This is a genomic window from Brevibacillus ruminantium, from assembly GCF_023746555.1.
In the GTDB taxonomy this organism is placed as follows: domain Bacteria; phylum Bacillota; class Bacilli; order Brevibacillales; family Brevibacillaceae; genus Brevibacillus; species Brevibacillus ruminantium.
This window is the reverse complement of record NZ_CP098755.1, coordinates 1,741,380-1,856,722: the sequence shown is the minus strand read 5'-3', so window position 1 is coordinate 1,856,722 and position 115,343 is coordinate 1,741,380. Positions and strand designations below refer to the sequence as shown.

Below are 115,343 nucleotides of genomic sequence, written 5' to 3'. Positions count from 1 at the left end.
ACACCTTTGATATGCGGTTTCACCAGATACGAATCCTCATAGAAATAGAGCGGGAAGATCGGCATTTCATCCATCAGGATTTGTTCAGCTTTGGCGTAGTTGGCTGAACGTTTTGCTTGATCCTGAATTTCCCGGTTTTCTTTGAGCAACGCATCGTATTCTTTGTTGCTCCAGCGGCTTCCATCCGCTGCATTGACCGTTTCGAACAAATGGAGGTTGGTCATCGGGTCTAGATAGTCACCTGTCCAGCCATCCCGACCGATCTCAAAATTGCCTTGTTCCATTTCGTCCCAGTAGATTTTTGACTCCAGTGTCCGAATGGAGATCTCAACCCCCAGGTTTTCTTTCCACATGCTGTGAAGCGCTTGGGCGATATCCTTGTCCGTCTGGCCTGACAAGGTCATGAAATCAACCTGCGGAAAGCCTTTTCCATCCGGATAGCCCGCTTCAGCCAGCAAGCGCTTCGCCTCCGCCACGTCTTCCTTGAACAGGTCGCCAACCACATCGCGATATTCCTTGTTGGTTTCCACAAGGTGCGGCATTCCATAAGGAACAAAGCCGAACGCCACCTTCTCTGTGGACTGCATGACATTTCTCACGATCTGCTCCCGATTGATGGAAATCGCAAGCGCTTTTCTCACGCGTGGATCGTCAAACGGTTTTTTGGAGGTATTGAAGTCAAAATAATAGGTGCCAATCCGTGCGGCGGCGAAATATTCCGGGGTATCCTTGTACTTTTGCATGGATTCATTATTGATGTTATCGGAGACGTCGATTTCATTATTGGTATAGGCGGCCAGCTCCCCTTCCGCTGTTTCGATGAACACGATCTCCAGCGTATCAATCTGCACCTTGTCAGCCAGTAGATAGTTGGGGTTTTTCTTCAGTACATACTTTTGTTTCGGATGAATCTCGGCCAGCATGAAAGGCCCAGTGGACAGGTAGGTGTCGGGAGATTTGGTCCATCCCTCGTTCCCTTCCACCACATCTTTTCTCACGGGATGATAGGAAGTCGCGCAGAGCAGATTCAGGAAATAGGTGGTCGGATTCTCCAGCACAACCTCCAGCGTCTGATCGTCTACGGCTTTCACCCCGACATCATCAGCGCTCGCTTTTCCTTCATTGTACGCGAGGCCGTTTTTCACATAGTACAGGTCAGCAGCGGCTCTTGAGGCGACATCTTTGTTCAGCACGCGTTTCCAGGCGTATTCAAAATCATGCGCCGTGACAGGTTTGCCATCGCTCCATTTCGCGTTTGGATCAATCTTGAAGGTGTATTTGGTTCCGGTCTCATCTATGATCGTTTCTTTGGCCAAAGCAGGGACAGGGAGCCCGCTTTGGTCAATTTTGTAAAGTCCGCGGAACAGATTTTGCAGCACAATCGAAGAGCGCGAATAGTTGTTTAACGTGGGATCGAGTGTTTCCGGTTCGGAAGGCAGCGCATAGACGATCTTTTTCTCTCTCTGCGGCTTTTCAGTTTTGTTCTCAGATGTGTTTGGCGTGGTGGTATTGCTGTCATTGCTGTTTGGTGTTGACGTACTGCTGGAGCTGCAACCTGAGATGAGTGCGACAACCACGGATAATTTGAAAACGAGGCTAGCCAGCTTTTTCATTTCTTCCCCCTCTTTCCTGCAATTTATGAAAATCTGCCGTTTTGACAGCTTTCATCATGGATGATCATCCCAGGCCCGTTTGGTCTCAGGTAACGATATGGCAAGCTACCTGGTGTCCCGCTCCAATCTCCTTTAGTTCCGGCTTTATTTCTCTGCAAATAGCGACGGCATGGGCACATCGCGTTTGAAAGGCGCATCCCGGCGGCGGGTCGAGTGGGCTTGGCACATCTCCTTTGAGCTGAATCCTTTCACTTTTCTCGGCCAAATCCGGGTCGGGAATCGGCAGTGCGGAGAGCAGCGCTTTTGTGTACGGATGCTGCATATTGGTGTACAATTCGTTGGCCTCGGCGATTTCTACCAAGCTGCCGAGATACATCACGCCCACCTGATGGGAAATGTGCCGGACCATCGACAGGTCATGGGAGATAAACAGGTAAGTGAGTCCGAATCTCTCTTGCAAATCTTCCAGCATATTGACCACCTGTGCCTGAATCGAAACATCCAGTGCCGAGATGGGCTCGTCACAGACGATAAATTCAGGCTCTACGGCCAGAGCCCGGGCAATCCCGATCCGCTGCCTCTGTCCGCCAGAGAATTCATGGGGGTAGCGATTGATGTGATCCCGTTTCAACCCGACCAGTTCAATCAATTCCTTGATCCGATCCTCCCGTTCCTTCCCTTTGCAAATGTTATGTACATCCAGAGGATCGCCGATGATTTCTCCCACGGTCATGCGTGGATCAAGGGAAGCGTATGGGTCCTGGAAAATCATCTGCATTTTCTTGCGAATCGGCAGCATTTCTTTATGCTTCAATGTTTCAATCGGCCTGCCCTGAAACAATATCTGACCGGAGGTAGGCTCATACAGCTTCAACAGCGTACGGCCAGCCGTCGTCTTTCCGCACCCCGATTCTCCGACGAGGCCGAGCGTTTCTCCCTTTTTGATGGAAAAGCTGATATCGTCGACAGCCTTGAGCAGGCGATCGCTACGTCGAAACAGCCCCTTCTTTACATCAAAGTATTTCTTCAGACTTCTCACTTCGACCAGATTCTCGTGCTGATTCCCCATGCGCCCTCACCTCCTTTCTACTTTTGCGGCTTTCGGGTGCATCAACCAGCAAGCTACCCGATGGCTGTCGCTCAAAGACACCGGCGGAGGTGAAAACTGGACACAAATCTTCATGGCATGCTCACAGCGCGCGGCAAATGCACAACCCTTCGGCGGCGACAACAGATCAGGCGGGCTGCCCGGTATGGGAATCAGCTTTTTCTTCTCCCCCTCCGACACTTTAGGCATCGAGCGAATCAAGCCCCATGTGTAGGGATGCTGGGGACTGTAAAAGACCTCCCGGGTCGTGCCCTCCTCGACAATCTCGCCTCCGTACATAACCATCAGGCGGGAACACATACTGGCTACCACACCCAAATCATGCGTGATCAGCACAATCGAGGTATTGCTCTTCTTTTTCAAATCTCTCATCAGATCGAGGATCTGTGCTTGAATCGTCACGTCCAGAGCCGTCGTTGGCTCATCGGCAATCAACAGCTTGGGATTGCAGGAAATCGCGATCGCAATCATCACTCGCTGTCTCATCCCGCCGGAAAATTCATGCGGATATTGATGGAGACGGCTCTCTGGGCTGGGGATTTCCACCATTCTCAGCACTTCGATGGCCTTTTTCCTCGCTTCCTGCTTGGACAGCTTCAGGTGGATGCGAATCGGCTCCATGATCTGGTCCCCAATGGTAAACAGGGGATTGAGCGAAGTCATGGGGTCTTGAAAAATCATCCCGATATCATTTCCATGCAGCCTTCGCATCTGTTTGTGATCCATCTCCATCACTTCCATACCATCAAACGTCAGGCGCTCCGCTTCAATTTTGGCGTTTTCCGGCAACAAGCGCATGATTGACAGCATGGACACGCTTTTTCCCGATCCGGACTCTCCGACAATCCCGACGGACTCTCCTTTATTCACATGAAAGGATATCCCGCGAACAGCTTGTACTTGCCCCGCTTCAATCTGAAAGGTCGTTCTTAAATTTTCAATTTGCAGCAGTTTCACAGGCTTCCTCCTTTATTTCTTGAGACGTGGATCAAGCGCATCCCGAAGCCCGTCGCCAATAAAGTTCAGCGCAAACATCGTGAAGCTGATCGCCAGGGCGGGAAACAGCATTTGATAAGGTTGAGTAAACAGGGTAGGAATGGCGTCGTTTACGAGCGTACCCCAACTGGCAATCGGCACCTGAATGCCGATGCCGAGAAAGCTGAGAAACGCTTCGGAAAAGATCGCGGAAGGAACGAGGAAGGTCACCGTCACGATAATGGGACCGATACTGTTTGGTATCAGGTGTTTAAACAGAATACGCAGATTGGAGGAACCGATGGAGCGAGCAGCCAGCGCGTATTCCTGATGCTTCAGCGTGACCACCTGTGAGCGGACGATGCGTGCCGTACCGATCCAGGATGTGATACACAGGGCGATCAGAATGCTTTGTATGCTGTTGCCTAAAAACATCATGACGAGAATGATGTAAAGCAGGTCGGGAACACCGATCATGATATCCACGATCCGCATCAGTACCATGTCGACTCTGCCGCCAAAGTAGCCGGATACACCCCCATAAATAATGCCAATCACCATGTTGATGGAGGCGGCCACAAAACCGATCAGCAAACTGATTCTCGCGCCATACAACGTCCGTATGAAAATATCCCGGCCAAATTTGTCGGTCCCAAACCAGTGTTCAGCGGACGGCGGTTGATTCCCGTTTGCCAGGTTTTGCCTCTCGTATGTATATTCTGAAAATATTGGCCCAAAAATGGCTGCTGTTGTCATGATGATCAAAAAGCATAGCCCGATCATCGCCAAACGGTCTTTTTTAAAGCGGGACCACGCATCCTGCCAGTATGATTTGCTCGGGCGCTTTCCTTCTTCATTTTTTTGCCTGTCGTCCCCATCCAGTTTTGTGAACAGCTCATCCGGAAGCTCATGTATGTTTTTCAGAGAAAATTTGCCCTCATTGCTTTCTTTTTCAGAAATGGAATGGATCATCTCGTCACCTACTCATCCATTTTTACTCGGCGATCGATCACGGCATAGAGGATATCGACGATGAGATTGGCTACGACGATGAATGCTCCAAAAAAGACCGTCATTCCCAAAATCACCGAGTAGTCTCTGTCGCTAATCCCCGTCACGAAATCTCTGCCGATCCCGGGAATGGAAAAAATCCGTTCGATTACAAAGCTGCCAGTCAACAGGACGGCAACCAGTGGACCCAGGTAGGTAACAATCGGAATAATGGCGTTTTTCAAGGCATGCTTGCAGATGACCTGCCATTCGTGGACACCTTTGGCCCGCGCTGTACGGATATAGTCGTTTCTCATCACTTCCAGCATACTGGACCTCATCAGCCTGGCGATGTAAGCGATCGGGCTAAAAGAGAGTCCTGCCACCGGAAGAATGTAGTGCTTCCAGGTCGACAAGCCAAAAGTAGGCAAAACCTTCAGCACGACCGCAAACAGGAATAACATGAGGACGGACAAGACAAAGTTGGGGATCGATATCCCTACCGTCGCTATAATCATCGCCAGCCAGTCTGCCCATTTCCCTCTTTTGATGGCAGAGGTAATTCCCAGGGGTATGCCGACCAGCAAGGCTATGATAATGGCAATCATTCCGACCTTGGCAGAAACCGGGAACCCTTGCTTGATCAATTCATTGACCGTTACATTCGTTTGTTTAAAGGAAATGCCAAAATCGCCTTGAGCCAGATTTTTTAAATAGTTCACATATTGAACGGGAAGCGGATCGTTCAACCCGTATTTCGCTTCGATCTTCTCCAGAACAGCCTTGGGCGTTTTTCGTTCTTCGGCAGGGCTGAAAGGGCCTCCAGGTATCGCATGCATCAAGAAAAAGGTGACAGTCGTCAAAACAAACATCGTGATTAGTCCGGCGATGATCCGCTTAACAATGTAACGCCCCATACTTTCACTCCTTTCCTTTTGAACAATAGCGAGATAAAGTGGTAAACCTTTTCTAAATTTTCAGTTAAATAGAGGGATTATTGTGGGCCCTTACACCCACATTCCATCATTTCGTATTTTGGTCAGATATCTCAGCAAGGGCGAGCAGGATCTTATCCTCCTGCTCCTTCAGGTAATCGTTATCACCCGGATAGTGATTGCCCATGATGGAGAAAATGACGTTTTCCCCTGATAGCAACGTCATATATCCGGAGATACTGCTGACCGCGTTCAGCGAACCTGTTTTGGCCCGCACCCTGCGAAAGAGCGGTTCTTCTTTCATACGGGACTCCAAGGTGCCATCTACTCCGCCGATCGGAAACGACAGAAGCAGGTTTTCGTACTCCGCTTGCGTCATCATCGACTCCAGCACCTGCACAAGCTGCCTTGGGGATACCAGGTTGTCTGGACTTAACCCCGAGCCATCCTGTAATACATACAGACCGGTCACGCCCAACTCCTCCAGCGTTTCACGAACGACCTGGATGCCAGCCGTTGCACTGCCTTCTCCCTTCAAGAGTGCGCCCATCGTCTTGAGCAGCATCTCCGCATATTGATTATCGCTTACCTTATTCAAATGCTTCACGATTTCCTTCAGAGGAGCTGATTCACAGGATGCCAGCTTTTTCGCCTCTTTCGGGGCGCTGCCAGCCACGACTTTGCTTCCCTCCACAAACGCGATTCCCGCATTGATCATGGTTTCTTTCAAAACGGTACCTGCATACATAGCTGGATCATTTACGGTGATAAACTGACTGTCCGTTACCGTCATGGGTAAATTTCCGGTAACATAGATGACATTCGCTTCACGTTTTCTGCGAATGTGAATGGTATTCGCTTCTTCGGCCGACACCGTTTTTGCTTGGGAAACAATCTGGACGTAGCTTGTCTCAGGCGAGATTTGAATCTGCACATCATCTCCGACATTGTCTCCGGGACGAGACTCCACATGCACCGTCCCTCGATTCAGGGAAAGTGCGCTGATCTGTGCACTATAGTACTCTGATTCATAATCCCACGCCCAGCTGACTCCAAAGCGCTGGTCATCAAAGTAAGAAGCATCTGCCACGATGTTGCCGCAGATTTCCCTCAAGCCCTCTTGTTTTATTGCCTGCACCATTTGCTCTATCGAAACGCCTTCATGTGCTTGAAGCGGAGGGCCTGTATGGAGCGACGGATCTCCGAGTCCCTTTATGTACAAATCTCCGATCAATACGCCATCACGAAAATCTCCGGTGTAGGAAATCTCTGTTTGATAACGAAACTCTCCTCCCATTTGAAGCAGTGCGGTCAAAACCGTCAAAATCTTCGTATTGGAAGCAGGCGTAAATAATCTGTCCGCATCATGGGAAAACAGGATCGATTGATCAACAGCACGATCGAGCGATTTGACCAAGACGCCGATCGAGGCACCTGTCTGTTCGACCTCCGAGATGATCCTATGCAAATGATCCCAGGCATTGTTGAGACTGTTGGACATGCGAACCATCCCCTCACACAGTATATGTAAGTGTTTATTTTATCTGATTTTTCTGATCATTTGTAGAGTAATTGTACTTTTTTATAAATCTCATCGCCAATAAAAATCTGTCATAGTGGTTATAAGACATTTTCATACCCCGCCCCGGTTGACATCGAGGCGGGGAACTCCATTATTTTTGTGACTTCCGGTACCCCGCAGCCTGCGCCTCCTCTTCTGTGCAGAACATTTCTACATTTGCCGTGGTCTTGTCATAAGCCTGACCGCCAGGAACGTGATAGATTTTACTATTCACATTTCCTTTAATCAGGGGCTTTTCACAGGCAGCTGTATCGGTCGGCGCGGGAGTGTTTTTTTCTCCAGTTGGTTGCTCGGCGGAGGCTGTTGCATTGGCGACCTTCGCTGGTTGGGCGATTCGGTATTCGATTGCTTCAAATCCTTTCGTGTCCTTCCACATCCGTTCGAATTGCTCAGAGAACGCCTTTGCTACGTTTTCATCATAAAGTACAACCAGTACTTCGTCGTTTACGGTACTCGCTGCCTTTGAGTAATTGAAGGAGCCGGTCGTCGCTACTTTCTTGTCTGCAATCGTCACTTTTAGATGCTGCAGTCCGCTGTGCGTATTTATTTTTGTAGGGATCCCCGCGCTCCCTAAAATCTTCAATGCCTCTGTTTGCGATTGTCCACCGGACTGTTGTTTGTCTGTAATCACACGGACAGCGACGCCACGTGCCTTTGCATCCTTGATGGCTTGTACAATGTCTGGATGTGTCAAGCTGTAAATCGCGATATCCAGTGATGTTTGGGCTGAGTTGATCGTATTGATCAGCAGAGCCTCCGGGTGCTGATCGGCTTTCGTAAACGCCCACTCAATTTTGCTGTCTGTCGTCTTACTCGTGCATGCTGTCATGATGGCCATGCCCATAATCATGTAGAGGAGCAATGTCACGAGCTGCCACATGTTTTTCTGGTTTCTCATACAAACACCTTTCCTGCTGTTCACTCTTTTTTTGTAGTACCCTTTCATTCCGCTCACACTGAACACCTATCTCGAACGTTCGTTCTCATTATATAAAAGGAATAGTGGAACTTGCAAACATATTAAGACAAGTGACGACATGAAACCAATTTGTTTCTCCTCGCGTCATATCGAGAAACACCTATTTCGCTGGAGGAACATGGAATGATACGAGTGCAAATCTGCACAATGATTTTGACTGCCTTGCTGCATGCTGCAACGAATGATTGGAATATCGCAGCCACTCCTACGCTGATCGGTAAACAGTTTGAAGCCGGTCAGCAACCTGCAATCCTAGCTGACACGTTGCTCGATTCTCCGTCCGATCATTCCAAAGCCAAGCGCATGCTCCTGGCCATGATCGATGGGAAATATACAGTGGAACAGGAACCCGGCCCGTTTACCGGTCCCCAGTGGACAGGAACATTTGAGCTCCAATTGCTGGATCAGCATCAGCAGATCATTGCAACCGCCCGATTGAATGAAGCATTTGATGAGCTATTGTTTCAACGTCCCTTTTCCATTCAGTTTGCGGATTATAACCATGATGGGCATCCCGATTTTGCTATTGGGCAGTATGCTTCCAGCAACCTTTACCATTATCGGTTGTTTACCATCCAGGACGACAAAATCAAAGAGCTTCCGATCAAATCTGACCGAGACATCATCAGTTCCGAGCGAGACTATTCGGTCTTATTTGCGAAGACTGGTCCCGCTTCCTTTCAAACCGTTTTCTATGATAATTCAGTCGGAAAATACATGAAACGCGTTTATGAATGGAAAGGTAATGCGTTTGAACGGGTACTTGAAACGGAGTGGTCCGGGGAACCTATGAGTTTTCGGGAGAAATGACTCACTTTAGCGACGCGTGGTCGAATCGAATCCCTCATACACACTTCTGGGCAATCGCACATATTTTGAAAGTGATATAAGGGAGGGAATGAGATGAAGATGACTCACGATTCACGAGAGGCTATTTTGTTTGAACATAGATTTTGGCTGCAAATTCTCGGTGATCACGCCCGGTTTATTCAACAATCACTTGCTCCCAAAGAGGTTATGGAGATCGAGCAAGCAAACCACTTTATCCACTCTTTTGACCGTTTGCTTGATCATGCGCGTATGAATCTTTCTGTCGAGGACACTCACACGCTTACGCAGCAGGCAAGCAGCTTGACGGAAAGCCTGCGGACATTCAAACTTCATCTCCTGGAGCGCCATCTGATCGGTAAAATATCCATCAGCCTGCCCCCCACTTTTTTAAACCACATGGTAAACGAATTGGAAGAATATCAACGAATCTTAGATGGGATTCTGTCTATGAACGAAATTCCCTGTTTTCATCCTCTTCATCATCATCTGCTGTGGTTATCGGATGCTGTCGGTCATGCGGCCACGATCACTTCGAACCTTGACATGGTAGAACATGACTACCAGAAAAAAAGCAATCAGTTTACCAAGCAATTTCAACATTTTTATCTAAAAGCGGTTGAACTGTCCGGATACCTCCGGACGAATTTGGAAAGCTTCCCGGCGCTGCACCGCTTCAATCATCAGGCAGAAATGGAGATTGAACTGTTCCAGGTCTTTCTTCATGAAATCGAGGAGCTGCGATTGGAGAATGAGTTGTTAGGGGTGTTGTCCCCGCTCATGGCCGACCATATGTCCCGGGAAGAATGTTACTATTTGATGAAGCTTTCCGAGGTTTCGGATGTGAAATCGCCTGACTGTTATCCGACGAGGCCGAGGATTGAGTAAAGAAAGAGAGTGCATCTGCTATGAAAAGGATGCACTCTTTTTTCCCTACTCTATCTTTGTTTAGTCTAATTCATTTACCTTCTCCCCTTGCTTCTCCGGTTCAACCGTCCCGGCACTTGCTGTCTCGGCCAAGGTATGTGTTTTTTTGGAAATGGAATAGCCATGCATATTACTCCCGTCGTGCCCCATTTCCAGTTGCTTGCTTTTCTCTTCATTTCCGAACGGCATCAAGCTCACCTCCTGTGGGTATTATTCCCACCATCTTCGGAAATCCACGTGCAATCTCCCTGACTCTTGAACAAAAACATCCCTTCAGCCAGTTGATTTCCGGCTTGAAGGGATGCCTTTTTCGCTTTTATTTAAACAAATTGATCGTCGTAATAATGATCGGCATGCCGAACACATCAATCAGGAAGGCGCCTACAATGGGTACAACCAGATACGCCTTGCGCGACGGCCCAAAACGGGCAGTAACTGCCGCCATGTTTGCCATGGCGTTAGGTGTAGCGCCAAGGCCGTGGCCCGTAAAACCAGCTACCATCACGGCGGCGTCATAGTTTTTGCCGAGCAGTCGGAACAATACAAGCGCACCAAACAGAACGATAAAGACGACTTGTACAAATACGATAACCAGCATTGGAAGCGCAAGATCCGCTACTTCCCATAATTTAATACTCATAAGTGCCATAGACAGGAAGATGCCCAGTGTGACATCACCGATGAGGTTGATGCTTTTCATGTCAATCGCTTCCGGTTTAAATCTGTCAACGATGTTACGCACAATCACAGCCACAAACATGGCTCCTACGTAGCCAGGCAGAACAAAGCCTGTTGCTGTCGAGAACAGCTCTCCCAAATAGGTTCCTAACGCCATACAGAAGGTGATAAGAAGGACTTGGATAAAGAAGGTGTTGGTCGTAATCGGTTGCACGTTTTCTTCTACAGTCGCTGTGGTTTCTTCGGTTTCCGTCGGTTTGAGGTTGTATTTCGTCACCAGATATTTTACCGTCGGTCCGCCAACCAGTCCCCCTGCTACAAGACCAAAGGTAGCTGCGGCGATCCCGATGGCCAGCGCTGACTGAATTCCCATACTTTCGAGGGTTTGTCCAAATGCGCCAGCCGCTCCGTGACCGCCTTCCATGGAAACGGCACCAGCCATCATCCCGATCAGCGGGTGAATGCCGAACAACGAAGCCAAAGAAACACCGATCACGTTTTGTGCCAACGCCAGAAAACCGCAGGCGATCCAGTAAATGACAAGCAGCTTCCCGCCTAATTTAATCAGTTTAAAGCTGGCTCCCAGCCCTACTGTCGTAAAGAACGTCAGCATGAACAGGCTTTGCAGGGAAGTGTCCAAAGTAATTTCCAGAATTCCCGTCGCTTTCAGCGCTGTTGCCACGATGGCAAACAATAACCCGCCAACGACGGGCGCCGGGATGCAAAACTTTTGCAGAAACCCCGCTTTTTTTACCAAAAAAGTTCCCAGTACGAGAAGTGCTACTGCAAGAAAAATCGTGTTTACTTGATTAAGTGCTAACGTCAATGCTGTCTCCCCCTAAGAATGCCATGATAGCCTCGTTTGTCAAATAAGCACCTAGTTTTGCTGTTCTTCCGTTTTCGTCCAAGACTGGATTGACTTCACAAATATCAAAGGAAAGCGTTTTCTTTTGAGCGGCAACGGTGCGGATCAGGGTTCTGACAACCATGGGTGTCAAGCCAAACGGTGATGGCGCACTGACGCCCGGGGCAAATGCCGCATTTAACACATCGGTACAAAGTGTGAGCATGACATGATCGTGGTTTTCGATAAATTCATTTAGGGCGGAAAGAATACCATGCATCCGTTCACCCGTCATATCCTCTTCATACACGTACCGGACACCCAGTTCGTCTGCTTTGTCAAACAATTCTTGCGTATTTCCAAAGCGCTGTATTCCCAGAACAAAGTAATGGCTATTCGGATCGTTCTCCAGGATTTGCCGAAACATCGTGCCGGATGAAGGCTGCTGTTCATAGGAACGCAAATCGAAATGAGCGTCAATATTGATGATTCCCAGGGAAGCATCTTTTCCGATATGTTTTCGAACACCCAGATAATGTCCATACAGCGTTTCATGTCCGCCGCCCAAAATAATCGGCTTCGCGGATTTGGACAGAAGAGCAGATACAGCCTCCCCCAGCTCCACCTGGGCCTCTTCAAGCATTTCGTTTTGACAGCGAACATTCCCTACATCGACAAGATGATCCCCCTCCGCCCGTTTCCACGGAAGACTTGAAAGCGCTTGCCGAATTGCGTTCGGCGCTTTCGCTGCACCTACGCGGCCCTGATTGCGCCTGACTCCTTCGTCACATTCAAACCCGATAATGGCACAGGTATTTTTTTGAGCAGTCAGCAATTTTTCCAGGTCCATCAGTTCCACAATTTGATGGTAACGAAAGCTGCTCCTTCGTTCCGTATGATCGATCCGGCCGGTCCAAATATCCGCTGAAACATTTATTGGCAAACGAATCACCCTTTCTGAACCTTCTGAAGTGCTTTTTGTTTTTTGATTATATAATGACAGACTTATTATTTCTAATATATAATTTAAATAAATTTATAGTTTGAAGTTATAAATAAGGGTGGTAATTACTTTGGACATAAAGCAATTATTTTATTTTGTGACGGTTTCCGATCAGCTAAGCTACTCCAAAGCCGCTCAAAAACTGCATATCTCGCAGCCATCGCTAAGCAACGCGATTAAAAATTTGGAACAGGAAGTCGGCTCTCCTCTGCTTGAGAGAAATACGAGAAAAATGGAACTGACCGACGCTGGTAAAATTTTATACAAAAAATCAGTCCATCTCCTCTCCCAAATGAACATGCTCAAAAAAGAAATGGAAGAAGTGAAACTGACCGGCAGCGGCGAGCTCATTATCGGCATCATTGAGTCCGTAAAGCATTGGATACCCAAAGTTATCCGTGAGTATCAGAAGCGATTTCCGTCTCTCAATATCAAGCTGATCGAAGTATTGAGTGGAAATGATGTGAAGGAGTCACTACGGAAGTATCATACGCATCTGCTGATTACAAATCAGTCAATCGATGAAGAGGATATCGAATCGGTTCCTTTATACGATGAGAGGTTGGTTCTGGTGCTGCACAGGGATCACCCTCTGGCCAAGCAGGAAACCGTTCATTTGCGAGAGCTGGTCAGAGAACCATTTATCATTAGTACGGAGGGCTTTCAGACAAGAGAAGACATTTTAACAGCCTTTTCCCTCGAACAAGTGGTCCCTCATATCAAATTTGAAATCGAGCGCTTTGAAACTGCTCTAACTTTGGTAAGAGAAAATCTGGGAATTACCATTATCCCCGAAAATTATGTATCTGAACCAACGGATGCCTCGATTGTGCGGAAGCCGATTGATTCTCCTGCATTGGAAAGGACTATTTATTTAACCTATATGAAACATCGTTATTTGGCCCCGGCCGTTCAAACCTTTTTGGAGGATATCAGGCGGAACTTTGCTTGAACAAGTGATGGACGGACGGTCTTGTCTGAGGCATCACGAAAAAGGTTTATGTTTCTTGACCTTCCCGTTACGTGAGACCCTACATTGGGTCTATAACGAAATGTGGAGGGACAACGATCTATGAGAGTTGGGATTATCGGCGCAATGGGTGAAGAGCTGGAATTTTTGAGAACGAAATGCTGTGTTACAGAAAAAAAGTCATGGTTTGGTCTGACATTTGAAATCGGAGAGTGGAATAACATTGGCATTGTGCTTGTGGAAAGCGGGATTGGAAAAGTAAATGCTGCTGTGGGAACTTCACTATTAATCAATCATTTTACGCCTGACTGTGTCATAAATGTAGGCGTGGCTGGCGCGTTTGCTGATGAGATTCAGGTAGGGGACATCGTTTTGGCCAGTGAAGTTCGTCATCATGATGTAAATGTAACGCTGTTCGGATATGAACATGGACAGGTTCCCCAAATGCCTGCTGGCTTTCAGACTGACTCACGGCTTGTACAAAAGGCACATCAACTCGCAGCTCACCCTATTCATGTCGGTTTGATCGTATCCGGCGATCACTATTTTGATGACGAAGAAACGGTTCGCTCGATTACAAACAGATTTCCGCATGCAGTTGCAGCGGAAATGGAAGCGGCGTCCATTGGACATGTATGCTCGATGGCGAAGGTACCTTTTCTCATCATTCGCTCTATCTCTGATCATCCAGGCAGAGCAGGACAGAAGAGCTTTCAACAGAACATTGGCCTGGCTTCTCAAAGAGCTGCGACCCTCCTGTTGGATCTGCTTGAAACGGAACCGTCCCATACAAGAACGTAACCAGGCATACTTGTGCCTGGCTTTTTCTTTAACAAAACTTCTTCCCTCTTTCGAACGGCAATTACGAAAAGGCTCGTTCCTGAGGAGAATGTAATTTTCTTCGTTCTCATCCGTACTACTAGCAACAGGTTTTTCCAGGAAATTCGGTGAGATCGGTGAGGTGGTATTTTTGAAAAAATGGTATTTAAACTCCAAGTTCGTATTTATTCTATGCTTACTTACACCTCCGCTCGGATATCTTCATGTTTTTTTGAATCGTCATAAGTGGGAAAGAAATGAAATGATCAACCATCTGACCTTGGCTACCGTTGCTGCATCTTTCTGGGTGTTAAAATTTATCATTATTTGACCAGAAGACTCCTACCTTCTATAAGTGGGAGATGAATGGTCGACTTCTTTGGAATTACATGGTAAACTAGACTAAGAACAAGTGTTCTTAAAGGGGGTGAAACTCCATGGAACAATACAAAGCGTTTCAATTCCGTCTATATCCAACACCAGAACAGGCCACGCTCATCAACAAAACGATTGGATGCTGCCGGTTTGTGTTCAATCATTTCCTCGACAAGTGGAATCAATCGTATCAGGAAACAGGGAAAGGACTAACGTATCGTCGTTGCTCCTCACAACTTCCGGCTCTCAAAACCATGTATGGATGGCTAAAAGAAGCAGATTCCATTGCCATTCAAACGACTGTAAAGAATTTGGGAGACAGCTTCGCGCGGTTTTTCAAGGGACAAAATGATCGGCCCAGATTCAAAAGTAAGAAGAATCTTGTGCAATCCTACACAACGAAGTACACCAATGGAAATATAGGAATGGTCGGTCATCATGTGAAACTTCCGAAACTGGGACTTGTGAAATGTGTCAAGTCAAGAGAAATAGAGGGACGGATCTTGTCTGCTACTATCAGACGCAAACCATCCGGGAAGTACTTTGTTTCCATTCTCTGTGAAGTGGCCATCAAACCATTCGAACAAGGAGAACAAACGGTAGGCGTTGATCTTGGGATCAAGGATTTTGCTACGCTTTCCACTGGAGAAAAAATAGCGAATCCAAAGAACGATCGAAAGTATGAGAAGCAACTAGCCAGATGGCAACGAATCCTTTCTCGTAGAAAGAAAGGAGGGAAAAACCGGGAAAAAGCACGGATCAAAGTTGCTCACTTACATGAAAAAATATCCAACACACGCAACGACTTTCTCCACAAGCTCTCTGCCAGACTGATTCGCGAAAACCAAGTGATCTGTATGGAGGACTTGCAGGTGGAAAACATGGCCAAAAATCACAAGCTGGCAAAAACAATCGCAGATGCATCATGGGCTGCTTTTCGTACCATGGTTGAATACAAGGCGAAATGGTACGGTAGAATCATCAGCATCGTAGACAAACGGTTCCCATCCAGTCAGCTATGTTCCCATTCCTCTTGTGGATATCGACATAAAGAGGTAAAGAATCTCAATCTACGTGAATGGGAATGTCCATCGTGTGGAACCGTCCATGATCGCGATATTAATGCAAGTAAGAATATTGAGCAAGAAGGACTTCGATTGTTAGGGATCATCCTAACTTAACTGTGGGTCGCACAGGGATCGCTTGGTACATTTGGCTTCGGTAGAAGTCATTACCCAAGAATCCCCCACTTCAAGCGAACGCGAGTAAAAGCTAAGTGGTGGGAGCGTTCAATTCGAGGGAAGTTCAATTATTTGCCCTTATTTTAGGGCTCCTGTTTATCCTGCTTACCTGGAACAAGAAGTAGTGTTTTTTCCTACAAATATATGTATTTACCAGATACGGAGTATCCTGCTACAATGACGAAAAATCAAATGGGGGGAGCAGGATGTTCACACTTTCTACTTTAAGTGCTTTCGTCTTAATAGTACTCGGTTTGTTTTTGATACCGGGTCCGGCTGTTCTTCTTACAGTAGCCCGTACCGTCCAGGGCGGTCGAAGGGCGGGTATTATGGCGGGTCTTGGCATCGCAACCGGAGATTTTGTCCATACGTTATTTGCAGCAGCAGGACTTTCCGCCATCTTGATGACATCTGCACTCGCCTTCAATATCGTCAAGTATGCAGGAGCTGCTTACCTGCTTTACCTCGGAATCCGGGCGATTTTGGAAAAACCCACGGACCCCGAACTGCCAAACGTTGCCCAGTTGACACCTTTGCGCACCTATAGTCAAGCCGTCCTGGTTGAGATTCTCAACCCGAAAACCGCTCTTTTCTTCTTAGCGTTTCTGCCACAATTCGTCCATCAGGAACACGGGGCGACATTTTTCCAGTTTTTGATTCTTGGCCTGATTTTTGTGGTTCTCAGCGTGCTTTATACTTCTTTTATTGCCATTAGCGTCCGCTATCTGGGACGTCTGGTAAAGCGAATTTCGTGGCTTAACCGTTGGTCCGGCAAGATCGTGGGTGCAATCTATATCGGGCTCGGATTAAAGGTAGCCTTCCAGAGTCGATGATGATCGCTCAGTTTACTTCACTCGGCCCCTACAAAGGAGAATAACATGAATAGTCCGATCCATAGCACCCGGCTGACTCTCACGAAACTGGCATTAGATGATTGGGAACTAATCCGTTCCATCTATTCCGATCCGGAACTTATGAAACACATTGGAGCGCCGATGCAAGAGGAAGAAATCCGGACTAACTTTGAAAAGGAGCTCGCTCCCTGGAGCCTTGCATCCACCCATTGGCTAACCTGGATCATCCGCGAGACTGCCTCCGGCAACGCTGCTGGCTTAATAAGCATCTGTACCCGCAACCGAGAAAAACTGACAGCGGAAATAGGCTTTATCTTGCTCGAAGCATACAAAGGCAAAGGCTACGCTACCGAAGCAATCAAACTCGTCATCGATTTTGCCACGGAAGCTTTTGGGTTCGAAACATTTACTGCGATTTGTTCCGAAGAGCATGCGGCGTCACGCCGGGTACTAGAGAAGGCCGGAATGCATCTGGATAAGATCGTTCCTGATAACACGCAGATCAATGGCAAGATGGTGAGCGACTGTTTTTATTCGCTGGAAAGATAATGGGTGGATTTCCCGGACTATTGCTGCAGTTCTTTCTTCCAACTGATTTTGTTCTACATTTTTCTGCGCTGCATTAGACTTGCCTTTTGAAACATCAACTTGTCAGCATATTCAGGCGTATAGCCGGGCTATCCGCTATTACCGTAACCATTTAGATCAGACTTGGTAATCCTGTAAATCGTCTATATTGGCATTTTTCACTTGAAAGATAGGGATTGTATCCAGATATTTGGTGTAGGCAAGGCATTTCTATATAAAGAGGAAGGCGGTTTTTCTATGAGGAATACTGCACTACTGGTTGTTGATGCCCAGGTATGCCTTATCGAGCAGACTTATCAAGGCCATGCGGTACTGGAGCGTATTCAGAAATTAATAACCCGCGCCCGTGATTTACAGATCCCCGTCATTTACATTCAGCATTGTGAAAATGAAGGTGAGTTTGAGATCGGGACGCCAACCTGGCAGATCCATTCCGCTATCACCCCCTTTGCGCATGAGCCTGTCATTCGCAAATTCGCTTGTGATTCCTTTCTCGATACAACATTACAGAACGAGCTTGAGTTCAGACAAATCAATCATCTGGTCATCGTAGGCTGGCAAACAGAGTATTGTATCGATACAACGAGCCGGAGAGCCATTTCATTAGGATATGATGTTACTCTGGTGAGTGATTGTCATTCAACATTTAATAATTCGGTGCTCAAAGCTGAACAAATTATTGCCCATCATAATGCTCTACTTAGCGTTTTTGGTACCGCGAGCAATCATATTGCGGTAAAGAGTTCTGATCGCATATTTGAATAGGTGGTACGGTACCCTTGCTTTCGTTTGGAGGGTACCTTTTACTTTTAGCGGTTTGCTCATATGCCATGAACCCACCCCATACATTTTAACAAAGTGCTTTTCATATGGGGTACCTAATCATTACATCCATATCATCCACCAGCAAAATATTTTATTAACTCACTGAGGCTCAATATGGTAAAATAACCCATACACTTCCTTTTTGGAGCATCTCCATTACAAAAAGGGGCGATGAAATGAACCTCGTTCAACGAGTTGTTTTCGGAATTGGAAGAACTCCAGACGAAATTTTCCCTCAAGGATGAAGAGATCATCAAACCCAAACATAATATCAGCTATTTCGACAGAGACGGGTATCGATATTTCCTTATGTATATAACCAAAGAAGGAGGCACCCGCGGGGAATATCTTCTCGTCATTCAAGCTTTCTTTGAACCGTTAACAAAGGAACAAATCTTTGCTATTTTTGGAGATGCCCCCTATGCGGATAGTAAAACGTATCATCAAATCATCTACAAGTTAGAGAAGTATTCCTTCATGTTTAGCAACACGGACCAAAAGAACCGGATTCTCTATGACTATATCATGATTTCCCCACTAAACCCCATGGAAGAATAGACAGCTCTTTTTGGCGTTTTTTGGCCATCAGCGTTCATGCGCCGTCAGCGGTAAAATCAGCCGTTTGCAGCACAATCCCCTCCCTGCTTTATTAGCAGCCAATCCCCTTCTGCTAAAACATTAGCTGGCTATTGTTCTCGTTTTCTTCATTCACCAATCGGCTGTTTGGATCGATGGTCCGGTGGACTGCGGACTGTGGAACCACTCCCCAACGAAGCCGTACTATACAGATCATGGAGGGGACTTTTTTGTCAATCGCTGATTTTATTTTTTATCTATTCTTGCTAGCACTCTTGGCTTTTATGTTCTTCAAGCCCCTGGCTCTTTGGTATAGTGGAGATCCTGAGCCTTCAGAATTTCACATTGATATGATTCGCATTGTTTCTGCTGTGTTGTTTTTTGTGTTGATGATTGGATTTATACGAGAGCTTTTGACTTGACGATAGTTTTTAAAGATAAAGCCCGATTATTAAAACGGGATGCATTTGTACTTTATTTCGCATACAAAGATCATCGGGTGGCTTGGTATGCGAAGCTTTTTGCAATTTGCGTGGTTGCATATGCCTTTAGTCCAATCGATTTGATCCCTGACTTTATCCCGATACTGGGATATTTAGACGATATTATTCTCGTTCCTCTTGGGATTTGGTTGGCATTGAAGTACATTCCGAAAGAAGTGTTACGAGATTGCCGGGCCAAAGCACAAGAATTGATTTTATCAACACGAGCAGTTCTGACCTTGGAACCCAAAACGTCACATTCCTGGAACTTTTTTCTCTCCCTTTCGTAGTACTTATTAATAAACAGTGGAGGTACGGTACCTTGGAATATATTTTTTATGCTCTATTCTATGTTTTTGAATTTATCACTAATATCGTGGGAATGATTCTCGTAGATAAAAATAAAATCTGATTGGAATTTTTCTGGACAGGATTTAACATCACTTTATTCGGGAAGCTATTTTCGTTGAAATAAAAAAAACACCTCCAAAGTTGTCCCCACATCTTAATGACATGGTTACATTTTCTTGAAGGTGTTTTGGTTCATCTCACCTTAATGAGTTCGGTTTATCGGTTATGTCATCACTCAATAACGCACGAACGTATTGGTTAATCGTCCCAGCTTTTCGATTTCGACGGTCACCTCGTCTCCCTCTTTCAGCCACACCCGCTTTTCAACCGGGTATCCGGTAATGACTCCCTCCGGCGTTCCTGTCAAAATCACGTCTCCCGGATACAGCGTCATGTGGTGGGAGATGTAGCTGATGATTTCCTGGCAAGGGAAGATCATGTCCGACGTGCTGGAGTTCTGGCGCATTTCTCCGTTGACGAATGCGCGGATGCGCAGATTGTCCGGGTCTCCCACTTCATCGGCGCTGACGAGATACGGTCCGATTGGGCAAAACTTGTCGCACGTTTTGCCGAGCAGCCACTGCGAAGTAGCAAACTGCAGGTCCCGGGCGGATACATCGTTGGCGTTGCAATATCCGTACACAACCGATAACGCTTCTTCCCGCGTGACCCGGCTCGCCTGCTTGCCGATCACAATCGCCAGCTCCGCCTCGTAGTCGACTTGTTCGGAAGCTGGTGGCAGCGGCACGGCTTCGCCGTGTCCGGCAAGCGCGTTGCTGAACTTGCTGAACAGAATCGGCGAGGTGGGATGCGCCATGTTGCACTCGTCGGCATGCTTTTTATAGTTGAGGCCGACGCAAATAATCTTGGAAGGTTCAGGCACACAAGGACCAAATGACAACCCGTTTTCCTGGTGGAAAAAGCCGTCTTCGTGGTAAACGGCGTCAGCCAGTCTGGACAATGCCTGTTTGCTTTCTTCTCCTCCTGAAATCAAATCCGAGACGCTGACAGGCACGCCGCTCCATTCCGGGTGCTGCTCCACTGCCGCTTGCACATCGAGGATGCCTTTTTCCGTTTTCACTCCCAGCGCGAGCCCGTTTTCTTTTCGAAACGCGACGGTTATCATGTACGATTCCTCCTGTTGATTATGGTTTTACAAAGACTGTTTTTATCGAGGTGAAAAATTCGATGGCCGCTTGACCCTGCTCGCGTGAATGGGAGCTGGACTGCTTCATGCCGCCAAACGGAGCCTGAAGCTCCACTCCGGCGGACTCCGCGTTGATCCGGACGAGGCCTGCTTCGATTTCGTTGATGAAAGAGAGAATGTTGCCGATGTTCTGCGTGAAAATGGAGGCGCTGAGTCCGAATTTGACGTCGTTGGCCAGCTCGATCGCCTGTTCCAGCGTGTCGACCCTGATCAGGGCAAGTACGGGACCGAAGATTTCCTCCTGGGCAATGCTCATGCCGGTCGTGACGTTTTCAAAGATCGCCGGCTCCACGAAAAAGCCCTGGTCCATGCCGTTCTCCACCAGTCTGCGGCCGCCGTATACGAGCGTTGCCCCTTCCACAATCCCTTTTTCGACGTAGGACAGCACCGTGTTCAGTTGGCTTTCGCTTGCGCACGGCCCCATCCAGGTCGTCTCCCGCATGCCATCTCCAATCTGCAGCGCCGATACTCTTGCCAACAATTTTTCTTTGAACGCGTCGTAGATTCCGTTCTGCACAATCACCCGGCTGGTCGCCGTGCACTTTTGTCCCGTCGAGCGAAGACCGCCGCTGATTGTCGCTTCCACCGCGAGATCCAGATCGGCATCGTCTGCAACGATAACTGGATTCTTGCCCCCCATCTCCAGCTGGTATTTCGCTCCGCGCACCAAAGCGCCCAGCCCTACCCGTTTGCCCACTTCGTCCGAACCCGTAAAGGTGATTCCGCTGATGTCGGGGTGCTCGATAATACCCTGGCCGATGACCGAGCCGGGCCCGGTCACCAAGTTGACCACGCCGGGCGGCAGACCCGCTTCAGCAAAGCACTCGATCACTTTGGCCGCTGTGACAGCCGTCTCTTGTGCCGGCTTGAACACCACGGCATTCCCGTAGACGAGGGCGGGAGCCATTTTCCAGATGGGGATTGCAACCGGAAAATTCCATGGCGTGATCACCCCGACAACACCAAGAGGCGCGCGGGTGGTGAACATGAACCCCTCGCTGTCGGTCGAGGGAATCACGTCGCCCACCTTCCGCATCCCTTCTCCCGCGTAATAGCGGAGAATGGCGACTCCTCGAGCCGTTTCGCCTTTGGCTTCCGCGAAGGTTTTGCCCATCTCCCTGGTCATGGTCTCGGCAATCTCGTCCAGCCGCTTCTCCAGGATGTTAGCCACTTTGTACAGGTACTCGCCCCGCGCCGGCGCGGACATTCTGCGCCATTCCTGCTGCGCCCGCTTTGCAGCAGCTGCTGCCTGATCGAGGTCTTCCCTGCCGGATTTTTGCACGTACCCTACGATTTCCTGCTTGTTCGCAGGATTGATGCTGGGATCGACCTGTCTGTTCAAAGCCGGGACCCATGCGCCATTGACGAAATTCAAATACGTTTTTACTTCCGTTTTCACAGTCATTTGTCCATCTCCTCTCTTCTCTCCGCTTAGAACGTAGGACCGATACGCCAAATGCCAAAGTCATGCTGCCCCAGGATCTCCGCCTTGGTCAGCTTGCCGGTCGCGACCAGAGCGACTTCATCGAAGATCCGCTGGCCGACCGAAACAATCGTTTCGGTGCCATCGATGATCGTACCCGCATTGATATCAATGTTATCGGCCATTTTTTCAAAAATCGCGGAATTGGTCGCAATCTTGATGACCGGCGCGATCGGCGATCCGGTGGGGGTGCCCCTTCCGGTCGTAAACAGGACCACCTGGGCACCGCCAGCTACCATGCCTGTAAGCTGCTCGATGTCATGTCCGGGCGTATCCATCCAGACCAACCCTTTTTTGCTCGGCGCCTGCGCGTAATCGATCAGCTCCTGCAGCGGCCTGCTGCCCGCTTTGTTGGCTGCTCCGAGCGACTTTTCCTCGAGAGAGCTTAGACCTCCCTTGATGTTTCCCGGACTGGGATTGCCTGTGCGGATGTCCACTCCCATCATGAAAGCGCGATTCTCCATCGCTTTGATCACGTCATACACTCGTTTTGCCACCTGATCGTCGACGGCACGTTCGGCCAGCAAATGCTCCGCGCCAATCAGCTCCGTTGTTTCCGCCAAAATGGAAGTGCCTCCGCGATCGACAATCATATCGCTCACGACACCGACCGCCGGATTGGCCGACAGGCCCGAGCAGGCGTCGGAGCCGCCGCACTCCGTCCCGATGATCAACTCGCTGAAATCGCATAATTCCCGCATTTGCGCCGAGGCGTCCTGGACCATTTTTGCCGCGATTTTTGCCCCTTGGGCGATGGTGAACAGCGTTCCTCCGTGATCCTGAATCGAGACAACCTCCACCGGTTTGCCCGTCTTGGCGATCTCTCCCGCCACGCTTCTTGCCTGGTGGGTCTCGCAGCCCAGGCCGAGCACGACGACTCCATACACGTTGGGGTTTGTTCCCATCCCCACGTATGTGCGAAAGGTCTGCTCGTAATCGACTCCTACCTGCGCGCAGCCGTGCTGATGAATGAACGACACCGTCCCTTTCACCAGCTCAGTGATTTGTTTGGCAGCCTGTGTTGCGCAGGTGATCGTCGGCAAAATCAGTACATGGTTGCGTACGCCGACTCGTCCGTCCGCCCTCCGATACCCCCAGAACTTTCCGCTATCCTGCATAGCCATTGCGATCCCCCCTCCCTCGTTTTCCTTCCAGGTTGTGGACGTGGACATGCTCTCCTGCCTGGATCTCCCTGGTGGCTACACCGATCACTTCTCCATACTTGAGAATGTCCTCTCCCTTCCCGATTCCGACGACGGCAAATTTATGGCCAAACTCGATCGGATCTCTCACTGTGATTTGGAAGGCAAGGCCCTCACAAGAGACAGCAACCTCCGCTCCCGCGGCCAAAGGCTCCAAGGCGACCGCCACTTTGTCCTGCGGCTTCATCATCACTGTTTTGTACCTTTTCTCCATGCTCCTCTCCTCCTTTTCCGTCATCTGGCTGTGAGTCCGCCATCCGCCACGAAATTGCTGCCGGTGATGAAGGCAGCCTCCTCGCTCGCCAGAAAAGAAACCAGATTGGCGATCTCCTGCGGGGTTCCCATCCTTCCGATTGGTTGCCTTTGCTGCATTTGAAGCCTGGCCTTTTCCGGTTCGGGCTGTCCATCCAGGATTTTTTGAATCCAGGGAGAATCAACCGTGCCCGGCGAGACGGCATTTACGCGGATACCGTGTTCGGCAAAGTCGGAGGCGACGGATTTGGTCAATCCAATGATCGCCGCTTTTGACGCGCAATACCCGGCCCGGTTCAAGACGCCGACCATACCGGCCACCGACGCGATGTTGACGATGCAGCCTCGGCCTTCTTGTGCCAACATGTGCTTCACGGCGTATTTGCAGCCGAAAAAAGCTCCTTTGGCATTGACACTCATCATCGCGTCCCATTCGGCTTCTGTCTGCTCCAGCACCGTTCCCGCCTTGCCGATTCCCGCATTATTCACCATAATGTCAATTTTCTGATATCGATTGGCAATTTCCTGCAAAACGACCTCGACCTGATCCTCCTGGCTGACATCCAATCGAAAAAAAGCTCCCTGACCGCCATCCTGCTCCAAATCTGCGACCACTCTGCTTCCGCCACGCTCATCCAGGTCGCACACCACGACGAGCGCCCCGTCCCGGCCGAGCCTTTTTGCGATGGCTTCGCCGATCCCTGAAGCAGCCCCGGTGACGACGGCGACTTTCCCTTGCAGGTTTCTCATACGGGAAGACTCCCGGCCGCCTGGCTTTTAACCGGGTTGGCCAATACACCGATGCCCTCGATCTCGATCTCGATTCGGTCACCTTCCGCCAAGGTAAACTCATCAGGTGGGACGATGCACGTTCCCGTCAAAAGCACGGTGCCGTCAAAAATGGTGTTATCCTGCAAAAGATAGGATACCATTTCGTCGAATTTCCGCTTCAGTTGCGCCGTGCTCGCCGTGCCTTCCACCACTTTTTCCCCGGACCGGTAAATGCGGCAAACGATTCGGAAAGCGTAGGGATCGTCAACCGTTTCGGCCAAGCGGATGGCAGGACCAATTGAGCAGGAGCCTCTCCACATTTTAGCCTGCGGCAGATAAAGCGGATTTTCTCCTTCGATATCCCGGCAGCTCATGTCATTGCCCGCGGTATAGCCGACAATCCTTCCATCTCTTGACAGGACCAGGCCGAGCTCAGGCTCCGGAATCTGCCAGTTCGAATCGCTGCGCAAGTATACATCCTGATTGGGGCCTACGGTACGGGCAGCGGTCGACTTGAAGAAGATTTCCGGCCTTTTTGCCTCGTATACCTTGTCGTAAAAGGTCGTGCTGTCCAGCTTCCCGCCCGTCGCCTCGTAGTTTCGGGCTTCCTTGCTTCTTTCATAGGTAACGCCGCAGGCCCACACCTCGGCCGCTTCCAATGGCACCAATAGCTCCAGCTCCTCGAGCTTACCCTTGATGGGCTGTGAGTCAGCTATCGTTTTCAGGACCAAAGCCAGCGGGGTACTGTTCCGCTCATCCGCCTCCCTGACTAACTCCATAAAATCGCTTTGTGGCAACACGTAAACGAAAGATTCATCAGTTACTGCCGCTAATGTCGGGAAAGAGCCATCCCGCAAAAAACGTATGATCCTCATTGGTCAACCTCCAAATTGTTTTATATTATAGAATTGCGTTCTGATATAGACATGCCCGAAAGGCCGGGTCACGGATTTTGCAAGCCAATCCCGTAGCCCATTTGCCCGGACATCTCGTCAGCAGCGGTTTTCAGCAATTGCACGAAACGCTCGAGCTCCTGGTCATCCACACGGGACACGAGGGTGGATATGCTCACTGCGGCAACAACCTGCCCGCTGTGATTCCGGATTGGCGCGGCAATGCATCGAACTCCCGCCTCGTTCTCTTGGTTGTCTATGGCATAGCCCTGCCGTCGCACCCTCTCCAGTTCGCTGAGGAAGTCCTGTTCATTTGTAATCGTCTTGGGGGTCTGTGGGACGTATTGATAGCCATTCAAAATCTGCCGCAGTTCTTTTTCACTTTTCCAGGCGACAAGCGATTTGCCCACGCCGCTGGAGTGGACGGGAATCCTCCTGCCGATGCGGGAGTACAGGATTGTAGCCATGGGACCTTCCACTTTGTCGATATAGACCCCCTCTTTGTCGTCTAAAATGACGAGATGGGTGGTTTGCCCTGTTTTCGTGGACAGGTCTACAAGATACCGTTTGGCGACTTTGCGAATATCCAATCCATGGATGACGAAGTTCCCTCGTTCAAATAGCTTCATTCCCAGCCTGTATTTACCGTTCTCTGGGTTTTGGTCGATGTACCCCTGCACCTGCAGCGTTTTCAACAGGGAATGAACCGTGCTTTTGTGCAACTGCATGCGCTCGCTGATTTCCGTGATCTTCAATTCCATCTCCTGCTCGTCAAACAGATCAAGAATTTTCAGCGCGCGTTCCACAGCTTGAATAATCGGCATGCTATCCATCCTTTTACATAGTGATTACAGAGTTATTTGGAGTAATCTTACCATATAATCGGGACTGTTGAATCATCTTTTGCCGCCAATGCCAACAGCGGCGTCGCCCGACGAAGGGACGAGGTGACGTTTCTCACCGCAGGATTCGTTCCTGCTCCCCCGCGAGCTCCGACCAGTACGGGTACCCCTCGACATCTCCGGCTACCGTCAGGGCGCAGGCCCCCACTCGATTACCCAAGCGGACCGCATCCCGGTACGGCCAGCCCCGGAGCAGCCCTGACAGGAAGCCGGCGGCAAAACCGTCCCCTGCCCCGATCGGGTCAATCACGTGGGCGACCGGGAATCCGGCTACATACTCCAGTTCATTCGGCGTCGCAAGGTAAGCTCCGCGTTCCCCCAGTTTGATGACGACGGCCCGGGCGCCATTTTGCAGGAAGCGTTCAGCCATTCGCTCCGTTTCACTTTCACCGGTAAGGATCTCTCCCTCCTCCCATCCGGGGAGCACGATATCGCTTCTGCCCGCGAGATCCATCAGCACCTCCCTTGCCTCTTCCCGCTTCCACAGCTTCAAGCGGATATTGGGGTCGAACACGATGGTCACCCGATGTTTTCTCGCTTTTTCGATGGCATGGTACACAGCTTCCCTGCAAGACAGGCTAAGCGCCGGGGTAATTCCCGTCAGATGCAGGAACTTGGCCTTGGCGATCAGCTCCTCGTCAACGTCCCCCGGTTCCAGGTAGCTGGCAGCCGAACCTTTGCGGTAATAGTAGACTTTCGGCTCCCCAGCGGCCCGCCGTTCTTTGAAAAAAACAGCCGTCGGGTGGCGATCGTCAAACACCACCTGTGACGTGTCCACTCCTTCCCCGCGGATAAAGTTGCGGATGTACAGCCCAAACTCGTCGCTCCCCAGCCGGCTGACCCAGCTTACTTGATGGCCAAGCCGTGCGAGGCCGATCGCCACATTCGATTCCGCTCCTCCGATCGTCTTCTCGAAACGGTCGGCAAAGCGGAGGGGTCCGGCCGAAAGCGGGTTGAACAACACCATTGTCTCTCCGAAGGTGACTACGTCCATACGCGATCTCCTGTGACAGGCACCGCCGGGACCGCCAAGCCGGGGGCTCCTTTTTGCGAGGTTTTCAAGTCCGGTGCGTACCGCCGAATCATGTCGAGACCGATTCGGGCGCGGCGGACCCTTTCTCTGCACAAATCGATCGACGTTTTTTCCAGATGGGTGCCGGACGGATAGATGTTGGGTGAATTGCGCAGTCCGAATTTGATGTAGACGGGAGCGGCCACCCGGATGATCTCTGGTATTTCATAGTGACGGATGAACCCGCCGATGTCGTCCGGCGCTTCCACATAAATGTCGATCGGGATGTCGCCGGCTTGCCGGATCGCGGCCAGACGAGCCAGTGTCAGGTCGGTGGGAACATTGTACGTACCGGCCCCGATTTGTTCGACCAGGCGAATCGACACGGGGTTTGCCTGCGCCATCTGGACGGAAACCTTCACGACGAGATCTCCGGGCAGCTCTCCCGTTTTCCTGAACTCGTTGACCAGCCACAGCAGCCCCTCATCCGCGACCAGTATACTGCGGATTCCCATCCTGCATGCCCGTTTGATGTCTTCTATGGCGTAGACAAGCTGATCCATCCCCTGGGAGCGAAGTCCGGCGATCTTCCCGGCGCTGGCCCAGGTCATCGGCGTGATATCCCACGTCCCTCTTGGCCCGACAAATAAGCTTACCTCGAGATTCTCCCGTCGCCCGATATGCGCCATCTGTTCCAGCTCTTCGTCAGTCAAAAGCATGATCCCGCTCCCCTGCGATACCCGGTGGATCGTCACACCGTACGTTTCGCACGCGCCTACCACCGCTTCAAACGAGGCAGGCCCTTCGACACTCGGTATTTCCACTCGGTACTGCGCCCCGTCCGGAAACGTTTTGGCGGAACTGGGCAAATCGTGGCAATCACCCGGTGGAAATCCCAATCTCTCCATCATCTCGCGAGTATGTTTCATAGTCCGCTCCCCCTCTCCTCAGCCTGCTGCATGAATGAGACCTCCGCCCGATAGTCCAGCACCGCTTCCTCCCAAATGCTCAGCGGCACGACGCCATTGGCCGCATCCGTATGTCCTGTCATCCGATTGGCGGCAGCCACCTGCCTTTGACGCGTGCGGATGGCGGAAAGCCGCTGCTCTGCTACCAGGGCTCTCTGCGCCTTGATGTGCCCGAAGGAAAAGTCCAGTCTGCCGCCGCAAAACGCCTCTTCCTCGAGGAAATGGATTTGCCGCTCTCGCAGATTCAGGTACAAGAGATCTCCCGTCTGCAAATACAAAATCCCTCCACCCTCGGATGCTTCCGGGGTCATATGCCCGATCGCGGCCCCATACGTCACCCCGGAGTACCGTCCGTCACTAATCAGCGTCGCCAGCCGCTTCAGGTTGCGGTTGGCATTGATATGCTGCATCGGGGTAAACATCTCGGGCATTCCGAAGGCTACCGGCCCTTGGCCGGAAATGACGACGCAGATCTTCAGCACACCGTGGTCCACCATTCGGTCAAACAGCAGCTCGTAGGAGAGAGTAAGCCAGTCTTCCACATGCTGGGGAGCATTGTGCCTGAGCACGGCTACCAAACTTTCCCGTGTGAAGTTCCTTGCTCGTTTCACCTTTTCCAGCAACTGCGAATCCAACAGGCTGCGGTTGGCTTCCTCTTCGTTCTCGTAATAGAGGACGAATGCCGCCTTCCGGTCAAACTCGTCCAGCTGACTTGTCGTCATTCCGCTGATTTTCACAACCGCACTTTCAAAAAAATTGCCAGTCAACACATCTACTCCGCTGAACGGACGGCGCGGTGCGGAAAGGATGATCGGGTTTTCTTTCACATGCGCTGCAGACAAGCGGGCCTGGCCCGCCAAACGCTCCCGCCAGGACGTACCTGTAACCGTAGGCGCATCAACATCCATCGGCACGCCGTTTTGCATCAGCTCGTAAAACAAGGTCTCCATCCCTCTGCTGCTGCCTCCGCAGCACTGCATCGCCAGTGCGAAGATATCGCGCCCCTGGGTCAAGCTGTAGTCGAACAGGTCTGGCACGGGATGCTCATGGTGGATCCGATCCAATTCCCCGAGGTCGAATCGGTAGCCGCCGTACAGCATGGCCGCCACGAGATGCATCATCAGGTTCGTCGATCCGCCTGACGAGCTGTGGATGCGGACCGCATTTCTGATGTTGGCCGCCATCACATGGGCCGTGCCGAATGCCGGCTGGTTGATCATCGCCGCCAGGCTGTCAACGGCCTGGTTCACCTGATCCTGGGTCGGCGGTGCGGTCAACAGCTCGACAGCTGGATGAACCAGTCCCAGACCGGCGACGAGATGGCGGGAGCTGTTCCCCGTTCCGTTGAAAGCGCAAATTCCCCCTTTTCCGTCACACGTGGCGACGGCCAGACGCTGCTCGTACTCTTTATGCTGTGTTTTGCTGATGATCCCTCTGTCTACCGCCCGCTCCAGCACGCCTTGGAAAGCGGTGTTGGACGAACATTGCAAAATGTACGCCAGCGCATCCCGCAAATCGTCGGCAATGTCCCTCGCGCCTGTCTCTTCCGCCTTCTTCGCGACCCGCTCCAATTCGGAAAACAGATCAGCAGGAATGGTCCCTCCTTGCAGTACGTGCGCGGGGGCAAATGTGGCAAAAAATGGTACTTCTCCCCGATACCGGCGAATCCGATCCAGATGGGCCAGCGCGCTGACCACGCCGAGCGGTTGCTTGTCACAGCCCTGGATGACAAATGCGCCGTGGTAGCTGTGCGCCTCGATCTGGTTCACCACCATTTGCGCGACCGCGTTGCGGCTTTGCAGCGAATAGCTCATGCCCTGGTTGCTCTGCGCCGTCCCGTCGCACATGACCGGAGTAGAAAAATAGAACGGGACTCCGCCATTTTGCCAGATGCGGATCGCCGCCCGGCTGGATGTCTGAAAATCCATGATATGGGCAGGATGGTCCGGGGAACCGCCGATGATGGCGATGCGGGGCGCATTTTCCTCCAGCCGGTTGTAAATTTCCTCCAATGTCCAATCAGGCGCCGGTCCCTCATAGGAGGAGCCGAGGATTTGCTTTGAACGATCCAGCAAACCAGCTACGCATATCGGTTCGTTCGCTTTACCCTGGACGTTGTCCCGATATGGATTGATCCAGCTGTGGATCGGCGGAAATGGTTTGGACATGGTTCGCACCTCCTTCTGACTTAACAGTTTTGCTTCGAATCGGCCATCACTTGTGTCACACTGCCGTCTTCATAGCCCCACACGGGCTTCACCTGATACAGCTTGAAGGCCGTTTTCTTCATCCTCTCACCTGCTTTACTTGCCTGTATGGGAAAAGTCCATGACTACCGGTTCCGACAGCACCTCGATGTCCATCCTCTCCCTTGCCTCGGGCAACAGGCTTTCGGAAATCCAGATGTCCCGTACCTGCAGCGTATTTTCGATGCGGACAAGCCGTACACAGTTCAGATCGAAGGCGTTGCATGTCTTGATCGCCGCCTTCACGGCCAGCTCTCCTGTGTTGAGAAACATCGGCAGCTTGACCGTGCCGACCACCGTGCTGGTCAAAGCGTTCGCGTACCCTTTCACCCAGTCGATCTCTTCGAACACCCGCCTCGTCGTGATGTCGGCCAATCCGATTCCGTTGGCGTTTCCATGTGTTTTTTCGGTCAAGCCGAGCACCACTGTCCGCACAGCTTCCACCCCTCCGCTCGCGTAGGGCGTGGCAAAACGTCCGGTAATATTGGGGTCCATGCCGTCACCTGAGATGTCTTTGCCGATTTCGTCAATCACCAGCACATCGAGCGGGTCGAACAGAATCTTGGGCATCAGCGTTTTTGCCTCGACCAACAGCTTTGGCTCTTCCTCGTCAAGTCTTTCGGCAGGAATCACGACTACCTTGGCGGGCCGGTCAAACGCATTTTCGATCGTCCCTACGCCAAAAATGATGGGCGTTTTGGCGATCATCACCTGGGCCATTTCCCTAACGTGCTCTGCCATGTACTTGAAGCTGTATGCGTGGGCAGCCTCTGCTCCCCTTTGTTTGCCAAGGCCGATCGTGATCATTTTTATCAATCCGCTCTCCACCGGCCCGCGGAATGCGGTATGGGGCTTGATCCGGTTGATTACGATGATCTTGTCCGCCTGATAAGCGTTTTTGTCGATGTAGATGGGCAAACCATTTGGCAGACTGGCCACCTGGGCGACCTCCATACTGGAGTGGATCGGCGCCTGGACAAACGATTCGGTGACCCCCAGTGATTCCAGCACTTCCTTCTGTCCTGCAGCCGTCGCTCCGCCGTGGCTGCCCATCGCCGGGACGATGAACGGATCTCCTCCCGCCTCTTTGACCGCCGTCACCACTTCCCGCGCAATCGTGGCAATCTCGGTGACGCCACGGCTCCCGACCGCAATCGCCACCCGGTCCGCCGGCGCTATGCGCGACAACACGCCGGAGCTTCTGAGCGCCTCACGAACCTTTAGCGCCACATCCGGCAGCTCGGGAGCATGGAAATGTTGCCTCACCTTGGCCATCCGGGGGAGAGGGATATCCCGAAGCAGCTCTTCGATAACCTGCATGTGCCGATCCTCCTTTACTTCCGAACCTTGGCGACCTCGTCGTACATCTCCTTGACGAGCTCCTCACCGATCTCTTTGGCGAATTTATCGATCACGGGCTTGATGACCTCCTGCATGCGCGCCATTTCTTCCGCCAATACCTCATTGGCCTTCATGCCTGCCGCCTTTAAATCTTCGAGCGCCTTTTGATTCTCGCTGAAGTTCAACTCCCGCTGGTATTTTCCCGCCTCGACAGCCGAATCGCGCAAAATTTGCCGCTCCTCTTCGGAGAGCTTATCCCGGAACTTTTTGCTGACAAGGAACACGAACGGAGTATAGACGTGCTTCGTCAAGCTCAAATAGCCCTGCACTTCGTTGTATTTGTTCGATTTGATCGTAGCGAGCGGATTCTCCTGCCCATCAACGGTGCGGCTTTCCAGCGCGCTGAACACTTCGGAGAACGCCATCGGCGACGGATTGGCCCCCAATGCCTGGAACGCTGCGAGATGGACCTGATTCTGCATGGTGCGGATTCTCAGTCCTTTGAAGTCTTCCGCTTTTGCCACCGGATGCTTGCTGTTCGTCAGGTTGCGGAACCCGTTTTCCCAATATCCGAGCCCGATCAGGTTATGGGCTGGCAGTTTCTCAAGCAGCTTCTGGCCCACTGGACCGTCCAGCACGGCATGCGCTTCCTTCTCTTCATTGAAAATGAAGGGGAAGTCAAAAACCGCGTATTCCTTGATGTCACCAACCAACGGCGAAGTGGAGGGAATTGTGATCTCCTGCAGACCGGCTTGCAGGGCTTCCGTCATTTTTTTGTCATCCCCAAGCTGGGCGGCGTAGTACGGCTGCACCTTCAGCTTTCCTCCGCTCTTTTGGTCGACTAGCTCCGCGAATTTTTTCAGTCCCTGCCCCTCCGGGTGATCCTCATTCAACCCGATCCCCGCTTTGATCGACCGCTCTTGTATCCCTGTGGCAGGAGTCTGCGGAGAAGACGTCGCTGCGCTTCCTCCCGATCCGCCGCAGCCTGCCAGCAAAAGCAGTGCGGGAACAGTACAGCCGATAACCATGTTTCTCAACCACTTTTTCACAAAAATCCCCCCAACGTTTGACTTTCACACCCGTTTACACCAGGGCCGCATAGCGAGCTTCTGGACAGCACTCCTGCAGAGGAACGCTTGCTTTCACTTCATGGTTGACCAAATATTTCGGATACTCGCCGTGAAGCAGGACATCAACCACGCCCATCGCCGCTTTGGCCCTCATTTCTGCGGCTGCTTCTTCCGAGTACCAGGCGACATGCGGCGTGAGGATGACGTTATCCATCGAAAGCAGCGGATTGTCCGTGTCGATCGGCTCACGCTCGACCACATCCAGAGCCGCACCAGCGATTTTCCCCGTCCTCAGCGCATGGATCAGCGCCTGCTCGTCAATCACAGGTCCGCGCGACGTGTTGATGACAATCGCGGATTCCTTCATGGCAGCGAACTGCCCAGCTCCCATCAGCCCTTCTGTCGCTTCCGTCAGCGGAGCATGGACGGACACGATATCCGCGTCCGCACAAAGCTGATCGAGTGTCACGATCTGCACTCCGTATGAAGCTGCCACCGCTTCCGGCACATACGGGTCAAACGCGATGACGCGAAGTCCGAGCGGTTTCACTTTCTCGGCCAATGCCTGCGGAATCTTCCCGAATCCGACCAGCCCGAGTGTCTTGCCGCGCAGTCTCGCGATCGGCTGCGTCACCTTGAAGTCCCAGACGCCGTTTTTCACGGCTTGATTGGCGACGACAACCTTGCGCGTCCAGGCGAGGATCAAGGCAAGCGCGTGATCCGCGACTTCATCCATGCAGTAATCCGGCACGTTGGCCACACAGATCCCTTTTTCCGTGGCTGCCCCCAGATCGATCGTGTTTACTCCTACTCCGTAGCGGGTGATCACTTTGCAATTCGACAGATTCTCAATGACTTTGCGGCTGATCGGGGCGTATTGGTTGATCAAGGCGTCTGCGTCACGACAGGCGGCGATCACCTCTTCCTCCGTCCGGCATTGCACTGCTACGAGCTCGATCTGTTCGCTGCTAAGCACCTGCTCTTCATACCGCAGATCGGCGTACTCCCAATCCGTCACGACGACTTTCCATTTGCGCATGCATGTCTCCCCCTTAGATAAACCATTGTAGTGGCACCGTCACAAGCGACGGGAACAGGATCAGCAAAAAGAGAATCAGGATCTCCACCAGCAAAAACGGCCAAATTCCCTTCATGATGTCTTCCATGCCGATCTTCCCTACCCCACAGGCGACGTTGAGTACAGTCCCGACCGGCGGTGTCAACAAACCGATGCAGTTGTTCAGGATAAACAGAACGCCAAAGTAGATCGGATCGATGCCCGCCTTGATGATGATCGGCATCAGGACTGGCGTCAGGATCAATATGGTCGGTGTCAAATCCATCGCGGTGCCCACCATCAAGACGATCACGTTGATCACGATCAACAACAGCAGCGGACTTTCGATCAAAGGCCCCAACATATCAGTCAGCAGCACCGGAATGTTCGCCACCGTGATCAACCAGGCTGAGACCATCGCCGCCGCGGCAAGAAACATCACAACGCTCGTTGTCTTGGCGGAAGCGACCAAAATGGAGTAAAGCTTCTCTATTTTCAACTCCCGATATACAACCACGCCGACAAACAGCGCGTAAAAAGCGGCAACGACCGCAGCTTCAGTGGGAGTGAACACGCCGCCGCGAAGACCGCCGACGATAATGACGGGGAGAATCAGCGCCCAGACTGCTCCCTTCGTCGCGTCCAGGATCTCTCTCCGCGATTTGCGAGGATACACGTCGAATTGTCCCTTTCTGACCACCAGTTTCCAGGTGACCATCAAACCGATGCCGATCATGAGACCCGGGACAATTCCGGCCATGAACAGCTTAGTGATCGAGACCCCGCTGGTCACGCCAAAGATAATCATCGGAATGCTCGGAGGGATGATGGGAGCGATGATGCCGCCCGCGGCGATCAGTCCGGTTGAACGGTTTCGGTCATACCCCGCCTTTACCATCATCGGGATCAAAATGGCCCCCAGTGCTGCGGTGTCGGCCACAGCAGAGCCGGACAGCCCCGCAAACAAGATGCTCCCCATGATCGCCACGTAGCCCAATCCGCCGCGGATGTGGCCGACCAGCGCCAAGGCAAACGCGATGATCCGTTTGGAAATGCCGCCCGCGTTCATCAGCTCTCCCGCGAGGATAAAAAACGGAATCGCCATCAGCGGAAAGTTGTCCGCGCCATTTATGAGGTTCTGCGCGATAATTTGGCTGTCGAAAATATCCATGTACACCATCAGGGCGACACCGCTGAAGAGCAAGGCGAAGGCAATCGGCATACCCAGTGCCATCACTGCCAGCAGGGACCCAAGAAATATACCCAGCGTCATCTATCTCCCGCCCTCCTGCACGACTTGTTGGCTGGACGCCAGCAGTTCTTCTTCGGATTCCCGCCCCCGGACAAATTCCTCGACAGACCGGTGTCCAAACAACACCCGGTACAGATTGGAGATGATGACGATGGCCATACACACGCTCATCACGATCCCGATCCCGTACACGTACCCGAGCGGCAACCCGGTTGCCGGGGCGGAGCTGTTCAGGTTGATCAGCGTCATTTTCCAGCTGCCGTCAAGTACGAGCCAAAGCACGTAGAGAAGCAGTCCGTTGGTGATCACAAACACCAGTTTTTTCATCCTAGGCGAGAGTCTCTTGACGAGCATGTCGACGGACAGGTGCTCATTGTCTTTCAATGCGCCGATGGCTCCCAGAAAGATCAGCCAGACGAACAGAAAGCGCGACATCTCTTCCGACCACGTAATTCCGGAATTGAATAAATACCGCAATACGACGTTTCCGAAAACAAGAATAGCCATGAATGCCAACGATAACGCAATCGTGCCATTCAGCAGTACCTTCAGGATTTTCGAAGCTTTCTGCACCGGATTTCCCTCCTTTTTCATCACTTTGCCTCCGCTTTGATTTTCTCCACGATTTCCTTCGCCCATGGATGCTTTTAATAGATGTCGTCATAGAGCGGCCCTGCCGCTGACTCCATCGCCCGTCTGAACGAATCGTCCGGCTCCGTGAATTTGATCCCCTTTTCCTGCAGGAACTTCTTGTCGTCCTCGTAGCTCTTTTCCAGCAGCTCCCATTCGTAGTCGGCGGATGCCTTCGCCGCTTCCTCGATGATCGTTTGCTGGTCGGGAGTGAGCTGGTTCCACAGTTTGGCGTTGATGATATACAGATTGGGACTGAACATGTGGCGGGATTCCAGCACATCCGACTGGACTTCATACCAGCCGGAAGCCCTCAACGTGGCAATCGGGTTGTCCTGGCCGTCCACCACTTTTTGCTCGAGTGCCGTGAACACCTCGGAGATCGGCATCGGAGTGACATTGGTACCCAGCAGTTTGCCCAATGTGATGTAGTTCGGTATGTTGGGCATTCTCACACGCAGCCCTTTGAAATCGTCCAGGCTGGCAATCGTTCTGTTGCTGGAAAACATCCGGAAGCCATTGGCGCTCCAGGCAAGCGGGTGAACACCGTGTTTGCTTTCCAGTTCCTCGGTCATCTCTTTGCCGATCGGTCCCTGAAACACTTTCTTGGCATGGGCGAAATCTTTGAACAGAAACGGCCATTCGCCCACTGCCATCTTGGGGATGTCGGCCTGCATGATCAGACCTGGAATGCCCATTTCGATCGTCCCGTTGCGCACACCGTCGTATAATTCCTTTTCCGCACCCAGCTTGCTGTTGTCGTAAATTTGCACCTGCAGTGTACCATCGGACTTCGCTTCCACAATCTTTTGAAACTTTTCCCGCAGGGCGACGTTTTGCGGGTGGTCCGTGGCGAAGTAGTTGGCGACCTTCAAGATGTGCGCCTTGGCCGCTTGGGTTCCTCCTTCGCTTGGTGTCACGCTGGCTGGCGACGACTGTCCCCCGCACCCCGAAAGGATAACGGCTGTGGACAGAAAGAGCCCCGGGAAGATTCCCCACCTTTTTTTCATGATTCATCCCTCCAATTTGTATGGATCATTGCGGTTCCTCCACTCCGGCCCTTAGCTCGGGGATCAGATCGGGAGGCACCTGTCCTTGCACGGCTGCGACCAGGTTTTTCGCCGCGGCCATCGCCATGGCAAACCTCGTCTGACGCGTCGCCGATCCGATGTGGGGAAGCGTCACCACATTGGGCATGGCGAGCAAGGGGTTGGCCGGGGAGACGGGTTCCTCGTCAAAAACGTCCAGACCCGCCCCCCAGATCTGTTTTTCCCGCAGCGCTTCGATCAAAGCCGCCTCGTCCACCGTTTTTCCCCGCGATGTGTTGATGAAGATCGCCGTTTCCTTCATCAGGGCGAATTGCTCGCTGCCCATGAGGTGCGTCGTTTCTTTCTGGAGCGGGACCATCAAGACGACAAAATCGGATTCCCTTAAAAGGTCCGCGAGCTGCCGGTAGGCGACACCCAGCTTTTCCTCCGCTTCCGGTTTGCGTCTCCGGTTGTAATAAAGCACCTCCATGCCAAAACCGAGTTTCCCCCGCCTGGCGATTGCTTCGCCGATTCTTCCCATACCGATGATGCCCAGCGTCTTATGGTGCACATCCACTCCAAACAATCTCTCATCGCTGGTCCTCTCCCATTTCCCTTCCTTTACGTGCCGATCCAGCTCGGGAACCCTTCTGGCTGTGGACAAAATCAACGCGAAAGCCAGATCCGCTACCGTCTCGTCCAGAACGTGCGGCGTGTTCGTCCCCATGACGCCCCGCTTCTTCATCGCTGCGAGGTCCATGTTGTTGTATCCGACCGACACATTGCTGACCACCTTCAGTCTGGGAGCAAGTTCGAGCAGCTCGCCATCGATGCGTCCGCCCACCGTCAACAACCCTTCGGCATCGGAGATTTCCTCCAGCAGCCGTTCGCGGGGAATCGGCTCCCTTTGGTCCCATTTTCCATAGGCGCAATGCGCCGCGATGTACGCCTCCACCTCCGCAGGTACCGTGGTGGCGAGATAGACTTTCGGTTTCATGGCAGGCCTCCCGGAATGTCGTATTAACGATTTGCTTCCTCGATTGGATTTTTGACGATAATTAAATAACATAGTTTGTCATGATTTCATGCATAAACGGAATGAAAAACACGACAACGGCCGCATATAGACGCAAATGAGAATTCATGTGTGAGAAGAGAAAAGATCATGCATTGTTTGTTTTACAATATAAAACACAGTTTTGAAGTTTTGCTTTAAAAAAAGTTTACTTTAAAAAAAGCCTTCTCCTGTTGAACTGAAAGCGTTGTCAATTCATGAAAAAAGGCAGGATTTGATACAACTCAACACTCTTGTTTTACATTATAAAACCAGGTTCTGATATTTCACTAAAAAATAAAGCGCTTGTTGCGTCGTTATGCGGATTTAAATATTCAATCAATTCATTCTTTTCTGTTAACAATTATACTAGCTGGTACTCAAAATCATGTCAACGTATTTTTTCCAAGTTCTTCTCCTTTACAGGTACAAGCTACATTATCGGTACCAGCTACAATCACAGCTACATTCAGGAAAATCGTCAAAAACAGAAAGGACCCATATGAGGTTACTTTTTCAAAAGTCCCTCTTGTGGGTCACAGTTCACCATACAGCGCAGGGTGATTATTTGGCTAGATTATTTGGCTAGATTATTTGGCTAGCTTTTTTGTCTGGCTTTTCTCCGACACTCTGCCGAAAAACGGTCAGAGCCATGTGAGGCCGCCCTCGCTTCTAATGGATATCGTGCTTTTTGAAGTTTCCGCCTCTCACTTCTGCTACATCGTACACCATAACAAAGGCACTCGGGTCAATGCCCTGGATGATTTCTTTCATTTTGCTTTCTTCCAATCGGTTGATCACGCAAGTAATTTCTTTGAACTGCTCGTTGGAATATCCGCCTTGTACGAGATTATATGTAGCACTGCGCCCCAAGCGGACACGAATGGTCTCTACCATGTCTTCGGGATGTCTGGTAATAATTTTAAACGTTTTTGCTCCGCTTAAACCTTCTTCAACGATATGTATCACTTTTGAGGCGATAAAATAAGCAATCCCGGACAAAATAGCCCCCTGAAGGCCGAATACGCTCGAGACGACGATAAACACGAACGTGTTCAGGAATAAGATAAGATCGCTTGTACCGAAAGGCAATTTTCGGGAAAGCAAAACAGCCAACATATCAATACCGTCCAATGCTCCACCATTCCGTAAGGCCAGACCCATTCCAAAGCCGATAATAATTCCGCCGACAACGGTTACCAGCAGCGTATCGCCTTCGATGATGGGCGTGATGTGATGCATGACTGCAGTGCCGACGGCCAGTGAGGCAATGCCGATGACGGAATAAATCGCAAAGCTTTTTCCGATTTGCTTGTATCCTAAAAATATAAACGGAATATTAAGAACCGCGATTAAGAGTCCCAGCGGCAATCCGATCAGCTCTGATCCAACGATGCTTAAACCAGTCACGCCGCCGTCGGATACGCTGTTCGGAATTAATACGGCTTCGAGTCCATAGGCGGTAATAAATGCGCCGATGATCACAGCTAGTCCTCGTAAAATTTTTTTCAATATGGCTGGTTTTTTTTGTTCTGTCTTCATCTAACAACCTCATTTCGTTTTATCGTAGCAGCTTTTTGTTGTAATTTGCAGGATTGCTTCAGCTTGTAGTATCTCCCATTCTCTACGTTGCCAGTGCAATAAGCTCAGTGGCTTTTTGTATACTTGTATACTTGTATACCACTGGAGCCACCTGCTCATTGCTTATGGTATTTTCTAAGGCGTAATCACCCCCGTCACGGACTACTTTTTAGAGCTTTCGGTAATCGCAACTCTTTCAATGTGGCCATAGAACCTTACGAGCCAATCTTTTAAACAACAAGTTCGATTTACTTGCCGATAGCTTTAACGATTCTTTTCATGCTCTCTTTGGTGTTTCAGATAGCGTCCATCTTCCGTTTATGTATGGTGACAAAAAGATCAACTCGTATTTCGCACACGAAATATATTGCTATAATTTATTAGCGATGTCAAATATCAATTGGTTCATTATGTATTTGCATATCTCCTTCGGTACTTACGGTTTGGTTCTCCGATTGGTCTGTAATGGTAAATTTCAGTAGATATGCTGCGCTCAAGGAGTTCTTATTTTTTCTTTTTTAATGATGAGTATGAACGACCAGCGGAAGCGGACTGGAAATCCGCGCATTCACCACTTTCCCACCATCTCAGATGGATAGTACTTATTATAGTAATAAACTTGCTGTCTGTAACAAGAAAAAAGCCTTGATTACCAAGGCTTTCGAGTTATCTGTCATGGTGATCTGGACTGGTTTTGAGCCAGCGATCCCCTCAATATTCTTCTTTCTCCTCAGCTACTTTTAAAAGTGGGGTAAAAAACTCATTCGGTGTGTACGAGTGGTTAGTTTTCTCCCATCTCCTCATGAAATAATTTTCTAATTCTTTGTCTACACAAAAAATAAAACAACCTTTTTGTCCGCGCGTCATCAATGTTCTGTAGGTATTTCGAATGATTTCATCTGCAAGTCGCATGGCTTCATCCGGGCTACTCTGCAGCATTTTTTTTAAACCCTTGAGTGAACTGTCTGTCTTAGCTCTTTTTGTATAATCAGTTTGTACTTGTCCGTCTCGAAAAATCAGATCTTCCCCAATAATCACTCCAACATAATCAAATTCTAGGCCTTGACTTGTATGAATACATCCAACCTCACGTATAGAATTCTCATTAATGGCCCACGTATCAGAATTAGCCAGGTTCCAACTCATCCCAAAATCATATTCAGCTAGTTCGATATCATGGATATTCGGATTGTTTTTACCCTCTTTTTTCCAGTCCCAACAGTAGCCAGCAACTAATCGAGATCGATTATTCACTTGATTTCGCTTTTCAATTTCTCTACGCAACAAATTAGGATCTGAAAAAACACGAAACTCATAGTTACTTCCAAAATAATCGGAATTTGCTGTTTCGCGAATTTGTAATACGTCATCAATCCATGCTAAGTATCCATCTGAACCATTGCAACGAAACTGAGATTCTAACCGTACCTTTGTTACAACAGCCTCATTTGCGATGGAAAACTTCTCTATCGCGTCAATACTGCCAATATCTTTTAAGGTTACACGTTGTCGTTCATCTATGAAAAATATTGCAAGTTTTGAGGCATAAATGATTTCTTTAATTTGATTGTCGCCAAGGTTCTGAAACATTCCAGACTTTTCATTAAGACGATGCGCTTCGTCCACAATCAAGACATCAAACTCATCACACTCCGATTGAATGTAACTCCCGGATCCCTTGAAGAGATTATCAATATGACTTTTACGATAATCTTGTTTTAATTTGCTTGCGTAGATATTTCTAGGAGCAGCATTTTTCGTAGCGTACTGGCAAACTAAATTGCGTTTGGTTAATTCAACAAGTAAATTGATGGCCAGCACTGATTTTCCAGTCCCAGGTCCGCCTTCCACGATCAACACGTTTTTCTGATTCCTTCTTATTGATTCATTCGCCAATTGAAGCGCTGTTTCATAGACAATTTCTTGATCGTCAATCATTATGAACTCTTGATTGCCTTTTAACATATTTGTCAATGATTCTTGTAGCGATTTAGATGGTCGCAGTCGTCCATTTTCAATTTTATAGAGGTTTTCTTTGTTATCTCCATACTTAATATAACGTTTGATAAAAGCTCTTAATTTACCAGCATCTCCTTTTATAAATAAAGGGGCTTGGTCTATGTAAGCTTGGTACATTTTATCTGTGAGCGGATCATCTTCACCAGCATCTAAATAGTTATGTAAGTAAGCGCATGGATACAACTCAATATCATCATTTTGAATGTTTTCATTATAGTCCTTAATTAAGGCAGCATAGGACCAAGCCTGATAAGCAGGATGTGGTGTTTCAACAACTTTACGGTTCATAGCTGTTTTCACAACACCATCTTTCCCCTCCACTTTTTCAATGCTTTCCCATTGCTTCAATTCAATAATAACAACCGACCCTTGGTGGTCACGATCTGAACCAGATAATAGAAAATCTACCCTTCTAGATGTATAAGGAACTTTATACTCAATAGCTACCCCAGCATCCGCGGGTATCTCATTATCATTTAGTACCTTATACATGTACTGCATAGAATTGTTCCAGGCCCGAATCTCACTCTGATTGATACGACCAATCTTGGCTTGGTAATTCCTACTTATGTTCTGTACAAGCTTGTCATGAAAAACATCCTCAAGAAATTCGTTTTTTGTTGCTTCATAAACAATCATTTTGTTCACCTTATTTTATTAATCTCAGAATTTTCTTAGATAGATAGCCTACTTATTCCAAACATGTGGAGTGCGTAATATTGATGGAATGGAGGGGCGAGCCTAAATAGGCTACGCCCCCTGTTTTAGTGGGTTTTGAAAGTTGTAAGTAATTTCGATTGAACCGTCGTCGTGAATGTCAATACGGTTAATCATCTTGTGAATCATGTCTCGAAGAATTTCCTCGTTGTTTACATCAAGAGCCGCAAATTTCATCAGCTCAGCCTTAAACGCCGATACTCGCGATTCCGTATCGTTTTCGTTGGCAATTTCAGTTTGAAGTCGAGCAATTCGTTCTTCTAATGCTTGGCGTTCGTTATTAATTGCCCCGCAGCAAGCATTGAACAACTCCTTATCGATCTCGCCGCTTGTCCATTTCCTCGTAAGCTGAACGATTTCTTTATCTAACTTGCCGATTTCTCGTTGAACTTTTTCGAGTTCCTTAACTGCGTTATTTTTTCTCACTCCTGCTCGTTGAATGGTTACGTCAACTAGAGATTGCATGTTAAGCGAGTTATCAATCAGTTCTTTCAGGTTGTCTAGTACAACTTGTTTCAGGACGTTATGCTTGATGATGTGAGATGAACATTTTTTCGAGCCGTTTTTCTGGTATGTAGAACATACATAGGATTGACGGTCGTTCTTAAAGTTCATCCCCGCGCCGCAGTCTGCACAGTACGCGACTCTCGCAAACAACGATTTTCGACCTCTTCCCCTGAACACTCGTTTAGCCTTCTCCTTCATTTTCTCCTGTACGGCTTCAAACTGCTCGCGAGAAATGATAGGTTCATGGGTGTTAGGAACGACAATCCAATCATTCTCATCGATCATATGCCTTTTCTTGTAGCCCTTCTTTTGAAGATGGATTTTATCATTGCTGTCTACTTTCGAACGTCCTTGCACCAAGTCGCCCGTATAATGGCGATTGGTAAGAATTAGCCGAAGCGAGGAGTCGTGCCACTTGGTTCCGTTCTTTCTGGAAGGAAGAATGCCTTTATCATTCAGATAATTGGCGATTGCCTGAACGCCCATTCCTTCGTTCAGATACAAATTGAAAATCAACTGAACGGTCGGGGCGTGAACAGGATTCGGAACTAATTTGCCAGGTTTTACTTTGTCGTAACCGAAGGGAGGCGTACCGTGAAATTTTCCTTCTCGCGATTTCACGGCAATGCCCCAACTGACGTTGTATGATGTATCCTCGCTCTGTCGTTGATTGACCGCAGAAATGACGGCCAACACCATTTCGTCGTTTATTTCCCCTTCTCTCGATGAAAACAAGGTTACATTATGGCTGTGAAGGGTTCGGACGATATGCAGAGTGTCTGCCGTGTCTCTCGACAATCTCGATAAGGCTTTAATAAGAACGACATCGAACAATCCTCGTTCTGCATCCCGCAACAACCTTTTTAGGCTTTCGCGGCGGGCTGTGCTTGTCCCGGTAATGCCTTCATCTGCATAAACGTCTACAAGTTCCCAGCCTTTTTCTTTTATGTGGTTTTCAAAGTACGATACCTGACTTTCCAGACTATCCTTCTGGCTGTCGAGGCTAGTGCTAACCCTTGCATAAATAGCACATCTCATGCGCATTCTCCCCCTCTGGAAGCATGTTTTTGAGATGTGACAGTATTCGCTTGTCCATTATCGTATGACTGCTCGATCAGCGTGTCAATACGTGCTTTCAGTAATTCAAGCATTAAGGTTTGCAGATTATTGTCGCTAGAGAAATTCCGAGATACTTTCATGATTTCCCTCCGTAGGTTTTCTCGCCTTCTCTATCGCGGCAGGTGTCTAAATAATTGCGATGGACTGCTTAATTTTGATTTCCAAAAAGGGAGTGCAAAAGTATAACCCATCTAATGGCTGTAACAATCAGGAAAGAAGTTCATTTTTTCTAGATGAAATCGGGCAATTTTCCATACATAAGATTACATTTTATCCTGAGAAACCTTAAAAAAAGGTAGCCTTCGTTCTGCCGCCCTCTCAGTTAAAGTAACCGCTTCGTGGATTATTTTTCGTTAGAAAAAATGTTGTGTTTATACAACGCTTTGTTAATATTGCCGAGCCTTTTCTTATATTGAGATTGCAACCAATTCAAACCGAAGGGGCGGTGCTCGATGGAACGCTTTTACACCATTCGAGAAGTTATGGAGATTTTGCAACTTTCGTATACAACCGTTTACGGAATGTGTGCCAACGGTACTCTCTCCAGCGTCAAGGTAGGCGGTTCAATCCGCATACCGCAAGAGAGTCTAAGAAAATTCATACTGGAAAACACGAAGGGAGGTCAAAAAAATGGATGACATGGAAAAGTTCTTGGGCCGCTTATATTCTGCCGAAGATGTCGCAACCCTGTTGAACATTGAAATGGTCACATGTTACAAGTGGCTTCGAGAGGGGCGAATTAAAGCCATGAAATTGGCTAATACCCTATGGCGTGTCAGAGAAGCGGATTTAAGAGCATTTATTGAGCAGTCCATTGAGGAAGGGAGACGTTAGGCATGGAGAGATACTACACGCTATCTACAATCTCTCGGAAACTTTCAGCCTCGAATAAAACCCAATTCGTGACGGAAGACACGGTGTGGAAATGGGTTAAGCAAGGAATTCTGAAAGCCGAACGAGTGCCTGATAATGTTGTTGACTGGGGAAAATACCCTTATTGGGTTGAGGAAACCCAATTGCAAGCCGTTTTGCAAAGCATGGGGTATGACATTTCCCTGTTTTGTGATAAAGCTGATTAGCTACCAAATGCCAATAGATGCTAGGATGCCCCTGCTGGCTTTGTAGCAGGGGCAGATTATTCTGCAACTATTTGAGCAGATGGAACGATAGAGACGGTGAGAAGGATATTTTTTTATCCTTCGATGTCATAATTAAGACAAATTGTGGAGGGGTTTCAATGAAAGAAGTGCTTAACTGTAAAGAAGCCGCAAGAATAGTAGGGGTCAGCCAAAGGACAATAATACGTGCGATTGCTTCCAAACAACTTGCCGCTGAGAAAATCGGTGAAGGCAAAACATCGTCTTATATCATAAACCGCACAGCATTAGAAGGTTATATAAAACGTAGGGGGCGGAAGTAATGAAAAAATTCATTGCAAACATCGTTTACGATGGGGCACGCATGGTTGAAACCGAGTTTAAGCAATGCAGTGATGGTCGGACCGTTATCGCTAGTAGTAGTATCGTGCCGAATCTCGAAAAATATCTTACTGTACCCGAAAGCGTCAAGCGATGCTATTACCTTGATGCAAACGAAAAGCTAGTTCTATTTGAACTGTATTCGTGGGCTAAAGACGACGGGAAGTGCCAAGTAGCAATGGACTTGGTATCTTTGAAACTTGGTATCTCGGAGAGGACGGTTAGAACGTGCGTCAAGGAACTTGTGAAAAAGAAGTTTGTTCAGGTAAGCAAGCAAGGCAGGTCGAATATCTACACATTCGATGCTTTGAAGGACAACCCCTATCTTGTTCTCTCCGAGTTCGTCCATGAATTTATTCAAAATTACTACTACAAAGCAGGACTACTCCAAGACAAAGAATGGGTCAAGGCTGTAGGAGACGAGGGGGTTCGTCTTTGGAGAGAAGCAGTAGTGGATACTTTGGCGAAAGAAGCCAAGAAAGAGGAGTTCTACAAGCCGTACCTACTGAGACTGACCGATACTCCCGATGACTACGAAAATATCGCTATTAGCTTTACAAATGAACTACTTGAACTCATTAACAACGACGTAATGAAGAAGGCTTCTAAGTTAGGGCTGCTGTCTGAAGCCGTGTAGGGGAAAACATTTCCCCTTCTAAAGGGGGCAAATTTTACCGATCAAAGCGGTAAACATTTCCGCTGACGTTTTCAATAGAGGAAAACAATTCCCCTATATTTATGACCTCGGCGGAAAAAAGTTCCCCACTATTATTTACACTTATAAAGACATTAAAGACACTTAGAGAAAAGATATTATGTACATCTATAAAAACTCGCCGCCTGTAGGCGACGAGAGTTAGCTTCGCTCAGTTCTTTGAAAAAAGGTTTATAGGACTTTGTTATAGGAGGCTCCGCCGCTTGGCAACGATAACGCTCGTATAGACGGTCTTTACTTAAAGTGTTATTTTGTGTCAGGATTTCATTGTTGACAGTCTCTGTGCCACCCTCAAGGGCTTCTAAACCCCTAACAGGCGGCTGTCATAGGAGGGGTTCAGGTGTTGACTCCGCCTAGCGGATGACTGTTTTTATAAATCAACGATTGCTCGAAAATAAGGCTTTTAGTGGTAGCCTTTCGGGGAGCAAACTACAACAATTTACGGAGCAAATAAACGGACAATGCCTGTATTGCCACGAAATAAGTCACTTGATTATTTTTATAACTAAGTCACAATGCACGTAAAATATTGTTTTAATGCTCGAATTGGTTAGTGGATTGACTATTACATTTTTTATGCCGATTTCAAGTTCGTGCGATTGAAGTTTTGCATTCGTATTAAAGAAAATGTCAGACAGTACTACCTTGACCACTGTATTACCGAGAGTTGGGGGCAAGTCAACAGCCTCTAATGGAAGTGATTAAGCAACATTTTTTAGCAAGTATATTATTCGTAGAATTATTATTCTGTGTTGAAAAACTCTTGATTGCGTGATAAACTATTCGTAGAATACTATAGAGGTTCAATTATTTACTTCGTAGAACACTCCAAAATGGGGGCATGAACATGAATCAGATAGAACAGTTCCTAGATTGGTTATACGATGAAGGTAAAGACGAAAAAACCGTCAAGGCTTACAGGACAGCGGTGCGGCAATTTATTGAGTGGTACGAAGGAACCACAGGACACGCCAATTTAGGTAATGTTAAACCAATCGAGATTAAAGAGTACATATCATTCATGAAACATAATTTGAATCGGAAACAGGCAACTATCAATAAGACAACGGCCGCCCTCAAAACTTTTTTTGCCTATCTTGCGGAGCAAGGCGTAACCAAAGATAACCCAATGTCACGAATTAAGATTCAAAAAGTACAAGCGACAGAGAAACTTGGAGAAAAAAGTGTAGTCAAATGGCTGACGAAAGCCGAACAGGAGCGGTTCATAAGCTACGTAGAATTAGAAAACAACGATTTTAAGCGACTTCGCAACTTGGCTCTGATTGACTTAATGCTCTATTGCGGTTTAAGGGTGGCAGAAGTAGAGGAATTGAAGCTAGAGGATATTAAGGTAAACGGCGACATTACGATTACAGTTAGGGAAGGGAAGCAAGGGAAGTATGCCGCCGTTACCATGCTGAACAAACATTCCAAGAACCTCCGTCAGTGGTTGAAACTTCGACATGGCTTAATCGATGAAAAGTACTCAGCTTCCCCGTACCTGTTTGTATCTGAACGATCAGGGAAGTTTGGAGCAAGAGGGATACAGGTGATGCTCGATAAATATGCTGACTTGGCGAATATGAAGGACATTACTCCTCACCGTTTTCGACATAGCTTCTGTAAGAACCTGGCAAACGGCGGGGCTACGATTGAAGTCATCAGAAGATTGGCGCGACATGAGAGCATCCAAACTACAGCCATTTACATCGACCCTTCCCATGCCGAACAACTGAAAGCATTGAACAACATGTGAGATTATGCCTGTGCTTATTTAGATTAAATTTTCGAGAACAAAACATAAACGATTAGATCAATCATTATTCCTGTAAGAAAAGTGATCTCCGGTATTTTAATTCGAGAAGATATGTTTTTCTGCAACTATCAGTAAAAGCAAGTCAACTACATTACGGAGGGCGGATAGAAAGCATGGGTAAAAAAATCAAAAAACAGCTTGACCGAATTGAAACGGTGTTAAACAGTCACAGTCAAATACTTACTGAATTAGTTTCAATTCTAAAAAACGATAACATTCAACCAAGCGATTTTCATAAACATTATGATGCATCCATACTGCTTGATGGTGCTGAGATAAAGCGCGGCAAAACGAATACGACAAACTCCACCCATGAACCAACGATAAATGAGTTGAATGAAAGACTGGATAGATTAATATAGCGATAGTAATAGTGCTGCTAACCAATGTAGCACTATTTTATTTTCCAGAGGCCCCACCCAGTGCCGAATGAACATCAAATAAAGTTCTGCACAAGCGTATCCCTTGTTTACTCCGTACCAAATTTTCTGAAATGGCATGTACGCACGAACTCAGTTCGAATCATCGAAGATTTCGATCAAGACATTCCGAACCTTAACAAGCTGATCCGGTTTTATTTTTTTAAGAATCGTCAATATTTCTTTAATTGTCTGCTCCGATTCGGTTAACGATTCAAGTTGATAAGAGAAGCTGAACAACTGATGTATGCCGACCTCTAAGGCTTCGGCAATCTTAGCTATATTTTGAAGAGATATGTTTTTCTCGCCGCGCTCAATTTGACCGATGTAGGAATAGTGAAACCCCCCCTTTTCCCCTAGCGCTTCTTGCGAAAGACCTCTTGCCTTTCTTAGTTCGCGAATCCGTAAACCAACCTGTTTAGCAATTTCGTCCATTACCCCACCTCTTTAAGAAAAAGTGTAGGCAATGAATCGAACACGAGACATCAGGCGTTGAATACAGTTTTTAGTTAAAATTGTATTTTTAAATATCAAACGAAGATTGGCAACTTCCGATATATCTATAAGGTTAGTTTATATCCGAGGAGTGGTTACATTGTATGGAAGGATTCAAAAAGTCGTTGTTATCTGTTTCTGCGTTTTAATCGCCGTAGGCATAATGACTTCAATCAACAAAAGTTTCGAGACTGATAAAAACCCCATAAATGTCGCGGCGGAACAAGCTAACGTTGAAGACGATTCAATACCAGCTATTGAACCGCCGGAAGAAGTCATAAGGAAGTACTTCAATTTTATAAACCTACGCCAATATGAAAATGCTCATTCCCTTTTGTTTGATATTTCTAAAAAAACCACTTCCGTAGACGATTTAAAGCTGATATATCATAATCCAGCATCAGTCTCTGTAGAAAAAATATTTGGAACAAAAATAACTGGAAGCGTTGCTGTCGTGGGTGTTGCCGCAAAACTTACTTTTTCGGAAGCTAAAGGGGAGTTTTACATCAAATCGCCCTATGGTTTGAAAAGGGTAAAAGGCAATTGGTATATTGTACTTGATCCGATGGATAACGAAAAGGACAGAACCATCGAAAAACAAATGGAGCAGGAACAATACGATGAAATCATGAACGATAAGCAACTCAAGGAGTATTATGAATGGCTAAGTAGCCAGAACAGTAAATTTACGAAAGAAAATCCCTCTTTTGTCGCTAAAATGCAGGAAGATGCAGAAATAGTAAATCAACATGATAAACAAAACAGGCAATAACTTTCTTCCGAAACGACAAAAGACATCAAGTCCAACGGCAATCCTACTTGAGGATGAGAGGGAAACAAAAAGCCTAAGTTATGTAGCGCCGTCAGAACAGGCATATGAAGCAGGAATGAAAATTATGGCTAGATTCGACGTTGACGCTCTGAAACGATTTATGTCGTCTGGAGAAGTCATTCCGATACAGGAAGGAACCACAGTTCTCGTGCTTGAAACGAATTTCCTTAATGGGCGGGCAATGGTCAAAGTAACGTCAGGAACATCCAGCGGAGAAAAAGGCTATATGCCTCTTGACCACTTGAAATAATGACAAAAACGCTGTGCGTTTTGTGAAGTGACCCCAAAAAGTTAGACAGTTTTTATTAAGCAGTGCGCAAGGTTTGAGTTCGGTATTGCACTGGACTCAGACCTTTTAATTTTGTCTTGATTCGCTTGTTGTTATAGTAATCGATGTATTTTGCTAACTCTCGTTTAAATTGTTCCACACTTTCAAACTCTTGCGTATATAAGAATTCCGATTTTAAAGTTCCAAAGAAACTCTCCATCACAGCGTTGTCATAACAGTTTCCTTTTCGCGACATGCTCTGGGTGATGTTATTGTCTTTCAATACCTGTCGGTATTGGTTCATCTGGTAATGCCAACCTTGATCCGAGTGAATCATCAATCTGTCTGTAGCGGTTAATCGTCGACATGCTTGTTCCAACATTTTAGACACAAGAGAATATCTTGGTCTTGTATCAACGGTATAAGCGATAATTTCTCCGTTATACAAATCTAACATTGGTGATAAATAGAGCTTTTCACCAAATAACTTAAACTCAGTTATATCTGTTACCCACTTCTCGTTTGGCTTTTCTGCATGGAAATCTCGGTTCAATAGATTCGGTGCTGTCTTGCCAACTTTCCCTTTATACGAGCGATATTTTTTCATCCGAACTATGCTTTTTAAACCTAACTTGTTCATTAATCTCTGAACTTTTTTATGATTTACCAGATACCCCAGAATCCTCAGTTCATGCGTAATACGGCGGTACCCGTAGCGCCCTTTATGTTCATGGTAAATGACCTGAATCACTGCTTTTAATTCAGCATGTTTATCTGGACGATTGTTCATTTTCACATAGTAATAGTAGGTACTGCGTGGAATGCCAGCGAATTTCAGTAAAGCTTTTACAGGGAATTCTGTCCTTAGCTCAAATACTACTTGCGCTTTGTCTTGCTTTGTAATTTTTCCTTGCTTTGAACTAAGGCATTCAACTTTTTTAGGTAAGCATTCTCCATGCGTAAACGCTCTACTTCTTCCCGTAATGCCTCGACTGAGCCCTCAACAGGTATCCCCTTTTTAGTTTCTTTTTTCATGGTTGGACGCCCCTTTTTCTTCGATTGTAGGGCGTCTATTCCGAGTGAATGAAATTGTATTCTCCATTTCCGGATTAAAGCAGGAGAGGTGATTTGGAAAATGGCAGCAGTTTCATTCGGAGACGTCCCAAAATGATTCATATAATTGAGTACGTCTAGTTTAAATTGGGCGGAGTAGCTTGTATAGGATTTTCTAAATGCTTCTACACCATTGTGCTCGTATTGCTTCACCCAATTTCGAACGACGCTTTCTGTTGTACCCAGGGTCGTAGCAATCGATTCATAACTCTCTGTACCATCTAAATAGCGTAGAGCCGCCGACAATTTATCGTCAGCTGTAAATTTGGCCATAGAAAAACTGCACCTCCAAATGTTAGATATGTCTAACAAATGGGGTGCAGTTCATTTGCCGTAGCAGCGTTTTTTTGTGCCTTTTTATTTTTGATGGCAATTTATTTATTGGCAATTGCTGTCCAAATAGCTAACTTACTCTATTCCTTCCCAAGTACCTTCCTCGCCGCGGCATGGGCGGCTTTATAGTATGCAAATTTTCTCCTAGCCCCAATGTATTTCACGCTAAAGGCAGTGTTCTTATAAGTAGAAGTTAATTTTTGAAGTAGATTGATAATTTCATCGATTAACTCTGTGTACACGGATTTGGATAATAAGGTTTTGGAAAGCAAACGTTTTATTATGTCGCAGTCGGAATAAATTATAGCCCTTTCCAAGTTATCTACAGCAAAAGTATTGGATTCGAGAAGTTCTGACAGGCTCTTAATACTAAACTCAATTGCCAACAATTCACCGAATAAAGGATCAGAAGCGGCTACCTGTTTTAGTTCGGAAACAGCGATATGCTTGCTCATACCTACGACAATCACGCCCAAACCAATCGAGTTATTTGAAGCATCGCATGAAGCATCGCAAAAAACAGTAATTTGCGATTTATTGTTTCTATAACTGTTCATTCGGCGATTTTCAGCCCCACTCTTATCATACTTTGAAATATTTTATTTGATCGATAGTACCATTCGTAAACTGTTACAGGATAATGCCTGTTCTTTTTTTTCTACGACTGACCAATTAACTAACAAGGATTTCCAAGACCTCTGTCGAAGTTAGTCATTAGCCTATTTGACGGAGGTCTTCTCATGCCTTTACCCAAGAATCGTGTCATTCCTGAAAAGAAAATATACTTTCGGCCAGAGATACAGCATTGCCCGCACTGTGGCACGAAACTCAGGCGACATCATACCGCATGGAAAAAGAATGTCATCACACTTGCCGGTGTTATCCAAGCTTGGAGTATGGCTTATGCTTGCAGCAACGCAGATTGCTCATACCCCAGAACCTATTACAAATCCGCTGAAGCTGAGCTTCTCAGCATGAAACACACTTCCTACGGTTTTGACGTGCTAGCGTTGGTTGGTCAGCTTCGGTTTAAGCAACATATGACAATCGGCGAAATTACGGAAACGTTGAATCAGCGCGGGGTAACCACGTCAGAACGCAATTCTCAGCGGTTGTACGAACGTTATCTTACCTTGCTCCGCGCTAGCGTGACGGATCACGTCAAGCAAGCACTCAAGCAAGTTGTTCAGGACCGTGGCGGTATCATGATTTCCATGGACGGTGTTCAGCCCGAGAAAGGCAATGAGACGCTCTATGTCATACGAGAAGTATTCAGCGGAACGATCCTGTCTGCACAAAATCTAAAGAGTAGCTCCGCAGAAGAACTTAAGAAACTCATCCTGCCTGTTATCGAACTGGGATTTCCCATCATCGGGATCGTTACGGATGGTCAACAATCCATCCGAATGGCCATGGAATCGTTACTGCCGGACGTGCCGTACCAATACTGCCAATACCACTATCTAAAGGACATTGCAAAGCCTGTTGTCGATTTAGACCGCAAGCTCAAGACAGGAATCAAGAAGAGCCTCCGTGGTATTCGCGAAGTCGAGAAGCGAATCGAAAACGATGCCTCTACAGAAGCAGAGGTGGCAAAAGATTACGTGGCGGCCATTCGTTCTGTGCTCCTCGAAGACGGCAATCCCCCACTCGATCTACCGGGCATACGTGTTTATGAAAATGCTAGAGCCATTCAGGCTTCCCTCGAACGATGCCTGAGTAAAAAAGGGGCCCTCTCTGCTCAAAAACCTAATCAGAATTTTCGATAAATTGGATGATTTTGAAGAGCAATATGCTACCGTGATGCGCTGGTCCAAACCGATTCACCACGTTGCCGGGATCTTGAATCCAAGCATAGATAAACGAAGTGAAACGGTTCGATTTCATATGCAGCATCTGTTAGATTGGGTTGAACAGACGTACACCAGCAAAGACGACTTGCCAATGGTTGCAAATCTGAAAAGCTACTCCCGAGGGTTTTGGAAAGGCCTGTTTACGTGTTACGACCATCCGCATGTCCCACGAACGAACAACGACCATGAGCGTTTCTTCCGCCAGACGAAGACCCGGCATCGACGGATGACGGGTCTGAGAAGTTGGAACGAATATATCCTCCGAAGTGGTGAAATGGTCGTATTTGTCGATGACGCACTTCACCAGAGTAATGTGTTAAGTAGACTTCAGTCTGTAAACTACCTTGATTTTAAAAATGAACGCCTGCGTTGGTCTGCTCGTTTGAGTGAAGCTACCAAACGCAGACGATTCCGAACGAATCCAAGTGTGTACCTGGAACAGGCCGAAAATGCTTACTGTATGTTAATTGGTCAGTCGTAGTTTTTTTTTGCGCCTTTTTAATATTGCTTGGACTGGAGTATGAAATTCGATATTTTTTCCAATGTACCCTCAAAATCATTCTTCACTTCATGCTCCCAAATTCGTAAAATCTTCCACCCTTTATTCGAATAATATTCTTTTACTTCAATATCCCTATCCATGTTCCTCTTCAGCTTTTTTTCCCAATACCCAACATTTGTAGTCGGCATATTCCCATGAATTGGACACGAATGCCAAAAACATGAATCAAGAAAAATAACAATTTTGTGCTTCTGGATTGCTATATCAGGATTACCCATTAGTTTTCTGACGTTTTTTCTAAATCTGAACCCTCTTCTCCATAATTCCTTTGTGACTTTGTTCTCCAACGCTGACCCCGTTGAACGTATAGCCTTCATATTTTTTGAGCGTTGCTCTTTTGTAAACATGTCAGTCATATACTCACCCCCAACAAAATTGTTTCTGTACGAAAATATCACCTCATAAGCTGATTATGGACGACAGAACTTCGTTTACTATTAGAACCAGCGGACGATACTGGAATTGATTGGGAGGTGTACGCTATGTCTGAAATTGTACCGAATGAAAGTGCATTGTTGCAAGGACTGCTCAGTAAGGTTTTACTTTACCGATTCACCCGCAACTTAGACAAAGAACTGAATGAACGTAAGATCAGTCACTCGCAATTAAGCGGCAGTACAGGGCGAAGCGGCAATTGGTTCAATCGAACATTCAACGAACTGGAAGACATGAGAATATCTACGTTTATAAAGTCGATATCCGCCATAAATAAGATTATTAGCGGAAACGAAAAATTCAAACCCGTCGAAGTCCGTGCTGTCCTCGATGAAGAATTATTCAAAGTCGCTTCTGTGTCTATAGATTTGTCCATAAACAACGACGTTGGGCATTTACTGCAAAATGACCCAGATATACGCAAGTTCTTTGTCGATATAAAATTCTACGTTGATGCTCTGAAAACACTTCACGATGTTATATCGGACGAAGAAATTCAAGCCTACGAAGGAATAATGAATCGAATAAAAGCCGAAGGGAATTGATAAAATGGCAGAACGCAAAATTTGGTTTATCACACGTCCTGAACGTGACCCTAAATTCCATCGTGACGCACTTCTCGCTTTATGGGATGCAACGAATGGTTTTACCGTTCAATGGTCGGGCAATCGTCAAGCCCACCTTAACTACGAACGCGCATTGAATGCCCGTGGAGTAAAACGCGAAAACATCAGTAATGATGGTTCGGGCGGGCGGACCTGGGCGGCTATGTTAAAAACATTTGCTTACGTCTATACGGATGAAGAAGGGTTCTTGGTACTGACCAAAGCTGGCAAGAAGATTCTTGAAGGTGAACGGGTTCGGGATAACGTAACAAAACAAATCCTGACCCTTCAAATCCCAAATGCTTACTTTCTTGAATCGGGTTTCCGACCGCAATTTGAATCGACTTTCCGAATTCGTCCAGCACGGTTCCTTATCAAACTGACAAATCAAGCCCGACTAAACTACTACGTGACCAAAGAAGAAATCACCTATTTCGTTTTAACGGCACAGAACGACAACCAGTTGGCTCCCGTAACGGATAAGATTCTTACCTTTAGAAGCGCAAGCCCAGCGGACAAAGCGCAAATGAAGCGAGAAATCGCTGAAAACTTCGACCATCGCGAACGTTCAGATAAAGGCGCAAGAGATTTTGAGATCGCGCATGGTGACGTGGCACATACGTTCATGTTGATTTGCGACTACACCGGTCTTGTCGAATACATTCGTGGTGAAGCCCTTCGTGTTGACCCATCTAACTCGAAGAAGGTTTCCGAAGAAATCGAAATGTACGATTACCGATATCCGTTCAACTCTCGTTACCTTATTTCGCTTCAACGCATGGCGGAAAATAACGGTTTGGATATCGAAAGCTACAAGGCAAGCAGTTACGGAGACGTTAAACCTGCAACGAACAAATCGAAGACCGCGAATAAGATTCGTGAATTACTATCAGATTATCCCGATTTGGACGAGTTGACTCACGACGACTTGAAAGAAATTCTTATGAACGAATTTCCGCCGAAGGAAGCCGAAAAACACGCCCACGACCTTAAACAAATCACGCATCAAGCACTCAATAATGACTTTGTTGAAGGATATCTGAATGAGCAAGATAATCTTGTGTTTGAAGATAAAACGGGCGAAGTCTTCAAGGCAATCGGATTCGAAGTTGAAATGCGTCCCAAATCGCTTGCAAACGTTGAAACTGAAATCGAGATATTGCTTAAATACGAAGGTTCGCTTATGGGGATTATTGACGCGAAGAATTACCGCACAAAATTTCCTTTGTCGGCGCATTTGGCTTCACATATGGCATCCGAATATCTCCCGAACTATGACGGCTATGATGGACGCCAAGTTTCTTTCTTCGGATACGTTACCGCGGCGGATTGGAGTGGTGAAAAAAACCTTGAGAAAATCAGCACCCTTACCAAACGGGCCATTCCCGACCGAGATATCAAAGGAATTATGCTAAGTGCAAATGTTTTACTTGGCTTCTTGGACTACTGTATTGATAACGATTTGCCAAAGCATGAACGGGTTCAGTTATTTTTGAACGCAATACAAAACCGTGGATATTCAACTGTCGGTGAATTTTTACGCGTAGCAACCAATCAAGTGGAAAGGAATTAAGCATAGTGATTATTGAATTAACTACACAGGAGCTAGATAGGTGTATTGAGTTTTCTTATAAGTGTGCGAAGAATCAACAGGAAATTGAATTCGGACAATCAGACACAATTCCTCGTAGCCATATCGAGATTGGTCGTGACAATTTGATAGGAAAGATCGCAGAAGTAGCATTCTCAAAGATGATGGATAAATATTTTGGCATTATGATTGCACTTGATTTCGAATATTACCCTCGCGGCGTATGGGATAAACAGGATGCAATTATCAACGGATGGAGAATTGATGTTAAAGGAACTCGACAAGGCGGCCGATGGATGCTTATTGAATGGAGTAAGTTAAATTTCCGCCAAAAGGAAGGAATTCTTTCTCATTTATACGTTATGTCTTCTGTCAACTGGGACAGGGTGAAAGATTTACCAACCGGCAAAGTTGATATAGTCGGTTGCGCGTCACTTGATAGGCTCGTACATGGTGTTAAAAATACTTTAATTTTGCGAAAGGGTAGTTGTATTCCAAAGACTAATACTAGATTGCAAGCTGATAATTTCGGAATTCATTTTGACAATCTAGAACATGATTGGAACAAAGTTATACATTGGATAACAAATAACCCGCCATTTGATACTTCAGGATATCCAAATCCTTATAATGTGTTTTAGTAATAAAAGGGGCGACTTGTGAATAAGTCACCCCTTTGTTTTATACAGAAATCAATTCGAGTTCGGGTTCGAATACAAATTCATTTGCATTCCATTTTGCTTCAATACTGTCATATTCGATTCCTGCGAAAGTTTTCAGTATAGCTTCAATAATGATTCTTGCACCTTCTGGCGGAACGGCCATTCCTATTTGTTGTCTGACTTTTTCCTTACCGCCGAGAAAAACAAAATTATCTGGGAAGGTTTGTATTCGCGCACGTTCCCTGTTTGTCAACGCACGAGGTTCACTCCAATGGTACATATGTGTACCGCCGCCGCCGCTGCCTGTCACGGTATAAGACGGTTGGTCGGGGTGTAAACGACGATATATTTGGCTCATTTTTGCACCCTTGACGTTTAATCTCAAATGTTCAGGAATTTCTTCGAACCACGCATTTTGACCAGGAGGAATATGATTCAGGAATTCAATCACTTTAGAAGTATGTCGAGTAAGTTCATTATTCGGTGCATCAGCAGGAATAGGTGGATCAGTTAGGGCTTGTTTTGCAGTTTTATAAGGTAATCTGCCTTCACCGTGTGTTGGTGCAGGCACTCTGAACTCTTTGTTTATATCATCTCTGATACCGACAATAATTATTCTGTGTCTGGTTTGAGGAATGCCATAATCTTGGAATTTGTATAAATGTGGTGTTATTTTGTAGCCTGATTCCATTAAGTCTCTCATTATCATATTGAATGCCTGTCCCTCATTTGCACTTTGAAGGCCAGACACATTTTCAGCTACAAACCATTTGGGTTGAAATTTCCTTAGAACTTTGACTCCATAAGTATATAATGGGCCATAATTGCCATCCAATCCTTTTTTCTCTCCGACAATGCTATAATCATTGCATGGAAAACCAAAAGTAAACGCGTCAATTTCTCCAAGTGATTCAATATCTAGTTCACGAACATCCTTATTGATAACTGAGTTAGGGCGGTCAGGACAAATATTATGAATAAATGTACGACATGCCGATTCATCTATGTCGTTAGCCCATTCGTGCTCAACTCTGTATTCAACGCCGTTTTTATCAACAACCCTAACCATCTTTGCTCCTAATGCAAGACCGCCGGGGCCGTTAAAGAACTCACCTTTTCTGAAAATCATTACACTCACCCCGTTAAAAAATATAAATCCATTATACTGCATTTCAACTGAAAAAGCAGCAGTAGGCAGGTCTTATTTTGTCGATATTAAGAAAATACGTTCGCATCAATTGCTCGAATATCCTGACAAGTTAAGAGGCGATTGGGTTACAGATTGTTCGCGCTGTTCGAAAGCTGCGTATTTAAGCGAATACTGCCACATCGAAAGCTGTCTATTTTACGCACCCCACACAGATTGCATGTACACACACTACAGCTCTGAATATTTTTTATTCGCGCCTTTACATTTTTCTACAGGGTAACGCTGATTATTTTTTTCAATTTTTTTTATGAGTTCTTGCGTAATGTCGATGTTAAACATTTGAGCAAACCTTAGGACAAAAAACAATACATCAGCCAATTCCTCAGAGATTTCCTCTCTTTTATGGCCGTCTACAAAATAACCTTCCATTTCCTCTTTGGATTTAAAGCGAAAATGCTCGAGTAGCTCAGATGATTCCGTAATAATTCCGATCGCTAGATCTTTCGCATTGTGAAATTGATCCCAATCTCTATCCTCACAAAACTTTTGAACTCGTAATTTAAGGTCGCTTATCGTTGTACGTTCGTCCATAATCTTCTCCTATTCAACCGTTAATGGGTCTTCTGATGCTCGTAACAATACACTTTCCCTTGAAATCTTGACTGATTTGCCAAACAAAACTTGGCGATTTTTTCAGTGACTGTTTTCCCGCAGTCTACGCATGTATGTTCAGTAACTGCATGGTTTTTATCCGTGAGCTTACCACCACTTTTAAGCCCTTCAACATGAGAAGCCCTAGCTTTTGAATCTGTAATATTTTCACGCTTTAATAATTCATACATGCTCTCTATTTGTTCCGCGGTAAACCTATGTTCTTTGTTCAATTCCCTTAAGCGGTTGATTTTCCGTTGAATAAATTCTGTTAGCTCAATATCGTATACGATTAAATCATTTGAGCCAATTTTCCTAAGCTCTGGATCAACACTGAATGTGCAGCGTCTGGTAAATGACACGAGTGAAACAAAATGCTCTTTCTCTACCTGGATAATGCTTCGGATAGATTCGATATGACCATAATTTTGATAAAAGGGATTTAACATTTTAAATCGCTTATTTACCGTCCAATGCTTATCCTCTCTTCCACCCTTAATTTCGCCCGAATAGTTTTTCGTCTCGATGATGAAAATAGCGTACGGGGTAACGAGGATATGATCAATTTGTGAATACCCTGACTTAGCTTTTGGATTGGGGAGAAGTAAGTCCGATAAATGCCTATACTCCTTTGGCATTTGGTCTAACTGAATCGTAACCTTATACTCTCCTAGCTCTCCTTTTCGTATTGATTTTTGGTTATCCATCTTCTTACTTGGCGTCTTTTCGATTGCATGTTGCTCTATCGGTTTTTTAGTATTTTTAAAGATATTAAATATTTTAGATAGCATGGCATAATCCTTTCCAATTAATCACTACATGAACGGAAGTAGGAGCGCTGTTTCAGGAAACGCCCCTACTTATGATTCTCCGGTACCTCTTCCACACGAACCTTCTTGGCCAAATCGATATACTCATGATCTAGGACAACTTTTACTTTCCCACTACGACGTTTCTCGCGCCATAGTTTTAGCTGCTCTTCATCGTCTAGCCGCAGCTCACTAATTTCATCTGCACGATCAAACATGTACTTGGTCGTCAGAAGGAGGGTATAGATTCCTTGTCCACCGAAATGGATTGGTTTTTCTCTTTTTAGCCATTCGTTGACTTCGAATCGTACGTACAATTCTTCTTCTGTTCCAGTACGTGGCATTCTTTCTGAAATCTCTTTTCTGCGCACTACTTTCCAGTCAGTTATGGAGCCGTACCAATGGATACCTCCATTTTCCCCGTACTGTTTTCTGGACTGGCACAATGCAACATACTCAATCTGTGTCAATACTTTATGATCTTTTAGGTTTTTTAAAGGAACATGGTAAAATTTGTGCTTTAGGGCCAAATCCAACTGCCCTGTTCGCAGAGACCCAACCAATACATTCTTGCTTCCCAGTTTATCCTGATAGTAGCGATCCGTACCACGTGGTCGAGTAGACCGTTCGTACGCTTTTTCAGGGCTATCTAAAATGAGCTCATCTAAGAATTGTTCGAAAAGAGACGTAGCCCCTGGCAAGAATGGGAAAGCACCGATATTGATTAGTTCAATACTTTTATAGAACTGATGCTGACGAAACTGTTCTTCATTTGGATAAGGGAAAAGTACATAGGCCCCATACATGCTTCGCTCATATTCTTGTGTCGTGCCATCTAAATAGACGATCACATCACGATAACGATGCATGGTATTAATATCGTCTTCCTCGGGACCTGGAAGTTTATATTTCTGATGGTAGCTTGTTCCTTCGTAAGCCGGGTTGAGTCTGTATTTTGCATCAAAGACATACTTGAATTCTTGTTGAGAGTCGCTTTTTTTCAGAGTTAATACATTATCTGGTCGCTGTGATAAAGTAGGTACTTTTCTTCTGTCTTCAGACGGCAGCGCATTGTAATAAAGAGTAAACTGCTCCTTGTTCGCTGGGTTTTCATAAACCATGCTTGCTGACTGGCTACGATCCAATGTAACGAACAAGCCGCTTTTATTTACTTTTACAATGTCTTGTTTTAATAGCTTGTATTTCTTACTCAGGATTTGATTGATTTTCAAAAAGCACCAGTATTCGTACAATTTCGCTAAGTCTTTCATGGACAGCTTCGAGAGCTCCCCTTGGATCGTCAGCCCCTTCATCAGGGTCAGATACGCTTTATAAATTTCTCTATATCCGGGAGCCATTTGCAAAACTAACGTAACAGACAGCTGACTCATCCCTGTTGCGGCAGCTAGAAAATCGAGTTGTAGTACCCGCCTTATTTGTTCTACCATCCGATCAAGCTTTTGTAAAAATACCTCGTCGCGATTACGGCTACTTGTTTCAACACGGAGGCGAATTTCTTTTAGTTTTGCAACGATCTTTACTAGCATCCAGCGAACAAAACGATTCTCTACCGTATCGTAATCAATAACTCGTCTACTTTCTTTTAATAAAGACGGACGGTACAGCTTGTCCTGAATTCTTAAAAATCCGTTTGCATGATCTTCTATTAGGGTGTGAGGATTCTTGCTAAGAAACGCTTGATTATGCCTGCTCACCCGCTTTACCCGAGATGCGTCCATGACTTTTTGCTGGGCTTCTAGCTTATGGTGAGGGTTTGCTTTAATTCTCTCGATCGCACCCATTAATTGTTGGAAGACATGTTGTAGAATCGAGTAAAATTCAGTCAAACTTTGTGAATGAGTCTCGGTAAGCCCAGTCATTTGATGTGTCTTACGCATGAAATCGAAAGCCAGGTTGTACACCTGTTCATTCACTTCACGTAAGATGTTTTGATAATCCCTGCGGTAATCCATTTTAACGGGAAAGATTTCGAGCTCAATTTTTAAAACTGGCTGACGATTCATTTGAATCACGATTTCAGTCAATCCAACTTCATTTTGAAAATGTAATATTCCAGATAAAATATCTTTTCCAAGAGGCTTTACAGCCTGGCGAAGATGAACATTTTCATGAAAAAAAGTGATATCCTTCTCCTGTTTACGCACCAGAACAAATTCATACGACTGTGTTTCGAAAAAGATGGGGAATGCTTCCCCCTCTTCTATATTCGTCAAAGCACCGGTGATGGGTGAAAAAACAAGCTTTGATTTTATCGTAAGTAGCCGAGAATCACTGGATATCCGTAACGTCGCTGGCTCCCATTCTAAGCTGTCCTCCCGATGAAGCTGCAGTTTCTCTACGGTTGGATGAAACGGTTTGCCCTTTATATAAAGGTCAAAGACATCTGTCTCGATTCGCAACAACTCTACACTTTCTCTAAGAGACCCAAAACGATGTGAATCCATCTTCTTCAAGCCTCCGGAGCATATAGAGTAGTTTTCTACTACTTTGCTTATATGGTGCGTTTGGATATTCCTTTTGCAAATCTAACTCGTATAACAACGCAGCATCTCCCATCAGCTCGTCCACTTGTAATCGGGGATCCCCCAATGTGATTTTCAAGAGCTCCATTAGCGTGCGTTTCACAGACAAATTACTTCCCTGTATGCGGGGCAGTATTTTTTGTAGCAATTGAAAATCAAATGCTTCGTCTTTTGTCATCAGATGAAAACGTTCATTGTAAACCATGTAAAAGCAAATCGCATCTCTTACACGAAACCCGATGTGTGCGTGGATATTTTCGAGAACGAGATTAATTTTTATCAGCTTCTCAGTAGATTCCTTGATAAGATTCGAATAATCTTTGTATGCCTCTTGTAGTGTAATGTACTCGCTTGACAGAAAAGATGCGGGTACCCCACGCTCTGAATCTGATTCGTAGATTTCTTCGGCATCAGGAAAATTATCAAGTTGGATATAATTAAATTCTATCGTGTTCCCACGATCCAAAACCTTCTTGCTAAATGGGTGCGTCGTTTCATCCATATTAACGGTACCAATCAACACGACATTACTTGGAATGAACAGTCCCTCATAGAAAACACGGTCATCTTCGCCCAACTGATTCGTCGAGATTAGTGGATTCGTAACAATGCGATCATCTTTACGCTCCTGTGTTTCCATCAAGCTGAGGATATCACTAAAGTAATGTTCCACACGTGCTAAGTTCATCTCATCGAGACAAATAAAATAGACATTATCCTCGTTATCTGGATTAGATGCTTCTACGAGAACCTCTGTCAGTGGACCTGGCCGAAAAGTTCCCGTAAGATCTTTGTACCCGATCAAGTCAGATGGGTCACTCCAGTCTGGTCGAACCGGGATAAGTCGAAATTGCCTGTTTTCGCTAGTTGCTCCGAGAGCTTCGGCAAACAGTTTCACTAGTTTCGTTTTCCCCGTACCTGAAATACCCGCGAGGATTACAAACGGCTTTGTCTTCATGGAAAGGTAGAAGTTTTCGATCAAATGATCAGGGTAGTGGAAACCTCTTTGTCGTATGTATGTTTTAATGGTATCTATCGTTTCTCTTACGTCTGAATCATTCACAAGGAGTGGCTCCTTCTTACTAGAAGATATACTGGATTCGCTTGTTGTAGTTGTATCATCTGCTAGGCTGTATTCCACGTACTCTTGATAATACTCCAGCATCGAATGCAGATCGGTCAGGAGTTGTTGATTAGATGGCAAGTTGCCTGCTTCATATTTCGTGTAGGCTACCGTGGATACTTGATAATCTTCTCCAATCCCCTTCGCCGTTAGCTGAATGTTCTCATCTTTTTGGAAGCCGTCTAGGGCAATAATGGAGCGAATCTCCTGAACCTTTCTTCTTAAATACTCATACCCCACTCTTTTTCCTTGTTTTAACGGTTCTGCTACACCTTGGGCCAAAGTTAAATAAACTGCACTCATGTCTTGGGAAAAGAGATAGACGACGTAGACACCCTGTTGTGTAGTGGTAGTGATTCTTTTATCCATAATCGCAATCCAAGGTACATCTGCCCAATTACCTTGTCCTACAGACCCTTGCGCCTTCCATTCATCTGGGAAGAACGGCAGTTTTGAAAGATCAATTGGAATCGTCTGTCTTACTAGTTTTCCGAGATCGTTCTCTTTGAAAGGCTGTAGCTTCGTTTCCAGGTAGGTAGATAGGATTGTATCTAAATAATCACGCAATGGAACGGATGGATTCAGTTGATCAAAGTATTTCTCCAGTTCTTGTGTCGTGTACTCGCTCAGTTCTTGGATTTGTGGTGTACGTAGTTCTTCTAAAATTTCTGGTCGGAAGCCATACTCTTTATGGTCGCGATCATTTATTAAAATTTGAGATAGAGCTTGGATCGGCGTCTGGATGATGTGGTGGATTTGGGCTAAGGTAATCTCGCGCCATTGTTTACTAAGTTTTGAGGGTGGTGGATCAACTACCAGTCCTTGCGCTTCTCGATTTTGGTAGTACGTGAGGAATTTTTGTTTGAGAGTGTCCAAGGTCACGGATGGGTTTCCTTTTTTTAGTTCGTCGAGAAGGCAGAGGACTAGGACCATTTTGTATGATTTTTGTTTGTGTTTGAAGATATTTGTAAGGGCTATGGGTAAGGCCATTTGCTTCCTCCGGTAATTAGGGTTGTGTGGATATTATAGCAAATATTGTTAGGGAGGGGGGGTGGTGGGTTTCGTTGTTCTCAGAAATAAAAAAGCCCTTACTATTTTATAAAGGCAATTGAATGGTAAGCGGCACGATAGGGTCTGTCAAGGGACTGTAAAATATTCTGTGTAAACTCTCAAAACCTATGACAATAAGAGAAGGATGGTTTGAGAGGATGACACCCATGGTGAGATTTAGTAAGGAACAAGTGAAGGCGTTTGTGAAGGAAAACAACCTCAAGACGATGGACGATGTGCAGTCGGCACTGAAGGAACTGTTTGCAGAAACGTTGCAGTCGCATGCTAGAGGCGGAGCTTGACACGGAACTCGGCTATGAAAAGCACGATGTGAAGCGAAAGAAAACAACAAACAGCCGTAACGGGAAGACAAAGAAGACGGTGACAAGCGAATACGGCGAGGTGGAGATCGCGGTGCCACGTAACCGTAATGGCGAATTTGAGCCCGTTATCGTGAAAAAGCATCAGTCTACCGTTACCGGCATGGAGGACCAAATCATCGCCATGTATGTCAAAGGTGTCAGCACACGGGATATCCAGGACCATCTGAACCATCTGTATGGAATTGACGTTTCTCCTACCATGATCTCCAATGTGACGAATAAGATCGTGCCACTCATCAAAGAATGGCAGAACCGACCGCTACAAAGCATCTATGCGGTTGTATTTATGGACGCCATTCCCTACAAAGTCAAGCAAGACGGTGCTATCGGCTGATATGGTCATTGGCATTGATTTGGACGGCAACAAGGACGTATTAGGCATGTGGATTGGAGAGAATGAATCCGCAACGTTCTGGCTGAGCGTATTGAACGACTTACGGAACCGTGGGGTTCAGGATATTCTCATCACCTGCGTGGATAACCTAACGGGCTTCTCTCAGGCCATCTCTGCCTGCTATCCGAATACGGAGATTCAAAAGTGCATCATTCATCAAATCCGCAACTCGACCCGTTATGTTTCTTACAAGGATCTCAAGAAAGTAACGGCGGATTTAAAGCCAATCTACAAAGCGGCAACAGAAGAGGCTGCCTTACTGGAATTGGATCGTTTTGAGGAAACATGGGGTAGCAAATATCCCCTCATCGTTCGCTCTTGGCGTACCAACTGGGACGAACTAGCTACTTTTTTCAAGTATCCACCAGAGATTCGTAAATTGATCTATACGACCAATATGATTGAGAGTTACCATCGGCAACTCCGGAAGTGACGAAGGGCAAGAGCATTTTCCCCACCGATGAAGCTCTGCTCAAAATGCTCTATTTGGCTACCATGGATGTCACCAGGAAGTGGACTGGACGAGTGCAGAACTGGGGGCAAATGCTCCTCCAGCTCTCCGTTTTCTTCCCGGATCGGATCGGTCAATACTTACGCTAGTTTTTTATTCCAAAAGGGTTTACACAAAATACTGGACAGACCCGAATCCGTATGATAAAGCAATTTCCGTTCATCTAAAATATCCTCAGATACCATCTGATAATAAGTTTGGCACCACTTCGGCACCAATTAAAAGCCCTCTAACGCTAGTTGTGATGCTGTTCCGTTATCTTTCTCTACATATGTGGTATCAGTTAAAACAGTCAAGTCTGATGTCGCAATAATAGCAAAAAATTCTAGTATAAGCCCTTTAGGAGAAACTGAACCAAAAAGTTCTTCCAAATACTCCTTAACCGAACTAACGACATGTTTGGGAGGAAAAAGGCAAGGGTTACCATCCCCATGTCACTAAGAGGAATATAAGATAAATTTTAATTAGAAAACAATTGAATCAAATATACTTTTCCAAAATCCTTTTTTCATACTGTGATAGGTTCCCTGTTAAATTTGGATTCAAAGCTAATTTAGCCTTAATTTTGTCAATACTATCACAATCAAGAAACCCATTAGATATCTTGTTGATAATATTCACTGGTACTCCCGCTTCCTTAAGAGCAATTTCATGCTTATCAACGTAGCCAAATTCTAACTTCGTAATAAGGGCTTTTAAGCTAATCGCATCTTGAACACCATATTTCTCTCGATAGACAAAATTGAAGATTTGTTCGAAAGTAGAAAAATATTTTGGTAATGCAAACTCAAAATATTTACTTATTAGTGCGAATGCGTTACGCACTTTTGTATCGATACTTTTACCGTTCTGAGTGTTTATTAATTCTTTCAGAGAAGGTGAGCGATAAATATAAAATTTTGTTAGCCTGCCTAGATTACCCAACCAGAAATTCCTATCATTCTTATCTTTATCGTTAAACAAGTGACGATGGCATAAGAACAATATCAAATTAAACTGTTCTTTTTTGGGATAGATAGATGCAAATAATAGATATGGCATAATATTGGGATCGCACCGTAATTCGTTAATTAATGAAACTTGATTATGAATAGGAATAAATTTATTTCTCTTAATTAATTCAATTGGAATATTCCACTCTCCTAAGACTTTTTCCATTTCGTTTCTATTTTTTAAATTTTCATCAAATAAATCACCTTTGTCTACTTGAATCGCTTCTTCAGGAGAGAGGCTTTTATTATCATAGTAACTAAAATCGATGCTCTCTTTATCTTTCTCCTCACTTAGTGGTTCCAAAGCAATTACCCTACCTACGAAATGGGACAAAAATCTTCCTGCCCGGCCTTTTATATTCTTTACATCAAATCCAGTTAATGGTTTATCACCTTTTGTATTATCAAAAATCATAATATTTTTGGCAGACGTGTTTACCCCTTCTGTAAGAGTTGATGTGCAAACAAGTATGTCAATACTTCCATTATTAAAGGCGTCTACAATCTCTGTTTGAATGTACTTAGGAATTGCACTATGGTGAAAAGCAACCCCCTTTTGTAGACAGTGAACTAAAGACCAATCTTCATTAATTGTTGTTTTAATATAATCTATAAGTTCACTACTTTGTTCAGAGCCTTCTAGTTTTTCAGCAAGTCTCTTTGCTCTTGTTTCAACCGTATCTTTTCGTCCCAAATATACAAGTGTTTGCCCGTCAACTTTTTTGGCAATATTAATTAAATTTCTATCATTATCTTTTAATTTCTTAAATTTATGTGTGGAAACATTAAATTCTTCATGATAATTAATAACTGAAATATCTATTGTGTCCTTTTGGACAATTTCTGCCGAATATCTTCTAAATTTGGCGTTTGTTCTTTCTAAAAACTTTTTACTGAAATCTTGAAAATAAGGTCCTATTAAATAAAAATCGGCGTTCATTTTGGAAAGGCGATACAAGCAATGAGTAAACACATGCTTTCTGTCGTCATCATCTTGTATTTTGTATATCTCATCCATTGTAAAAAAATCTATATTTAATTGTGGGTATGAATCTAACAAGAGGTCCATTTTTTCCGGTGTGAGGATAAAAATATTACTAGAATCACCAAAAGATTGAGTTAGAGTATTGATTAGTTTATATCTTAGACTAATTGCTGGATTTTTCCTTAATGACAGATATGTTTCGTTTAACAATGCTATTGTCGGTAATATAATTGCAATATTGTTATATGAATTATGCGTTATTATTTCTGAGATAATTCTAGACTTTCCAAATGATGTTGGGGCACTAACAACAAGCCTTCTAAACCTTTTAAAATCTTCAAAAACACGTTTTTGGTCGCGTGTCAATACTGTTCCAGTGTTTAGTGTGTAAAACGATTCGCTGAACATGTCAAAAGACCCATGTTCAATAGTTTCACCATATTTACTATCCAACTTTTTATACATCTGATGATACAGAAATACTCTTGATTCAATAATACAATCAAAGAGTAGTTGATGAACAAATTCATCGGTAGGCCTATTCTCAGCCACATGACAAATAATCGATAGCCCTAAATTATAGTATTCATCATCTTTAGATGACAATAAATAATAAGCCGTTTCCAAAATAGTCCTGAATTCTTTATTCTCTAAAGCATCATATCTTTTTAATCTATCTAGTAATTTTTTGGCGATTTCTAATTTTTCCTTGCTAATAAACGGATTCATCTCATCGCCTCTTCCAATTTTTGAATTTCTTCTTTAATTTCACTTACTGATTCAAATGGGACAATAATAAATAAAACTTCAATATTTGGTTTTAGAGAGAGTTGTTGTGAATCAATGTTTTTATATTTACTTATGAACTCTTCGGTCATCTCCTCAATAAATAGTGCATCTTCAATATCCTGATGTTTAGGAATTACATTGCAGTCATATGTTAATAGAACTGGTATTCTTATTTTAATTTTATCTAAAGTAACTCCACCATTGAGTATATTATTTATTTTTTCATATTCTTGAAATTCTTCATTTAATTCAATATTGGAACCTAAAATGCTTATTTCATCCCTAAGGTAGTCGATATTGCAATGTTCCTTTATAGAATCAATCGCCCCACTAATAGCATTACTAAACCTATTATGAAATTTAGCTTCACCAAGCCATAGAATTACCTCTCCATCTTCAATAGAAAAATGGGCACAATCGAATCCTTTTATCTGTTCCTTTGTCGAACTTCGTAGTCTAACCTTTGTCACAAATTTCTCTGATGGAAAGAATATACTTAGCAATATGAAGAGTAATAGCTCCCCAAAATCACCTTTCGAGTTTTTATGAGCTTTTGAAATTCGCTCCCAAGCCTTCCTTTGCATCTCGCCGAAATCATCATCCTCTTTATACTTTCGAATCTCTTCCTTAGTTAAGGCAAAATGAACGACTGTTTCTCTGATAATTCTAACCAGTTCCTTCTGCCGATATTTTCCATCCTCATAATTAAGAGTCATTGCTGTCTTTTCTGTTTTTACAAATGTATGACTAACATCAAATTTATAAATTAGATTTTTAGCTCTTATTTTAAGTTGCTTCATGGCTGGTCCTCCAGTGTTCTAGGAAGGTTTTGCCAATAGACTTTCGACAAAAAAGGTTATTTTCCTCTAAATCCCACCAAAAGTCCCAAATATTTTTAGGAATAGCGTCATTTTAGAGTGTAAAATACTCTTTATATTATATGAAAATTTAGATAACTACAGTTGGAATTTTTTATGTCTATGAAAAAGATGTACGTACACAGCTATTTCAGAAAAATTTACTGTAGGCAAAACGAGGGTAAACTTCATAGCAATAACAAAAGCAAATCATTCGGCACCCACCCCTCTATACTACGACGTTCTGTAAAGTTTTCTAAGGGCTTCTATAAACAATAACAAGCCACCCTCTATAGTAAAGGCGGCATTCAAACCTCTCATATCCAAAATGGTGAATCGGCTACACTGAATTGGACAGTTCTCTTAAGGTCTAGTAGATTAGAAACAAATCGAAAAAGGACGGAGAGAATGTCATGGCTAAACGTGAGCGTCGAGCATTTACAGATGAGTTCAAGCAGCAAATGGTTCAACTTTATGAGAACGGCAAACCACGTGCAGATATTTTGAGAGAATACGATCTGAGTGCATCTGCATTTGATCGTTGGGTAAAACAGAGTAGAACCACCGGTTCCTTCAAAGAAAGCGATAACCGTACAGATGAACAAAACGAGCTACTTCAGCTACGTAAGGAAAATCAACGACTGAAGATGGAGAACGATATTTTAAAGCAAGCGGCGCTGATCTTCGGACGAAAATAATGGTAATCCAGCAAAACGCTCATCAGTATTCCGTATTGGCCATGTGCAAGATCCTCCAGGTCAATCGGAGTACCTACTACTACGAGAGTAAAGAGCCATCATCTATCGATGATGATGAGGTGGAACAAGCAATTATCCGTATTTTTGAAGAGAATCAGCGCGTTTATGGAGCAAGAAAGATCAAAGCAAAACTTCACAAAGAGGGACTGACGGTTTCCAGACGGCGCATTGGACGTTTGATGAAGAAAAACGCTCTGGTTTCGGTCTACACGGTTGCACAGTATAAACCGAATGTGTCGTCATGTAACGAATCGCCAATTCAGAACGAACTGAATCGCGAGTTTGTGAAAGAAGCACCTCTCGAAGCTGTTGTGAGTGACTTGACCTACGTTCGAGTCGCAAACAAATGGCACTATATTTGCTTGCTTGTGGACTTGTTTAATCGGGAGATTATCGGTCACAGCTGCGGAAAATTCAAAGATGCCGCACTCGTCTATCAAGCATTTGCAAGCGTAAAAGGAGATCTGCGCCAAATTCAGCTTTTTCACTCGGATCGTGGCAGTGAGTTTAAAAATCTTACGATTGATGATGTGATCAATACGTTCAATATCAAACGCTCACTAAGTATGAAAGGCTGCCCCTATGATAATGCAGTGGCAGAGGCAACCTTTAAGCTGATCAAAGCGGAGTTCGTGAGAAATCGTCAGTTTGAATCGTTAGCTCAGTTAAAAAAGGAGCTGGGAATCTATATAAAATGGTTTAACGAAACAAGGATTCATTCCACATTAGGTTATCTGAGTCCTATAGCGTACAAAGAAGTTGCACTTAAGAAATCTGTCTAGTTTGGTGTTGACAATCCAGAAGGAAGTTTGTGGTACTTTGTCGTGGATATGGGAAAAGGAGCCGATGATAAGCGCAAACGGAAGAAGCAGCGGGGTTTTGAAACAAAGAAGCTAGCCGAAGCCGCACTAGCCAAGGTCATCAACTAGGTCAACTCAGGCTCCTATATTGAGCCTGTAAAGATGCTTTTCAAGGACTTCCTGACAGAATGGCTTGAAAACAAACGAAATAGCGTTAGGAGACAGACGTTCACGAACTATGTGACGATCTGCAACTCACATATCATTCCCGAACTTGGCACACTATCCATTCAACAACTCAACCCTTTTACACTTCAGAAGTTTGTGAACTCCTTGTGTGAAAAAGGGTTTGCTACTTCCTATATCAAAAAGGTCATCGACGTGCTGAACGGATCGCTGGAAAAGGCTAAGAAACTGGATATGATAGCACGTAATCCCATGGAGTTAGTGGAGAAGCCTCGCATTTCCAAACAGGAAATGAAGGTATGGGATGTAAATGAGGTAGAAAAATTTCTTGCTACAGCACAAGAAGAACGTCTATACGTTGCCTTCCTTCTTGCAATTACTACAGGAATGCGGCAGGGAGAGATTCTCGGTCTCCGTTGGAAGGATCTTGATTTTGAAAATTGCAGCTTGAGTATCAGTCAGACACTAAGCCATGACGGTAAGGAGCTGCAAACCGAAGCAAAAACTAAATCAAGTATCCGCGCCATACACCTCCCGACTGAAACTCTCTTAGCATTAAGGAAGCACCGAAGCCTGATCATCCAGGAGAAACTACAAGCAGGAGACAAGTATGTGGACCACGATCTGGTTGTATGTACATCAGTCGGTACGCCAGTTATCCCGCGTAACCTAACGAGAACCTGGAAACGATTGATCGAGCAAGCTGGAGTGGCTCCGATCCGCTTCCACGATCTGCGACATACGCATGCAACCTTATTGCTTAAACAAGGGATTCACATCAAAGTAGTTGCTGATCGCTTAGGCCATACTGATACGAGAATGACTCTTGACACGTACAGTCATATTCAGCCGAGCATGCAGGTCGAGGCAGCGAATGCAATAAGCCAAGCCTTGTTCAAAAAACAAGCTTGATGAGCTATGTCACCAAAATGGCACCAAAGACGGTTGTTGACCCAGTTCTTTTGCTTTGAGCTGGGTTAAATTACCGATATAAAACAAGAAAAACCCTTGGTAATCAAGGGTTTCAACATTCGTTATATGGTGATCCGGACTGGGTTCGAACCAGCGACCCCCACCCTGTCAAGATGGTGCTCTCCCAACTGAGCTACCGGATCATGGGATATAGTTGTGATGTCACCAAAGCGTTCAATGGTGGGCCCTGTAGGACTCGAACCTACGACCAATCGGTTATGAGCCGACCGCTCTGACCAACTGAGCTAAGGGCCCGAATCGTACCGGACGTCGATCACAAGATTTAATATACAGGATTTCATTTCCGTTTTCAAGAGGAAAATCAAAAATTCCAGTAAAAATTTTTACCACCATCATACTTCCTTCTAAAACCACCCAAAATCCAACGGAGCATCCCGAAAGGGATGCCCCCCAACTTATTCCTTCTTCTCCCCCACAAAGTTGCTAAAACTCAACCAGCCTCATCCACCGCTTTGCCTTCTACGCGAATCTCTTCGTTGTGCAGTCTTTCCGCTTCCTCCTGCTCATCCCGGAGACGGTGAGCCATCCGGCTGGAGGCATTGGCGGCCACGCTCGCTACCAGATCGTCGAGGAAAGTATGCACCTTGCCACCTGCCGTCTTAGTGTCCAACTGCTTGATGACACCCATTTTATGCTTATCCAAATGGCCAAATGTCGTGACAGCAATGCTCCCGTACCCGAACACCGAACCGAGCGCCAGGGTTTCATCGCAGCCAAACAAGCCCTCATCCGCCGCAATAATGGACTGAAGCGGCTCAGACAGCATTCCCCTCTCAGCCAAAGTATCCAGCTCGATACCGACGAGGATGGCGTGCTGCATCTCCCTTTTTTCCAATACCGCTTTTACGCTCTCGATGCACGGTTCCATGGTCAGGTCGGGATGATACGGCGACTGCATCAGGTAGACGATCTCAGCAATATCCTCTACGCGCACACCGCGTTCTGCCAGTCGATCCAGCGCGGCTTTTCTAACTTCGCTGCTGTGTACTTGCTTCTTCATCTGTTGACAACCCCTTCCACCGATAAGTGACGTCATTCAATTATCATAGTATCACAAGGAGACAAAATTGCGACAATCTTCGCTAGTCAAACACAGACCAGCCCCTCTTTCCTCCACCCACCAACCTTGAGCCGCAAGGCTCTACCTCTACCTCTACCTCTCCCCCTCATCCCCCTCCATCCTGTATAATAAAACCCAAAGCCCAAAGGAGGACGACACAGTGGCCCTTGAAGAACTGATCCTCGCAAGCAAGCACCTGGGGACGCAAGAGAAGTTTCTCGTCTACTTGCCCGAGCGCTACTCCCCGCTCTATTCCTACCCCGTCCTGTACGTCCAGGACGGACAAGACTACCTGTCCATGGGCCGCTTGGCTACCTTGCTCGAAGAAATGCACCAGGCGAAAGAAATTCCAGACCTGATCGCCGTTTTTCTTCCGGTGGACAAATCCCTGCGGTACGACCGGTACCATCCGGACGGGGGGCAGCACCAGGCATACCTGCGCTTTCTGGCCGACGAGGTGGTCGGCGCGATCGACAGCCGCTACTCGACCCATCCGCTTGGCTCGGCGCGAACGCTGCTCGGGGAGTCACTCGGTGGCGTCGTTTCCCTGTTTACCGCTCTCTCCTATCCGCATACCTTTGGCCAGGTTGCCTGCCAGTCCGCTGCGATGGACGACGAGCTCAACCGACGAGTGCGGGAGATCGACCTAACTGTTCCCCTACACATTTACCTGGAGGTGGGACTCGAAGAAACCGCTGTAGACACAAAACGCGGCCCCCTCAATCTGCTGCAAAGCAACGAGAGCCTGCGCGACATTTTGCAAACAAAAACGGTCACCCTGGCCTATAAGACCTTTGCGGGTGACCACACTTGGGGCTATTGGCAAGCAAACCTGCGGCGCATTCTTCTTGGCCTTTTCGGGTAAACTTACCTAAGTTTGTTCTTCCTGAGGACCTTCCTCTTTTCCCGGGGAGACCAATGCCTCATCGAACTCGGTTTTCCGAATGGCAGTGATGAGGGAAAAGGTAAGGAGGGACAGCAGCAGAAGAACAAGGAAAATAAAAATGATCATCATAGCTGTTTTCATGCCTGTAGAAAGCACCTCCCTGCTCCTTAACAGTCTGTCCCTAGCTGAGAGGAATATACGGGCCGGCGCATAACATTACACAAATGGAGAATTTTCTGTTAAAATAAGTTTATTCGTTTTTGCCCAACGCCGAAAAAAATGATAGAGGAGGGATTCGAATGAAGTACAGTATCGTAGTATTTCCATCCAGCAAGGTGCAAGAAGTGGCCAATTCCTACCGAAAACGTTACGATCCTGCATACTCCTTAATTCCGCCGTATATTCGCCTGAAAGAGGCGTTTGAACTCGATGAATCCCAGCTGCCTCATCTGGTAAGTCATTTGGAGCTGGTCGCGAACTCAACCGAGAGCTTTACTGCCCAGTTTCATCGGGTATCGTCGTTCCATCCGACTAACAATGTCATTTACTTGGCGGTTCAAAACAAAGAACCATTCGAACAACTTCACGAAAAAATCCTGGAACGAGTCTTCCAGGAAAAAGAAGCCTATGCCTTCGTACCGCATCTCACCATCGGACGTGAGCTCTCCAACGATGAATTGCGGGACATTACTGGGCAGCTCAGCATGGTCAAATTTGATCTCGACTCGGAAATTGATCGCTTCCACCTGGTTTACGAGCTTGAGGATGGCATCTGGAGCGTGCACCAAACCTTCTTGCTGAAAAAGTAAGAGCCGGGAGAAATCTTCATATGCCCTTCCCTTTGCGGAAGGGCCTTTCCATTTTTCCATCCAGACTTGACGTATCGAAAGGAAGAACTGCATTGAATCAGACAAACGAGTTGAAACGCGTAGAACAGAGTAGCGAGGAATGCCAAATAATGGAAGTTCAGACAGAACAGCAATTGCAAGATGCCTTGTCTGTCAGACACGATGTTTTCATAAAAGAGCAACAGGTGCCACAGGAGATTGAGATCGACGAGCATGACCGGATCGGCTCCGGGACCCTTCATTTTGTCGTCTATCGCGGGGGAGTGGCTGTAGGAGCAGGCCGGCTCCGCCCTTATTCCCCGGGAATTTCCAAAGTAGAGCGTGTAGCCATTGCCAAGAGCGAGAGAGGCACAGGCTTAGGCCGGCTGCTGATGCTGTATATGGAAGAAACAGCGAAACGACAAAGAAATAAGGGCCTCAAATTAAACGCCCAGACCCACGCGCAGCCTTTCTATGAAAAGCTGGGCTACACACCGATCGGGTCCGTTTTTGTAGAAGCGGGAATTGAGCATATTGCCATGGAAAAAAGCTGGACAAGCTAGTATCAATATCCTGAAAAGGAGGGCTTCTCATGTTGGCTTCCATAGACAGAACGGAGCATGGTTACTTCGCCCGCTTCGAACGCAGACTCAAGCATTCTGTGGAAGAAGTGTGGTCGTACTTGACCGACAACGAAAAATTGAAGCAATGGTTTCCGGAACTGCGTGTGGAAGAGCTTCGCGAGGGAGGTACCATTCTCTTCGACATGGGAGACGGTACCTTTGAGAAAATGAACATCACTCGTCTGCAAATTCATTCCCTGCTGGAATACACCTGGGCGGATGACTTGGTCCGCTTTGAACTCTCACCGGAGCCAGATGGCTGTTTCTTGGTATTCCAGGAGGAGCTCACGAAAATTACCGACCATACGGCGAAGGACCTGGCCGGTTGGCATGTCTGTCTGGATGTCATTGAAGCGCTTCTCGATGGCAGAACCATGGAATCCAGGTTCGAAGTATGGAAAACCTGGCACGAAAAATATGTCCAGGCCCTGAGTGATATCAAGAACTCCGCAACAGATGCTTCCTGATCTCCCGTGTTGCCCGGTCATTAGAAAAACTTGGCTTATCGCCAAGTCAAATAGCGAGAGCTTTAGTTTTTCTTATACTTTCATCATTTAATGCGTTAGCGAAATCAAACTTTCCGAAAGTAGAACAAAACCCACTATCTGAAAAGCGATAGCGGGTTCTCTTTTTTACAATATTCCCTTACAAAGGCAAGCTCATCACCATATTCCGCACTGTAAAACCCAGTTGTTCATAAAGCTGTGCCGCAGGGTTCCCGGCAAAAACACCCAATCGAATTTCCGGGTACCCTTTCTGTTTCAGTTGCTCGATGGCTTCTTTCATCAAATGCTTGGAGAGGCCTCTTCCCCTGAATTCCTCTATGACATACAGCTCATAGAGAAAGCCATACTCTGCGTCCGTAAAATGGTCCTTCGCAGGTCCGAGCAGAACCCACCCCATGAGTGTTTCGCCCTCAGTCGCCGCCAGATAGTAGCCGCCTTTCTCCAACAGAGGGTAGATGAGTTGTTTTACCTTTTCATCTGATGGACGTGCGTTGCCCCTGGTTCCTTCATATAAGGCTTGGGGAGATCGCTGCAAAATCTCCTCGAATTGAGCCTCGCTTGGTTTTTTGATTTCCATTCCTCTTTAAATCCTTTCCCTCTATTTCTTTCACATGAAACCGCTCCCCTCTCCCGTCGTATATACCAAAAAACGGAAAGTCACTGGAGGGTGCCATGAAAAAAATCGCTTGGACCGCCATTCTTCTTTTGCTGACGGCGATCATCATTTGTTTTTGGATGGATCAGTTCATGTTTGCCTACGGATTGATCTTTTTCCTGATCACCATCCTGACAGCGATCGGCCATGTCTACAGCATCGACAGCCAGATCTATCTGGATAAAAAGAGCCGGGAAACGGAGCATGCAAAAAATGACCTGACTCGTTAATCAGCCAAAACTCGCCTGCTTTCTTTTCTTCGCGATCTCCCTGATCCGCTCCACTGCATCATAGGGGGCCGTATGGCTTCCGAGCATGGCATGGAACGGCTCCTCGCCGCGCCAACCGTGGAAATCTGAGCCGCCCGTCATCACGAGCCCGTTTTCTTCCGCCCAGCGCTGATAGAGCTCCCGCTGCTCCCGCATATTATCGGGATGCCAGACCTCGATTCCGTCCAAACCGAAGACGATCAGCTCCTTCACCAGCTCATCGTCGTCGTACAAGCCGGGATGGGCCAGAACAGCCACACCGCCTGCTTCCTTGATCAGCGTGATCGCTTCCTGAGGCGAGATGCGCGGAGGATTGACATAGGCCTTGCCCTCTTTCCCCAGATAGACGGCAAAAGCCTCATCGATGGACTTCACCGCGCCCAGCTCGATCAACTCTTCGGCGATATGCGGTCTCCCGATGTTTTTATCCTCCCCCGTCTTTCGCCGATAGACGCCTTCCAACGTGATCGGGATGCCCAGCTCCTGCAAGCGTGCAACCATGAGCTTATTGCGCTCATGCCGGGTTTCGCGCAATCCACGCAGCTTTTCGTGAAAGGCCTCGTCTTCATACGGCACAAAATAGCCCAGGACGTGAATATCTTGACCGCGCGCCACCGAACTTACCTCAACGCCGGGGATGACCTCCACCGCCGCAGCAGACTCCCCTCTCTGGGCTGCTTTCAATGCCTCAGGGATGCCTGCTACGGTGTCGTGATCGGTTATCGCGACGGCGGCCAATCCCGCTTCCTGTGCCAGGCGCACATTTTCCTGCGGCTCACAGGTCCCGTCCGATGCCCGTGTATGCGTATGCAGGTCTGCTCGTTTGTTCATCAAAGTTTTCTCTCCTTCTTTCTCCTTGTCTGTCACTTCTGAATTGGAGCTCCCCCTCATATGATTAGGCAAAACGCATTCATAAAGCGTTAGCCAAGGAGGATGTCCATGCGGTTAAAAAGCAAAAACCTGACTGGTGTCGTCCAGCCGCTTTCTTACGTCGACAAGATGCTGCGGCAGCAAGGCTTTTCCCCTACCGGCGGTGACGATCCCACCTACCATGTGGAGATTTACGACTCAGCCACCAGCAGTTCCTATTTTCTCCGCATTCCCGCCAACTTTACCAGCAGGCCGACCGACACCGGTGAAATGACCGTCAAATTGGGCCACCCCTATCTGGAAGCAAAGCTGTACCTCAACACGACAATCGATGATCTCCTTATCATTCCCAAGGAAATACGGGAAGCTGCCGAGCACAAGCTGGCCGAAATAGGCGACTATCTATCGAGACCATCCTGTGCCAGAGCTGCTTTTCCCCAGAGCCATTGATTGGCAAAAAAGCGGTAACTGACGCGCTCTTCCTTTAGCAAACCAATGAGATACCCCATCAAAGCGGTGCGATATAGCACGTAGCTCGTCGCGTTCTCTATGGAAATTTGTAAACGCTCACAGACGCTTGCCAGACATTGCTCCAAGGTCCGCTCCTCGGTCAGAGCCTCTTCGATCATCCTGTAGAGCCGGCGATGACAGTGGATATTCGCGGTCAACACCGCTTCCGGTGAGGTGGTATAGGGACCATGACCGGGTAAATAGCCGCGGAAATTCGATTCCAGGAGCTTGACCAGGCTGAGCAGGGTTTCATGCGCATCCACTAAAAAGGGCAGCTTATGCTTGTGCAGCGTCTCTTCGCCGAAAAAGCTGTCTGCAGCAAAGAGAATGTTCTCCACAGCCAGTCCTGCCTGATTCCAACTATGTCCGGGAAGGGAGATGACTTGAAACAGGACACCGTCAATTTCTACTGGCCCTTCGTTTGGCAAAAGGTGATCCACACGGGAAGCCTCCGCGAGCAAAAACTTGTTCCGCAGCTCTTCCAAAGGCTGGGCTCCCATCCCCAAATAGATGGGCTCAAGAAGCGGATAGCGGATGACGGCCTCTTCCAATGGCGGAGCATACACCTTGGCCTCAGGCCAGCAGGATAAAAGATATGCATTGCCGCCAAAATGGTCGGCATGGGCGTGAGTCTGTACGATTGCGCTTAGTGGCTGGGCGATTTGGTCCAGCCCTTTTTTTATCTTTTTGGCCGTCTGTGTATCCAATCCGGAGTCAATCAGGATCGCCCCTGTTTGTCCGAGTACCAGACCGATGTTTACACTTCCCGGAAAATACCCGACCCCATCCGTAATCATCGTAAGCGAGTGCTGTGCCATGATTTTCTCCCTCGATTCTGTCTGTTTCCTTTTAGTTTCTCCATCTTCTTCCTGCTTCCCTGCCCAGCGGTCCAATTACAACATATGGCGGTTTCTTCTGCCCGATGTTGTAGATCAGATGGGTAAAAATGGCGACAACGAGGATGGTGATAAAGGAATAGACCGTGCGCTCCGCACCGATAACAGGAATCGAGGCTGATACAATAATGCCGTCAATGATGAAAATATACAGGGCAACGGGAATGACTGTGCGACGGGCCAAAAACTGAGCGATCAGATCCGTCCCCCCCGTATTGGTCCGATAGGCCAAAAGCAAACCCGTTCCCATTCCAATCAAGGCTCCCCCTGCCACTGCCGAAAATGGCAGGGCCCAAATGTTCCATGCTCGCAAAGGAGCAAACATATCGATCAGAAGCGTCTCGATCAGCATCCCGTGAAAGCTGTGATAAAAAAGGGAGCGATCGTAAACAAAAACCAGTCCAAACACGGGGACACTAAACAGGATCATGACCAGACCAGGAGGCAGATGAAAAAAATAATTGGCCAGAAGACCGATTCCAATCATGCCTCCATCCATCAAGCGATGCGGGACAAGAAACAGATTGACTCCGATCGCAATCGCTATGCCGCCTGTCAGAATCGCTGCACCCTTTTGTAGCCACATCATTTGCCTTCCCTCCCTGGGACAGGGTTACAGGATTATCTCTATGTTTGGCGCATTTCCGGTATGAATGGAATCGTCCAAACTGTACGAGAAAATCGGATGGTTTTGACTCTTTGCTTTTATTATTGGTATACTATCCATAATCATGCCTACGAATGTTTTTCTATTCACAAACGTACATTTCGTAGTAGAAAAGAATATCGAGAATAACAAATGGAGGTGAATCTCCTCCTTTCCGAATTTTGCGAAAGGGTGGAGACTTTCTTGGAGAGTCCGATAGGTCCGATAGGGGAGATACTCCTGAATCTGCTGCTCGTTGTCTTTTTGGTTTTGCTCAACGGCTTTTTTGTGGCAGCAGAATTCTCGCTGGTGAAAGTGCGCCAAACCCGTCTGGTCCAGCTTGTGAGTGAGGGAAACAAAAGCGCTGTCTACGCGCAAAAGGTAACACAGCAGTTGGATGCCTACCTTTCCGCTTGCCAGCTCGGTATTACGCTGGCCTCGCTCGGTCTGGGTTGGGTTGGTGAACCGGCCATATCCCGATTCGTCGAACCCGTATTGATGTCCTTAGGCCTGCCGCAGGTGCTGGTTACACCTGTATCCTTGGCGATTGCCTTTGGATTGATCACCTTCATGCACATCGTTTTTGGAGAACTGGCCCCCAAATCGCTGGCGATTCAAAAAGCGGAAGCCACATCACTATGGACGGCGGCACCGCTGATGTTCTTTTACAAGCTCAGCTATCCGCTGATCTGGATGCTGAATGGGACAGCCTTGTTTCTGATTCGCCGCTTGGGGATCGAGCCTGCTACCGAGAGCGATCATGCGCACACAGAAGAAGAGATTCGCCTTTTGGTCAATCAGAGCCACAAAAGCGGTCATATCGACCAAACGGAGCTTGCTCTGGTTGATAACGTCTTCGAGTTTTCGGAGCGTCTTGCCAGGGAGATCATGATCCCTCGCATCGACATGGTCTGTCTGTATGATGACAATACCTTTGAGGAAAATCTGGCTATTATGCGGGAATCCCGTCACTCGCGTTTCCCCGTGGCTCATGAAGAAAAAGACAGGCTGATCGGTTTTGTCCACATCTCGGATTTTTACCTCTCTGCTTTGAAGAACGGAAAGGCCGACCTGAAAGATTTTCTCCGTCCTCTGCTGACGGTGCCCGAATCGATGGAAATCAGTCATGTGCTGCGCCTGATGCAAAAACGCCGCTCACAGATGGCGATCGTCATCGACGAGTATGGCGGTACGGCGGGACTCATCACGATGGAGGATATTCTGGAGGAAATCGTGGGAGATATTCAGGATGAATTCGATGAGAATGAGCGCCCTGATATCGAAAGCGCCAACAATGAGCTCTCCGTGTCCGGGAAAACCCTGCTGACGGATTTGAACGACTATATATCCGTAGAGATCTATTCGGATGAGGTGGATACGATCGCCGGATGGCTCTACAGCCAACTGAATGAGGAAGTTGCCGAAGGAAAGTCCATTCAGTATCAAAACTACCTGTTCACCATATCCGAGTTGGAAAACCACCGCATCACCCGGGTGGGCATCTCCGATCTGGGTGAAGAAGAACTGGCTGACAACGAAGACAATTACCTGTTGCATGCCCATTCCTGATCACCCGGTCCTGATCGACAACACAAAGACGAGTGTCCCCTGCACACAGGGGGCACTTCTTCTTTCCTCCCTTGTGCGGAGCGATTCCGCAACACCCTCTCCATATCGAGGTGTCACAATGAAATTTGCTCAGCTAGACGATACCATCATCCGCTTGCAGCCCGATACATACCAGCACCTGTCCGTCTGGCGGATGGCTGCCCGCCGGGAAAAAGTGCGTTGCCCGCTCTGCGATGCACCCCTTCGCCTGTCAGCAGGGATCAGCTTTGATCCTTCTTTTTTGCATCCCGAGGATCAACTTTGTGAATGGGAAGGATTGGAAGCTCCACCTGCCGAATTGCTGGCAGCTCATACAGAGCCTCACATCCGCCAGGCTTTTTCCGTCATGGCAGAAGTCGCTGTTGCTGTGGAGAAACCATTCACTACAGCCGATGCGGAAATCGCAGCGAGTGTAGCAGCTTCGGCCAGTGCGGAAGCCATGGCAAATACTAAAGCTGTGGGAAGTGCTGAAGCTGGAGCCGGTGCTAAAACCGTGGCAAGTGCTGAGGCCGGAGCCAACGCTAAATCCGTGGCAAGTGCTGAGACCGGAGCCAACGCTAAATCCGTGGCACGCTCAGAAGCTACAGCCGGTGCAGACCGCGGGGCCAGTGCAGAAACCGAAGAAGTAATGCTCGGCTCTTTTCGCATCCCGAAAAAACGAAGCATCCAATCAGAATCGGACGTCAACCGTACTGTACCCGAACCGCCCAAGCCGCCGCTCTATCGCAAAAGGCTGATGCCTAAAAAGACGATCGAGCATTTGGCAGTGCGCCACGAAGAACAGCTTCACCCTCACCAAAAAGAGGCGGTTCAAACGACAGAAGGGCCTCTCCTGATCCTGGCCGGGGCGGGCAGTGGAAAAACGCGGGTGATGACGGCCCGCACATCGCATTTGATCCGTGAGCTTGGCCTCTCCCCCCGGCAAATCATGGTCGTCACCTTTACGACCAAGGCGGCGGAAGAGATCAAGCAAAGGCTGGCCCGTCAGCTTCCTGGCGGACAAGCACGCGAGCTGGTGTCGGGTACCTTTCACAGCATCTTCTACCGGATGCTCATGTTTCACCAGTCCGACCGCTGGGATCAGCGAAAGCTGCTGAAAAAGGATTGGCAGAAGTGGCGCCTGCTGCGCGAAAGCGGGGCATTGGCCGCCCCGCCTGAGATCGGTCCGCGCAAAGAAAGCGAGATACTAGAGGCACTGGCCATCATCAGCCGCTGGAAAAACGAATACCTGCTGCCCGAGCAGGCAGGACATCGGGTGGCGAACGATGATGCCGAGCGATTGGCACAGCTTCTGTATCCCCTTTATGAAGAGGCAAAGAAACGCACAGGCTGGTTTGATTTTGACGATATGCTGATTGGCTGCTACGAGCTTTTGCTCACTCATCCCGAAATCCTGCAGCGGTACCAGGAGCGGATTACGCATGTCATGATCGACGAGTTTCAGGATATCAACCGCATTCAGTATGAAACCGTCAAGCTGCTCGCCGCGCCGCAAAACAATCTCTGCGTGATTGGCGACGACGATCAGTCCATCTACGGATTTCGTGGAAGCGATCCGCAATACATACTCGGCTTTACACGAGATTTTCCCCAGGCGAAAACCATTACGCTGGAGGTAAACTACCGCTCGCGCTCCTCCATCGTCGGACTTGGCTTCTCCCTGATCGGCCACAACCGTGCACGTTGGCAAAAGGACTGTCTCTCCTTTCACTCTGAAGAGGGGGAAACCTACCTCTTCGAACCGGGCGACGAGGAAGAACAGGCTGCCCGGATTGTGGACGAGATTCGTCATCGGATCGAAACAGGGACACCGATCGGTGAATGCGCCATTCTCTACCGAACACATGAATCGGCCCGTCCGATTTTGGAGCATTTGAGCGAGGCTGGCATCCCCTTCCACTATACACAAGAGGAGGACTCCTTCTACCAGCGGCAAACCGTTCGCTGGGTTCTGTCCTATTTGCGTTTGGCTCTCAATCCGGACGACAGCGACAGCTTGAAAGAGATTCTTCCGACACTCTATATTTCCCAGGAGATGTGGAATGCACTGCGGAGTCAGGCCATTTTGGAGGACATGCCCATTTTGCATGTACTACCAAAGCTGGAGCATTGGAAAGGATTTCAGCGCAAACATCTGCAATCTGTCGGGGAAGTGCTGGCAGCCTGTGCCGCTTGTCCGCCTGCCCAGGCCCTGGAGCTGATCTACGAAGATTGCCGGCTGCGTGATTATCTGAAAAAACGGTCCAAAGAACGGGATGATCGCCGGGAAAGCTGGAGTGATGAACTGCAGCAGCTGCTCGCCACAGCGAAGAGACATGAGCATGTAGCTGGCTTTCTCCAGTATATGGACCGGATGGCCAACCAGGAAAAAGAGTGGCGCCAGCAGCAGCCACTCCCAGGAGAAGGGGTACATGTACTTAGTATTCACCGGGCAAAAGGATTGGAGTTTGACCACGTATTCCTGCCCGATCTAATCGAAGGCTCCCTGCCCCACGAATACGCATTGGATGCCGTGAGAAAGGGAAATCAGGCCGCACTCGAAGAAGAGCGGAGATTGTTATACGTGGCCATCACGCGGGCCCGCTACTCCCTGAGCATCGGCATCCCCCGCGAACGGTTCGGACGCAAGACCAGGCTCTCCCGCTTCATCTCCGAAATGGGCCGATAGGCGATCAATACCGCCTCCCATGTAAATCAACCACTCTTCCATATTGGTAATAATCGGAAACATGACAAAGGCTCCCTTCCGCATTTTCGTCTAGCATGCGGATAACGGGAGCCTTTTATTCTTGTTATGCTTTTTATTTGCCCATGATGCTGTAGCCGGCATCTACGTGAATGATTTCACCGGTAATTCCGCGGGACAGATGGCTCATCAGGAACAATGCCGTGTCGCCCACTTCAGATTGGTCGATGGTGCGGCGCAGCGGCGCGCGCTCTTCGATCTCTTTCAAGACGCTGTTGAAGTTGCGAATCCCTTTTGCTGCCAGCGTGCGAATCGGCCCTGCAGAGATTGCATTGACACGGATGTTTTCCTTGCCCAGGTCACTGGCCAGATAGCGTACGGAAGCATCCAGCGCGGCTTTGGCCACACCCATGACGTTATAGTTCGGCACGACGCGTTCGCCGCCCAGATAGGTCATGGTCACGATGCTTCCCCCTTCGCTCATCAACGGACGAGCTGCCCGCGCCACAGCGACGAGTGAGAAGGCACTGATGTCCTGAGCCAGTGCGTATCCATCCCGGGAAGTATTGACAAATTCGCCTTCCAGCTCCTCGGTTTTGGCAAATGCGATGCAGTGTGCCAATCCGTGGATCACGCCTACTTTTTCCTTAATTTCGGCAAAAGCGGCTTCCACTTCCTCGTCTTTGGTCACATCACAGTTGATCAGCAGGGATTCACCCTCCAGCTCTTCCACCAGCTTGGCTACGTTCTCGCGCAAGCGCTCCCCCTGATAGGTAAAAATCAGGTTGGCCCCGGCTTTGCTAAGGGATTGGGCAATTCCCCAGGCAATGCTGCGGTGGTTGGCCACGCCCATAATCACAATATTTTTTCCTTGAAGAAGATTCATCATTATGTATCGGCCCCTTCCTACGTATTTCCCTGCCATTATAACCGATCTTGTCTACGGTTACGAGAGCAATTCAGGGGAAAACCTCGCAAAAAGGGCCGAAAGACAGGCTATTCTCCCTGCTGCATGGATTCTGCCAGATTTTCGACAGAAGCGGCGGCTGAGTCGGCAAACGCCCAGGGCTCTTCTACCGGATTCAAGGGTGTACCGTTTTCCGGGAATTCCGCCTTCATCTGCGACTCTTCTTCCTGATGCGGCCAGTCTTCACGTTGCCCCAATGTTTTTTCGCTCCTTTCCTGCGCAAGCTGCTCGAAAATGTATGTTCTTAGACTAACTAGCAGGAAAGAGGTTTATGCATGCTGATGCGGACCTTGGTGAAAAAAAGACATCAGCAAAAGATAGGCGACCATTCCGGCGATAAAAAATAGACCCAGATCTCTGTCCCGCTCCCGCAGGATAAGAGGGATCAGATGACTGGCCGCAACGTAAAGAAATACACCGGAAGCCAAGGCCATCAGCAAGGGAAGCCACTCTTTCCGCAGAAACGGCTCTGCGATTTGAAAGCTGAAGGCGCCTGCAAGCGTGGCGATACCCAGTCCTGTAGCACCCCACAACGCTTTTTTCCGCGAACGCGTCACAGCCAGCAGAAGCGACGCCACTGTCACTCCATCCGGCACTTTATGGAGCAGCATCGCAAGCAGCACAGACCAGCCTACCTGCAAATTCACCCAAAAGCTGGCCAGAAGCGAAATTCCCTCCACATAGGCATGGAGCAAAAATCCGGACAAAACCCCAACGATCCCCGCATAGCCTGATGTGCTCTCTTTTGCCCCGGAATGCCCCAACCAGTCCAGCATAAACAGCAGGGAAAAACCGATGAGGACAAACGGCATGACCCGTCCCCCTCCCGCGAGCAAGGCATGTGGGAGCATATCCATCAGGGTGATCGCCAGGAGCAGACCGGCTCCCACACTAATCATGGCAAAGAGAGATTTTTCTGACCAAGACCGCACGCACAACAGCAGACCGCCAATGCTGCTGGCCACCGCAGCCAACAGCAGGACAAGTGGGATGTATGGCTGCATCAGACCGCCTTCCCTTCTTCCGGGTGATGTCCTTTCCATTCTACGCGCATGTCCCATGCATTATGTGTATCGACAAAGTACGGCAGCCTGTCCGAATTAGCCGAAAAATCACTAGTTTTTAGAACCTTTGTCGACAATCTCTTACCGGGAAAAAAATGGTGCTATAATGAGGCAACCGGGAATCCCTGATGGGGAAAAGGAGTGATTCGAATGGATGTTCAAGTGTGGATGGCTTCTAAGGAAGTGGCAGATCGGCTAGATGTGCATGTGCGGACTTTGAGAAATTGGCTGGACATGTTTGTTCCCGCGCAGGAACGACTAAAAAATCCGCAGGGTCACTACCTGATCAGTGAAACAGGTTTTTCTGTACTGCGTGAGGTGAAACTGAGAAAGGAAGAGGGAAAGCTCTCGCTTCGTGAAATCCAGCGGCAGCTCATCGAGGAAGGTCTCATACCGGCGTCAATTCTGACAGAAAGTGAAGTGGCTGTTGCGGATGAGCTGGCTGAAGCCATTACCGGGCCAGTTTCTGCTGCTTCCCCGGGGATGCATAGTACCATCTCAGAAGCGATCATCCAGGTTCAGCAGGAGCTCTCTCAACTGCCTGATATGAATCACATGCAGTCCACTCTCTTGCAAAAGCTGACTGATATCGAAGAAATGCAGGAATCTTTGCGTTTGGAGATGCGCCGTGTCACCTTTGAAATGGATTTGATGCAGCAGCGCCTGACACGCCGCAAAGAGCGTTTTGATCGCTATCAAACCCGTTGGTCCCTCAACCCGTTTCGCTGGTTCACCCGCTCAAATCGAAATATCACGGCAGGGCAGTAAAAAGCCCTGCTTTTTTCATGGTTCTAAAGTCGTGTTTTCTTGTGAAAAACTTTTTAGAATACGGTCTTTTGTGCTATATTTTATCTAATCACCTCGCTTGAAACGATACATATCTTGAGAGAATATACTCAAAAGACAGGAGTATGCAGTGTGAGAAAAGTACATATCCACTCAGTAAAAGCCGGAGAAATAATTGCCAAGACAATCTTTCTGGAAAATGGCAATGTACTTTTGGGCCATGGCGTCGCACTGACTGACCGCTATATTCAACGCCTGATCAACATGGGTATTGAGACGCTGTACATCGAAGACAAGGATACGGAGGACATCATTCCGGAAGACTCGATCCGTGATGAAACCAGAAAGCAGGCTGTCGATGCGATCTACTCCACCATGACCGGGCTGATGGAAAAACAGACCCTGCAGCGCCGCACTTCTCTTCCCGACCTGGGACAGATTTTTCAAAAAGTGTTTGGCGATATTCTCAGCGACTTGAGCAGCCGCCGGGATATTCTGGTCAACCTGTGCAATCTGCACACCCTGGACGGTTACTTTTTCCATCATGCGGTCAATGTCTCCGTACTTGCCGGTATTATTGGTCTGGCAAAAGGCTACAACCAGCAGCAGTTGATGGAACTGGGAATCGGGGCTCTCCTGTTTGATATCGGCATGACGCAGCTTCCCAAAGAATTGTGGAACAAGAAGACAGAGTTGAATGAAGAAGAACGACAGCGGATTCGCTACCATACAGAGGATGGCTTCAACCTTTTGCGTACGCAGTACAACATCTCCCTGTTATCTGCCCACTGTGCCCTGCAGCATCACGAACGCTATGACGGGACCGGATATCCTCGCCAATTAAAAGACAAGCAGATACATGAATACGCCCAAATCGTAGCGATTGCGGACGTGTTCGATGCGCTGATTTCCCCCCGCCCGTTTCGCACCGGGTATTCTCCCAGTGAGGCAACAGAGCTTCTCTTTGCTGTTGGAAACAGCATGTTTGACCTGGATTTGGTGAAACTGTTTTTGCAGCATGTGGCCGTGTATCCCATCGCCTCCACCGTCCAGCTCAATACCGGTCACATCGGCGTCGTCTCAGAGGTAAACCCGCTTGCAGTCAACCGCCCCATCGTCAGAATTCTCCGGGAACCGGACGGCTCACCCGTCGCCTCCCCGTATGAATTGGATCTCTATCACAAGGATTGCATGAGCATCACAATCGTCAAATCGGTATAGGGATGCACTAAGGCCTTTGCTCGGCTGTTTTTCTTTCGCTGCTTTTCTTCCGCTGGATATAACCCAAAACCAGGACAACACTGACAATCACGATCTTGCAAGCCTCTTCCACCCCGTATTTCCCCTGGACCCACTCTGCTACCAGTCTCTCCTCGAAAATCATTTTGGCTGCTGCCCAGGCAAGAATGCCCGATCCGAAATAAACCAGCCACGGGATGCGCTCCATCGCTTTGAGGATCAACTGGCTGCCAAACACCATGATCGGAATACTGATCAAGAGCCCCAGGATGATCAGCAGCATGTTCCCGCCGGCTGCCCCGGCAATCGCCAGGACATTGTCCAGCCCCATCATGACATCGGCAAGCACGATGGTTTTTACCGCTTGGACCAGATTGTCACTGGCGTTTATTTGCCCGCTTCCCTCCTCCTCGCGCAGCAGCTTGTAGCTGATCCAGATCAGGATAAGCCCGCCTATCAGATACAGATAGGGAATCTTCAATAGATAGACAGCCAGTGCCGTTGCGATGATACGGACGATGATAGCCAAACCGGTAGCCCAGATAATCGCCTTCTTTCTCTGCGGCGGTGTCAGTCTGCGACAGGCAATGGCAATGACAACTGCATTGTCTCCGCTGAGGACAATATTGATCGTGATGATGAGCAAAAGTGCTGAAAAAAAAGCCGGTTCCAACAATACCTGCGCCCCCTTGTCGACATTTAGTCTTCCACGATCCGTGTATAAAAAATCAACGATATCCTATGCCTGTCCAGGGTTGTTGTCAAACCGTTACTTTTAGTATGATGGTAGCGAGGAGGGTTGTCGAAATGTCGAAACAATTCGTTATCGAAGCGATCATGTTGGCCATCTACGGAGAATTGATGGCACCTTCGCAACCAGTTGAATATTTTATCCCTTCGTCGACAATCTACGAATTGGATGAATTTTACCATAGTCCTGAACCGATCATGCCAGATCCTGAGGACGATCTGCACGTCCGGCGTGTGATGCAAGAGATGAGCCAGTTCTTTGCTGATCCTTTCAACCGCAAGCGCCTGGAAAAAGGGCTGGTCGCACCCTGGTCCAGCATCCCATTTACCTTTCCTAACGGGGTTACGCTAAACGTCGTAAAGGTAGAGGACAATGCGCTTTGGGGCGAGCTGTTTGACCCCGTAGAAACCCAGCTGCTGCTGACGGGCATGCATTTTGACATCCCGCTGATTACAGACCAGCCTGACTTTGAGGATCGGATTTTGGAGTATGTCGTGCCTGTCCAGTTTTATGATATCGACGATTTCGAGTTTGCCTTGGAACAGGGCATCTCCATCGAGCAGCTGCGCGAACCGTAAAAGAAAATCGATCCTGGTTACGCAAAAATGCCTGATCCTTACCGCTTTCATGGACGGCATATTCATTTTCCACAGACCGGCAGCAAACTGCCCCTTTGGTCTGTGGCTTTTTTTTGCAAGAAAATTGGCTCTTTTATTCATGCTGAATTGCGCGTATAGTATGTTCAATAGAATGCGTAAAAAAGAGGCGACATGATGGGACGCAAACCGATTTATACACGTGTTTACAACCAGTTGCGCTATCAGATTTTAAGCGGAGAACTCGCAATTGGCTCCCCTTTGCCGCCAGAGAGAAAACTGGCAGAACAACTGGAGGTCAGCCGCAACACCATCGTCCGCGCTTACACCGAACTGGAAGCAGAGGGTCTGATTTTTAGCAGAATGGGCAGCGGGCGGTTTGTCGAGGCATTGACTCCCGCCTATGCCAGTCCCCGAAATCATTGGCACCAGCGTGCCTATAGTACACTGGCCTCGGCTCCCTCCCATATGGCAGAGCTTCTGGCTGTGACAGATAAATATCCGGATACCATCAATTTCGCTCACGGTGACGGCGGCAAGCACACGCTGGAATCGTCAGGCTTCTCCGACTACGTCAAAAGTTCGGCTGAACAGCTTCATTCCTACTACTTTACCTCTGTGCAAGGGCTGCCGGAGCTGCGCGAGCATCTCGTCGACTGGATGGACATGGAGCAAATCTCATCATCTGAACAGATCGTGATTACGAGTGGGTCACAGGAAGGTCTTTTCCTGATCACCTCCCTTTTGGCCAGGCCGGGTGATCTGGTGGTGACAGAAATGCCTACGTATTTCGGTTCCCTTCAGCTCTTTCAATCGCTGGGCATGCAAATTGTCCCCGTACCGATGGATGCCGAGGGGATGCGCATCGATGTGCTGGAAGGGATCCTGGCCCGCTGCCGCCCCCGCATGCTTTACACGGTGCCGACCTACCACAATCCAACCGGATGGACGATGTCTTTGAGCCGGCGTAAACAATTGCTTGCCTTGAGTGAGAAATACGAGCTGCCCATCGTGGAGGATGATGCTTACCGTCATCTGCACCTGGAAAAGGAGCCGCCGCCCTCGCTGAAATCGCTGGATCAGTCGGGGAACGTCATCTATTTGAACACCTTTTCCAAGCTGCTTTTTCCCGGTCTGCGTGTGGGCTGGGTCGCTGCCAATCGTCCCTTTGCCCAGCTGCTTACACGGATGAAAGAATTGTCGATCACCACCAATACACTGGGGCAGTTGGCCTTGGCCGCTTTCCTGCGGGAAGGGGCGCTGAAGCCGCATCTCGAGGTCGTCCGTCAGCAGTACAGGGAACAGGCGGCCATCATGGCCGGTCATCTGGATCGGTTCTTTCCTCTCGGGATTCGCTACGAACACCCCGCTGGCGGTTTTTATTTCTGGGTCTCGCTGCCGGAAGAGATTCACGCTCGCAAGCTGATGAACGATTGTGCCAAACAGGGCGTCTCCTTTACCTGCGGCGATATGTTTCTTTCACGCGAAGCCGAACAGCCCTTTATCCGGCTCTGTTTTACCCATGAGCGCTCAGAGCAAATCGACCGCGGCATGAGGATTATTGACGATGTGTTGCAAACACGAAAGGAGTAACATGTTATGAAAAATGCACCACCCCTGGCCTCAACCTGGAAGCAAGGGCTGCTGGACGCCGCACCCTTGATCGCCAGCTATATTCTGTTTGGGGCGATCTATGGAATGATTGCCGGGCAAGCCGGTCTTACTTCCTGGGAAACCCTGGCGATGTCCCTGTTTGTCTACTCGGGAGCCGCACAGTTTGCCGCCAGCTCCATGATTGCCGAGCACGCGGGCATGTGGGCGATTATTCTGACCACCTGCCTGCTAAATCTTCGACATTTCCTGATGGCCTTGTCCATCTCGCCGCATTATCAGCGGTTTACCAATTCGCAGGTCAACGCGCTCGCCTTTTTTCTGACAGACGAGCAGTACGCGATCACGCTGAACCGTTTTCGCCATCATCAAAGCGATCTTCCTTATATCGTCAGCGTCAGTGTCAGTCTCTATGCGAGCTGGTGCGGCGGCACCCTGCTGGGAACGGCGGCAGGCAACTGGATTCCTGATCCCGCTTCACTCGGACTGGGTTTTAGCTTCACAGCGATGTTTTTGGCGCTTGCCTACTACCAACTCTCTTCCGTCATCCGCATCTTCGCTTTTCTTCTGTGCGGTGCAGTCTCCGTGGGATTGGCCTTTGTCGTTCCAACTGGACTGCCCGTGCTGATCGCCGGCTGCCTGGCATTTGCCATCGGCTATTTGCTGCCGGTAAAAGAAGAGGCCGATCATCTGACGGAAGATAACAGAGGAGTGGAATCAGCATGACGACAGAGAGCTTGTTGCTTTTTCTCAGTATGGCAGCCATCACCTATTTTTCCCGGCGAGCCTTTCTTCGCTTGCCCAGCAAGCATTTTTCTGCCCGCCTGAAAAACGGGCTCAGCTTCATTCCCTTGGGTATTTTTGCATCCCTGGTCTTTCCTTCGCTGTTTGTGGATGCGGGTACATTTGTCATCCAGCCGTTGTATCTTGTCGCCAGTCTGGTTTGCTTAGCCATGATGGCCATCAGCAAGAATGTCTTTCTCAGTTTTGGCGTCAGTCTGGGGCTGGTCGTCGTCTCCTCCCTGGGTCTTTTTCCCTGGTAAATTGCGCAGTTCTGTGAAAAATTCCCTCCCCGTTCGGTTTGGCCGTGGTACAATACGGGTATAGATTGCAAAAGGATTTCGGGAGGGACCTGGTAATGGAAACGGTGAAACAACACGGAGATACGGATTGGAACACAGAGGGAGATACGGTTCATGCCATTCTCTTTCAAATGGGAAATGAGTACTACGGCTTGCCAATCTCGTTGGTAAAGGAAATCATCAAGCCTTTGCCGGTTACCCGTTTTCCCAAATCTCCCCCTTATGTGGAAGGGGTTATCGACCTGCGCGGCAGCATTTTGCCGATTATCAACCTGCGAACCATGTTTGGCCTGGAGCCGATTCCGCTCACCGAAGAGAGCCGTTTTGTCGACTTGCAGCTCGAAGGCTTAAACATCGGGATCGTCGTCGAAGCCGTCTCCGAGGTCATGCACATCCCGTCCTCACTGGTAGAGCCTGCCCCGCCGATCGTCGCCGGAGTGGATGGCAAATTCCTCAACGGGATCGCTCGTTTGAAGGACAAGCTGATCATGCTGCTGGATGTGGATGAAATTTTCTCCCAGTGGAAAAAATGACGATTGGAACCAAACAAAAACAGGCGTGCTCTCAGCCGCCTGTTTTCCTTTTCTGCCCCTTTTCCCTCGTCGCCGGAAACCGGGTCATTATTTCTGCCCGCCGCTTGCCAGGTAGGCATAGTTGACCCAAATCATCTCTTCAATCCCCAAAATCTCCTTGAACAAATCCACAGAGTCGTACAACAGGGACGCCCCCGTTTCTTCGTCGACTTCCGTCAGCATCTGTATATCAAAAAGCGAGCGAAGCTGCTGTACCTGTTTGGGATTGACGATCCGGCCGAAGCAGGCCGGGCATACCCGGTTAATCCCTTTGTTCACTTCCCTTCGGTATTCCTCGGATCTGATGGTTCGGTTTAATATATCCTCATACGTCTGCCTTACATCCTCACTTTCCAGTATCGCGTCGTGCAGCTCAACATGGGGATAGAGTCGCGTGAATTCGCTCTCGGCCATATCCGCATCAAGGGTATAGCTGATCGTGGCGGAAGAGACTTCATAACCCGCATCGAAGAGCCGATACCCCCAGCCATTTTCTTCCGAGTCATGGAACCAGAGCAGCGGAACACACTGACGGGACAGCTGCAGAATAAATTGCAGGGTCTGGGCCGTCTCCAGCCACTCGTCACGCAAAAAAAAGGCATTCCAGTCCCGGTTGATGTTTCGGTGAAAATAAGGCTGCCGCGATTTAGGCAAGGCGATTAACACTTTCGGTTCGTATTTGCGAGGATATAACATGCCGGTCGTGAATTCACTCATCCGATACCCACCACCCTCTGGCAGGCTCTCCCTGGTCTCACACGGTTTGAGCCAAAGTTCTCTCTACCAGTTTATTCATGGGGTGGCGATTATTTGCCGTGATCTTTGCCAAACGTGCTCGTGTACAGGATGGAATGCTTCGCCCCTTCCGGTCGCAGCTCTGATCGAAACAGATGAAAACGAGTCACTTGCCACTCGGGAGGCTCTGAAGAGAGAAAACGCTCATTCCATTCTGCTGCAGGCACACCCTGTGGCCCTGTCTTCGGCCCTCGCGCCAACGTGATATGGGGGCGGTAGAGCTTTTGGTCATAGCTCAAGCCCGGATGCAGATCAAAGCGCTTTCCCAGCAAAAGGTGGAGCTGCTTCAACGGCTCGATTTGCCCGCGAAGCCCCAGCCACAGGACACGGGGACGCTCCCAGGTTGGAAAAGCGCCAAACCCGCCGACCTTGAGCGTAAACGGGGGGATGATCTCACTGACGATATCCATATCCCGGCTAATGTCCGGAACCAGCTTTTCCTCCACCTCTCCCAGAAAATGAAGGGTCAGATGAAGATTGTGAAGGGATTGCCAACGCTCTGCCCGGATTTCGCCACGTACCTGTTTTTGTACCTGTTCGATATATTGTGCTGCGACCTCAGGTATTTCCAATGCCACAAATAGCCGCATCCCAATGCCCTCCTCTGTTCATAGGCTGAGCGTAAAAAAGGCTCGCCCGTCGGGACGGGGAGCCTTAGGCCGCAATCATCTTTCCTGTTATAATTCCCAGCACGCAGCGAGCGTATTCACTCATCCTGCTCGCGCCAGGCTTCGCCTGAAAGGAGAGGGTCAGCTCGATATGCTCGTTGTGACCAGCGGGCTGTATCCCCCAAAACAATTCTGCTTCCCCGTAGAGGATTTCCTCAATACGCTCTTTTTTCCGCTCCACATCTGTCTGTGGATCACAGGAAAGGGAGAACTTCATCGTCACCATCACGGATTCACAGCTGGTCAGATCCTCTTTGTCCATGTTCAGCTTTGCTTTGACAGCGATCACACCGGTCTCTGCCCAGAGCGCATACTCAAGCGTTGCCTGAAAATGAGGATGCACCTGCAGGTCCAAAGCGGGAAAACGGCCATCTATCGTAAGTAAAAATGTCTCTGCCATCATTTCGATCTCGTTCTGAAAAAGACGGGCACAGTCGGAAACTGCCTCCAAAACCTCAGGTTGTACCGTGTACATCCTACTCACCCTCCCTGGAAAATCATTCTCTACTCATTCGCACTGAAGTCTTTACTTTCCTTTGTTGAAAGGTGACTACTTTTCCCGTTTTCACGCGGCAGAAATCCGTCATCGCAGCCCTTTTGTCGAAACTCTCACGGCACGCATTGTGCGCTGCTATTCGCTGCTATTGTTTGTCAGCGTCATTTGATTACCCGGCGTAAGGATTTTTAGCCAGTGGGAAAATTTGAACATACAGCTTACCCAGGCGCGCATTGTCTGCTTCGTCCAGCTCGATGTGATACAGTCGGCCTGCTTCCACTCGAATCAACGGATAGGCTCCACACCCGAGCGGAACAGTCTCTTCGGTAGAAAGAAACTCCGGAAGCGTAAAGAGGAAGCGGGAAAACGGGTTGGCTTCCTCCTCTGTCATATGAACGACTTCAAAAAGCTCAGACATCTCGGGAGTGACAATCATCCTCAGCAGCCCTTCCTTTTCAGCCGCCCAAATCGTAAAGGAGGTTTCCCTGACCTCGCTCCGTGCATGACGCCGCATGACCCATATGGCCTGATGGATCGTGCTCATGAGCAGATGCTGGGCCTCTTCTTCCCCGTGTTTTTGCTGCAGTCTGGCAAAGTCGACGAGGTACGCCGTCCCTTTTTCCTGCAAAACGGAATCCGAAAGAAACGAGAGCGGAACACTTTGGGCTTCGGCAGCCTCTTGTACCTCTGCCTCTTTGGGAAGCGCTTCGGCCTGATCGTAGAATAAAGCCTCGATCATCTGCTCAGCCTGCCTTTTTTCTCCGTCCGAAAAGGAGATAGCTTCCGTGTATATATGGGTAAGCCGCCCCTCTTCGAAGGAGAGATAGTGAAGCGGCACTTCTTCCTGCTCCAGCATCCGCAAAGCCATGAAGCGCTCCTCTGCACGCTTGATGTCAAAGGATAGCGGAAAGCCAAGCGGGTGAAGCGGGTCCGAAAGCGTCCAGATCACCGCCAGGAACTTGCTTTGATACGTTTTGCATTCTACCGAGACCGCATCCCAGGTCGCTTCCGAAAAGGCATCGATGCTTTCAAACACAAGAAACAGTTCAACATCCCCGCTCGCTCCCAGTCTGGCAAAGTAGGGCAAGCCCTCCTGCTCCGCCAGTTGATAGAGGTCTGCATAACGCTTCGGATCGAGGATTTCTCCCTGGGTCTCCTGACTGGGCGACACCCTGCTGGCGTCGGGAAGCAAGTCCGGTCTCAAGGCTTCGTGTTCAGTCATTTCACATCGCCGCTCCAGTTCTTCACCAGGGGCCATTCATGCATTTTTTCCAGCAGCACGTGATCGGTAGCGTCAATATGTACAGGAGTGACGGAAACATAGCCGCGTTTGACCAGGTAGTAATCTTCTTCCGGTGTAGGATTGCTGCGGGCCGGATATTCGCGGGTCAGCCAATAGCCTTCTGCCTCGTGATTGTACTTATCTTCATAATGATTCATCGCCAAAGCAGCAGGGACGATACCGCGAACGTCTTTTTTCGGCAGATGCGGGATATTGATGTTCCAGAACACCTCAGGTACCAGCTTATCTCCGCGAGCCTGATCGCAGAACATCTGGAGCAATGGACGGATGATCTCCCCGACCTCACCGTAATTCTCTTGGTCATCCCAGTTGTCGTAAGAGAGGGCCACGCCGGGAATTCCCAGAATCACGGCTTCCCTCGCTCCGCTGCACGTGCCTGAATAGTAAATATCGCGTCCAAGGTTGGTTCCAACGTTGATTCCGGAAAAGACGATATCCGGCTTCTCCTCCTCTTCGAACAGAAGGTGATAGGCGCCTTTCACGCAGTCTGCAGGATTCCCCTCGACCGCCCAAGCTTTTACGGGCAGATCGTAAAAAGAATGCGGTGTAGGAGAAAGCGCGCTCCGAAAGGTAAGTCCATGACCCACTCCGCTTTTTTCACTGGCGGGAGCCACGACGAAAATCTCCACATCATCTAATGCCAAAAGCGCTTCTGCCAAACGGCGAATACCCAGCGCCTCAATTCCGTCATCATTCGTTATCAAGATTCGCAACATGTCTTTTCCTCCCTCTTCTCGTGACGCTGCTGCCCCACACTAAACTGCTCCGGGAGATTTTTACCGGCATAGATGCAAAGGGGTCTCCACCTTATTGTACCAAAAAGGCGGGAGAAAGCGGCTTTTCATCCGAAAAACACTTAATCGCCCGCCTCCCACTCCCCGATCATCAGATTCCCATCCCAGTCCCGCGCCACCTTCCAGCCCTCACCCTCCTTCTTGAAATCCATTTGTCCCGTCGCGTTGAGCGTCTTTTTCACGCTTCCGTCTGGAGCAAGCAGCTCTACGTCCATCGTGTAGTGATAGGTTAGCAAATCATTTTCCTCTGATACTTTTACCAGGCTGAGGTTTTTCACCTGAATATTTACGCTTTGCTGCCGAGCCACCTCAAGAGGGAAGTATGATTCCCTGTTTTTGTAAAAAAGGTCGTATGCTTTTTCTGTCAGATATGGTTTGATCAATTCGTTCCTTGCCAAGCCTTCCTCAAAAGGATCGATCTTTGTATAATCGGTCACTTCATAGTGAATTTTTTTGACGGTAAAGGCCAAATCCTGCAATTGCTCGTCCAAAGAAGGGGTTCCACAACCAGTCACCAAAAGGCTGATAAGCAGAAAAATGATCCACCTGATATTCAATTCGCCATCTCTCCTTTTCCCTAATCTGTATGCAAAGAAAAAGGTGTGACAAACCTGTTGGTCAGTTTGCACACCTGATGTCTACTGTTTGTACTGTTTTACGATTTGCTAGGTGCTTTTACTGATTGCTAGCTGCTTTACTTTTGCACTTACTCTTTGCTAGCTGCTTTTACCGTTTACTAGCTGCCGTTCGCTTTGCTAGCTGCTTTTACTGTTCGATGATGCTCTTCCAACGATCGCGCCACTCAATGCCTTCCTTGATCCACTCCTCCACCTGGACCTGCTTGTCTTGAGAAATTCCCAACAAGCAGGAAATCCTGCGAATTTCCCGCGTTTCCGCCAATGACAGCTTGTGGTCGATCAGAGCGATCTTGTACAGCTGCCGAAGCAACATGAGCTTCTCCGTATGCGTCAGGTCGACCATATCCGCAACGATGCTCTCCGGCTGTTTCGGATAATCCATATCATCCATCAAAATTTGCCGTTCCCTCAGCGTAAAGTGCTCCGAGTTCACAAGCTCGTGAATACGGTCTACTTCTTTCATTCCTATATAACCATCGGCATGGCCGACGCAGATCATCAATCGAATGGATGCGAATAAAATCCGTTTGTCCTTTTCCGTTTTCGTGATCAATTCCATAACCTCCCCAGAAACCAAGAAGTCTCTCTTGTTGTTTATCATTTGTCTAATTATACGATGAAACACGAAAGCGGTTTCACACAAAAATGTGACAAATTTCTACGTTCGCACCACAATTCGACAAAAGTCCGGCCACCCGTAAGCAGAAAGGGCAAGCCCGCCAAGTCTTTCATCGGCTATAGCCTCAATAAAATTGCTGTACAAGGGAAAAAAGAGGCGTTCACGGACCAACAAGTTCATCATTTCTTGCCACAGCTGATCCCGCTTTTTCTCGTCACTTTGTGCGACTCCCTGGGCTACACATTCCCTCACGCGCGTCCTTAGCTCTGGTGAAAGAAAATGGGCCGGAGCCGCGGTATCATCGAACAAAAACTCCAGGATCGACAGATGCTCCCGTTCATCCATATTGGCGCTGTCCAGGATCAGATCAGCCTCACGCATCAGCGAAGAAGAGGCGAGATCAGCAGCCGGTACATAACGAATTTCCAGGTTGATCCCGTACCTTTGCAGGCGCGTTTGAATCCATTCCGCATCCTCGACATGGTCGTACTCCGGCATTGTGTACAGTGTGAGCCTCTCCCCCTGATAGCTGCTCCCAAGAAGAAGTCCTTTGATCCGGCTGTCCTTCATACGCGCTTCTTCGGCAGCCCGGATTCTTTCTCGCGTCGATGGCTTTCTTTCCCCTCCCAGCTCCTCCAGCATTTCGCCCTGATCCAGGATCAGATCAAGCACTTCCCGAAAGGCAGTGTCTTGAAGCGGACCAGACTTGGCCAAATTGACAGCCAGATATTGAAAGCACTGTTCGATGCAAGCTACGGAGTTGCCGGAAGCTTGCAGATGATTCCCTCCCCCTGCATGCTTGGGCCGGGCATAGACGATTGCCGGGATGTCTGCATGGGCATGGGAACGAGGTCCTGTTTGTTCGGGCACAACCCATAGCTCGATCCGATCCAGAAAGGGGCGACCTCCAAAATAAGGGGCAAAAGCTTCCAGCACCAGCATGGAATCATCATTGCGCACGACGCGGAACGGACCGCTTCCCACCGGCATGCGGGCGAACTCTTCTCCCATCCGCTCCGTGTAATCTCGCGGAAGGATCGCAGCGTACTCTTTGCTGAGCGCCTGCAAAAACAGATAGTTGGGCGTATGCAAATGGACCTGGACGATGTACGGATCGATCACAACCACATCCTGGATGGAGTCCATCAGCCATCTGTGAGGCGATGCCTGTTTGCCCAGTCGCAGCAGGGAGAAACGGACATCTTCTGCCGTCAGCATGCGGCCGTGATGAAAGGATACGCCTTTTCTCAGGTAAAACGTATAGGTTTTGCCGTCTTCGCTCAACTCCCAATAGAAAGCAAGCCCCGGCTCTATTTGATTTTTCTCGGAATCAAAGCGGATCAGCCCGTCAAAGACATGCTTCACCAGATTGGCTTCGGAACGAAGCAGCACACGGGCAGGGTCCAAAACAGGGACAGCTTGGTCAGCAAAAAGGCGCAGCACATCCATTCGCGCATCGGGCCCCCTCCGAACATGCAAGCCAAACTGGCTGTCCATCCAGCGTTGAAAGGCTTCTCCGAGGCCCTCCCACTCTTCTTGGTAGCGAGCGATAAAGTCTTGCCCTTCCCGGATATCGCCTCTCAAAATCAATTCCTGCGCCAATGACAACGCGACGTCTTGGGGATGGAGACGAAACGTAATAGTGGAGGCATTGCCTCTGCCCACTCCCGGCCGCCAATCCAACCAGCCGCGCTGCTGCAGCTTTTTCACCGTCATCGCGGCATTGCGCCTGGTACAGCACAATTGAGCCGCCACCTGCTCCAAGGTCACGGAAATCGGTCGGGCGACTTCTGTCTCGCGATAAAAGGAAAACAAACGGTGATAGTGCTCGAAAAGAATCATCAAAAAACGGCCTCCTGTGAAAACATGAAAAAAATCGAACGGATTCTGTACCCTTTTTGTCTTGCCGCTTTCCACATACAATCGGAAGCATCCACTTCCACATACAGAAAGGATACCAGATATGCCTAAAAACCTTACACATCTTTTTTCCCGCTATCCTGTAATCCTCTGGGTCCGGCTGTTCGGTGAATGGTTAAGCGAGATGTCCCGCAGTATGATTACCCCCTTTCTTATTTTGTACCTGCATGAAAAGATCGGGGGAAGTGTCCCGCTCGTCATGCTGGTGATCGGTCTGCAGCCGGCCAGCGATATTTTGTTTACCTTGATTGCAGGCGGGGTCACGGATCGATACGGGCGAAAGCCGGTGATGCTGATCGCACTGATCATTCAGGCGCTCAGCATGCTGGGGATGGCGCTCGCCGGTTCCCTTTTCGCCTTTGCCTTTCTCTATATTCTAAATGGGATCGGCCGCTCCATGTTTATCCCGGCCAGTCGAGCGGTACTGGCCGACAGCATGTCTTCCCGTCAATTGTCAGAAGCCTTTGCTCTTCTCAGTACAGCGACCTATATCGGGGCCTCGATCGGGCCGCTGATCGGTGTCATGATCTATCAGACAGCTCCCGGGCTTGCTTTCCTTTTCACAGCCCTGTCTCTCTTGCTTTACGCTGCTGTCATCTGGTGGAAGGTTCCCGAAACAAATAAGCCGCAGCCTTTGGAAACAGAATCAACCCCAGCAAATGAACAGCATTTTTCCCTGGCCACTCTCGGCCGGCATCGGGCTGTTTTGTCGATGCTCGTGCTGGCTTTGCCGATCAGCCTGTTCTACGCCCAATCAGAAACCAACCTGCAGCTCCATCTAAAGGAAGGCTTTGCCAATTACCTGGAGGTATTAGCCTGGCTGGCACTCGTCAAAAGCATCGCCGCGATCCTCTTTGAATACGGCTTGGTTCGGATCACATCGCATCTGAATCCGCGACATCTGATCGTTTTTTCTTACCTTTGTTTTGCCCTCGTTTCATGGGTCTATGGCAACGCAACCAGCATCGCCTTGCTGCTGGGCATGCAGCTGGTCCTCGTGATGGGCGAGAGCATCGGACTGAACCATATGCTGACGCTTGTCTCGCGCATCGCTCCAGCAACCATGCGTGGTCGTTATTTTGCCATTTACGGCCTCCACTGGGATATCTCACGAACACTGGGGCCTCTGGCTGGCAGTATGATCCTGCTCCATTTTAACGGCACGATTCTCTTTTCCGGCGTCGCCGTTTTGCTTCTGATCGGCGCACTCGCGCAACATCTGTTTCTCGGCCGGATAGAAAAAGCCTCCCCGGCAATTCGGGAAGGCTCAGGCTTGTAAGACGAGGCACGCTCGATCGTTTTCGCTACGACAACAAATAGCGGTCCTCGCTGAACGACTCTCCGCCGCGGGCTTGTTCAAAGGCCCGCAGGAGGTCTTGCGGCTTCATCGTTTTCTTTTTCTCTTCCGGGATGTCCAGAATGATGCCGCCATCGTGCAGCATCAGCAGACGATTTCCCATGTTGAGCGCCTGTTCCATATTATGCGTGACCATGATCGTAGTCAAATGGTACTGCTCCACAACCTTTTGGGTCAAATCGACGATCAGTTGCGCCCGCTTCGGATCAAGTGCGGCGGTGTGCTCGTCAAGCAGCAGAATTTTCGGCTCCGTGAAGGTAGCCATCAACAGACTGAGTGCCTGTCTTTGCCCGCCTGACAGGAAACCGACTTTTGTTTTAAGCCGATTCTCCAGCCCTTGGTCCAGTTGTTTCAACTGCTCGCGGAACAATTCCCGCTTGCGGTTGTTCACCCCAAAGGAGAGCGTGCGCCGTTTGCCTCGCGCGTAGGCGATCGCCAGATTTTCTTCAATCGTCATGTTGGGGGCGGTCCCGGCCATCGGGTCCTGGAACACCCGTCCCACAAAGGTGGCACGCTTGTGTTCCCCGAGGCGCGTCACATCTTTGCCGTCGATGACGACACTACCTGTATCCGGAATCAAGCCGCCGGAGATGACGTTCATCAGCGTCGATTTCCCCGCACCGTTGCTCCCGATGACAGTGATAAAGTCGCCTGGAGCGACGTTCAAATTAATTTCTCGCAAAGCAATTTTCTCGTTGACAGTTCCCTGGTTGAATACCTTGCGTACTCCTGCAATTTTAAGCACCGCCATTCCCTCCTTTGGCCGCCCGGAACGATTGCTTTTTCCAGACGCCTTTGGCGATCGTCGGAACGGTCAATGCCACGATCACGATCAAAGCCGTGATCAGCTTCATGTCGGACGGATTCAGACCTGCCTGCAAGGCAAGCGCGATCACCAGACGGTATACGACAGAGCCGAGGATAACCGCCAGTGTTGCACGAAAGATCGACGAGCTTCCAAACAATACTTCCCCGACAATGACGGAGGCAAGACCAATCACGATCATCCCGATTCCCATTCCGACGTCAGCAAATCCCTGATACTGGGCTACCCAGGCGCCCGATACGGCTACCAGCGCATTGGATATGGACAATCCGATGATGGTAGTCGTATCTGTATTGGCACCAAAACTGCGAATCATTTTGGAATTGTCTCCGGTCGCTCGGATATCGAGGCCCAGATCCGTTTGCAGGAACCAGTCAATGATCATCTTGAGCAGATAAATTCCGACGAGAAAGACGAGTGCGACTCCGGTGAGAAGCATGAAGCTTCCCACCGCCAGATTCGGCACATTCAGCCCTTTGACAAAGGTGTACAGCGTCTCCTCTCGCAACAGCGGCAAGTTCGCCTTACCCATAACTCGAAGATTGATGGAATAGAGTGCGATCATGGTCAAAATACCGGCCAAAAGTCCATTGATTTTCCCTTTGGTGTGCAAAATGCCGGTAAAGGCACCCGCTGCCGCTCCGACGATACATGCCGCGAGGGTAGCGAGAAATGGGTTGGTACCTTCGATGATCATTCTGGCTGCCAACGCGCCGCCCAGTGCAAAGCTGCCATCCACGGTCAGATCGGGAAAATTCAAGATGCGAAAGGTCAGGTAAACACCCAGAGCCATGATGGCAAACAATAGGCCCTGTTCGATTGCTCCGTGTAATGCCAGGTTCATATTAGCCTCCTGTTACTGCAATTATTGCTCAAATACTTCGCCAGCGCGATCCAGCATGGCTTGCGGAATGGTTACGCCCATTTTCTCTGCAGCTTTTTTGTTGATCACCAGCTTCATGTCTGCTTGCATCTCAACTGGCATGTCGGCAGTCTTTGCTTCGCCCTTGAGGATTTTTGCAGCCATGTCAGCGGTTTGCTCACCCAGCTTGGTGTAATCGATCCCGTATGTGGCGATGGCACCGCTCTTTACAGAGTTTTCTTCACCAGCGATGACCGGGATTTTTTGAGATTCAGCTACACCCAGAACCGCAGAGATAGAGGACACGACCAGGTTGTCTGTCGGCACGTAGTATGCGTCTACTTTGCCAGCCATCGACTCTGCCGCTTGCTTTACTTCTGTCGGGCTGGTTACTGCTGCTTCCTGAATGGTCAGTCCCAGTTTCTCGGAAACGGCTTTGGCTGCATCTACCTGTACCTTGGAGTTGACCTCACCGGAGCTGTAGATCACGCCGACCGTTTTCGCTTCTGGCTTCAGTTCCTTGACCAGCTTCAACTGCTCTTCGACCGGGTTCATGTCAGAGGTACCGGTTACGTTTCCTTCCGGCTTCTCCATTGCTTTTACCAGGCCAGCCTCAACGGGGTCCGTTACAGCGGTAAACAGGATCGGGATTTCTTTCGTAGTCTGTGCCGATGCCTGCGCCGTTGGCGTTGCGATGGCGAGAATCAAATCGACTTTATCCGCATTGAATTTTTGTGCGATCTGGATCGAAGTGTCCATGCTGGCTTGTGCTGATTGCACATCATACACGACCTGCTTGTCTTTTTCAAATCCATTTTTCGTCATTTGAGAGATAAAGCCTTCACGTGCTGCATCAAGTGCCGGATGCTCCACAAATTGCGCGATGCCGATTTTTACCTGCTTGGTTTCTGTTGTTGCAGGTGCCGAATTTCCGGCAGGCGCTGGGGTGGGATTGTTTACCGGTGCACTTTGCTGCCCACATGCTGCGACGGACAAAAGCAGCAAAGGACACAGAATTTTCTGCACCAGATGCACAGATTTTCGTTTTTTCATAATGAATCTTGGCCCCCTATAGTTTATAAATTTTTTTAATTTTATCATGATTAAAACGGTATGGAAAGCTGTATTATGACGGTTGTAAAGGAAGTCGCCCAAAAGAGGTTGGAAAAAAGGAAAAAGAGAGCTTTTCGCTCTCTCTTTTTACTTCATGATTTCTTTTGCTTGAGATTTGAGCGCATCCGGGATGGTCAGCCCAAATGTTTCAGCTGCCTTTTCATTGATGTATAAATCAGCTTCTTTGGAAACCTCTACAGGTGTATCGGTAACGGCTTGGCCTTTCAGAATGCGGCTTGCCATTTCCCCTGTCTGTTTGCCGATTTTATAGTAATCAATCCCGTACGTTGCCACTGCTCCGCGCTTCACTGTATCGGTATCGGAGGCGAACACTGGAATTTTGCTTTGCTCAGCCGCTCCCAAAACTGCTTCAAACGAAGAAACGACGGTGTTGTCAATCGGGATGAAGAGCGCGTCTGTTTTTGCGACAAGTCCTTGAGCAGCGATCTGTACTTCAGAAAGCTGGGAGATGCCGGCTTTGACAACTTCCACGCCTGCTTTGCTCGCAGCTGCCTCCAGGTCTTTTACCTGCACCTCGGAATTTACCTCGGAGGTGGTATAGATCACGCCCAGCTTTTTCAGCTCCGGCATGAAGGTTTTGATCAGTTCCAGCTGTTGCTCCATTGACACCTTGTCAGATGTACCGGTGATGTTTTTGTCCGGCTTTTCCAGAGAACTTACCAACTGTGCCGAAAGCGGATCAGTTACGGCACTGAATACAACCGGCTTGTCCGCAATCGCTTTGGCAGCAGCTTGGGCGGACGGCGTAGCGATCGCGACCACCAGGTCTTTGCCGTCACCCGCGTATTTCTGTGCAATCGAAACCGTATTATTCATATCGCCATGGGCGTTTTGATAGTCAATCTCTACGTTCTTTCCTTCTTCATAACCGGATTCCTTCAGCCCGTCGATGATCCCCTGACGGATCGCGTCCAACGCCGGGTGCTCCACAAATTGGGTCAATCCCAGCTTCACGGTTGTTTCTCCGGCAGCTGCAGGTGCAGCCGTTTTGGCCGTTTTGTCCGGCCCTGGTTGTGTGCCACAGCCTGCCAATCCAGTAAACAGGCATGCAGAAAGTAAAAAGGTAACTGCTTTTCTCATCTAAACTTCCTCCTCTAGTCTCAGCTAAGCTAAACTTGAGTCCCATTATAACATATTTTATCAGGTTGAAAAGAGCTTCTTTTACCGGCCGGACACGGGCTCTGCTTCTTCAGTTGCTCCCTGTTGCGCTTCTTCCTTACTCTTTTTCACCAGGACACGGGTAATGCGGAAATGGTCGACCTCGTCCACGATAAAATCGTATCCGTCCTCACTTACGATATCACCAACCCGCGGTGTGTGATCAATCCGCTTGTAAATCCAACCGGCGATCGTATCGACTTCCGGATCTGTGAGGTCGATGTCGAGATAATCATTCACTTCCTCCAGCAGCATCCGCCCATCGAACGAGAGCTGGTCATCTTTTTTCTCCACTTCGGGCCGTTCATTGTCAAATTCATCCTGAATGTCTCCCACGATTTCTTCCATAATATCTTCCAGCGTCACCAGCCCGGCCGTGCCGCCATATTCATCGATAATAATCGCAATCTGCACGCGCTGCTTCTGAAGCATGGTCAAGAGCCGGCTGATTGAGATCGTCTCCGGCACCGTCAAAATGGGACGCATCAGCTCTTCCAGACTGCTGTTTTTGTGTCCCAGAACACTGGTCAGCAGGTCTTTGATATGCAAACTGCCCACTACGTGATCCTTGTCCCCGTCCACCACGGGAAATCGCGTATACCGGCCATGCTGTACCAGACTGATATTTTCCTCAAAGGAATCGCGCAGATTCAGCACGACCATATCCGTACGCGGCACCATGATCTCTCTGGCCATGGTCTCGGAGAAATCAAAGATATTATCCACCAGCATCAGCTCAGTCTGATCAATCAGGCCGCTTTTGTGGCTTTCGCTGACCAGAATCCTGATCTCTTCTTCGGTATGGGCTTCCTGATGCGGATTGATCTGAATGCCTGCCAGGCTGAGGATCTTCGCAGCGGACCAGTTGAGAAAGGCGATGAACGGATACATGATTTTGTAAAAAAGCCGAATTGGCTTCGATACGTGCAGGGCTACCCATTCAGTGCGCTGGATCGCGAGTGATTTGGGCGCAAGTTCTCCCATGACAATATGCAAAAAGGTAATAATGGAAAAAGCGATAATGAAAGAAATGCTTCCCACCAACGTCTCGCTGAGTCCAAAATACTGAAAAACAGGGTGCAAAAGACGGGCGATCGCCGGTTCGCCGAGCCAGCCCAGCCCGAGTGAAGCCAGTGTGATACCAAGCTGACAGGCGGACAGATACGCATCCAGATTATCCAGCACCTGTTCCACATTTTCCGCACGTTTGTTTCCCTCTGCCACCAATTGGGTAATCCGCGATTCCCTGACCTTGACCACAGCGAATTCAGTAGCAACGAAAAAGCCGTTCAGAAGGACGAGAACCACGATCAGGAACAGATTCATGACGCTCCCCCACAACTCCATGTCTCCCTTCCCTCCCTCGCCTTAGTTTCTTCCGAGTTAGTGTAACCCAGTGAGAGTCAAAAGTTGCTCTCAACCTGCATGCGTGTGGAATGGTGCCATTTTCCACCGGTCAATCGCCGTTTTTCTTTCTCCTTTTAGATGTGATAACATGGTGCTTACGAACACATAATCGGCGAGGTGAAAAGTTTGTCGTACCGTCCCGATTTACCCATGATCGTACAAAGCGATCGGACCATCCTGCTTGAGGCTCAGCATCCGCAGTTTGAAGAAGCCCGGCAGGCTCTTGCCGCTTTTGCGGAATTGATGAAAAGCCCGGAGTATATACACACCTACAGAATGACCCCGCTTTCTCTGTGGAATGCGGCTGCAGCCGGCACTGCTCCTGAGAAGGTGACCGGGGTATTGGAGAGGTATAGCAAATACGGCGTCCCGCCGACGATTATTCGGGAAATCCACGATACGATGAGTCGGTATGGATTGCTTCGACTGGAAAAAAGGGAGGAGCAGCTCCTACTCTGCGGTGATGATCCGACGCTGCTCCAGGACTTGACCAGCTACAAAGCTGTTTCTGCTTTGCTGGAAGAGACAGCTGATCATACAGCTTATCCAGTCAAGCCATACGCGCGCGGACTGATCAAACAGGAATTGATTCGCCTTGGCTATCCTGTGCAAGACTTTGCTGGCTACAACGAAGGAGAAGCTTGTCCCGTCTCGCTTCGGTCTGCGAGCACTTCGAGCGGAGCGCCCTTTTCCCTGCGCGCCTACCAGCAGGAGGCCGTCGACGCTTTTTATGCAGCGGGAACAGCGCTGGGCGGAAGCGGTGTCCTCGTGCTCCCCTGCGGCGCCGGAAAAACGGTGATCGGACTGGGAGCCCTCTGCCAGTTTCAAAAGGCAACGCTGATCCTGACTACCAATACAACCTCCGTCAGACAGTGGATTTCTGAATTACTGGAGAAAACCGATCTCGATCCGTCGATGATCGGCGAGTATTCAGGCGAGCGCAAAGAGGTCAAGCCTGTGACCGTGGCGACCTATCAAATTCTCACCTATCGCCCTGATGCGGAAAGCGATTTTCCCCATATGGCGCTCTTTTCAAAGCGGGACTGGGGGTTGATTATTTACGACGAGGTGCATCTGCTGCCAGCCCCCGTGTTTCGTGTCACCTCCGGGATTCAGGCGACCCGCCGTCTCGGGCTGACCGCCACGCTGGTACGGGAAGACGGGCGTGAGGAAGACGTCTTTACCTTGATCGGGCCGAAAAAATACGAGATGCCGTGGAAATCCCTGGAGGAGCAAGGCTGGATTGCCGAGGCCAGCTGCCGGGAAATTCGCTTGCCTTTCGCCGCGCAGTGGCGAGAGGCATATGCTCAAGCCGGGGCCAGACAAAAATACCGGATTGCTGCAGAAAATCCGCTGAAGCTGACGGCAGTGCAAAAACTGCTGTCACAGCATGAACAGGATCAGGTCTTGATCATCGGTCAATATGTGGAACAGCTTGAAACCATGGCTCGGCAGCTGGACATCCCGGTCATAACCGGCAAGGTACCAGAGCGGGAACGGGAGCTTCTCTACCAGCGCTTCAAGAAAGGGGAACTGAAGCGTCTGATCGTCTCGAAGGTCGCCAATTTTGCTGTGGACCTGCCTGATGCCAATGTGGCGATTCAGATTTCGGGTACATATGGCTCCCGGCAAGAGGAAGCACAGCGTCTGGGACGCATTTTGCGGCCGAAGCAAAAAGAAAACGCTGCCCATTTTTACACCCTCGTCACCAGGGATACAAGAGAACAAGAATTTGCTATGAATCGGCAGCTGTTTCTGATAGAACAAGGATATAAATATGAAATTGTAGAAATAGAGTCGCTGGATTGAAACGTTTCAAATAAGCCAGCGTCACATAGAGGGAAGGAGGCCGGAGATTCGATGCAATCCGACGCCGAAATCATTCAGCGGATTCTCCAGGGCGACACCGAAGGATACAGAGAGTTAATCCAGCGGTATCAGCACATGATTTACGTGTTCATCTACAAAATGATAAACAACCGAACCGATGCGGAAGATCTCACCCAGGAGGTCTTTGTCAAAGCGTATGAGAAACTGTCCACCTTCCGCGGAGACAGTCAATTTTCCTCCTGGCTTCATACGCTTGCCCGCAACAAGACGATCGATTTTATCCGTCGACGCAAGTTTCATGATTCAGACGACCAATTGGCCTACGTTCCTTCCCAGGTCCGTAACGAATCTCCACAAGAGTCTCTGATGACCAAAGAAACTCGTCGGGAAATCGAGGAGGCTTTTGGGATGCTGTCCGAATCGTATCGGGAAGTCATCGTGCTCCGCTGCACGCATGAGTATCCTTTTGAAAAAATTGCCGCCATGCTCGGAATTGCCGAGTCAACGGCCCGCGTCCGATATTTGCGCGCTCGCCAGGAACTAGCCAAACTACTTTCACGCAAGGAAGGGGGGCTCGTACATGAACTGCCAGGAATTTAGAAAAGCTTGGGAAGACAACAGTGAACTGGACACTTTCTCACATATAGAAATCTGTGATGATTGCATGGTCTGGATCGAGGCACAACTAGCAAACGGCGAGGAGGTGCAGTTCTTGAAAGAGATTCCTCAGCCATCTGCGGAACTGGAAGACAAAATCATGCAGGCGATCTATCAAACCGCCGGCCAGGGTCTGACTCCGCAAGCTGTGGCTGCACCCGTCTTGGCGGAAACAAAAGTACGCCGTTTCGCACCAAAATTCTCCGGTATGGCATGGGCAAGTGCAGCTGCGATCCTGCTTTTGGTAGGGGTCATGGGTTATAAACAGCTCGGGGGCAATCAACTAAGCGGCACAGCGAATATAAGCGGACAAGCGGAAATGCAGATCGCTTTAGCTCCTGCAAGCGGAGAATCTCAAGATCGGCCGAACGAGACCGAGAACAACGCTGTTTCCGGCTCAGCTTCGCAATCGCCTGACGCTCCGGTCTCAAGTCCTGCAGCCATGATGGCAATGCCGTCTTCCGGGGAAACTGTCACGGCGATGGATACGCCAGAAACGGCTGACTCGAAAAGCAGCGATGCCAATCCGTCGGCGAAGCAGATGGCTCCCGATAGCGGACAGCGCCAGCAGCCAGTCAGCCAACCGTCTCAGATTGCGCTAGCCGCACCGAAGCAGCAGGAGGCCAAAACCCAGGCAGATGCTGCTCCTGCAAAAAATCGGCCGATCATCGCTGCTCGCCATGCCGGCGGAAAACCGCCAGGGGCAGAGCAAGCCAAAACAGCGGCGCCGGCGGAAAATCAGCAATCCGCATCCGATCATGCCAGCTCGATCGCAGCACTGGCTCCTGAAACAGAGGAAAAAGCGCTTTTAGACAACACCATGGGTGCACTGTCTATGGATGCAGAAGCTGGAGAGGAAGTCCATTCTGCAGCGGGGCATCCGACACTAGTCGGTCCTCCTGTCACTGCAACGACAAAACCGGATATAACACTCTCCACCTTTACCGATGTGGATACGGCAGCGAACGCTTCCGACATGCCTGTACCTGATACTGCTAAACTGCCAGACGGGTTTTCGCTGCACGCGATTACGGCTCAATATGAGTCACAAACCAGTCAAAAGGTGGTGCGCCTCACTTCAGAATACAAGCGAAACCATGATTGGATCAGAGTGGAAGTCGTTCGCAATGAGCACGGGAAACGGAGTCTGTCGATTCCCGGGACCTTCACGGCAACCCAGTTGTTCACGGTACACTCGGAGCAAGCGATCGCTGTTACCTTTGACAAAAAGGACGATGCTTCGTCTGAGACAACCGCACAGCATGCCGTGCACTTCAATGCCCAGCACGAAAATGACTCACTCTACGTCATCTTGACAGCTCATGGCATCCCGCTTGATCAACTGGTGGAAACATCAAAGCAAATTACCTGGCAATAAGCAAAAACGAGCCTTTGGACATGTGCATCCATGTCCCAGGCTCGTTCTTTTTTGTACTCAGGAGGTAACGTCCCGCTTGATAAACCAGATGTAGGCGATGATCAGAGCAGCAATCCCCCAGACACTGAGGATTGTGAGTGAAAAAGGAAGCGACATGCCTTTGATCGGAGGCAGCGTGCCCGAGAGATAGTCTGTTAACTGCAGATTGACGACGAAAAGGTATTTGGAGCTCTCCCAGGAAGAGGCCATTTGCGTCAAAATCGACCCGCTGATCAAGGCTGCCATCATGATGCCCATTCCCGCCGCCGCACTGCGGACCAGGACTGACACCATAAACGTAATGGTTCCGACCACGATCGAGACAAACCAGCCAAGTCCGTATTGCATCAGGAGATACTTCCACTGTGGCAGTGTGAAGACCCCTGCTGTCTGCAGCTCTCCTCCCGTGATTTCAAAGCCGGTCAAGACTGGCATGTCCCACCCTGCGTATCCAAAGACGACCCCCGATATGAGATAGGCCAGCACGAGACTCATGAGTACGGTGAGCGATGTAAATAACAGCAAAGTCAGGTACTTGCTGGTAAGCACTTTCCATCGTTTGACTGGCCTCGTGAGCAGCAGCTTGATAGTCCCTTCGCTGTACTCTGCCGAGACGAGATCCACAGCCAGAACGACGATGATCATCGGCAAAAAGAGAGATACCGCCTGATCCATAAAGCCGCGTGCAAACGTAGGCGCCCCCGGTGCCATCGGATTGATGTCATGGTCCAGGTAATACTGCTGTTGCTGCACGCGAATTTTTAAAAACTCCCGCCATTCCTCCGGCAGCCTGCTGGATGCCAGACGATTCTGCGTGTCGACGATCTGCTGCTGCAAAAGCGCTCGCCAGTCGCTTGTCCCCATCTGTTCCTGTGCCGTCTGAACCGACCGATACTGCGCATACGTGAAGATCGGGATCAGGATCGCCAGAATCAAAAGTACGACCAGAAAGCGGCGGCGGCGCAGCAGCTTGATTGTTTCATTTTCAACCAGTCCCAGCATGCCCACGCTCAAAGCTCACCTCCATCTGCAGTCAGCGAGAGAAATAAATCCTCCAATGTCACTGTTTTTGTAGCGATGCCTGCTACGGCGATTCCCCGCTGGACCAAGGCTCGGTTGGCCTCGCTGATTTTTCCCGTATCCATCTTGCATTTCACCCTGCCAGCGGGATACACACGGACTTCCTCCACATAGGGAAGTGAACGGAGCAGGCGGGCAGCGGACTCGACGGATTCCTCCGGAAAGGTCCACTCCACCTGATCCGCAAATTGCGCCATCAATTCTTTGACAAGCCCAACGGAAATAACCTCGCCCCTGTTAATAATCGCTACCCGGTCACACATCATCTCAATCTCGCTCAGCAGATGACTGGAAATGAATACAGCCAGCCCTTCCTCTACTGCCAGCTTGCGAATAAACTGACGCAGCTCGCGAATCCCTGCCGGATCGAGTCCGTTCGTCGGTTCGTCCAAAATCAGTAGCTTGGGACGGTGCAGCAGCGCCTGGGCGATTCCCAGCCGTTGCCTCATTCCCAGGGAATACGTTTTTACCTTGTCATCTATCGCTCTTTGCAAATCGACAAAGCGGACGATCTCTTCAATCCGCTCTGACGAGATGTTGCCGCTCATTCTGGCGAAATGGACGAGATTTTCCCGTCCCGTCATGAATTTGTACATCTCCGGATTCTCGACAATGCATCCTACCTGAGAGATCGCCTCAGGAAACCGCTCGCGCAAAGGAATGTCACAAATTCGAATCTCTCCGGCATCAGCCGCTGCCAGGCCGACCAGCATGCGAATCGTCGTCGTTTTCCCGGCACCGTTCGGGCCAAGAAAGCCAAATACTTCACCAGCAAACACGTCAAATGTGATATCTCGAATAATTTCTTTGCCGCCAATCTGCTTGCGCAATCCCTTTACAGACAGGACCATCTCGGCCACAGAAGCGTCCTCCTCTATTGCTGCCCGTCCGCGCTTGGGCGAAACCGGTAGTTTTGTGATACACTGACAGTGAAGGTTCAAAAAGGAGGCCCTGACTTTTTGAACATCCTCTGACATATATGTACAACGAGTATTATAACACGAAGCACCCTTCAACACAGAACGGAGGTACTCATGCGAAGCTCGGGAAAATGGTTATGGCGTCTGGTTGGACTCATCTCTCTGGCATCATTCATCCTGCTTGCGTCTGGCTTTGTCTTTGCGCTTGACCCCCGGCAATTAGCCGCAGAAGACACGCATCGTCCCGTCGAGTCGAAAAAGCCATCTGACCGTGCCCCGGCGGAGGGCATCCAGCAGATCGTCGCTCTCGGTGACTCGCTGACCCGTGGAGTCGGCGACACCAGCGGACTTGGCTACATTGGCAGAGTCAGACAAGCTCTGGAAAAGAAGACAGGCCATACGATTACGCTTAGCAATCTGGCGATCAATGGACAAGAGTCCCCCTCTCTGGTTTTACAAGTCTCCCAGGAGCAGGTAAAAAGACAACTGGCCGCCTCGGATCTGATCTTCATCACGATTGGCGGAAACGACCTGTTTAAACAGTCAGGCGAATTGGTAGACATTGACGTAAAAAAATTGACGGAAGCCGCTGAGCGGCTCACAGTCAATTTTGAAGAGATAGTAAAGCAAATTCGGAGTGTAAATTCGCAGGCGATAATTATCTACGCATCCCTGTACAATCCATTTGGCGATACGGAGGCGGCATCGGACACGATACAACCCGTATTGGACTGGAACAGCGCAGCTTCCACCATCGCGGCCCGTTATCCCAACGTCATTGTCGTGCCGACCTATGATCTGTTTGTAAAGAAAGAACAAACCTACCTGTATACGGATCATTTTCATCCAAACACAGACGGCTACGCCCGGATGGCGGAACGGATTCTTCAAGCGTTGGAATAATACCTGCAAAGTTTTTCGGCAACGCGCCTCCGCCGTTCACTGATCTCGCTACGCCTGCCCCCTGGCCACATTGATCGATTTTCCCGTCTCTTTTTGGTAGGCGCGCTGACCTGCCCATTGGAAAGCCGTGCTGACCATCGAACAGGCGGCTACGGTGTAGAAGAGAGCGGGGCCTCCGTAGGTGGCGAGGAAAATGCCGCCTACCCACGGCCCGATAAACTGTCCGAGATTGCTGAAGCTCTTGGCTCCGTAATACGTCCCCCGCATATTCTCCGGTGCCATTCGGTCAATCAGTACATCCGAGGCGGTAAAGGTGAGAATTTCCCCAAACGTAAAGACGATCATCGCGATAATAAACATAATCCACGTCCCGGCAAATGCGTAGCCCAGATCCCCCAGCGCGTACATGACGTTGCCCACGGCAATACTGGCGAGCGGCGTCCTTTTTTCCGACCAGCGCATGAGCGGCATCTGCATCAGGATGACGATCACGGCGTTTACGCTCATCAAAATGGCAAACAGCTTGGTCCCGTCCACGACAGACATCTCCGCATATTTTGCCAGCGTCGAGGACATCTGGGAGTACCCGATCGCTCCCAGTACCCCTCCCACCATGTACAAGCGAAAGGCCTTGTCCCGTACGATGACCTCAAAAGCTCGCTGAAAACTGACCGCCTCTTTCTTCTGCCCCTCGATTTTTTTGATACCGAAGACATTCAGCATGATCTGCAAGCTGATTACATACAGCAGATAAATCAGGGCTGTTACCAAAAAGGGCAATGCTGCCGAGCTCAGGGCCAGCAGGGCTCCGATAATGGGTCCGGCAGCAACCCCCACATTGATGGCCGTGTACCTGAGGCCGAAGACCCGGAAGCGTTTTTCCGGTGGCGTCACGTCCGCCATGAGCGCTTGGGAAACCGGCTCATAAAAGGAACGGCACAATCCGCCGAGGATATTGAGCAGCAAAAACAGCACGGGACTTTTTCCCAGAGCAAATCCGACAAAGACAAACATCCAGATGTACAGCGCCCCCAGCATCACGCGCCGTCTGCCAAATTTATCTGACAGTGTCCCTCCGAAAAAACCTCCGACCGTACCTGCCAAAGCTCCTGCCCCGATCGTCAATCCGATTGTCCCGAGATCCATATCTGTCTGGTTGGACAAAAACAGAAACAAAAATGGCATACTCATCGAGCTTGCCGCCCTTACAAATACGGTTCCTACGATCAATGACCAGACAATCGGATGGAACTCCCGAAAAAACTCCCTGACCCTATCCATATGTTTCTCTCCTCTAGGTGTTCTGCTTTTCTGACAATCCAGAACAGTTCCGTAAGTTTTTTTTTATTGTAGTGATCCCTCCTGCTTTCGTCAATCGAAACGAGTATGAAACATTTCGATGGGCACATACAGATTTTCGATAACAAGAAAAGCCAAGGCTTCGCTGAAGTTGCGCGGCCTTGGCTTAGAGCGGTGGCTTCTCTTTTATAAGCTATTCTACGTTGATTGCTTCAATCAGCTCGTTTTGTTCATTCCATTTGACTGCACGGTAGACGGCATCATGGTAAAACGTAAACAGTGCACCGTCTTTAATCCCCTGCTTGACCCATTTTTCCTTGCCAAAAATCGAGTCCATGGGATAGTCATCGTAAGCGAGAACCCAGAGAGAATTCTGATGGGCATGCGTAGGCATCAGATCTGCCATATGCAGGGCCAGCTCTCCGCCGCTTTCCATCCGTACGATAGCATGTCCCTGGCTATGGCCGCCCGTATGATGCATCGAAATACCGGGCAATACCTGCAGCTCACTGCCAAATGTTTGTACCTGGTTCTCAATCGGGCGC

Annotated in this window: 115 protein-coding genes, 2 tRNA genes and 1 pseudogene (2 of these 118 cut by a window edge); 49 read left to right on the top strand and 69 right to left on the bottom strand. The window is 48.4% G+C overall.

The window, feature by feature from the left end; translation table 11 throughout:
* From NDK47_RS09040 to NDK47_RS09010, 7 genes are all read right to left on the bottom strand, one after another.
* Positions 1–1,613, bottom strand: the 5' portion of a protein-coding gene (locus NDK47_RS09040) for a peptide ABC transporter substrate-binding protein (protein ID WP_251874498.1). Its footprint begins 52 nt before the window's first position; 1,613 of the gene's 1,665 nt are visible here — the first part of the coding sequence; it begins with the start codon at positions 1,611–1,613; its stop codon lies beyond the left edge, outside the window.
* 85 nt (positions 1,614–1,698) lie between these two features.
* Entirely contained in the window at positions 1,699–2,682 is a 984-nt protein-coding gene (locus NDK47_RS09035) for an ABC transporter ATP-binding protein (RefSeq protein ID WP_251874497.1), read from the bottom strand.
* Between the two features lie 6 nt (positions 2,683–2,688).
* Positions 2,689–3,678 (bottom strand): ABC transporter ATP-binding protein, encoded by a 990-nt coding sequence (locus NDK47_RS09030; protein ID WP_251874496.1) that lies wholly within the window; start codon positions 3,676–3,678, stop codon positions 2,689–2,691.
* A gap of 12 nt (positions 3,679–3,690) precedes the next feature.
* Complete coding sequence (locus tag NDK47_RS09025) at positions 3,691–4,668, bottom strand: ABC transporter permease (protein ID WP_251874495.1); 978 nt, start codon at positions 4,666–4,668, stop codon at positions 3,691–3,693.
* Positions 4,669–4,676: 8 nt separating this feature from the next.
* The gene (locus NDK47_RS09020) at positions 4,677–5,603 is read right to left on the bottom strand and encodes an ABC transporter permease (RefSeq protein WP_251874494.1); all 927 of its coding nucleotides are present in this window, start codon (positions 5,601–5,603) and stop codon (positions 4,677–4,679) included.
* Between the two features lie 106 nt (positions 5,604–5,709).
* Positions 5,710–7,122, bottom strand: a complete 1,413-nt coding sequence (gene dacB, locus NDK47_RS09015; protein WP_251874493.1) for a D-alanyl-D-alanine carboxypeptidase/D-alanyl-D-alanine endopeptidase — start codon at positions 7,120–7,122, stop codon at positions 5,710–5,712.
* Between the two features lie 172 nt (positions 7,123–7,294).
* A complete protein-coding gene (locus NDK47_RS09010; RefSeq protein WP_251874492.1) occupies positions 7,295–8,101 on the bottom strand; it encodes a phospholipase D family nuclease in 807 nt (268 codons plus the stop codon).
* A gap of 204 nt (positions 8,102–8,305) precedes the next feature.
* Between NDK47_RS09010 and NDK47_RS09005 the strand changes: the two genes are divergently transcribed.
* Positions 8,306–8,992 carry a hypothetical protein gene (locus NDK47_RS09005; RefSeq protein ID WP_251874491.1) on the top strand — a complete coding sequence of 229 codons (687 nt, stop codon included), beginning with the start codon at positions 8,306–8,308 and terminating at the stop codon, positions 8,990–8,992.
* A gap of 99 nt (positions 8,993–9,091) precedes the next feature.
* Positions 9,092–9,898: a DUF2935 domain-containing protein gene (locus tag NDK47_RS09000; RefSeq protein ID WP_251876067.1), complete on the top strand. Its 807-nt coding sequence runs from the start codon at positions 9,092–9,094 to the stop codon at positions 9,896–9,898.
* Positions 9,899–9,958: 60 nt separating this feature from the next.
* On the opposite strand, the gene NDK47_RS08995 is transcribed toward NDK47_RS09000, so the two are convergent.
* From NDK47_RS08995 to hutG, 3 genes are all read right to left on the bottom strand, one after another.
* Positions 9,959–10,126 carry a hypothetical protein gene (locus tag NDK47_RS08995; protein ID WP_251874490.1) on the bottom strand — a complete coding sequence of 56 codons (168 nt, stop codon included), beginning with the start codon at positions 10,124–10,126 and terminating at the stop codon, positions 9,959–9,961.
* Positions 10,127–10,253: 127 nt separating this feature from the next.
* The gene (gene gltS, locus NDK47_RS08990) at positions 10,254–11,441 is read right to left on the bottom strand and encodes a sodium/glutamate symporter (RefSeq protein ID WP_251874489.1); all 1,188 of its coding nucleotides are present in this window, start codon (positions 11,439–11,441) and stop codon (positions 10,254–10,256) included.
* Complete coding sequence (gene hutG, locus NDK47_RS08985; RefSeq protein WP_251874488.1) at positions 11,425–12,411, bottom strand: formimidoylglutamase; 987 nt, start codon at positions 12,409–12,411, stop codon at positions 11,425–11,427. The genes gltS and hutG overlap by 17 nt, the downstream gene beginning before the upstream one ends.
* 121 nt (positions 12,412–12,532) lie before the next feature.
* On the opposite strand from hutG, the gene NDK47_RS08980 reads away from it, so the two are divergent.
* From NDK47_RS08980 to NDK47_RS08940, 9 genes are all read left to right on the top strand, one after another.
* On the top strand, positions 12,533–13,414 hold the full coding sequence (locus NDK47_RS08980; RefSeq protein WP_251874487.1) for a LysR family transcriptional regulator: 882 nt from the start codon (positions 12,533–12,535) through the stop codon (positions 13,412–13,414).
* A 120-nt stretch (positions 13,415–13,534) separates the two neighbouring features.
* A complete protein-coding gene (locus NDK47_RS08975) occupies positions 13,535–14,233 on the top strand; it encodes a 5'-methylthioadenosine/adenosylhomocysteine nucleosidase (RefSeq protein WP_251874486.1) in 699 nt (232 codons plus the stop codon).
* 455 nt (positions 14,234–14,688) lie between these two features.
* Positions 14,689–15,807 (top strand): IS200/IS605 family element RNA-guided endonuclease TnpB, encoded by a 1,119-nt coding sequence (gene tnpB, locus NDK47_RS08970; protein WP_251874485.1) that lies wholly within the window; start codon positions 14,689–14,691, stop codon positions 15,805–15,807.
* A gap of 266 nt (positions 15,808–16,073) precedes the next feature.
* Positions 16,074–16,700, top strand: a complete 627-nt coding sequence (locus NDK47_RS08965; RefSeq protein ID WP_251874484.1) for a LysE family translocator — start codon at positions 16,074–16,076, stop codon at positions 16,698–16,700.
* Positions 16,701–16,745: 45 nt separating this feature from the next.
* Positions 16,746–17,270, top strand: coding sequence for a GNAT family N-acetyltransferase (locus NDK47_RS08960; protein ID WP_251874483.1), 525 nt, complete (start codon positions 16,746–16,748; stop codon positions 17,268–17,270).
* A 276-nt stretch (positions 17,271–17,546) separates the two neighbouring features.
* A complete protein-coding gene (locus NDK47_RS08955) occupies positions 17,547–18,074 on the top strand; it encodes a cysteine hydrolase family protein (RefSeq protein ID WP_251874482.1) in 528 nt (175 codons plus the stop codon).
* 267 nt (positions 18,075–18,341) lie between these two features.
* Positions 18,342–18,692, top strand: a complete 351-nt coding sequence (locus NDK47_RS08950) for a hypothetical protein (protein ID WP_251874481.1) — start codon at positions 18,342–18,344, stop codon at positions 18,690–18,692.
* A gap of 248 nt (positions 18,693–18,940) precedes the next feature.
* Positions 18,941–19,132: a DUF6199 family natural product biosynthesis protein gene (locus NDK47_RS08945; protein ID WP_251874480.1), complete on the top strand. Its 192-nt coding sequence runs from the start codon at positions 18,941–18,943 to the stop codon at positions 19,130–19,132.
* Positions 19,129–19,482, top strand: coding sequence for a YkvA family protein (locus NDK47_RS08940; protein WP_251874479.1), 354 nt, complete (start codon positions 19,129–19,131; stop codon positions 19,480–19,482). Before NDK47_RS08945 ends, NDK47_RS08940 begins: the two co-directional genes overlap by 4 nt.
* Positions 19,483–19,778: 296 nt before the next feature.
* Here NDK47_RS08940 and NDK47_RS08935 read toward each other — a convergent pair whose 3' ends face one another.
* From NDK47_RS08935 to NDK47_RS08840, 20 genes are all read right to left on the bottom strand, one after another.
* Positions 19,779–20,669: a fumarylacetoacetate hydrolase family protein gene (locus tag NDK47_RS08935; RefSeq protein ID WP_251874478.1), complete on the bottom strand. Its 891-nt coding sequence runs from the start codon at positions 20,667–20,669 to the stop codon at positions 19,779–19,781.
* Positions 20,670–20,688: 19 nt separating this feature from the next.
* Positions 20,689–22,155: an alpha-ketoglutaric semialdehyde dehydrogenase GucD gene (gene gucD / locus NDK47_RS08930; protein ID WP_251874477.1), complete on the bottom strand. Its 1,467-nt coding sequence runs from the start codon at positions 22,153–22,155 to the stop codon at positions 20,689–20,691.
* Positions 22,156–22,181: 26 nt separating this feature from the next.
* Positions 22,182–23,357: a UxaA family hydrolase gene (locus tag NDK47_RS08925; protein ID WP_251874476.1), complete on the bottom strand. Its 1,176-nt coding sequence runs from the start codon at positions 23,355–23,357 to the stop codon at positions 22,182–22,184.
* Positions 23,341–23,649: a UxaA family hydrolase gene (locus tag NDK47_RS08920; RefSeq protein ID WP_251874475.1), complete on the bottom strand. Its 309-nt coding sequence runs from the start codon at positions 23,647–23,649 to the stop codon at positions 23,341–23,343. Before NDK47_RS08920 ends, NDK47_RS08925 begins: the two co-directional genes overlap by 17 nt.
* Positions 23,650–23,669: 20 nt before the next feature.
* Entirely contained in the window at positions 23,670–24,437 is a 768-nt protein-coding gene (locus NDK47_RS08915) for an SDR family NAD(P)-dependent oxidoreductase (protein WP_251874474.1), read from the bottom strand.
* A complete protein-coding gene (locus NDK47_RS08910) occupies positions 24,434–25,333 on the bottom strand; it encodes a fumarylacetoacetate hydrolase family protein (protein ID WP_251874473.1) in 900 nt (299 codons plus the stop codon). The genes NDK47_RS08915 and NDK47_RS08910 overlap by 4 nt, the downstream gene beginning before the upstream one ends.
* Before the next feature lie 68 nt (positions 25,334–25,401).
* Entirely contained in the window at positions 25,402–26,175 is a 774-nt protein-coding gene (locus tag NDK47_RS08905; protein WP_251874472.1) for an IclR family transcriptional regulator, read from the bottom strand.
* 133 nt (positions 26,176–26,308) lie between these two features.
* Positions 26,309–27,247: a sugar kinase gene (locus tag NDK47_RS08900; protein ID WP_251874471.1), complete on the bottom strand. Its 939-nt coding sequence runs from the start codon at positions 27,245–27,247 to the stop codon at positions 26,309–26,311.
* A complete protein-coding gene (locus NDK47_RS08895) occupies positions 27,238–28,194 on the bottom strand; it encodes a U32 family peptidase (protein ID WP_251874470.1) in 957 nt (318 codons plus the stop codon). The genes NDK47_RS08900 and NDK47_RS08895 overlap by 10 nt, the downstream gene beginning before the upstream one ends.
* Positions 28,191–30,401: a dihydroxy-acid dehydratase domain-containing protein gene (locus tag NDK47_RS08890; RefSeq protein WP_251874469.1), complete on the bottom strand. Its 2,211-nt coding sequence runs from the start codon at positions 30,399–30,401 to the stop codon at positions 28,191–28,193. The genes NDK47_RS08895 and NDK47_RS08890 overlap by 4 nt, the downstream gene beginning before the upstream one ends.
* Positions 30,402–30,536: 135 nt before the next feature.
* On the bottom strand, positions 30,537–31,799 hold the full coding sequence (locus tag NDK47_RS08885) for a nickel pincer cofactor-dependent isomerase, group 22 (protein ID WP_251874468.1): 1,263 nt from the start codon (positions 31,797–31,799) through the stop codon (positions 30,537–30,539).
* Positions 31,800–31,813: 14 nt separating this feature from the next.
* Positions 31,814–32,869 carry a TRAP transporter substrate-binding protein gene (locus NDK47_RS08880; protein WP_251874467.1) on the bottom strand — a complete coding sequence of 352 codons (1,056 nt, stop codon included), beginning with the start codon at positions 32,867–32,869 and terminating at the stop codon, positions 31,814–31,816.
* A gap of 34 nt (positions 32,870–32,903) precedes the next feature.
* Positions 32,904–33,929, bottom strand: a complete 1,026-nt coding sequence (locus NDK47_RS08875; protein WP_251874466.1) for a C-terminal binding protein — start codon at positions 33,927–33,929, stop codon at positions 32,904–32,906.
* 13 nt (positions 33,930–33,942) lie between these two features.
* Positions 33,943–35,220, bottom strand: a complete 1,278-nt coding sequence (locus tag NDK47_RS08870) for a TRAP transporter large permease subunit (protein ID WP_251874465.1) — start codon at positions 35,218–35,220, stop codon at positions 33,943–33,945.
* On the bottom strand, positions 35,221–35,772 hold the full coding sequence (locus tag NDK47_RS08865; RefSeq protein ID WP_251874464.1) for a TRAP transporter small permease: 552 nt from the start codon (positions 35,770–35,772) through the stop codon (positions 35,221–35,223). It lies immediately after the preceding gene.
* A 74-nt stretch (positions 35,773–35,846) separates the two neighbouring features.
* On the bottom strand, positions 35,847–36,839 hold the full coding sequence (locus NDK47_RS08860; RefSeq protein WP_251874463.1) for a TRAP transporter substrate-binding protein: 993 nt from the start codon (positions 36,837–36,839) through the stop codon (positions 35,847–35,849).
* A 25-nt stretch (positions 36,840–36,864) separates the two neighbouring features.
* Positions 36,865–37,854 (bottom strand): 2-hydroxyacid dehydrogenase, encoded by a 990-nt coding sequence (locus NDK47_RS08855; protein ID WP_251874462.1) that lies wholly within the window; start codon positions 37,852–37,854, stop codon positions 36,865–36,867.
* Between the two features lie 729 nt (positions 37,855–38,583).
* Positions 38,584–39,453 (bottom strand): YitT family protein, encoded by an 870-nt coding sequence (locus NDK47_RS08850; protein WP_251874461.1) that lies wholly within the window; start codon positions 39,451–39,453, stop codon positions 38,584–38,586.
* Between the two features lie 750 nt (positions 39,454–40,203).
* Positions 40,204–42,150: a DUF2075 domain-containing protein gene (locus NDK47_RS08845; RefSeq protein WP_251874460.1), complete on the bottom strand. Its 1,947-nt coding sequence runs from the start codon at positions 42,148–42,150 to the stop codon at positions 40,204–40,206.
* Positions 42,151–42,261: 111 nt separating this feature from the next.
* On the bottom strand, positions 42,262–43,773 hold the full coding sequence (locus NDK47_RS08840; protein WP_251874459.1) for a recombinase family protein: 1,512 nt from the start codon (positions 43,771–43,773) through the stop codon (positions 42,262–42,264).
* A 533-nt stretch (positions 43,774–44,306) separates the two neighbouring features.
* Here NDK47_RS08840 and NDK47_RS27805 point away from each other — a divergent pair.
* The 7 genes from NDK47_RS27805 (at position 44,307) to NDK47_RS08810 (ending at position 48,225) form a co-directional block, all read left to right on the top strand.
* On the top strand, positions 44,307–44,492 hold the full coding sequence (locus NDK47_RS27805; RefSeq protein ID WP_407653396.1) for a helix-turn-helix domain-containing protein: 186 nt from the start codon (positions 44,307–44,309) through the stop codon (positions 44,490–44,492).
* Positions 44,485–44,688, top strand: a complete 204-nt coding sequence (locus NDK47_RS08835) for a helix-turn-helix domain-containing protein (protein ID WP_251874458.1) — start codon at positions 44,485–44,487, stop codon at positions 44,686–44,688. The genes NDK47_RS27805 and NDK47_RS08835 overlap by 8 nt, the downstream gene beginning before the upstream one ends.
* A 2-nt stretch (positions 44,689–44,690) precedes the next feature.
* Positions 44,691–44,933: a hypothetical protein gene (locus NDK47_RS08830; RefSeq protein ID WP_251874457.1), complete on the top strand. Its 243-nt coding sequence runs from the start codon at positions 44,691–44,693 to the stop codon at positions 44,931–44,933.
* 158 nt (positions 44,934–45,091) lie between these two features.
* Entirely contained in the window at positions 45,092–45,274 is a 183-nt protein-coding gene (locus NDK47_RS08825; protein WP_251874456.1) for a helix-turn-helix domain-containing protein, read from the top strand.
* Positions 45,274–45,969 (top strand): BlaI/MecI/CopY family transcriptional regulator, encoded by a 696-nt coding sequence (locus tag NDK47_RS08820; RefSeq protein WP_251874455.1) that lies wholly within the window; start codon positions 45,274–45,276, stop codon positions 45,967–45,969. The genes NDK47_RS08825 and NDK47_RS08820 overlap by 1 nt, the downstream gene beginning before the upstream one ends.
* Positions 45,970–46,894: 925 nt before the next feature.
* Entirely contained in the window at positions 46,895–47,803 is a 909-nt protein-coding gene (locus tag NDK47_RS08815) for a tyrosine-type recombinase/integrase (RefSeq protein ID WP_251874454.1), read from the top strand.
* 173 nt (positions 47,804–47,976) lie between these two features.
* Complete coding sequence (locus NDK47_RS08810; RefSeq protein WP_251874453.1) at positions 47,977–48,225, top strand: hypothetical protein; 249 nt, start codon at positions 47,977–47,979, stop codon at positions 48,223–48,225.
* Positions 48,226–48,375: 150 nt separating this feature from the next.
* Here NDK47_RS08810 and NDK47_RS08805 read toward each other — a convergent pair whose 3' ends face one another.
* Positions 48,376–48,717, bottom strand: coding sequence for a helix-turn-helix domain-containing protein (locus NDK47_RS08805; RefSeq protein ID WP_251874452.1), 342 nt, complete (start codon positions 48,715–48,717; stop codon positions 48,376–48,378).
* A gap of 160 nt (positions 48,718–48,877) precedes the next feature.
* Here NDK47_RS08805 and NDK47_RS08800 point away from each other — a divergent pair, with 160 nt between their 5' ends.
* Together NDK47_RS08800 and NDK47_RS08795 are read left to right on the top strand one after the other, a co-directional pair.
* The gene (locus tag NDK47_RS08800; RefSeq protein WP_251874451.1) at positions 48,878–49,549 is read left to right on the top strand and encodes a hypothetical protein; all 672 of its coding nucleotides are present in this window, start codon (positions 48,878–48,880) and stop codon (positions 49,547–49,549) included.
* On the top strand, positions 49,527–49,859 hold the full coding sequence (locus tag NDK47_RS08795) for a hypothetical protein (protein ID WP_251874450.1): 333 nt from the start codon (positions 49,527–49,529) through the stop codon (positions 49,857–49,859). Before NDK47_RS08800 ends, NDK47_RS08795 begins: the two co-directional genes overlap by 23 nt.
* Positions 49,860–49,914: 55 nt before the next feature.
* Here the strand turns inward: NDK47_RS08795 and NDK47_RS08790 are convergent.
* Together NDK47_RS08790 and NDK47_RS08785 are read right to left on the bottom strand one after the other, a co-directional pair.
* A protein-coding gene (locus tag NDK47_RS08790; RefSeq protein ID WP_251870391.1) for an IS3 family transposase occupies positions 49,915–51,263 on the bottom strand; the annotation gives its coding sequence in 2 pieces (ribosomal slippage) (positions 49,915–50,819 and positions 50,819–51,263; 1,350 coding nt in all).
* A gap of 140 nt (positions 51,264–51,403) precedes the next feature.
* Complete coding sequence (locus NDK47_RS08785; RefSeq protein ID WP_251874449.1) at positions 51,404–51,880, bottom strand: ribonuclease H family protein; 477 nt, start codon at positions 51,878–51,880, stop codon at positions 51,404–51,406.
* A 417-nt stretch (positions 51,881–52,297) separates the two neighbouring features.
* On the opposite strand from NDK47_RS08785, the gene NDK47_RS08780 reads away from it, so the two are divergent.
* Entirely contained in the window at positions 52,298–53,092 is a 795-nt protein-coding gene (locus tag NDK47_RS08780) for a transposase (protein WP_251873633.1), read from the top strand.
* Position 53,093: 1 nt separating this feature from the next.
* A complete protein-coding gene (locus tag NDK47_RS08775) occupies positions 53,094–53,657 on the top strand; it encodes a transposase (protein WP_171506468.1) in 564 nt (187 codons plus the stop codon).
* A gap of 17 nt (positions 53,658–53,674) precedes the next feature.
* Here the strand turns inward: NDK47_RS08775 and NDK47_RS08770 are convergent, their stop codons facing one another.
* On the bottom strand, positions 53,675–54,094 hold the full coding sequence (locus NDK47_RS08770; RefSeq protein ID WP_251874448.1) for a very short patch repair endonuclease: 420 nt from the start codon (positions 54,092–54,094) through the stop codon (positions 53,675–53,677).
* A 126-nt stretch (positions 54,095–54,220) separates the two neighbouring features.
* Here NDK47_RS08770 and NDK47_RS08765 point away from each other — a divergent pair, with 126 nt between their 5' ends.
* From NDK47_RS08765 to NDK47_RS08755, 3 genes are read left to right on the top strand one after another with little or no spacing between them, the layout of a single operon-like run.
* The gene (locus NDK47_RS08765; protein ID WP_251874447.1) at positions 54,221–54,718 is read left to right on the top strand and encodes a hypothetical protein; all 498 of its coding nucleotides are present in this window, start codon (positions 54,221–54,223) and stop codon (positions 54,716–54,718) included.
* 4 nt (positions 54,719–54,722) lie between these two features.
* A complete protein-coding gene (locus NDK47_RS08760; protein ID WP_251874446.1) occupies positions 54,723–56,351 on the top strand; it encodes an AlwI family type II restriction endonuclease in 1,629 nt (542 codons plus the stop codon).
* A 5-nt stretch (positions 56,352–56,356) separates the two neighbouring features.
* Positions 56,357–57,010, top strand: a complete 654-nt coding sequence (locus NDK47_RS08755) for a hypothetical protein (RefSeq protein ID WP_251874445.1) — start codon at positions 56,357–56,359, stop codon at positions 57,008–57,010.
* Between the two features lie 40 nt (positions 57,011–57,050).
* Here NDK47_RS08755 and NDK47_RS08750 read toward each other — a convergent pair whose 3' ends face one another.
* From NDK47_RS08750 to NDK47_RS08730, 5 genes are all read right to left on the bottom strand, one after another.
* On the bottom strand, positions 57,051–58,160 hold the full coding sequence (locus NDK47_RS08750; RefSeq protein WP_251874444.1) for a DNA cytosine methyltransferase: 1,110 nt from the start codon (positions 58,158–58,160) through the stop codon (positions 57,051–57,053).
* Positions 58,161–58,409: 249 nt separating this feature from the next.
* Complete coding sequence (locus tag NDK47_RS08745; RefSeq protein ID WP_251874443.1) at positions 58,410–58,772, bottom strand: nucleotide pyrophosphohydrolase; 363 nt, start codon at positions 58,770–58,772, stop codon at positions 58,410–58,412.
* A gap of 20 nt (positions 58,773–58,792) precedes the next feature.
* Positions 58,793–59,623: a nuclease-related domain-containing protein gene (locus NDK47_RS08740; protein WP_251874442.1), complete on the bottom strand. Its 831-nt coding sequence runs from the start codon at positions 59,621–59,623 to the stop codon at positions 58,793–58,795.
* 65 nt (positions 59,624–59,688) lie between these two features.
* Entirely contained in the window at positions 59,689–62,106 is a 2,418-nt protein-coding gene (locus NDK47_RS08735) for a DUF2357 domain-containing protein (RefSeq protein ID WP_251874441.1), read from the bottom strand.
* Entirely contained in the window at positions 62,078–64,297 is a 2,220-nt protein-coding gene (locus tag NDK47_RS08730) for an MrcB family domain-containing protein (protein WP_251874440.1), read from the bottom strand. Before NDK47_RS08730 ends, NDK47_RS08735 begins: the two co-directional genes overlap by 29 nt.
* 227 nt (positions 64,298–64,524) lie before the next feature.
* Here NDK47_RS08730 and NDK47_RS08725 point away from each other — a divergent pair.
* A pseudogene (locus NDK47_RS08725) lies at positions 64,525–65,734 on the top strand (IS256 family transposase).
* Between the two features lie 391 nt (positions 65,735–66,125).
* Here NDK47_RS08725 and NDK47_RS08720 read toward each other — a convergent pair.
* Positions 66,126–68,351 carry a helicase-related protein gene (locus NDK47_RS08720; protein ID WP_251874439.1) on the bottom strand — a complete coding sequence of 742 codons (2,226 nt, stop codon included), beginning with the start codon at positions 68,349–68,351 and terminating at the stop codon, positions 66,126–66,128.
* On the bottom strand, positions 68,348–69,211 hold the full coding sequence (locus NDK47_RS08715) for a HamA C-terminal domain-containing protein (protein WP_251874438.1): 864 nt from the start codon (positions 69,209–69,211) through the stop codon (positions 68,348–68,350). The genes NDK47_RS08720 and NDK47_RS08715 overlap by 4 nt, the downstream gene beginning before the upstream one ends.
* A 470-nt stretch (positions 69,212–69,681) precedes the next feature.
* Here NDK47_RS08715 and NDK47_RS08710 point away from each other — a divergent pair.
* The 3 genes from NDK47_RS08710 to NDK47_RS08700 all read left to right on the top strand — a co-directional run bounded on the left by NDK47_RS08710 (position 69,682) and on the right by NDK47_RS08700 (position 71,924).
* Positions 69,682–70,808 (top strand): IS3 family transposase gene (locus NDK47_RS08710; protein ID WP_251874437.1). Its coding sequence is split into 2 segments (ribosomal slippage): positions 69,682–69,931 and positions 69,931–70,808, totalling 1,128 coding nucleotides; the frame shifts between segments, so codons are not numbered across the junction.
* Between the two features lie 48 nt (positions 70,809–70,856).
* Positions 70,857–70,955 carry an Arm DNA-binding domain-containing protein gene (locus NDK47_RS08705; protein ID WP_251876065.1) on the top strand — a complete coding sequence of 33 codons (99 nt, stop codon included), beginning with the start codon at positions 70,857–70,859 and terminating at the stop codon, positions 70,953–70,955.
* A 33-nt stretch (positions 70,956–70,988) separates the two neighbouring features.
* Positions 70,989–71,924: a tyrosine-type recombinase/integrase gene (locus NDK47_RS08700; RefSeq protein ID WP_251874436.1), complete on the top strand. Its 936-nt coding sequence runs from the start codon at positions 70,989–70,991 to the stop codon at positions 71,922–71,924.
* 127 nt (positions 71,925–72,051) lie between these two features.
* On the opposite strand, the gene NDK47_RS08695 is transcribed toward NDK47_RS08700, so the two are convergent.
* The 3 genes from NDK47_RS08695 to NDK47_RS08685 form a co-directional block, all read right to left on the bottom strand.
* Positions 72,052–72,127, bottom strand: a tRNA-Val gene (locus tag NDK47_RS08695).
* 35 nt (positions 72,128–72,162) lie between these two features.
* A tRNA-Ile gene (locus NDK47_RS08690) sits at positions 72,163–72,239 on the bottom strand.
* A gap of 196 nt (positions 72,240–72,435) precedes the next feature.
* Entirely contained in the window at positions 72,436–73,005 is a 570-nt protein-coding gene (locus NDK47_RS08685) for a phosphatidylglycerophosphatase A family protein (protein WP_251874435.1), read from the bottom strand.
* Between the two features lie 220 nt (positions 73,006–73,225).
* Here NDK47_RS08685 and NDK47_RS08680 point away from each other — a divergent pair, with 220 nt between their 5' ends.
* The 4 genes from NDK47_RS08680 to NDK47_RS08665 all read left to right on the top strand — a co-directional run bounded on the left by NDK47_RS08680 (position 73,226) and on the right by NDK47_RS08665 (position 75,868).
* Positions 73,226–73,930: an alpha/beta hydrolase gene (locus NDK47_RS08680; protein ID WP_251874434.1), complete on the top strand. Its 705-nt coding sequence runs from the start codon at positions 73,226–73,228 to the stop codon at positions 73,928–73,930.
* A gap of 320 nt (positions 73,931–74,250) precedes the next feature.
* Positions 74,251–74,760, top strand: a complete 510-nt coding sequence (locus NDK47_RS08675) for a 2'-5' RNA ligase family protein (protein WP_251874433.1) — start codon at positions 74,251–74,253, stop codon at positions 74,758–74,760.
* Between the two features lie 149 nt (positions 74,761–74,909).
* Positions 74,910–75,341, top strand: coding sequence for a GNAT family N-acetyltransferase (locus NDK47_RS08670; protein ID WP_251874432.1), 432 nt, complete (start codon positions 74,910–74,912; stop codon positions 75,339–75,341).
* A 29-nt stretch (positions 75,342–75,370) separates the two neighbouring features.
* Complete coding sequence (locus NDK47_RS08665) at positions 75,371–75,868, top strand: SRPBCC family protein (protein ID WP_251874431.1); 498 nt, start codon at positions 75,371–75,373, stop codon at positions 75,866–75,868.
* A 178-nt stretch (positions 75,869–76,046) separates the two neighbouring features.
* Here the strand turns inward: NDK47_RS08665 and NDK47_RS08660 are convergent, their stop codons facing one another.
* A complete protein-coding gene (locus tag NDK47_RS08660; protein ID WP_251874430.1) occupies positions 76,047–76,484 on the bottom strand; it encodes a GNAT family N-acetyltransferase in 438 nt (145 codons plus the stop codon).
* Positions 76,485–76,579: 95 nt separating this feature from the next.
* Here NDK47_RS08660 and NDK47_RS08655 point away from each other — a divergent pair, with 95 nt between their 5' ends.
* A complete protein-coding gene (locus tag NDK47_RS08655) occupies positions 76,580–76,792 on the top strand; it encodes a hypothetical protein (protein WP_251874429.1) in 213 nt (70 codons plus the stop codon).
* On the opposite strand, the gene NDK47_RS08650 is transcribed toward NDK47_RS08655, so the two are convergent.
* Positions 76,793–77,662 carry a PHP domain-containing protein gene (locus tag NDK47_RS08650; protein ID WP_251874428.1) on the bottom strand — a complete coding sequence of 290 codons (870 nt, stop codon included), beginning with the start codon at positions 77,660–77,662 and terminating at the stop codon, positions 76,793–76,795. It lies immediately after the preceding gene.
* Positions 77,663–77,770: 108 nt separating this feature from the next.
* Between NDK47_RS08650 and NDK47_RS08645 the strand changes: the two genes are divergently transcribed.
* The gene (locus NDK47_RS08645; protein ID WP_251874427.1) at positions 77,771–78,151 is read left to right on the top strand and encodes a YugN family protein; all 381 of its coding nucleotides are present in this window, start codon (positions 77,771–77,773) and stop codon (positions 78,149–78,151) included.
* On the opposite strand, the gene NDK47_RS08640 is transcribed toward NDK47_RS08645, so the two are convergent.
* Positions 78,100–79,029 carry an MBL fold metallo-hydrolase gene (locus NDK47_RS08640; RefSeq protein ID WP_251874426.1) on the bottom strand — a complete coding sequence of 310 codons (930 nt, stop codon included), beginning with the start codon at positions 79,027–79,029 and terminating at the stop codon, positions 78,100–78,102. The genes NDK47_RS08645 and NDK47_RS08640 overlap by 52 nt on opposite strands.
* Positions 79,030–79,060: 31 nt before the next feature.
* On the bottom strand, positions 79,061–79,696 hold the full coding sequence (locus tag NDK47_RS08635) for a YitT family protein (protein ID WP_251874425.1): 636 nt from the start codon (positions 79,694–79,696) through the stop codon (positions 79,061–79,063).
* A 261-nt stretch (positions 79,697–79,957) separates the two neighbouring features.
* On the opposite strand from NDK47_RS08635, the gene NDK47_RS08630 reads away from it, so the two are divergent.
* The gene (locus tag NDK47_RS08630) at positions 79,958–81,322 is read left to right on the top strand and encodes a hemolysin family protein (RefSeq protein ID WP_407653395.1); all 1,365 of its coding nucleotides are present in this window, start codon (positions 79,958–79,960) and stop codon (positions 81,320–81,322) included.
* A gap of 118 nt (positions 81,323–81,440) precedes the next feature.
* Positions 81,441–84,029, top strand: coding sequence for an ATP-dependent helicase (locus NDK47_RS08625; protein WP_251874423.1), 2,589 nt, complete (start codon positions 81,441–81,443; stop codon positions 84,027–84,029).
* 133 nt (positions 84,030–84,162) lie between these two features.
* Here the strand turns inward: NDK47_RS08625 and fabI are convergent, their stop codons facing one another.
* From fabI to NDK47_RS08610, 3 genes are all read right to left on the bottom strand, one after another.
* Entirely contained in the window at positions 84,163–84,933 is a 771-nt protein-coding gene (gene fabI, locus NDK47_RS08620) for an enoyl-ACP reductase FabI (protein ID WP_251876063.1), read from the bottom strand.
* Between the two features lie 110 nt (positions 84,934–85,043).
* On the bottom strand, positions 85,044–85,211 hold the full coding sequence (locus tag NDK47_RS08615) for a hypothetical protein (protein WP_251874422.1): 168 nt from the start codon (positions 85,209–85,211) through the stop codon (positions 85,044–85,046).
* 72 nt (positions 85,212–85,283) lie between these two features.
* A complete protein-coding gene (locus NDK47_RS08610; protein WP_251874421.1) occupies positions 85,284–86,018 on the bottom strand; it encodes a ZIP family metal transporter in 735 nt (244 codons plus the stop codon).
* A 210-nt stretch (positions 86,019–86,228) separates the two neighbouring features.
* Here NDK47_RS08610 and NDK47_RS08605 point away from each other — a divergent pair, with 210 nt between their 5' ends.
* A complete protein-coding gene (locus NDK47_RS08605) occupies positions 86,229–86,846 on the top strand; it encodes a MerR family transcriptional regulator (RefSeq protein WP_251874420.1) in 618 nt (205 codons plus the stop codon).
* A 150-nt stretch (positions 86,847–86,996) separates the two neighbouring features.
* On the top strand, positions 86,997–88,085 hold the full coding sequence (locus NDK47_RS08600) for an HD-GYP domain-containing protein (protein WP_251874419.1): 1,089 nt from the start codon (positions 86,997–86,999) through the stop codon (positions 88,083–88,085).
* A 7-nt stretch (positions 88,086–88,092) separates the two neighbouring features.
* Here NDK47_RS08600 and NDK47_RS08595 read toward each other — a convergent pair whose 3' ends face one another.
* Complete coding sequence (locus NDK47_RS08595; protein WP_251874418.1) at positions 88,093–88,779, bottom strand: TerC family protein; 687 nt, start codon at positions 88,777–88,779, stop codon at positions 88,093–88,095.
* Positions 88,780–88,910: 131 nt separating this feature from the next.
* Here NDK47_RS08595 and NDK47_RS08590 point away from each other — a divergent pair, with 131 nt between their 5' ends.
* The 5 genes from NDK47_RS08590 (at position 88,911) to NDK47_RS08570 (ending at position 92,676) form a co-directional block, all read left to right on the top strand.
* Complete coding sequence (locus tag NDK47_RS08590; protein ID WP_251874417.1) at positions 88,911–89,432, top strand: ADP-heptose synthase; 522 nt, start codon at positions 88,911–88,913, stop codon at positions 89,430–89,432.
* Between the two features lie 192 nt (positions 89,433–89,624).
* On the top strand, positions 89,625–91,043 hold the full coding sequence (gene pdxR, locus NDK47_RS08585) for a MocR-like pyridoxine biosynthesis transcription factor PdxR (protein ID WP_251874416.1): 1,419 nt from the start codon (positions 89,625–89,627) through the stop codon (positions 91,041–91,043).
* 6 nt (positions 91,044–91,049) lie between these two features.
* Entirely contained in the window at positions 91,050–91,787 is a 738-nt protein-coding gene (locus NDK47_RS08580) for an AzlC family ABC transporter permease (protein WP_251874415.1), read from the top strand.
* Complete coding sequence (locus NDK47_RS08575) at positions 91,784–92,104, top strand: AzlD domain-containing protein (RefSeq protein WP_251874414.1); 321 nt, start codon at positions 91,784–91,786, stop codon at positions 92,102–92,104. Before NDK47_RS08580 ends, NDK47_RS08575 begins: the two co-directional genes overlap by 4 nt.
* Positions 92,105–92,199: 95 nt before the next feature.
* The gene (locus NDK47_RS08570; protein WP_251874413.1) at positions 92,200–92,676 is read left to right on the top strand and encodes a chemotaxis protein CheW; all 477 of its coding nucleotides are present in this window, start codon (positions 92,200–92,202) and stop codon (positions 92,674–92,676) included.
* A gap of 87 nt (positions 92,677–92,763) precedes the next feature.
* Here the strand turns inward: NDK47_RS08570 and NDK47_RS08565 are convergent, their stop codons facing one another.
* The 8 genes from NDK47_RS08565 to NDK47_RS08530 all read right to left on the bottom strand — a co-directional run bounded on the left by NDK47_RS08565 (position 92,764) and on the right by NDK47_RS08530 (position 99,870).
* The gene (locus NDK47_RS08565; protein ID WP_251874412.1) at positions 92,764–93,432 is read right to left on the bottom strand and encodes a hypothetical protein; all 669 of its coding nucleotides are present in this window, start codon (positions 93,430–93,432) and stop codon (positions 92,764–92,766) included.
* An 89-nt stretch (positions 93,433–93,521) separates the two neighbouring features.
* Entirely contained in the window at positions 93,522–94,100 is a 579-nt protein-coding gene (gene thpR / locus NDK47_RS08560) for an RNA 2',3'-cyclic phosphodiesterase (protein WP_251874411.1), read from the bottom strand.
* A gap of 64 nt (positions 94,101–94,164) precedes the next feature.
* Positions 94,165–94,653, bottom strand: coding sequence for a hypothetical protein (locus tag NDK47_RS08555; protein WP_251874410.1), 489 nt, complete (start codon positions 94,651–94,653; stop codon positions 94,165–94,167).
* Between the two features lie 190 nt (positions 94,654–94,843).
* Positions 94,844–95,896 (bottom strand): hypothetical protein, encoded by a 1,053-nt coding sequence (locus NDK47_RS08550; protein WP_251874409.1) that lies wholly within the window; start codon positions 95,894–95,896, stop codon positions 94,844–94,846.
* Positions 95,893–96,693: a 5'/3'-nucleotidase SurE gene (gene surE, locus NDK47_RS08545; protein ID WP_251874408.1), complete on the bottom strand. Its 801-nt coding sequence runs from the start codon at positions 96,691–96,693 to the stop codon at positions 95,893–95,895. Before surE ends, NDK47_RS08550 begins: the two co-directional genes overlap by 4 nt.
* A gap of 140 nt (positions 96,694–96,833) precedes the next feature.
* Positions 96,834–97,328, bottom strand: coding sequence for a hypothetical protein (locus tag NDK47_RS08540; RefSeq protein WP_251874407.1), 495 nt, complete (start codon positions 97,326–97,328; stop codon positions 96,834–96,836).
* Between the two features lie 208 nt (positions 97,329–97,536).
* Complete coding sequence (locus NDK47_RS08535) at positions 97,537–97,968, bottom strand: tellurite resistance TerB family protein (RefSeq protein WP_251874406.1); 432 nt, start codon at positions 97,966–97,968, stop codon at positions 97,537–97,539.
* A 99-nt stretch (positions 97,969–98,067) separates the two neighbouring features.
* Positions 98,068–99,870 carry an SgrR family transcriptional regulator gene (locus tag NDK47_RS08530; protein ID WP_251874405.1) on the bottom strand — a complete coding sequence of 601 codons (1,803 nt, stop codon included), beginning with the start codon at positions 99,868–99,870 and terminating at the stop codon, positions 98,068–98,070.
* A 121-nt stretch (positions 99,871–99,991) separates the two neighbouring features.
* Here NDK47_RS08530 and NDK47_RS08525 point away from each other — a divergent pair, with 121 nt between their 5' ends.
* Positions 99,992–101,227: an MDR family MFS transporter gene (locus NDK47_RS08525; RefSeq protein WP_251874404.1), complete on the top strand. Its 1,236-nt coding sequence runs from the start codon at positions 99,992–99,994 to the stop codon at positions 101,225–101,227.
* Between the two features lie 25 nt (positions 101,228–101,252).
* On the opposite strand, the gene NDK47_RS08520 is transcribed toward NDK47_RS08525, so the two are convergent.
* From NDK47_RS08520 to NDK47_RS08500, 5 genes are all read right to left on the bottom strand, one after another.
* Entirely contained in the window at positions 101,253–102,050 is a 798-nt protein-coding gene (locus NDK47_RS08520) for an ABC transporter ATP-binding protein (protein WP_251874403.1), read from the bottom strand.
* Positions 102,043–102,975: an ABC transporter permease gene (locus tag NDK47_RS08515; RefSeq protein WP_251874402.1), complete on the bottom strand. Its 933-nt coding sequence runs from the start codon at positions 102,973–102,975 to the stop codon at positions 102,043–102,045. Before NDK47_RS08515 ends, NDK47_RS08520 begins: the two co-directional genes overlap by 8 nt.
* 21 nt (positions 102,976–102,996) lie before the next feature.
* Entirely contained in the window at positions 102,997–104,046 is a 1,050-nt protein-coding gene (locus NDK47_RS08510) for an ABC transporter substrate-binding protein (RefSeq protein WP_407653394.1), read from the bottom strand.
* Between the two features lie 147 nt (positions 104,047–104,193).
* Positions 104,194–105,207 (bottom strand): ABC transporter substrate-binding protein, encoded by a 1,014-nt coding sequence (locus tag NDK47_RS08505; protein WP_251874401.1) that lies wholly within the window; start codon positions 105,205–105,207, stop codon positions 104,194–104,196.
* 81 nt (positions 105,208–105,288) lie between these two features.
* Complete coding sequence (locus NDK47_RS08500) at positions 105,289–106,632, bottom strand: hemolysin family protein (protein WP_251874400.1); 1,344 nt, start codon at positions 106,630–106,632, stop codon at positions 105,289–105,291.
* 186 nt (positions 106,633–106,818) lie between these two features.
* On the opposite strand from NDK47_RS08500, the gene NDK47_RS08495 reads away from it, so the two are divergent.
* The 3 genes from NDK47_RS08495 to NDK47_RS08485 are packed head-to-tail and all read left to right on the top strand — an operon-like array spanning position 106,819 to position 110,557.
* Entirely contained in the window at positions 106,819–108,501 is a 1,683-nt protein-coding gene (locus NDK47_RS08495) for a DNA repair helicase XPB (RefSeq protein WP_251874399.1), read from the top strand.
* 51 nt (positions 108,502–108,552) lie between these two features.
* Complete coding sequence (locus NDK47_RS08490; protein WP_251874398.1) at positions 108,553–109,122, top strand: RNA polymerase sigma factor; 570 nt, start codon at positions 108,553–108,555, stop codon at positions 109,120–109,122.
* Entirely contained in the window at positions 109,103–110,557 is a 1,455-nt protein-coding gene (locus tag NDK47_RS08485) for a hypothetical protein (RefSeq protein ID WP_251874397.1), read from the top strand. The genes NDK47_RS08490 and NDK47_RS08485 overlap by 20 nt, the downstream gene beginning before the upstream one ends.
* Positions 110,558–110,614: 57 nt before the next feature.
* Here the strand turns inward: NDK47_RS08485 and NDK47_RS08480 are convergent, their stop codons facing one another.
* Positions 110,615–111,598 (bottom strand): ABC transporter permease, encoded by a 984-nt coding sequence (locus NDK47_RS08480; RefSeq protein WP_251876059.1) that lies wholly within the window; start codon positions 111,596–111,598, stop codon positions 110,615–110,617.
* An 8-nt stretch (positions 111,599–111,606) separates the two neighbouring features.
* On the bottom strand, positions 111,607–112,527 hold the full coding sequence (locus NDK47_RS08475) for an ABC transporter ATP-binding protein (RefSeq protein WP_407653431.1): 921 nt from the start codon (positions 112,525–112,527) through the stop codon (positions 111,607–111,609).
* Between the two features lie 183 nt (positions 112,528–112,710).
* On the opposite strand from NDK47_RS08475, the gene NDK47_RS08470 reads away from it, so the two are divergent.
* The gene (locus tag NDK47_RS08470; protein WP_251874395.1) at positions 112,711–113,499 is read left to right on the top strand and encodes a GDSL-type esterase/lipase family protein; all 789 of its coding nucleotides are present in this window, start codon (positions 112,711–112,713) and stop codon (positions 113,497–113,499) included.
* Between the two features lie 48 nt (positions 113,500–113,547).
* Here NDK47_RS08470 and NDK47_RS08465 read toward each other — a convergent pair whose 3' ends face one another.
* Positions 113,548–114,780 (bottom strand): MDR family MFS transporter, encoded by a 1,233-nt coding sequence (locus NDK47_RS08465; RefSeq protein ID WP_251874394.1) that lies wholly within the window; start codon positions 114,778–114,780, stop codon positions 113,548–113,550.
* 211 nt (positions 114,781–114,991) lie between these two features.
* Positions 114,992–115,343: the final stretch of a YtnP family quorum-quenching lactonase gene (locus NDK47_RS08460; protein ID WP_251874393.1), read on the bottom strand. Its footprint extends 494 nt past the window's final position; only the last 352 of its 846 coding nucleotides appear in the window; its start codon lies off the right edge, out of view; its stop codon occupies positions 114,992–114,994.

What these genes read in the sequence shown, in the direction of transcription:
- NDK47_RS09010 (WP_251874492.1), bottom strand. Translation starts at nt 8,101, where the DNA reads ATGAGAAACCAGAAAAACATGTGGCAGCTCGTGACATTGCTCCTCTAC.
- NDK47_RS08655 (WP_251874429.1), top strand. Translation starts at nt 76,580, where the DNA reads ATGAAAAAAATCGCTTGGACCGCCATTCTTCTTTTGCTGACGGCGATC.
- gucD (WP_251874477.1), bottom strand. Translation starts at nt 22,155, where the DNA reads ATGACTGTGAAAACGGAAGTAAAAACGTATTTGAATTTCGTCAATGGC.
- NDK47_RS08890 (WP_251874469.1), bottom strand. Translation starts at nt 30,401, where the DNA reads ATGTCCAAACCATTTCCGCCGATCCACAGCTGGATCAATCCATATCGG.
- NDK47_RS08610 (WP_251874421.1), bottom strand. Translation starts at nt 86,018, where the DNA reads ATGCAGCCATACATCCCACTTGTCCTGCTGTTGGCTGCGGTGGCCAGC.
- NDK47_RS08765 (WP_251874447.1), top strand. Translation starts at nt 54,221, where the DNA reads ATGTCTGAAATTGTACCGAATGAAAGTGCATTGTTGCAAGGACTGCTC.
- NDK47_RS08715 (WP_251874438.1), bottom strand. Translation starts at nt 69,211, where the DNA reads ATGAAGCAACTTAAAATAAGAGCTAAAAATCTAATTTATAAATTTGAT.
- NDK47_RS09025 (WP_251874495.1), bottom strand. Translation starts at nt 4,668, where the DNA reads ATGATCCATTCCATTTCTGAAAAAGAAAGCAATGAGGGCAAATTTTCT.
- NDK47_RS08735 (WP_251874441.1), bottom strand. Translation starts at nt 62,106, where the DNA reads ATGGATTCACATCGTTTTGGGTCTCTTAGAGAAAGTGTAGAGTTGTTG.
- NDK47_RS08955 (WP_251874482.1), top strand. Translation starts at nt 17,547, where the DNA reads ATGAGGAATACTGCACTACTGGTTGTTGATGCCCAGGTATGCCTTATC.
- NDK47_RS08805 (WP_251874452.1), bottom strand. Translation starts at nt 48,717, where the DNA reads ATGGACGAAATTGCTAAACAGGTTGGTTTACGGATTCGCGAACTAAGA.
- NDK47_RS08795 (WP_251874450.1), top strand. Translation starts at nt 49,527, where the DNA reads ATGATAAACAAAACAGGCAATAACTTTCTTCCGAAACGACAAAAGACA.
- NDK47_RS08515 (WP_251874402.1), bottom strand. Translation starts at nt 102,975, where the DNA reads ATGAACCTGGCATTACACGGAGCAATCGAACAGGGCCTATTGTTTGCC.
- NDK47_RS08915 (WP_251874474.1), bottom strand. Translation starts at nt 24,437, where the DNA reads ATGAGAAACCTGCAAGGGAAAGTCGCCGTCGTCACCGGGGCTGCTTCA.
- NDK47_RS09005 (WP_251874491.1), top strand. Translation starts at nt 8,306, where the DNA reads ATGATACGAGTGCAAATCTGCACAATGATTTTGACTGCCTTGCTGCAT.
- NDK47_RS08845 (WP_251874460.1), bottom strand. Translation starts at nt 42,150, where the DNA reads ATGATTGTTTATGAAGCAACAAAAAACGAATTTCTTGAGGATGTTTTT.
- NDK47_RS08635 (WP_251874425.1), bottom strand. Translation starts at nt 79,696, where the DNA reads ATGATGTGGCTACAAAAGGGTGCAGCGATTCTGACAGGCGGCATAGCG.
- NDK47_RS08925 (WP_251874476.1), bottom strand. Translation starts at nt 23,357, where the DNA reads ATGGCTATGCAGGATAGCGGAAAGTTCTGGGGGTATCGGAGGGCGGAC.
- NDK47_RS08860 (WP_251874463.1), bottom strand. Translation starts at nt 36,839, where the DNA reads ATGAAAAAAAGGTGGGGAATCTTCCCGGGGCTCTTTCTGTCCACAGCC.
- NDK47_RS08750 (WP_251874444.1), bottom strand. Translation starts at nt 58,160, where the DNA reads ATGATTTTCAGAAAAGGTGAGTTCTTTAACGGCCCCGGCGGTCTTGCA.
- NDK47_RS08650 (WP_251874428.1), bottom strand. Translation starts at nt 77,662, where the DNA reads ATGAACAAACGAGCAGACCTGCATACGCATACACGGGCATCGGACGGG.
- NDK47_RS08910 (WP_251874473.1), bottom strand. Translation starts at nt 25,333, where the DNA reads ATGAGGATCATACGTTTTTTGCGGGATGGCTCTTTCCCGACATTAGCG.
- NDK47_RS08905 (WP_251874472.1), bottom strand. Translation starts at nt 26,175, where the DNA reads ATGCCGATTATTCAAGCTGTGGAACGCGCGCTGAAAATTCTTGATCTG.
- NDK47_RS08960 (WP_251874483.1), top strand. Translation starts at nt 16,746, where the DNA reads ATGAATAGTCCGATCCATAGCACCCGGCTGACTCTCACGAAACTGGCA.
- NDK47_RS08820 (WP_251874455.1), top strand. Translation starts at nt 45,274, where the DNA reads ATGAAAAAATTCATTGCAAACATCGTTTACGATGGGGCACGCATGGTT.
- NDK47_RS08605 (WP_251874420.1), top strand. Translation starts at nt 86,229, where the DNA reads ATGGATGTTCAAGTGTGGATGGCTTCTAAGGAAGTGGCAGATCGGCTA.
- NDK47_RS08720 (WP_251874439.1), bottom strand. Translation starts at nt 68,351, where the DNA reads ATGAATCCGTTTATTAGCAAGGAAAAATTAGAAATCGCCAAAAAATTA.
- NDK47_RS08575 (WP_251874414.1), top strand. Translation starts at nt 91,784, where the DNA reads ATGACGACAGAGAGCTTGTTGCTTTTTCTCAGTATGGCAGCCATCACC.
- NDK47_RS08975 (WP_251874486.1), top strand. Translation starts at nt 13,535, where the DNA reads ATGAGAGTTGGGATTATCGGCGCAATGGGTGAAGAGCTGGAATTTTTG.
- NDK47_RS08830 (WP_251874457.1), top strand. Translation starts at nt 44,691, where the DNA reads ATGGAGAGATACTACACGCTATCTACAATCTCTCGGAAACTTTCAGCC.
- NDK47_RS08530 (WP_251874405.1), bottom strand. Translation starts at nt 99,870, where the DNA reads ATGATTCTTTTCGAGCACTATCACCGTTTGTTTTCCTTTTATCGCGAG.
- NDK47_RS08840 (WP_251874459.1), bottom strand. Translation starts at nt 43,773, where the DNA reads ATGAGATGTGCTATTTATGCAAGGGTTAGCACTAGCCTCGACAGCCAG.
- NDK47_RS08900 (WP_251874471.1), bottom strand. Translation starts at nt 27,247, where the DNA reads ATGGACGTAGTCACCTTCGGAGAGACAATGGTGTTGTTCAACCCGCTT.
- NDK47_RS08700 (WP_251874436.1), top strand. Translation starts at nt 70,989, where the DNA reads ATGCTTTTCAAGGACTTCCTGACAGAATGGCTTGAAAACAAACGAAAT.
- NDK47_RS09035 (WP_251874497.1), bottom strand. Translation starts at nt 2,682, where the DNA reads ATGGGGAATCAGCACGAGAATCTGGTCGAAGTGAGAAGTCTGAAGAAA.
- NDK47_RS08590 (WP_251874417.1), top strand. Translation starts at nt 88,911, where the DNA reads ATGTCGAAACAATTCGTTATCGAAGCGATCATGTTGGCCATCTACGGA.
- NDK47_RS08770 (WP_251874448.1), bottom strand. Translation starts at nt 54,094, where the DNA reads ATGACTGACATGTTTACAAAAGAGCAACGCTCAAAAAATATGAAGGCT.
- NDK47_RS08815 (WP_251874454.1), top strand. Translation starts at nt 46,895, where the DNA reads ATGAATCAGATAGAACAGTTCCTAGATTGGTTATACGATGAAGGTAAA.
- NDK47_RS08565 (WP_251874412.1), bottom strand. Translation starts at nt 93,432, where the DNA reads ATGAGTGAATTCACGACCGGCATGTTATATCCTCGCAAATACGAACCG.
- NDK47_RS08580 (WP_251874415.1), top strand. Translation starts at nt 91,050, where the DNA reads ATGAAAAATGCACCACCCCTGGCCTCAACCTGGAAGCAAGGGCTGCTG.
- NDK47_RS08995 (WP_251874490.1), bottom strand. Translation starts at nt 10,126, where the DNA reads ATGCCGTTCGGAAATGAAGAGAAAAGCAAGCAACTGGAAATGGGGCAC.
- fabI (WP_251876063.1), bottom strand. Translation starts at nt 84,933, where the DNA reads ATGAATCTTCTTCAAGGAAAAAATATTGTGATTATGGGCGTGGCCAAC.
- NDK47_RS08570 (WP_251874413.1), top strand. Translation starts at nt 92,200, where the DNA reads ATGGAAACGGTGAAACAACACGGAGATACGGATTGGAACACAGAGGGA.
- NDK47_RS08730 (WP_251874440.1), bottom strand. Translation starts at nt 64,297, where the DNA reads ATGGCCTTACCCATAGCCCTTACAAATATCTTCAAACACAAACAAAAA.
- NDK47_RS08550 (WP_251874409.1), bottom strand. Translation starts at nt 95,896, where the DNA reads ATGACTGAACACGAAGCCTTGAGACCGGACTTGCTTCCCGACGCCAGC.
- NDK47_RS08870 (WP_251874465.1), bottom strand. Translation starts at nt 35,220, where the DNA reads ATGACGCTGGGTATATTTCTTGGGTCCCTGCTGGCAGTGATGGCACTG.
- NDK47_RS08670 (WP_251874432.1), top strand. Translation starts at nt 74,910, where the DNA reads ATGGAAGTTCAGACAGAACAGCAATTGCAAGATGCCTTGTCTGTCAGA.
- NDK47_RS08855 (WP_251874462.1), bottom strand. Translation starts at nt 37,854, where the DNA reads ATGAAACCGAAAGTCTATCTCGCCACCACGGTACCTGCGGAGGTGGAG.
- NDK47_RS08935 (WP_251874478.1), bottom strand. Translation starts at nt 20,669, where the DNA reads ATGATAACCGTCGCGTTTCGAAAAGAAAACGGGCTCGCGCTGGGAGTG.
- NDK47_RS08740 (WP_251874442.1), bottom strand. Translation starts at nt 59,623, where the DNA reads ATGCTATCTAAAATATTTAATATCTTTAAAAATACTAAAAAACCGATA.
- NDK47_RS08780 (WP_251873633.1), top strand. Translation starts at nt 52,298, where the DNA reads ATGAAACACACTTCCTACGGTTTTGACGTGCTAGCGTTGGTTGGTCAG.
- NDK47_RS08470 (WP_251874395.1), top strand. Translation starts at nt 112,711, where the DNA reads ATGCGAAGCTCGGGAAAATGGTTATGGCGTCTGGTTGGACTCATCTCT.
- NDK47_RS08965 (WP_251874484.1), top strand. Translation starts at nt 16,074, where the DNA reads ATGTTCACACTTTCTACTTTAAGTGCTTTCGTCTTAATAGTACTCGGT.
- NDK47_RS08480 (WP_251876059.1), bottom strand. Translation starts at nt 111,598, where the DNA reads ATGCTGGGACTGGTTGAAAATGAAACAATCAAGCTGCTGCGCCGCCGC.
- NDK47_RS08465 (WP_251874394.1), bottom strand. Translation starts at nt 114,780, where the DNA reads ATGGATAGGGTCAGGGAGTTTTTTCGGGAGTTCCATCCGATTGTCTGG.
- NDK47_RS08500 (WP_251874400.1), bottom strand. Translation starts at nt 106,632, where the DNA reads ATGGAGTTGTGGGGGAGCGTCATGAATCTGTTCCTGATCGTGGTTCTC.
- NDK47_RS08825 (WP_251874456.1), top strand. Translation starts at nt 45,092, where the DNA reads ATGAAAGAAGTGCTTAACTGTAAAGAAGCCGCAAGAATAGTAGGGGTC.
- NDK47_RS08555 (WP_251874410.1), bottom strand. Translation starts at nt 94,653, where the DNA reads ATGTACACGGTACAACCTGAGGTTTTGGAGGCAGTTTCCGACTGTGCC.
- NDK47_RS08895 (WP_251874470.1), bottom strand. Translation starts at nt 28,194, where the DNA reads ATGAAACATACTCGCGAGATGATGGAGAGATTGGGATTTCCACCGGGT.
- NDK47_RS08850 (WP_251874461.1), bottom strand. Translation starts at nt 39,453, where the DNA reads ATGAAGACAGAACAAAAAAAACCAGCCATATTGAAAAAAATTTTACGA.
- dacB (WP_251874493.1), bottom strand. Translation starts at nt 7,122, where the DNA reads ATGTCCAACAGTCTCAACAATGCCTGGGATCATTTGCATAGGATCATC.
- tnpB (WP_251874485.1), top strand. Translation starts at nt 14,689, where the DNA reads ATGGAACAATACAAAGCGTTTCAATTCCGTCTATATCCAACACCAGAA.
- thpR (WP_251874411.1), bottom strand. Translation starts at nt 94,100, where the DNA reads ATGCGGCTATTTGTGGCATTGGAAATACCTGAGGTCGCAGCACAATAT.
- NDK47_RS08505 (WP_251874401.1), bottom strand. Translation starts at nt 105,207, where the DNA reads ATGAGAAAAGCAGTTACCTTTTTACTTTCTGCATGCCTGTTTACTGGA.
- NDK47_RS08920 (WP_251874475.1), bottom strand. Translation starts at nt 23,649, where the DNA reads ATGGAGAAAAGGTACAAAACAGTGATGATGAAGCCGCAGGACAAAGTG.
- NDK47_RS08675 (WP_251874433.1), top strand. Translation starts at nt 74,251, where the DNA reads ATGAAGTACAGTATCGTAGTATTTCCATCCAGCAAGGTGCAAGAAGTG.
- NDK47_RS08685 (WP_251874435.1), bottom strand. Translation starts at nt 73,005, where the DNA reads ATGAAGAAGCAAGTACACAGCAGCGAAGTTAGAAAAGCCGCGCTGGAT.
- NDK47_RS08745 (WP_251874443.1), bottom strand. Translation starts at nt 58,772, where the DNA reads ATGGACGAACGTACAACGATAAGCGACCTTAAATTACGAGTTCAAAAG.
- NDK47_RS08645 (WP_251874427.1), top strand. Translation starts at nt 77,771, where the DNA reads ATGCGGTTAAAAAGCAAAAACCTGACTGGTGTCGTCCAGCCGCTTTCT.
- NDK47_RS09000 (WP_251876067.1), top strand. Translation starts at nt 9,092, where the DNA reads ATGACTCACGATTCACGAGAGGCTATTTTGTTTGAACATAGATTTTGG.
- NDK47_RS08490 (WP_251874398.1), top strand. Translation starts at nt 108,553, where the DNA reads ATGCAATCCGACGCCGAAATCATTCAGCGGATTCTCCAGGGCGACACC.
- NDK47_RS27805 (WP_407653396.1), top strand. Translation starts at nt 44,307, where the DNA reads ATGGAACGCTTTTACACCATTCGAGAAGTTATGGAGATTTTGCAACTT.
- NDK47_RS08810 (WP_251874453.1), top strand. Translation starts at nt 47,977, where the DNA reads ATGGGTAAAAAAATCAAAAAACAGCTTGACCGAATTGAAACGGTGTTA.
- NDK47_RS08475 (WP_407653431.1), bottom strand. Translation starts at nt 112,527, where the DNA reads ATGGTCCTGTCTGTAAAGGGATTGCGCAAGCAGATTGGCGGCAAAGAA.
- NDK47_RS08705 (WP_251876065.1), top strand. Translation starts at nt 70,857, where the DNA reads ATGGGAAAAGGAGCCGATGATAAGCGCAAACGGAAGAAGCAGCGGGGT.
- NDK47_RS08875 (WP_251874466.1), bottom strand. Translation starts at nt 33,929, where the DNA reads ATGCGCAAATGGAAAGTCGTCGTGACGGATTGGGAGTACGCCGATCTG.
- NDK47_RS08510 (WP_407653394.1), bottom strand. Translation starts at nt 104,046, where the DNA reads ATGAAAAAACGAAAATCTGTGCATCTGGTGCAGAAAATTCTGTGTCCT.
- NDK47_RS08535 (WP_251874406.1), bottom strand. Translation starts at nt 97,968, where the DNA reads ATGGAATTGATCACGAAAACGGAAAAGGACAAACGGATTTTATTCGCA.
- NDK47_RS08625 (WP_251874423.1), top strand. Translation starts at nt 81,441, where the DNA reads ATGAAATTTGCTCAGCTAGACGATACCATCATCCGCTTGCAGCCCGAT.
- NDK47_RS08665 (WP_251874431.1), top strand. Translation starts at nt 75,371, where the DNA reads ATGTTGGCTTCCATAGACAGAACGGAGCATGGTTACTTCGCCCGCTTC.
- pdxR (WP_251874416.1), top strand. Translation starts at nt 89,625, where the DNA reads ATGATGGGACGCAAACCGATTTATACACGTGTTTACAACCAGTTGCGC.
- NDK47_RS08485 (WP_251874397.1), top strand. Translation starts at nt 109,103, where the DNA reads ATGAACTGCCAGGAATTTAGAAAAGCTTGGGAAGACAACAGTGAACTG.
- NDK47_RS08660 (WP_251874430.1), bottom strand. Translation starts at nt 76,484, where the DNA reads ATGGAAATCAAAAAACCAAGCGAGGCTCAATTCGAGGAGATTTTGCAG.
- NDK47_RS08525 (WP_251874404.1), top strand. Translation starts at nt 99,992, where the DNA reads ATGCCTAAAAACCTTACACATCTTTTTTCCCGCTATCCTGTAATCCTC.
- NDK47_RS08885 (WP_251874468.1), bottom strand. Translation starts at nt 31,799, where the DNA reads ATGCAGGTTATCGAAGAGCTGCTTCGGGATATCCCTCTCCCCCGGATG.
- surE (WP_251874408.1), bottom strand. Translation starts at nt 96,693, where the DNA reads ATGTTGCGAATCTTGATAACGAATGATGACGGAATTGAGGCGCTGGGT.
- NDK47_RS08785 (WP_251874449.1), bottom strand. Translation starts at nt 51,880, where the DNA reads ATGAACAGTTATAGAAACAATAAATCGCAAATTACTGTTTTTTGCGAT.
- NDK47_RS09020 (WP_251874494.1), bottom strand. Translation starts at nt 5,603, where the DNA reads ATGGGGCGTTACATTGTTAAGCGGATCATCGCCGGACTAATCACGATG.
- NDK47_RS08835 (WP_251874458.1), top strand. Translation starts at nt 44,485, where the DNA reads ATGGATGACATGGAAAAGTTCTTGGGCCGCTTATATTCTGCCGAAGAT.
- NDK47_RS08640 (WP_251874426.1), bottom strand. Translation starts at nt 79,029, where the DNA reads ATGGCACAGCACTCGCTTACGATGATTACGGATGGGGTCGGGTATTTT.
- NDK47_RS08760 (WP_251874446.1), top strand. Translation starts at nt 54,723, where the DNA reads ATGGCAGAACGCAAAATTTGGTTTATCACACGTCCTGAACGTGACCCT.